Raw genomic sequence first — 113,497 nt, 5'->3', positions numbered from 1 at the left:
ACGACGACAAGCTTGCTGCCCGTCTCCCCCAAAGCCTCAAAGGCACGCACCGCAAATTCGACATTCTTGTTGGGCTTCAAGGTGCCGACGAGAAGGAAGAACGGCGTGTCGGCAAGGCCAAGCTTCGCAACGATTTCCCGATCCGGCTTCAGGTCCGAAAAATGGTCGGTGGCGTTGTAGATCACATCGATGCCCGATGCCGGAACGCGAAATACATCCGCGAGTTCTCCACGCGAAAAATTGGAAACGGTGCCGATCTTCGCGCGCCGCGTCAGGATGTAGCCGAGCGCGCCATGGAACAGCCGGTAGCCGCGGCCAAAGGATGCCGGATGGCGAAAGAGCGTGACGTCGTGGATCACGACCACCTGGTCGGAATGCAACACCGGCCCGCTGCCGCCGAGGCCGACCAGTGTATCGCGCCGCGCCCGCCAAAAAAGCGGCCCCTGCTCCCAGAGATGGCCCGGGCCTGAGCCGAAGCGCTCGATCGATATCGCCGATAGTGGAAGATCATCCGGTGCTGATGCCGGAGCCAGCAACCGCCAGCGCACATTCTTCAGAGCCGCCGGTACATCGCCTGCTGCAATGCGGGCGTCGAGCGCACGGGTGATCTCCCGGGCAAAGCGCTGCACGCCGGTAAGCGGCTGCGTCAGGAACCGGCCGTTGATGGAAATCGTCTTCACGTACGCACCCCTTCGATAGGACGCGGACTCTCCCTGATTTTGATGAAAGGAGCGTTATCGCTGCCCGGTTCGTCCGTCCCGGCGACGGCAGAGGCGTGGCCAAAATGGGCTTGGCCATTTGCGCATCGTCGCCGCATCTCCTATATGAAACGCGACATGGATGCCCGCTCCCCGCATCCCGAGATCCCAGAGGTTCCCATGACCGAAACATCCCCGCAGAAGCCGATTCCCGTCACCGTGCTCACCGGATATCTCGGCGCCGGCAAGACGACGCTGTTGAACCGCATCCTCAGCGAGAACCACGGGCGCAAATACGCCGTCATCGTCAACGAATTCGGCGAAATCGGCATCGACAACGACCTGATCGTGGAATCCGACGAGGAAATCTACGAGATGAACAACGGCTGCGTCTGCTGCACCGTGCGCGGCGACCTGATCCGCGTGGTGGAAGGCCTGATGCGCCGGCCCGGCCGCTTCGATGCGATCATCGTCGAGACCACCGGCCTTGCCGACCCGGTTCCGGTCGCCCAGACCTTCTTCATGGACGACGATGTGCGCGCCAAGACCGAGCTTGATGCCGTCGTCGCGCTGGTCGATGCCAAGCATCTGCCGCTCAGGCTGAAGGACAGCCGCGAGGCCGAAGACCAGATCGCCTTTGCCGACGTCGTGCTCCTGAACAAGACCGATCTCGTCACCCCCGAGGAACTCGATCGGATCGAAGCCACCGTTCGCGTCATCAACCCGTCGGCCCGCATCTACAAGACGCAGCGCTCCGACATCGACCTCACCAAGGTTCTCGACCAGGGCGCGTTCAACCTCGAGAAGGCGCTGGAAAACGATCCGCACTTCCTCGACGAGCAGGACGATCATGAGCATGATCACACCTGCGGTCCGGATTGCGGTCACGATCACCATCATCACCACGATCATGACCATCATGATCATGATCATGATCACGACCATCACCACCATGACCACGCCCCCTCGCCGATCCATGACGTGACGGTGCAGTCGATCTCGCTGCGCGGTGGCGAGATGAACCCCGACCGCTTCTTCCCCTGGATCCAGAAGATCACCCAGACGGACGGCCCGAACATCCTGCGTCTGAAAGGCATCATCGCCTTTGCCGGCGACGCCGAGCGTTATGTCGTGCAGGGTGTGCACATGATCATCGAGGGCGACCATCAGCGCGCCTGGAAGGAAGGCGAAAAGCGCGAGAGCCGCCTGGTCTTCATCGGCCGCGACCTCGACCGCGAAAAGCTGGAGCGCACGTTCAAGGCTTGTGAAGCTGCAGCCTGATTCCGGAAACCGCGATGCGGCTTCCCACTAGAGCATCCCGCTTTCAAGTGGACACACTGAAGGCGGATAAGATGCTCTAGAATCAAAGTGCTAGAGCGTCCTTAGTGCGTTCATCTGAACGCAGGGCGCTCTAGAGCCGGATGATTTCAGGTCAGATCGAGCTGAAATCTGAATCCGCTCTAAGATCAAGTAAGCAGAGCATGATGTCGGCCGAAAACCACTTAGACTTTTCGGCACCATGCCCTAACAGCATGCCGAACCAGGGGACCTTAACAATCTGATGCCGACAGTCGCTCCGCTCGATCTTGAAGGCCACGTCGTTGGCGTGGCCTTTCTCAAGGGCATACCTTTCTTCGCCGAAGCCACCGGCGCCATCCACCGCCTCGACCATGGCCACAAGACGACCGAAGTCCATGAAGGGCTGCTGTCCCTCGTTCTCGACGAGGCGAACGACACGCTGCTGACCGGCGGTGAGGACGGCAAGGTGATGCGCACGGCCGCCGACGGCACGGCGACGCTGGTTGCCGAAGCGCCGCGCAAGTGGATCGCCCAGGTCGCCGCCGGCCCGCAGGGCGCCGTCGGCTATGCCTATGGCAAGACCACCCATGTGCGGCTCGCCGACGGCACGACGAAGGAATTTGCCGAAGAGCGCACGGTCGAGGGCGTCGCCTTTGCACCGAAAGGCCTGCGCGTTGCCGCCGCCCGCTACAACGGCGTGTCGATGCACTGGGTTGCCACTGCGGGCCAGCCGATCGATCTGGACTGGAAGGGCGCCCATACCGGCGTCACCTTCTCGCCCGACGGCCGCTTTCTCGTCACCACGATGCAGGAAAACGCCCTGCACGGCTGGAAGCTCGACGCCAAGCCCGGCGCCGAAGCGCGCCATATGCGCATGACCGGATACCCTGCCAAGGTGAAGTCGCTCTCCTGGTCCGCCAAGGGCAAGTGGCTTGCCTCCTCGGGCGCGCCGGCCGCCATCGTCTGGCCCTTCCAGGGCAAGGACGGGCCGATGGGCAAGGCGCCGCTGGAGCTTGGCACCCGTGCCGACATCATGGTCACCTCCGTCGCCTGCCATCCGGCCGAAGACATTGTCGCGATCGGCTACCAGGACGGCATGATTCTCGCTGCCCGCTTCGCCGACAGCAAGGAAGTGCTGCTGCGCCGCCCCGGCAAGGGTGCGGTCACCGCCATGGCCTGGAGCAAGGACGGGCGCCAGCTCGTTTTCGGTTCGGCCGAGGGCGACTGCGGCGTCGTCGATATCGCCGGATAGCGTTCGCGCGATGCTCTTCGAGTGACGCGACGTATTTGCCCCTCACCTAACCCTCTCACCGCCAGCGGGGCGAGGGGACGTGGCACACGCTCTGTCAAAGAATGCCGAAACAGTTGGCCGGGCGAAACAGCGCCACAAGTCCCTTCTCCCCGTCCCGACGGGGAGAAGGTGGCGGCAGCCGGATGAGGGGCAAGCTTCGCCCAGCATCCAATGCTCAACCCGAGGCTGCGCCTCCGCTATCCTCCCAAAGCAATCAGATCTTCACCAGCGCCGCCGTCACGTACATGAAGGCAACGCCGGCCGCGAGCCCGCTCATCACGGGCGGCGTCAGGAAGACTTCGATCCGCTTTCCGCTCTGGCGCATCAGATAGGCGCCGACCTCGACGAGGACCTGCAGGATCGCGCCCGCGCCGATCGCCAGCGCCAGCGCCGACCATTGCGCCGACGTCGCCAGGCTGCCGAGCCACATGCCGATGACCGCCGGCCCACCGGCGAGCAGCGTCAAGCCGATGAAGGCCCAGAGTGAGGGCCGCTGTTTTAGGATCGGCGCGGCGATGCCGATGCCTTCGGTCACATTGTGCAGGGCGAAGCCGAGCACCAGGAAGATACCGAGCCCGGCCGATCCGGCCGCAAAGGCGGCGCCGATCGCCAGCCCCTCGCCGAGATTGTGCAGCCCGATGCCGAGCGCGATATAGGTGGCAAGCGCCAGTCCGGTCGGCACGCCGCCGCGCCGGCCGATCGCCATCAGCAAGAGGAAGCTGCCAAGCCCCGCAAGCACCACCATGACCGGCCCCTGGAAAATTGCCGCGGCCTGCGACGCCAGCTCCAGGGCTTCCGCACTTGCATCGACCAGCAGGAAGGCGAGCAGGCCGATCGTCAGCGACAATAGAAACGCCATGCCCGCCCGGCCGACGCCACGCAGCAGCGGGTAGAACATCAGGCCGACGGCGACCGGCACGATGCCGACGATGATGCCAACCAGCGCCTGCAGCCGCAACTGACCTGTCGTCGCCTGCGGCGTCGGCACGGCAACGGCAATGTCATGCGCGAAGGTGGCGCCGGTGTTGGTCACCACTTTCAGCGCATGCGCCTCGCCCAGCATCCATGGGAAAGGCAGGTTCAGCCATGCCGCTTTGCCTCGCGCAATCGGACCCGGCGGATCCTGGGTGAATTGCCAGTAGGCGTCATCCACCTGAACCTGCGCCACCGTCATCGGTTCCGAACCACCGGCGCGAACCAGCAGGCGAAGGCCGCTGTCGTCGAGCACGGTTCGTTCGAAGGTCAGGTTTTCGACCGGCGGCGCACCGTTGCGAAAGCCGGATAGCGGATCGGTCGACAGGATCCACGCGACGGCGACGGCAAGGGCGAGCAACGGCAGGGCCAGCCAAACCAGATTGGTTTTTGCCGCGCGGATAGCGGCTCTCGGCAGAGTTTCGTTCATGCCAGCGCCTCCACGACATCGAACATGCCGACCCAACCCAGTTCGGTAAACTCGGTCTGGTGCGGATGGAACATGTAGAGGCCGGGTTCGTGCTCGGCGAAGGTGAACTCCAGAATGCCGCGCTGCGCCTGGCACTGGGTGATGAGGTCGACGGTTTTCAGCGTCGGCGTCAAAGTCGTCCCCTGATCGAAGTAGTCGAAGAAATTGGCGTGCAGGTGGAACGAGTTGATCGGATCGAACTCGATGACATTGATGAGGTAGATGCGAACCGGCTTGCTCTTCACGATGCGGATCGGCCGCTTCATGAAGGCATGCGCGACAGTGTTGACCGCGTAGAATTCGTTCTCGGCATCGAAATTGGTGTCGAAGGCGTTCATCACCATCACCAGTTCCTGCCAGCCGGCATTCTCCGGCGTGCCGATGAGGCGCGAGCGGGCGACGTCGATCTGATCCGGATGGCGCTCCGGGTCCGGGTCAATGACGAAGGCGCCGTACATGCCCTTGTGGATGTGGCGGCGCAACGGCATGGCATGACAATGGTAGAGATGGCAGCCGAAGGGCTTGGCGTCGAATTCATAGACGAACTCATCGCCGGGATCGACCATGCCGGCGCCCGGCACGCCATCCATCCGCGCCGCGTGAATGCCGTGAAAGTGGATCGAATGCGGGTGCGAGGCGTAGTTGCGAAAGACGATGCGCAGGCGCTCCCCCTCCTTGGCCCGAAGTGCTGGCCCCGGCACGCGGCCATTATAGGTCCAGGCCGGAAAGGTGATGCCCGGCGCAATTTCGATGTCGCGATCCTGCGCGGTCATCTCGAAGGTCCTGAGCGTTCGTCCATCCGGCAGCACCGAGACGGTGCCCGTGTCCCAATCGGTCAGCATGTCGGTCGGATCGAAGCCGTTGACGGTGCTGTCGACGTCACCGACCGTCATCATGGCGCCATGGCCCATTGCCGCCATATCGCCCAAACCGGGCGCCATCATCTGGTGGCCGCCATGTGTCGCCTGCTGCGCAAGTGCGGCGCCGGCGCAGATCGCGGTGCCCCCGGCCGCCGCCAGCCCGCCCATCAGCAGGCTGCGCCGCCTTAGCAGGTCTTGCCTCGCCGAACTCTCCATAGATATCGCCCCTCGCCCGATACAGCGCCACGTGTCCGCTCCGGATTGCAGAGGCGATGCCACAAAGCCCGATTTGACCGGTTCACCTTATTGCGAACCGTTCGCAACTACATTGATAATGCAAATGCAACTCATTCGCAACTAGTGAAGAAACAGACGGATGCGATGAACGGGTTGGTGCGATGAGCGGGGTTGATGCCGCGCGGGAGTATCGTCGGGCGAAAGGTGATTAAGTCCCCGAAGCGCTTGGCTTCGGGGATGTCTGCTGAGGAGCCAATAGCTGGCAAGTCGCAACCGTGATGATCGCACGGCGGCGGCAGCAAGAGCGGCTCACCATTCCAGTTCCAGCTGTGGACGGCCGTTGGACGTCTTCTCGATCGTGCGCCCGGTCTCGTCGACGGTCGCGGTCACCCGCTGGCGAAACGCGGAGAAGCTCTCGAAGGTCACGACATCAACCGGTTCGTCGAACTTCATCGTCAACCGGTAGCGCCCGGGCTGTGCCGTCAGCGCCTGCACCGAAAGGATCTCGCCTTCGAAGGGCTGGCCAAGATAAAGGCCCTTCACTCGCGAACCGAGCATCCAGGGATTGAACGGCGGCCGATTGCCGGCGGCAGCGTGAAGCGTATTCCAATCACGGTAGCCGTACTGGGCCGCAATCAGTTCGAGAGAACGGGAGTGGCTGATATCCTCGCCTTCGGAGGATAGCCGTGAGCGCAGGCGTTTGGCCTGGTCCTTGAGGGCATCGAGCGACGGTAGCGTGTTTGATCCGCGCATCATGACAGGGTCTCCTGCTGCGGCATGCATTGTCAGAGATGGGAGCCCGCATTGCCACCGGTTCGCATGCCGTTTCGGCTGACCGTGTCTGAAAATAAGGGCTTCACCAAAGCATGACGCTCGCGGACGGCAGGGGCCCTCGCCCTGCCCTCTCCATAGGGGAAGCACCCGAAGCTGTCAAATGCGGCCCCTGGCTCCTGTTGCGCAGGAGCTTGAGGTGTGGGACGACTTCCCCTGCCGCGTTACACTGGAGGGTATCATGGGCGGAACCACCATCCTCGCATTCGCCTTAGTCGCTTTCATCGGCATCGCCACGCCCGGCCCGACCGTGCTTTTGGCGCTGACCAACGGTTCGCGCTATGGCATCAGGCGCGCGCTTGCCGGCATGGCCGGCGCCGTGCTCTCGGATTTCGTGCTGATCGGCGCGGTGGCGCTTGGCCTCGGCGCCCTGCTCGCCGCCTCGGAATTCTGGTTCACCGTCGTCAAATGGCTGGGTGCTGCCTATCTCGCCTTTCTCGGCATCACACTGTTGCGGTCGAAGGGAACGCTCGATGTCTCCATCGACAAGGACGCTGCCGACGTCACGACATCAGCGATTTTTCTGAAGAGCTTTCTGGTCGCCGTCACCAACCCGAAGGGCTATCTCTTCTTCTCGGCCTTCCTGCCGCAATTCATTGACCTTGGCCTACCGCAGCCGCCGCAATATGCAGCGCTTGCCGCCGTCTTCGCCACGGTCGATTTTGCCGTCATGCTCGGCTACGCCCTGCTCGGCTCTCAGGCGGCCCGTTTTCTCAAGCATTCCGGGGCCGTGTGGATCGAGCGCATCTGCGGTGGCGCTCTGCTTGCCCTTGCCGGTTCTCTGGCTTTCTATCGCCGCGCCACCAACTGACATGCTGTTCCGTAAGGCCATCCTCGATCAGATCGCCAAAGGAGGCGTGACACTGGCCTTCCGGCGCTGGACGAAGCCGACCGTCAAGGCCGGCGGCAGCCTGCGCACGGCGGCCGGCATATTGTCGATCGACGCCATCGAGACCACCGATGACGAAGACATCAGCGCTGAGGACGCCCGTCGCGCCGGGTTCCCGACGCGCGAGGCGCTGTTTGCCGAGCTCGACGGCCGCTCCGAGGGCACACTTTACCGCATCACCTTCCACCGCTCAGGCGACGATCCGCGCCTGGCCTTGCGCGATGATGCGGCGCTTGGGAAAGCCGACCGGGCCGCGATCGCTGCCCGCCTCGCCCGGTTCGACGAAACTGCCGGCCAGATCTGGGCAGAGCCGACACTCCGCCTGATCGCTTCGCGCGACGGCATCACCGCCGCCGAGATCGCCGAACGGGTCGGCATGGATAAATTCAAGCTCAAGGCACGCATCCGCAAGCTGAAGGAACTGGGACTGACGGAAAGCCTGACGGTCGGCTATCGGCTGTCGCCGCGCGGCCGGTCCTTCCTTGGTCAGATTTGAACGATGTCAGCCAAGACAAGGGAGAAGACATGATCGGATACACGATGGTCGGGACGACCGATCTCAAGCGCGCCGAACGGTTCTACGATCCGCTGATGGCGCTGTTGGGCCAGGAACGCTGCTGGTGCGACGAGCAGGTGGCGTCCTGGGGACGCAAGGATGACGATCGCTCCCCGCGTTTCTTCACCGGCTATCCCTTCGACGGAAATCCCGCCGGCGTCGGCAATGGGGCCATGACCGCGTTCCTCGTGCCCAGCGCTGAAGTCATCGACCGGCTGTTTGCGACAGCGATGGAACAGGGCGGCAGCGTCGAGGGTGAGCCGGGCTTTCGCCCGCAATATGGAGAAGGCTTCTACGCCGCCTATGTGCGCGACCCCGATGGCAACAAGCTCGCCTTCGTTTGCTACGATGCGAAGCCGTCTGCCGCCGAAGCGTGATCTCCTGTTCCTATGACGTGCACTCCCACCTCTCGCATGAGAGAGGTGGGAGTGCAGCGAAAAATCCGCCCCCGCAGGGTTGGAGGCGGAAACAGATCAGGCGGCGCGCTTGACCGGCGGCAGCGCCAGCTTGCGACCATTGGCGACGATCAGGCCGGCAGCGCCTTCGAGCCAGGCGTCCCGAAGCTCAAGCGCCAGGAAGCGGTTGCGCTCGAACGGACCGGGCATGACCAGATGCTGCGTGCCCGCGGCGAAGAAGCCGAAGCGCTCGTAATAGGCGGCGTCGCCGACCAGCAGGATCGCGCCGTGGCCGCGATTCTTAGCCTCTTCGATCGCCGCACGCATCAGCATGCCGCCGATACCCTTGCCCTCATGGGCAGGATCGACCGCCAGCGGACCGAGCAGCAGCGCAGGAATGGTGTGACCTTCGCGGTTGACGCCGGCCTCGACGTTCCACAGGCGAACGCTGCCGATGACATGGCCATCGAGATCGCGGGCAACGAAGGCGAGGCCCTCGGCCGGCACGCGCCCGTTGCGCAGCTTTTCCGACGACTTGCGGCGCCGCTCCGGCCCCATCGCCCGGTCGAGCAGGTTTTCGCGGGCAACGACGTCACCCGGGTTTTCATTGTCGATAACGAATGTGGACGGCGCGAAAAACGCGCGCAGGGCATCAACAACAGCGGCCATCTGGGCCTCCCGTCATCAAAACCGCTTCAGGCGGCATCTAGGAAAATTGTGAAATGGCGCTCCCGTCCGAGAACGGGAGCAAGCCGGATCAGATCACGTAGGACTTCAACGGGTCGAAGCCGTTGAAGGCGACGGCCGAGTAGGTCGTCGTGTAGGCGCCGGTGCCTTCGATCAGAACCTCGTCGCCGATCGAGAGCGTGATCGGCAGCGGATACATGTTCTTCTCGTACAGCACGTCGGCCGAATCGCAGGTCGGGCCGGCAAGCACGCAAGGCTCCATTTCGTCACCGTCACGGGCCGTGCGGATCGGGTAGCGGATCGCCTCGTCCATGGTTTCGGCGAGACCGCCGAACTTGCCGATGTCGAGGAACACCCAGCGGTGGCTGTCATTGTCCGACTTCTTCGACACGAGAACGACTTCCGCCTTGATCACACCGGCATTGCCGACCATGCCGCGGCCCGGCTCGATGATCGTTTCCGGGATGTGGTTGCCGAAGTGCTTCTTCAGCGCGCCGAAGATTGCCTGGCCGTAGGCTTCAGCCGTCGGCACGTCCTTCAGGTACTTCGTCGGGAAGCCACCGCCCATGTTGACCATCTTGAGCTCGATGCCCTGCTTGGCCAGCTGCACGAAGACGCGCTTGGCATCGGCAAGGGCCGAATCCCAGGCATCGAGCTTCGTCATCTGCGAACCGACATGGAACGAGACGCCGTAGGAAACAAGGCCATGCTGATGGGCGTAGACGAGCACATCGACAGCCATCTGCGGGACGCAGCCGAACTTGCGCGACAGCGGCCATTCGGCCCCTTCGCCATCGGTGAGCACGCGGCAGAACACGCGGGCGCCAGGGGCGGCACGTGCAACCTTCTCGACTTCCTCATGGCTGTCGACGGCAAAGAGCGACACACCGAGAGCGTGAGCGCGAGCAATGTCGCGCTCCTTCTTGATGGTGTTGCCGTAGGAAACGCGGTGCGCGGTCGCACCGGCGTCGAGCGCCATTTCGATTTCGGCGACGGACGCGCAATCGAAGGAGGAGCCCATGCCAGCGAGCAGGCGCAGGATTTCCGGCGCCGGGTTTGCCTTGACGGCATAATAGATCGAGCTGTCGGGCAGCGCGTGGCGGAAGGCCTTGAAATTGTTGCGCACGACGTCCAGGTCGACAACGAGGCACGGGCCTTCGGGTCGTCGGGTGTTGATGAAGTCGATGATGCGTGCCGTGGTCATGGCCTTATTCCCCTGATCCAAAATGCTCCGCTTTCGCGGAGGACAAAGGGCATACGCGCGAATGCTCTGGAACCAGCCGGTGGAGACCCCGGAACCAAGCATGCGCTCGATGCGCGAACGGTGAATCAAAGCCCGCCTAGGCTTCAATTCGGCTTTGTCTGCCATGGATTGGAGGGGATAACCCAACCGCACTTCCGGCAATGAAGGTGTGCCTCTTCAGTAACCCCGGCTGTTGGAGAGCCGGCAGACACCAGAAAGGCCCGCACCGTCGTTGCTTCAAGATGTCCTCGCATTTCCCGGTTGGCCGGAATAGCGACTGGAGGGGTTAGTTCCAGGTACCTTACCGATACCCTCACCTAATCGAGGGTCGGCGGACACCCACAGGCACGTGCGACTTTGGGCAAGGGCGTAGGTAAGAAAAAACCTTGTCGTAATCAAGAGTTTTTTCGCTGCCGTGGTTGAATTTTTTTCGAGACCGGCAACACTGGCAGTGTTCACGTTTACTGAACAATCAACCTCTACGTGGCGATCGCCGCAAGCGATTGAAAGAACTGGATTTATTTTGAGACCTCACCTATCCGGTCGTCAAAATCCGGACAGCGGGCCAAACCGGCCGTAAAGACAGCCGCCGAACAGGCAAACGTGAAAGAAGCATTCGCGGCGAATCAACAGCGCGGCGATCAGGAAAGACGAAGGAAAGACCGGCCATGGACACGCTCACCCGCATCCGCGCCTTCATCGATGTCGTGGACGCCGAAGGGTTTTCGGCCGCGGCCCGCCGCGTCGGCAGGTCGAAGGCGCTGCTGTCGAAATATGTGCGCGAGCTCGAGGACGAGCTCGGCGCGCTTCTGCTCAACCGCACCACAAGGCAATTCTCGCTGACGGAAGCTGGCCATACCTATTACCGCACCGCGTCGGAAATCCTCAAGGAGATCGACAATCTCGCCGACCTCGTGCGCGCCAACAATTCAGACCTCAAGGGCCGCCTGCGGATTACCGCGCCCCGCACCTTCGTCGACGCCGAGATCGGCCAGTCGCTGGTGGATTTCGGCAAGCAGCATCCGGAACTGTCGCTGGAGATCGTCTCGGACGACCGCTTCGTCGACCTCGTCGAAGAAGGCTTCGATGTCGCAATCCGCATCACCCGGCTTGAGGATTCGACCTTGATCGCCCGCAAGCTCGACGACTTCCAGGTCCTGATCTGCGCCGCTCCGGACTTTCTGGAGAAGGTCGGGCCGATCGCGCATCCGACCGACCTTTCGAAGATCCCCTGCATTCTCGACACCAATGGCCGGTCCTATTCCAACTGGCGCTTCATCGAGCCCGACGGTTCCTCCTTCACCGTTCCCGTGAGCGGTCCGATCGAGGTCAACAGCCCGCTTGCCTCCGTGCGCGCCGCCGTCTCCGGCATCGGCGTGGCGCTTGTTCCCGATTTCATCGCCCGCCCCAAGGTCGCCACCGGCGAACTCGTCACGCTCTTCGACGACTTCCTGCCCAGGGACCGCGGCATCTATGCGATATATCCGCACCGCCGCTACCTGCCCGCCAAGGTGCGCACCCTTGTCGATTACCTGCACGCCTGGTTCCGCAAGCCGCGTTGACGCGGCAAGGTCCCAAATCCGTCCCATTTCCGGTACATTGCGGGAACGATTCGAAGGTGCTGTCACGCCCTGACTGAAAGGATTGCCGTTTCATGAGAATTAAGCGCCTCGTCATGGCCGGCCTTGTCACCCTGCTTGCGCCGACCTTGGTCTTTGCCCACCCGCACATCTTCGCCGAGGCCCGCCTGGAAGTGGCCTCCGACGACAAGGGCGAAGTGAGCGAACTGAGAAATGTCTGGCGTTTCGACGAGCTGTTTTCCGCAAGTGTCGTTCTCGACTTCGACAAGAACTCGAACGCCACGCTCGACCCGGACGAACTGGCTGAAGTCGGCCAGACAGTGCTGGAATCGCTGTCGGAGTACAATTACTACACGACGGCTCTGGAAAACGGCAAATCCATCAAGGTCAACAAGCCCGAGCATATCACCGTCGACTACAAGGACGGCCAGTTGCTGATGATCTTCGCGGTCAAGCCGGCCGAGCCGATGCCGCTCAAGGGCAAGCTTTCCTTCGGAGTTTACGACCCGACCATGTACACGGCCATGGACTTCCCGACCGACGACGACCTGACCGTGGTCGGCGACAAGATCACCGCCTGCGAACACAAGGTCGTCCGCCCTGATCCTGACGAAGTCCTTGCCGAGAACAAGGACACGCTGACCGATGCCTTCTGGAGCGACCCGACCGGCACCGACATGTCGAAGCTCTTTGCAACCAGGATAGAGATCACATGCTGAACACCCGCAGGATCGGCGGCCTGATTGCCGCCACGCTTGTGTTGACCGCGCTGACGGCCGGCCTTGCCGCGGCGCAATCGCCGCTTGGCATCGGCACGGCAGAACCATCCTTTCAGACCACTGGTTTTCTCGGCGGCTTCTTCGCTTGGGTAAACGCCGAGCAGCAAGGCTTCTATCGAACGCTGACAGGCGCGCTGAAGGGCATGCGCGAAAATCCGTGGCAGCTCTGGTCGCTGATCGGCCTTTCCTTCACCTATGGCGTCTTCCATGCCGCCGGCCCCGGCCACGGCAAGGCGGTCATCTCCTCCTACATGATCGCCAACGAGACCGAGCTGAAGCGCGGCGTGCTGCTCTCCTTCATGTCGTCGATCCTGCAGGGCGTCGTCGCCATCCTGCTGGTCGGCGCGGTCTATCTGCTTTTGCGCGGCTCCTCGATCAGCATGACCGACGCGACGCGCTCGCTGGAAATTGCCAGCTACGCACTGATCGCCGCCTTCGGCGGCTGGCTTCTGTTCCGTAAGCTGCGCTCGATGATGCGCCCGGCGGCTCTGATGGCAGCGGCCGGCGGCGGACATGTTCATCTCGAGCATGACCATCACGACCATGGCCATCACCGCCACGACCACGCGCATCATCATCACGACCATGGCCATGGCCACGGCGCCGGCGAAGTCTGCTCGACCTGCGGCCATGCGCATGCGCCGGATCCGTCGATGCTGAAAGGCGATCGCTTCGCCGTCAGCGAGGCCTGGTCGGCGATCGTCGCGGTCGGCCTGCGGCCCTGCTCGGGCGCTCTGATCGTGCTGTCCTTCGCCCTACTCAACGGCCTCTATCTCGGCGGCATCCTGTCGGTATTCGCCATGTCGATCGGCACGGCGATCACGGTTTCGATCCTGGCCACGCTGGCCGTCACGGCAAAGGGTTTTGCCGTGCGCTACGCTTCAAGCGCCCAATCGGCCACCCGCATCTCGAACGGTATCGAGATTGCAGGCGCCCTGCTCGTGCTTGTCCTCGGATTGATCCTGCTGGGTGCTGCGCTGCAGAGCTGACGCTCTTCCAGCGTCGCGCGTCGGATCAAAGGCCCCGCTTGCGCTGATGGCGCGCGCGCAGCCAAAAAATCAGGAAGAAGCAGAGAACGAAGACGACGCCGAAGGCGCCGGCGAGCCACACCGAAATATCGCCAAGCCTCAGCATGATCGACGGCAGCACGAAGAAGCCGACGCCGACGACGGCCAGGATGACGGCCGCGGCGATTGCCGGCGACTTTTCCTTAGGTGCTTGGTTTTCTCTGGTCTTCTCGGGCGCGTTCACGCTCACTCCTTTGGCGCGAGGTCCGCGCGAATATCTTCCAGCCGCCGCTTCTGGCGACCGTCGGCATCGAAATTATCAGGCGACAGCCAGTTTTCGAATGCGGCATTGAGCAGCGGCCATTCGCTGTCGATCATCGAGAACCAGGCCGTATCGCGATTGCCGCCCTTGGATATCATATGCTGGCGGAAAATGCCTTCGAAACTGAAACCGAGACGCGCCGCGGTCGTCTGGCTTGCCTGGTTCTCGCTGCTGCATTTCCACTCGTATCGGCGATAGCCGAGATCCTCGAACACGTGCTTGGCCATGAGGTAATGCGCCTCGGTCGACAGCGGCGAGCGGGCCATCGCCGCGCCATGCGCAACGGACCCCACTTCGACCACGCCGTTGGCCGGATCGGCGCGCATATAGTTGGCCATGCCGACGACCTTGCCGCTCGCCTTGTCGCGAAACACTTCGGTCACCCAGCCGGATTTCTCCTGGGCCGTGGTCAGCCAGGCGTCGAAATCGTCGATGCCGCCGAAATCGGCCTGCGCGAAATATTTGAGAAGCGGGTTGATGCCCATGCCGCCGAGCCCGTCCCACAGATCCTGGCGATGTGTCGTCCGGTCATAGGGTTCGAGCCTGACGTAGCGACCTTCGATCGCCACCGGCTTCGGTGCCGGACATCCCTTCCAGTTGCTCAGATCACGCATCGGCCACCTCTCCTGCCACAGCAATTCAAAGCGCTATAGCGACCTTTGCGCGTCTTGTCAGACGCGCGGCGCTATAGTCTTCGGCATAGGGCAGAGAAGCGGCCGACACAAATTCAAACTGGTGATCAATCCATGAGCGACGTGATCAGGCAGGCACCTTGGCCGACGACACCGTCGCCTCGATATGATCGACGAGCGCATCGGGAAGGCCGAGGCGACCTGCGAGCAGATCGAGATAGCCCCGCTCGGCGCGGCTTTCCGGCTCGATCGCGAGGCGCGAGGCGGTGTAGACCTCAACGCGCTCTTCCTCGGTCTTCGCAGCACCGACGATGGCGTCGATATCAACGGGATTGGCAAGCTCGCCCTCAAGGAACGCCGACGCATCGGCCGACAGGCCGGACACCGAAAGCTTGTCCATGATGTGGCGACGCTCGACCTCGTCGATATGGCCGTCGGCGCGCGAGGCCGCGATCATGGCACGCACGAGGACAAGCGCGAAATCGTGGCTGATCTTTTCGGGCTCAGCGGTAAAGCCGGAATCGGTCGGCGGCGGCAGCAGCTCCGGCTGCTTTTGGGCGGCGGGGTCGGTGACCGGAGCGTTGCCCGACTGATAGTTCTTGTATGCCTGGTAGCCGAGGCCGGCGATGGCTGCGAGTCCCCCGAGCACGGCCGCGTTGCCGGTCAGCTGGCGGCCCGACTTGGTGCCCAGCAGCACGGCGGCGATTGCACCTGTTGCCAGCGGATTGTCCTTGGCGAGTTGCGTTACCTGGCCGGCACGGTCGCGCACCGATCCACCCGCTCCCGGCACCTGCGATCCGAGAAACTGGTCCAGCAATTTCTTCGCGTCGAACATGGGGTTTCGCTCCTGTCGGTTCCAGGCGGATTAAAAACATGCGGAACAGGGCGCCGCCTGCACCCACTCCATCAAACCGATTGAGACATAGGAACGTTGCAGTGGAAATACAAATTCGCGTTGCGCACGAAAAAGGTCGGGCACTCGAAAAAGGCCGGACTGACGCCCGGCCTTCGTATTCTCAAGCGGTGGAGCGAACCTCAGCCCTTGAGCGCAAAGGCTTCCGCCGCGAGCTTGGTGATGCCGGCCCAATCGCCCTTTGCCACCAGTTCCTTCGGCGCCACCCATGAGCCGCCGACGCAGATGACGTTCGGCAGCGACAGGTAGTCGCGCGCATTCGAGAGCGAAATGCCGCCGGTCGGGCAGAAGAAGGTGCCGGCAAGCGGCGATGACAGCGACTTGAGGTAGGCAGCGCCACCGGCCTGTTCCGCCGGGAAGAACTTCATGACGTCGTAGCCTTCTTCGCGCAGGCCCATGACTTCGCTGGCGGTCGCAGCACCCGGCAAAAGCGGGGCGTCGTGGTCGTTGGCAACGTCGATCAGCTCCTGTGTCGTGCCGGGGCTGACGATGAACTGCGAACCGGCCTCGATCGCCGCCTCGAACTGGGCGGCATTGAGGATGGTGCCGGCACCGGCAACCGCACCCTCGACCTCATTGGCAACGGCGCGGATCGCTTCAAGTGCTGCGGGCGTGCGCAACGTGATCTCGATCGCTTTCAGTCCACCGGCGACGAGCGCCCGAGCCAACGGCACGGCGGTCGCGACATCGTCGATCACCAGAACCGGGACAACCGGCTGCAGTTTGAGGATGGAAAGAAGCTTGTCGGTTTTCGCACTCATGCAGATCGTCCTTTTAAAACGATTGAATATGCGTCCCGCATACTCCGCCTGCCGCCGCTTGTCGAGGCCGAACGCTAAGCCCCTTCACCATTCATACATAAGCAAAGAAGAAAATAACTTCGGCAACAAAGAGATACTTGAGCCTTGCCCGTAAAACGATAGTTTGATGACCATCGACCCTCTCGAAATGCGGGATACCCATGGCGAAGGAGATAGAGCGCAAGTTCCTGGTGGCCTCCGACGGGTGGCGGGAGCGTGCCGACAAGGGCACCCAGCTCCGGCAGGCTTATGTCGTCACCATGGACGATCGGTCCGTGCGCGTGCGGATCCACGGCAACAAATGGGCGCGGCTGACGATCAAGATCGGCAAGTCGGCTCTGGTCCGCAATGAATACGAATATGATCTGTCGATGGAGGACGCCAGGGAAATGCTCACCCAGGCAGTGGGCGTCGTCATCGAGAAACGGCGCTACCGCGTGCCGCACAGAGGTTTTACCTGGGAGGTCGACGTCTACGAAGGCGCACTTGAGGGGCTCGTCGTCGCCGAGGTCGAGATGAAGCGGGAGACCGATCTGCCCGCACTTCCCGACTGGCTGGGGCCGGAGATCACTGGCGACCGGCGCTATTCCAACCAGGCGCTCGCCACGAACGGACTTGTGGAAGAACAGGCATGAGCTACGCCTTCCGCCCAAGCAGGGCCTTCACCGACGATTTCAAGAAGGTCGGCGCCGAACAATTCGAGCAGGGGATCGAGGTCCTCCGGCTGCGCCCGGACGGCGTGCACGAGGCCATTCACGACGCCCGCAAGTGTTTCAAGCGCCTGCGTGCGCTCTATAGGCTAACCGCCTACGACGCGCCGCTGTTTCAAAAACAGGAGAATGCCCGCATTCGCGATATGGCGCGCAATCTCTCGGCTGTCAGGGACGCGGCCGCGCTCGTCGAAAATGCCCGCTATCTTCATGAAGGCGCCCGCAGCGACGACGAAGAGAGGGCCCTCGACCATGTCTGCTCGCGACTGGTCGAGCGACGCGACCGGATCGCCTCCGAACAAACCGATATCGAGGACAGGATCGCCGCCACCATCGTCAATTGTGAACAGGCCATGGCAGCGCTCGCCCATGTCTCCTTCGACGACCGTCGACGCAAGACGACCGACCGGCTGACAAAGGGCTGGCGGCGCACGCTGAAGCGCGGGGCCCGCGCCCTCGAGGCCTGCCAGGCGAGCACCGAGGCCGCCGCCTTCCACGAACTGCGCAAGCGCGCGCAGGATTATCGCATGCACCTTGCCCTGATGCGTGAGGCATGGCCCTCGGCGATGCAGGCGAAACGCCTGGATGCCAAGGCGCTGGTCGATGTTCTCGGCCACCTCAACGACCTCGACGTCATGACCTCGCTCGTCAACGAGGATCCGGCCCTTGCCGGCAACAGCCAGGATCAGGCTCATCTGATCTCCGCCGTCATCGCACGGCAGGAAAGCCTGCGCTCGGAGGCGCTGGACCGCGCAGCCAGCGTGTTTCTCGATGCGCCGGATGACGAGAGCCGGACCATTCGGCTGCTCTGGCTGGAGGCCAGCCGCTAGCCACGAGCCGCGACAGATGGCCCCTGCAATTGCGGTCCGGATTGCACTTGCGGCGCGAAAGCTGTATTTGCACGGCCCATGACCGACATTTCAACGACCCCGCGCCCTGAGACGCATGGCCAGTTCATGGTCGCAGCGCTCTACCATTTCGTCGCCTTCCCGCGTTTCGCCGAATTCCGCGAGCCGTTGCAGGCGGTTTGCGACGAGAATGGCGTCAAGGGAACCCTGCTTCTTGCCCATGAGGGCATCAACGGCACGATCGCCGGCACCGACGCCGGCATCACGGCGGTGCTGTCCTATCTGCGCGCCCAGCCGGAATTTAAGGGCCTGGAGCACAAGGAAAGCCGTGCCTCTTCGATGCCGTTCCTGCGGATGAAGGCGCGACTGAAGAAGGAAATCGTCACCATGGGCGTCGACAACATCGACCCCAACAAGATCGTCGGCACCTATGTCGATCCCAAGGATTGGAATGCGCTGATCTCCGATCCCGAAACGATCGTCATCGACACACGCAACGACTACGAGACCGCGATCGGCATCTTCAAGGGTGCCGTCGACCCGCAGACCAAGACCTTCCGAGAGTTTCCGGACTGGGTGCGCAACAATGCCGGCCTGCACAACAAGCCGAAGATTGCGATGTACTGCACCGGCGGCATCCGCTGCGAAAAGGCAACCGCGTTCATGAAGGAACAGGGCTTCGACGAGGTCTTCCACCTCAAGGGCGGCATCCTGAAGTATCTCGAAGAGGTGCCGCAGGAAGAAAGCCTCTGGGAAGGCGCCTGCTTCGTCTTCGACGACCGCGTGTCGGTCACGCACGGGCTTGAGGAGGGCGAGCACACGCTCTGCCACGCCTGCCGCCAGCCGTTGACCACGGCCGACCTCGCCTCCCCGCATCACGAGGATGGCGTGTCCTGCATCCATTGCCACGAAGTCCGCAAAGACGCGGATCGCGAGCGCTACCGGCAACGGCAACGCCAGATCACGCTCGCCAGGAAGCGTGGTGAGAAACATCTCGGAAGCTGAAGCGAGCATCGAAGAAGAAGTCGCCCCTCATCCGCCTGCCGGCTCCTTCTCTCCGCTTGGCGGGGCGAAGGGAGATGCCGGGCCATCCGTATCCCCAAGAACCACCCATTCACATCAAGTCAGCATTTTCCGCAACGGAAGCCACTGGCAACCGCGGATGAAGACCGCGTCCCCTCGCCCCGCCTGCGGGAAGAGGGCCAGGGTGAAGGGCAAATCTCGGCGTCGCGTCTCTAGCCCGGCAATGCCTCACATTCCGCAAGCGCCATTGCGGACCGATCCCATTCAGGCCGACTGCGCGTGAAGATCGCATCCGTCGGGGTGAACTCGGAAAGATCGTCCAGCGTGCCGGCATAGATCGTCAGGCGATCATCATCCGACAGGCCACTTCCAAAAATCTGGCTGCCGCAGGTGTCACAGAAATGGCGGATGGAAATGTTGCCGTTCGCGGCAACGGTCTGGTAGCTGCGATAGGACCCGGTCGCAATCACATCCGAACGATCGAAGATCATGTAGCAGCAATGACCGGTACCGGTGACCCGCTGGCAATCGCGACAATGGCAAAAACCGGAATAGGACGGCCTACGCCTGGTCTCATACCGAATGGCCCCGCAAAGACATCCACCCTTCATGCCTGCCTCCTCTTGAGATTGCAGCAAACATAGCGCGCAGCGGCGGGCGTTCAAAAGAAAACCGCGCGCCGGGGTGCGGCGCGCGGTTCGGCATTCGGGTATCTACGCCCGGGAAATTACCAGCTCGGGATCAGCGCGCCCTTGAAGGTGTCGTTGATGAAGGTCCGAACCTTTTCATCGTGGTAGGCTTCGACGAGCGTCTTCACCCAGGGCGCATCCTTGTCGGCGGTGCGCACGGCAATGACGTTGGCGTAGGGCGACTTTTCGCCTTCGATGGCGATGGCGTCTTCCTTGGGATGAAGATCGGCCTCGAGCGCGTAGTTGGTGTTGATCACCGCCGCATCGACGTCGGCGAGCGAACGCGGAAGCTGGGCCGCATCCAATTCGGCAAACGTGATGTTCTTCGGGTTTTCGGTGATGTCGGACGGGGTCACCTTCAGGCCGACTTCTGGCTTGACCTTGATCAGGCCCTTGGAAGCAAGCACCAGCAGCGCGCGGCCGCCATTGGTCGGGTCGTTCGGGATGCCAATCGTCGCGCCGTCCTTCAGCTCGTCGAGGCTCTTCACCTTGCTCGAATAGACGCCCATCGGCGTGGTGATCGTGGTGCCGACGCTGACGATGTCGAAGCCGCGATCGGCGATCTGGTTGTCGAGGTAGGGCTGGTGCTGGAATGAGTTTGCGTTGAGGTCGCCGTCGGCCAGCGCCTGGTTCGGAACGACGTAGTCGGAGAATTCAAGGATCTCGATGTCGAGGCCCTTGGGCGCTGCAACTTCCTTCACCTTCTCCATGATCTGGGCATGTTCGCCCGGCGTTACGCCGACCTTGATGGTTTCGGCGAGGGCCGTACCGGCCGTGAGGGCTGCGATGGCCGCAGCAATGATGAGCTTCTTCATGGGTATCTCCTTGTTGGTGACTTGAATGTCCTGGGGAAATCAGTTCTTGCGGCTGCGCCTGTCAAAGTGGCGCGCCAGTCCGTCGCCGGCGCTCTGCACGAGCTGCACCAGCACGATGAGCACGATGACGACGACCAGCATCACGTCGGGCATGAAGCGCTGGTAGCCGTAGCGGATGCCGAGATCGCCGAGCCCGCCGCCACCGACCGCGCCGACCATGGCGGAGTAACCGATGAGGCTGACGGCGGTCATGGTGAGGGCCATTGTCAGCGCCGGGCGCGCTTCGGCGAGCAGCACCTTGAAGACGATCTGCATCGGCGTCGCACCCATGGCGCGGGCCGCCTCGATCAGCCCCTTGTCGATCTCGCGGATCGCCGCCTCCACCAGACGGGCTACAAAGGGAATGGTGGCGATCGTCAGCGGCACGATCGCCGCCTTGGTGCCGATCGACGTCCCGGTGAGGAGCCGCGTGAAGGGAATGATGGCGACGACGAGAATGATGAACGGCGTCGAGCGCGCGGCATTGACGATCAGCCCGACGATGCGGTTGATCGTCGGTGCCGGAAAGAGCTCACCCTTGCCGCTGGTCGCCAGGAATATGCCGATCGGCAGGCCGATCAGCGAACCGATCAGGCCGGCGGCCGCGACCATGTAGAGTGTATCGAGCGTGGCGCCCCAGATCTTTACCAGAATATCAGGCGACATAGCCGAGCACCTCCGTTACCAGACCGTTTTCGGTGAAGAAGCGTTCGGCACGGCCTGCGGTTTCCGCATCCGCGCCATAGGCGACGACCAGTGAGCCATAGGGCCGGCCGCCGATCTCGTCGATCGTGCCGGCAATGATGTTGACCTCGGCACCAACAGACTTGATCAGCTGCGAAATCAGCGGCCGTTCCGCCGCCGCACCGAAGAAGGTCAGGCGCACGACGGCGCGGTCGCCGGCCACGGCCTGCGGCCTCAGCGCGCGCGACACGGCGTCCGGCAGCTTCGAGCCCGGCAGGCCGGAAAGCATCGCCCGTGTCGTCTCGTGCTTCGGATGGGTGAAGACGTCGAAGGTATGACCGCGTTCGACGATGCGGCCATGATCGATCACGGCGACGTCGGAAGTAACCGCCTTCACCACTTCCATCTCGTGGGTGATGAGCAGCACGGTCAGGCCAAGATCGGCATTGATGCGCTTCAGCAGCTCCAGGATCGATTGCGTCGTCTCGGGATCGAGCGCCGATGTCGCCTCGTCGGACAACAGCAGCTTCGGTTCGGTCGCGAGCGCCCGGGCGATGCCGATCCGCTGCTTTTGACCGCCGGAAAGCTCGGCCGGGTAACGGCCATGCTTGTCGGCAAGGCCGACGAGGTCGAGCAGGGGGCGTACGCGCTTTTCGATGGCATGCTTGTCCATGCCGGCGATTTCGAGCGGCAGCGCCACATTGCCGAACACGGTGCGCGACGACAGGAGATTGAAATGTTGGAAGATCATGCCGACCGACCGTCTGAGATCACGCAGGCCTGCCTCGTCGAGCGCGCCGACATCGACGCCATCGACGAGCACCTTGCCGCCCGTCGGCTTTTCCAGCCCGTTGACCAGGCGGATCAGCGTCGATTTGCCGGCACCGGAGCGCCCGATGATGCCGGTGATCGAGCCGCGCCCGACCGAAAGCGAGACCTTGTCAAGCGCCGTGAAGGCGCCGCTCTTGCCCGACGCTGCGAAATGCTTGGAGACGCCATCGAAGATGACGGCGGCGTCACCGGGCGCCGGCGCTTTGTAGGCGGAAACGCTCATCGTTCGGATACCCCCGAAACAGGCGCTATCGTTATGGACGGGTACATAGGTGCTCTCGGATGCTGGAAACTCAAAATCCCGGGCTCTGAGCGCGGGATGGAAGGCGCGTCTTGTCAGGCCGACATTCGACAACGCATTCGGAACAGGGAGCACTTCTCTAGCATTAGCCAACCGGTGAGTTCAACGTCGTTGCCGCACGAAGAACATGCGACATAATCTACGGCCCTTATGGACAATAGGTCCCGGCTTTTACAGGTATGATTTTCCGGGTTGCTTCGCGTTTGCGGAAAAAACCGCTCTTTCGCGAGCAGCACGGCATTAAGCCAGCCGCCCAACGGCCCGACAAGCGGGCCGTTGCGAACGATCTGCCTTCGAAGATCAAACGCCGATGGCGTGGGCGACCGGCGCCAGATGCGGCCAGACTTCGATCGAGCCGCGATAGATCATGTTGAGCGCCACATACAGGATGATGGCAAGGCCGACATAGGCGATCCAGTGGTAGCGGTTGAGCAGCCGGGCGATGAAGCTGGCGGCAATGCCCATCAGCGCGATCGAAAGGACGAGACCGAAGACGAGGATGGTCGGATGCTCACGTGCCGCGCCGGCGACCGCCAATACGTTGTCGAGCGACATCGAGACGTCGGCAATGACGATCTGGATCGCCGCCTGAAGGAAGGTCTTTCGCGGCGCCGAATCGGCGCCCTCACCCTCGAAATCTTCCGCTCCGCCGGCGCGGATCTCGCGCCACATCTTCCAGCAGACCCACAGAAGCAGAAGGCCACCGGCCAAAAGCAGCCCGATGATCTCGAGAAGCTGCACGGTGACGCTGGCAAGCGCGATGCGAAACACGGTTGCGGCAAGGATGCCGACCAGGATCGCCTTGCGGCGCTGCTCGGCCGGCAAGCCGGCGGCTGCAAGGCCGATGACGACGGCATTGTCGCCCGCCAGAACCAGGTCGATGACGATAACCTGCAGAAGCGCCAGCAGCCCGGCAGAGGTGAAGATTTCCATGATCGATAGTCCCCCAGGCGCCCCACACGCCTATTCGCCATTGCTAACGCATAGAACAAGGGGCGTTGGCGGATCAAGGGGTTGCGGCAGACAGCTTCGGGATACGCACCGCAATGATGGCACTGCGCAGCGAGTTGTTGGTTCAACGGCTATGGAGAGATTGCGGCGCACATCACAGTTTACTGACCGCAGTTCTCTGATACGAAACACAACGAGACTGAGTCGAAAGGCAGGAGAGCGGATGCGCATCGTTTTGACCGGAAGTTCGGGGCGCATCGGCAGGGCGATCTACAACGCGCTGGCGCCCCACCACGACGTGGTCGGCATCGATCGCTCGCCTTTTGCGACGACGGAAATCTCGGGCGATTTTGTCGATGGCGTCCTGTTGGAACGCGCCATGCAAGGGGCCGATGCCGTCATCCATGCGGCAGCGCTGCATGCGCCACACGTCGATGCGATCCCGGACGCGGAATTCGAGCGCGTCAATGTCATGGGCACCCATCTCGTCATTGCCGCCGCGCAGGCGGCCGGCGTCAGCCGGATCGTCTTCACCAGCACGACAGCACTGTACGGCCATGCAGTGAAAGAGGGCGCGTGCGCCTGGATCACCGAGGAAACGCCGCCGCAACCGCACACCATCTACCATCACACCAAGCTTGCCGCCGAGGCGCTGCTGGAAAATGCGGCCGACCGCGCGCTGCACGTCCGCGTCCTGCGCATGTCCAGGTGCTTTCCGGAGCAGGCCGACCGCATGGCGGCCTATCGGCTGCACCGCGGCATCGACGTCCGCGATGTGGCGGATGCGCATGTGGCAGCACTCGACAATGACGGACCTGCCTTTCAGCAGTTGATCATTTCAGGCGAGCCGGCCTTCCTGCCGACGGATTGCCGGCATCTGGCAAGCGACGCCGCCTCGGTTCTGCGTGAGCGGGCGACCAAGTTTTCCCAGGCCTTTGCCGAACGCGGCTGGTCGCTGCCGGCGTCGATCGACCGCATCTACGACCCGAGTGCTGCCATCGGTGCCCTCGGGTGGAAGCCTCGCTTCGGGTTCAAGGAGGTCCTCGCCCAGCTCGATCGCGGCAGTCTCGAGGTATTGCCGGTACGCAAAGCGGGCCCCCGACGCTTCGATTGACAGGCTGCCTTGCGCGCGCGGATGGGCGCGCAAGTGCTTTGGCCATCAGATGTGGTTGCCGCCAGGAAATTCCTCGGCCAATGCCTTGTACCAGTGGCCGCTCTTCTTGATCGTGCGCACTTGCGTTTCGTAGTCCACATGCACGATGCCGAAACGCATCCTGTAGCCTTCCGCCCACTCGAAATTGTCCATCAGGCTCCAGGCGAAATAACCGCGCATCGGATAGCCCTTGGCGATCAGATCTGCCGTCACCGATAGATGCTCGGCGAGGTAGTCGAGCCGCGGCTGGTCATCGACAGCACCGTTTTCGACACCCATGTTGTAGCAGGCGCCGTTCTCGGTGATGTAGCAATCGGGCAGGTCGTAGCGGGCATTCAGCGTTTCCACCAGCTGGCCGAGCGCAGGCGCATAGACCTCCCAGCCGATATCGGTCTTCACATCACTCACCGGCTTGGCGTTGATCGTCGCCGGATATTCGGCACCCGGTGTCGGGTCGTCGCTGACACGCATCGGCGTGTAGTAGTTGAGGCCCCACCAATCGAGCGGGCGCGAGATCGTTTCCATGTCACCGTCTTCAACCAGCGGCATGCGATGGCCAAGCGCGCTCATGAAGCTTTCGGGATACTTAGCCTTGAAGATCGGACCGAAGAAGACGCCATTGTGGAAGTCGAAGGCGCGCTCGGCGGCGGCCTTGTCGGCTTCAGCGTCGCTGCCGGGATAGACCGAGTGGGCATTGATGACGATGCCGGCAGGCAGGTTCGGCCGTTCCGAGCGGATGGCGTCGACACCGAGGCCATGCGCCAGGTTGGTGAAATGCAGCGCGTGCAGGGCCGCATCCATGTTGCGCTCACCCGGCGCGTGAATCCCATAGAGATGGCTGAGCCACACAGAGCACCACGGCTCGTTGAAGGTCGCGACCGCGTCGAGCCGGTCGCCGAGACGCGCAATCACCGTCTTGGCGTAACGCTGAAAAGCATAGGCCGTGGTGCGCGCAGTCCAGCCACCGTCGCCCATCAAGGCCAATGGCAGGTCCCAATGGTAAAGGGTCGCAAAGGCCTTGATGTTACGCGCCTTCAGGCCGTCGACGAGACGGTCGTAGAAGTCGAGGCCCTTCTCGTTGATCGGGCCGGTGCCGTCGGGAATGATGCGCGGCCAGGCGATCGAAAACCGATAGGCCTCGACGCCGAGGCTCTTGATGAGATCGAGATCATCGTCGAGCCTGTTGTAGTGATCGCAGGCGATATCGCCATTGTGCCGGCCGAAGACCCGGCCCGGCATGTTGGAGAAGGCATCCCAGATCGATGGCTTGCGCCCGTCCATCTTGGTGGCGCCCTCGATCTGGAAGGAGGCCGTCGCAACCCCGAACACGAAATCGCCCGGGAAACGCTGGGCAAGGTTTTTTGCTTCGATCATCAGCCTGTCTCGTCCTTTGCAGCGGCCCGCATCCGGCGGGCGGCCGCTTTCCTTGTGTATTTTCGTTCTTCTTGCGGGCCGGCCTAAAGCCGCACCGACAAAAGTCAACCCGCGAAAAAGGGCGAGGCCACACCCGCCCTTGCCCCACCGGCAAGCTTGTCGGCTACACCTTTACCCACGCGCCGTTTCGTTTTGACGACTGCACGCAGGCGTCGACGAAGGCCATGCCCTTCATACCGTCGTCGATGGTCGGATAGCTGACGGCGGGGTCGATGGCCTCGCCCTTGCGTTTGGCAAAGATGGCCCGTGCGGCTTCGGTGTAGATGTTGGCAAAGCCCTCGAGATAACCTTCGGGATGGCCCGAGGGAATGCGGCTGACGCGGGCGGCGGCCGGACCTGAGCCGGCGCCGGCGCGGGTGATCAGCCGCTTCGGCTCGCCGAACGGCGTGTACCAGAGATAGTTCGGGTCCTTCTGCGTCCATTCCAGTCCGCCCTTGGTGCCGTAGACCCGCACCATCAACCCGTTCTCATGGCCGGGCGCCACCTGGCTGCACCACAACAGCCCCTTGGCGCGCTGACCGTCCTTCGTCTTGAAGCGCATCATCACATGGGCATTGTCGTCGAGCTTGCGGCCGGCTACGAAACTGTCGAGATCGGCAGCGAGTTCTTCCAGCTCCAGCCCGGAGACAAAGGCGCCGAGATTATAGGCATGGGTGCCGATATCGCCGGTCGAACCGCCGGCGCCGGAGCGAGCCGGATCGGTGCGCCAGGCCGCCTGCTTCTGGCCCGACTGCTCGATATTCTCCGTCAGCCAGTCCTGCGGATATTCCATCTGCACCAGCCGGATGGCGCCGATGTCGCCGTTTTGAACCATCTCGCGCGCCTGGCGCACCATCGGATAGCCGGTGTAATTGTGGGTGAGCACGAACAGCGCATCGCTGTCGTCGGCCGCCTTCTTCAGCTTTTTGGCGTCTGATAGCGTCGAGGTCAGCGGCTTGTCGCAGATCACATGGATGCCCCGCTTCAGAAACTCTTTGGCCGCGGCATAGTGCACGTGGTTGGGAGTGACGATCGCCACCGCCTCGATGCCGTCCTTCAGCTTGGCCTCGCGGATCGCCATCTGCTTGAAGTCGGAATAGACCCGCGACGGATCGAGCCCGAGCTCGCGGCCGGAGCTTTCGGCCTTGTCCGGCGTCGACGACAAAGCGCCGGCCACCAGCTCGTAGTGATCGTCAAGCCGGGCGGCGATGCGGTGCACCGCGCCGATGAAGGCGCCCGAGCCGCCGCCGACCATGCCGAGCCGGATCCGCCGCTCGCGCTTCTCGCTCGTTCCTTCGATTGCCATCTTGTCTCTCCTCGTCTCGTTTCATTTCGTCGTGTTCTGTCGTGAGGCTGCCCTATTGTCGAGGCTGCCCCTCATCCGCCTGCCGGCACCTTCTCCCCGCCTGGCGGGGAGAAGGGACTTGCCGCACGCGCTCGAAACTATCGGTCCGGCGATCAGCCGCCAGCGCCAATCTGCATCCCGTTGTTCCCGCCTGGGCGGAACGAAGATCGATTGCGGCGGCCTCCGCTTACACGGCAGAACCGTTTGCCACGTCCCCTCGCCCCGCCTGCGGGGAGAGGGTTAGGGTGAGGGGCAGCGGCTGGGCGCTAAGGTCGCGTCAGGCTGGCTGCGGCAAACACAGCCGCCGCAACCAGCCTGCCACTGAACCTGTGGCTCTGCCTCAAATCCCCAGCAGCCGCCGGTTGGCGGCCTCGTCGGTGCCGCCGCCGGCAAAGTCGTCGAAGGCCTTTTCGGTGACGCGGATGATATGGTGCCTGACGAGCTCGGCGCCCTCGCGCGCGCCATCCTCCGGATGCTTCAGGCAGCACTCCCATTCCACCACAGCCCAGCCGGCAAAATCATTGGCCGCCATCTTGGAAAACACCGCGCCGAAATCGACCTGGCCGTCGCCAAGCGAGCGGAACCGTCCGGCCCGGTTGACCCAGCCCTGGTAGCCGCCATAGACGCCCTGCCGCCCGGTCGGGTTGAACTCGGCATCCTTGACGTGGAACATCCGGATGCGGTCCCTGTAGATGTCGATGTTGTCGAGATAGTCGAGGCATTGCAGCACATAGTGCGACGGGTCGTAGAGCATGTTGGCGCGGGCATGGTTGCCGGTGCGCTCGAGAAACATCTCGAAGGTGATACCGTCGTGCAGGTCCTCGCCCGGGTGGATCTCGTAGCAGATATCGACGCCGCAGTCCTCGGCATGGTCGAGGATCGGCCGCCAGCGCCGCGCCAGTTCGTCGAAGGCGGTCTCGACCAGGCCGGCCGGGCGCTGCGGCCAGGGATAGACGAACGGCCAGGCAAGCGCCCCGGAAAAGCTCGCCATCGCCTCGAGCCCCAAATTCTTCGAGGCCGTCAGCGCCAGCTTCACCTGCTCGACCGCCCATTGCTGCCGGGCTTGTGGATTGCCGCGCACTTCCGGCACGGCAAAGCCGTCGAACACCTCGTCATAGGCCGGATGGGTGGCGACCAGCTGGCCCTGCAGATGGGTCGACAATTCAGTGATCGCGACACCGTTGTCGCGGGCAATGCCTGAAAGCTCGTCGCAATAGGTTTTGGACGTCGCCGCCAGCTTCAGATCGATCAGCCGCGCATCCCAGCTCGGCACCTGCACGCCCTTGTAGCCGCAATCGGCCGCCCATTTCGTGATCGCCGCAAACGAGTTGAACGGTGCCGCATCCCCGGCAAACTGCGCAAGAAACAGCCCGGGGCCCTTGATCGTTTTCATCCCAACATCCTCCTGATGATATGGCTGCCGGCAGAGCCGGCCTGTTCGGCCAACGACAGGAAGAAGCGGAAGAAGGCTTCATTTTCGCTGCAGCTGAAGCACCTGAAACGTTGCAGGCGCCGAAGCTAACAGATTTTCTGTATGGAGCAACCGGCAGCGGACGAGATTTTCGAGAGATGTCTGTACTGCGTTTACAGGCGCCGAAATGCCAGTTCGGAAGCTGACTGCGGTGCGCCTCACCGGCACGATGGAGGTGCGAACGAAAGAACCGGCCGCAGCGGCGGCCGGTTCTTCAAGCGGGTTTGATGGGGCAGCCGCTCAGACGTAGCGGTTGACGACATTCTCCAGCAACTCCTGCTTGCCGGACTTCGGTTGCGGATTGAGGTCGGACTTCAGCACCCAGGCTTCGATCTCTTCCAGCGAGAAGCCGCCCTCGAGCATCTTCTTGGCCTCAGGCACCTGCCAACCGGCGTAACGCTGGTCGAGCGGCGCGGACAGTGCCTTGTCTTCGATCATCTGGGCAGCAGCCTTGAGGCCGCGGGCGCAGCAATCCATGCCGCCGATATGGCCGATCAGCAGGTCTTCCGGATCGAGCGATTGGCGACGCAGTTTCGCATCGAAGTTGGTGCCGCCGGACTTGAAGCCGCCGCCTGCCAGAACCTGGTAATAGGCGAGCGCCATTTCCGGCACGTTGTTGGGGAACTGGTCGGTGTCCCAGCCCGACTGGTAGTCGTTGCGGTTCATGTCGATCGAACCGAAAATGCCAAGCGCATTGGCAAGCGCCAGTTCGTGCTCGAAGGAATGGCCGGCGAGGATCGCGTGACCCTGCTCGATGTTGACCTGCACTTCCTTCTCCAGACCGTACTTCTTGAGGAAGCCGTAAACGGTGGCGACGTCGTAATCGTACTGGTGCTTGGTCGGCTCCTGCGGCTTCGGCTCGATCAGGATCGCGCCCTTGAAGCCGATCTTGTGCTTGTATTCGACCACCAGATTGACGAAGCGGCCGAGCTGGTCGAGCTCGCGCGAAAGATCGGTGTTGAGCAGCGTCTCATATCCCTCGCGTCCGCCCCACAGCACATAGTTCTCACCGCCGAGGCGCTGGGTCGCATCGAGGCAGGTCTTGACCGTCGCAGCCGCAAAGGCAAACACATCCGGATCCGGATTGGTGGCGGCACCCGACATGTAGCGGCGGTTGGAGAACAGATTGGCAGTCCCCCAGAGCAGCTTGACGCCGGTCTCCGACTGCTTCTTGGCGAAATAATCGACGATCTCGTTGAGGTTTTTGGTGTTCTCGACGAAGTTGCGCCCTTCCGGGCGGACGTCGGCGTCGTGGAAGCAGTAGTAGGGAACGCCGAGCAGCTGGAAGAACTCGAAGGCGACATCAGCCTTCAGCTTGGCCGCATCCATCGTGTCCTTGAACCAGGGGCGCTCGAACGTCTGGCCGCCAAAGGGGTCGCCGCCCGGCCAGACGAAGGTGTGCCAATAGGCAACCGCAAAACGCAGGTGATCTTCCATGCGCTTGCCGAAGACGACCTCGTCCTTGTTGTAGTGGCGGAAGGCGAGCGGATTGCTGCTCTCCGGTCCCTCATACTTGATTTTGGCGATATCGCCGAAAAATCCCGTGCTCACGGTGTGGCTCCTTTCAAGAGTGGTGTGCCGGCGTCGCCATGGCAAAACGACCGGCCATTACGTGGAAGGTAATTGGTTTCATTCCCTCGGCGGGCGATACCTTGGGCATCGAAACGCCAATCGAAGGAACATTGAGATGAACGACTTCAACCAGATCGCCGAAGCCTATATCGCCGCCTGGAATGCTGGGGCCGGCAGCCGCAACACGCTGATCGAACAGGCTTTTACCGCCGACGTCGCCTATCGCGACCCGATCATGCAGGGCGACGGACATGATGGCATCGGCGGCCTGATCGCAGGCGTTCAGGGCCAGTTTCCCGGTTTTCGTTTCACCCTCAAGGGCACGCCGGATGGCTTTGCCGACACGATCCGCTTCTCCTGGGCGCTTGGGCCTGATGGCGTCGAGTCCATCATCGAAGGCACCGACGTCGGCCTCATAGAAAACGGTCGACTGAAGCAGGTGACCGGCTTTATCGACAAGGTTCCGGCGCAATAGGCCCGGTCGATCGAAAGCAGCCATGGAAGGGCGCGGTTCGGTCACGTCGTCGCGCCCTTGATGGCCGGATAGAGGCGCCGATAGCGCTGGTAGGCCTCTTCGTAGGCTGCCACGAGTCCAACGTCCGGCGCGATCGTTTCGGCTGTTTTCGGTGCATGGCAGGTCGCAACCGGATCGGCACCGGTCGCCGCGATCAGCCCAAGGCGCGCAGCACCGAAGGCGGCGCCAAAATCACCGTCATCAGGCAGATCGACCGGCAGATCGAGCGCGGTTGCAATCGACTTCAGCCAATAGCGCGAACGCGAGCCGCCGCCGATCGCCGTCACCCGCGAAAGCGTCGTGCCGGCCGCACGGAGCGCCTCGAGGCTGTCACGGATGGCGAAGGAAACGCCTTCCATCACCGCCTGCGTCAGCGCCACGCGGCTGCTCTCGTGGCCGAGCCCTGCAAAAGCCCCGCGGATTGCGGCATCGTTATGGGGTGTGCGCTCGCCGGAGAGATAGGGAAGGAAGGTCACTCCACTCGGCGCCTTCAGCGTATCGCCGAGTTCCGCGCTGAGGTCGGCGGCGCTGCAACCGGCGATCCCCGAATACCAATTGAGCGCATCGGTCGCCGACAGGATGACGCCCATCTGATGCCAGGTGTTCGGCAAGGCATGGCAGAAGGCGTGAACGGCGCTTGCCGGGTTGGGCAGGTAGCTTGCATTGGCGGCAAACAGCACGCCCGACGTGCCGAGCGAAACGAAGGCATGGCCCTCGCCGACGGTGCCCATGCCGCAGGCGGACGCCGCATTGTCGCCCGCCCCGCCGGCAACGACGACGCCGGCATCCATGCCCCAGCGCGACGCCAGCTCGGATCTGAGCCCGCCCGCCCGTTCCGTGCCCTCGACGAGATCCGGCATCTGCCGTTCCTCCATGCCGGTGGCCGAAAGCAGGCTCTCCGACCAGCGGCGTTTACCGGTGTCGAGCCAGGCGGTGCCGGCCGAATCCGACATCTCCGACATATGCTCGCCGGTCAGCCACAGGCGCAGATAGTCCTTCGGCAGCAGCACCCACCGCACCTTTGCAAAGAGGTCCGGCTCGTTTTCACGCACCCAAACGAGTTTCGGCGCCGTGAAGCCGGGAAAGACGATGTTGCCGGTGATGGCGCGGAACTGAGGATCGGCGTCGAGTGCCGCCGCCTCGCGAAAACTGCGGGTGTCGTTCCAGAGGATGCAGGGCCGCAGCACCTTGTCGTCGGCATCGAGCAGCGTCGCGCCATGCATCTGGCCGGAAAGACCGATGCCGCGCACCGCCGCAAGCGCTTCCGGGTGTGCCGTCTTCAGGCCGGCAATTGCTTCTTCGGTGGCCTTGATCCAATCGGCCGGATCCTGCTCCGACCAGCCGGAGTGCGGCCGGGAAACGTCGAGCGCACCGGAGGCCGAGCCGACAATGCGCTGATTGTCGTCCATCAGCATCGCCTTGACGCCCGACGTGCCGAGATCCAGTCCGAGATACATGCATGCCTCCATTGAGCAATTCCAGGAACAGTGTTGAACGGCTTTCCGTCAGGAATTGTGTAAATTCAAAGTGTTACGCCGGTTCGACCGGCAGATTGTCTTTCAGGAAAATCTCGATGCGGATGCGCTCCTGCGCCTCGATCATCGAGAGCCCATCGGCGCGTGCCTTCAGCACGCGAATGGCGCTCCTGACCTCGTGACCGGCGTCCTGGTTGAGCAGTGCATCGATGGTGCCCGAGACCAGTGCGGCACGGCTGTACGGTGTCAGTTCGTGCGCGATCGCGCAGATCTCGGACTGCCGCCCGGCCTTTTCGAGCGCCGCGATCAGGCCGCGATTTCCGGCGCCGAGGCTGTAGATGCCGGTAAGGTTTGGATGTGCGGCCAGCAGGTCCTGGACCAGTTTTTCGACTTCGGACGGATCGTCGTGGCCCTCGACCACCGGCAGCAGCGGCCGCTTAGCGGCACCTTCATTGACGGCGGCGCTGAAGCCCTCAAGCCGATCCCGATGGTCTCGCACCAGCATCGAGCCGGCGACGATTGCGACATGCCCATCGCGGCCGCCGAGGAAACGCCGCATCAGGCTGCCGGCGGTGCGTCCGGCGGCAATATTGTCGACACCGGCGAAATGGTCGCGCTCGGAGCCGGTCAGGTCGGAGACGAGCGTGACGACGGCAATGCCGTCCTCGCAAAGCCTCCCGACGGCCGCGACCACTTCCGGCGCTTCGACGGCAACGACGGCAACGCCGGCGGGCCTTAGTCGGCGCGCTGCGTCGAGCGCATCGGCCAGCGCCGACGCATCGAAGGCGGGAACGGTGAGAATGGTGATATCGGTTCGCTCGACAGCGGAGCGGGCTTTTGCGGACTGGACCTCGGCCTCGAGCCCGCGCATGAAGGCGTTTTCGCCCTCGGGCAAGATGAAGATCAGCGGATAGCTGCGGCTCTTGGCAAGATTGGCCGCCGCCACGTCCCTGATGTAACCGAGCGTCGCGATCGCCCGCTCGACCTTGTCGCGCGTGACCGTGCGCACACCCGGGCGATTGTTCAAAACCCGGTCGACGGTCGCAAGGCTGACGCCCGCTTCCGCAGCGATGTCGTGGACTGTAGGGCGCATCATTTCCTCCCGCAAACTGCCTTAGAGGAATTTTTGATGTACGTAAATCAAAAATGCGCAGGGGAAGATCGGCCGCTGTTTTCGCTGGCTAAAAACGCTTGCTGAACGTTTGCGTGAAAGCGACCTCGCCGCGGCCCTTCGCGGCTTCGCCAAGCACCACATCCATGAAGCCATCGGTCACCCGCACGAGCGCGAAGCCGCCCATATAGGCCGCCTTCGGCTTGAACAGATCCAGTCCTTCACGGCTGTAAATCATCGCGGTTTCGTGCTGGTGGCCGTGAAAGAGGCCAATGACATTGTAGCCCTTGATGGCATCGACGAGTGCCTGGCGCTGCTCAATGCTCCACCAGTGCGGCGGGCCGTCGCCCTGGTCGTCGAAGGTCCTGGCGGCAGCGTCCCAGACTTCGGTCGAGAAGGCGTCCCAGCCATAATGCTGGAACAGGATCACCGGCCGGCCGTCTCCGGCATAGGTTGCCAGATCCTGCTTCAGCCACGGCAGCGCATCGACCGCGCCCTTGCTGACGTCGCCGCCGAAGCGCTGGAGTTGAACGAGGTGCAGCCCGCCCCAATCCCAGGAATAGCAATCCGACAGCGGATCGTAATTCGTCACCGGCACCGGCGGCTTGTAGAACACCGTCTGCCGATGATTGAGCTCGACATAGTCGCGCAGTTCGCGGCGATACCAGTCGACATGCGGCGGCGGCCCGTCCTGGTCGAGGTCATGATTGCCGAGGCCGACATAGACGGGGAAGTACACGCGGTCAGCACCAGGCCCCTCCTGGTAACGGCTCGAAAACTGCTGCAGCTGTCGTCCCTCGCGCGGCTGGCGCACCTGTCCGCCGCCGTCATCAGTAACGTCGCCGCCGAGTACCAGCCCGAGCGGCCTGCCGATCCGCCTGCCGGTACTGCCGAGCCCGCTTGGCTGGCCCGCGACGATTTCCGGCCAATGCATCGCCGGCAAGGCATTGAGCGCCGCCACGTGACGAAGCAGGTTCTCGTCGGTCTTGCCTTCCGCCGCGCAGTTCGGCGCCAGTCCTTCGGTCGAGACGAGGCAGGCGTGGATATCGTTCGAAAACAGGAAAGTGGCATCTATGGGCGGGCCTCCGGCCGCCCGCATGGGCGGCGCCATCAGCGCCGCACCCATCCCGGCGGCACCGGCAAGGAAGAAACGTCTGGAGATGCCGAAGCGTTGGTATGCCCGCATGAACGCCCCCGTTTCCGACTCGGCCGTGCGCCGGATCGGCGATCAGGGTTCGGCCGGAAGCTGCTTTCCGGCCGGATTGTGCCGCAACACGAAGTGGACGTAAACCGTGTGGAGGGAGCTAGTGACCGCCGTCGCTTGGGCCTACACCTTGCGGTTTCTTGATCATCATCACACCCAGGATCAGCGACAGAAACAGCACCGTCAGGATGACGAAGATATCGCCGAACGACAGGATCATGGCCTGCTTCTGTGCCATCGCCGCAAGCTGCTTGATGGCGATCGTCGCACCGTCGAGACCATGGGCAGTAAAGTTGGCCGCCATGTTGTTGAACCGCTCCATCGCTTCCGGGTTGCCCCACTGGATATGTTCGGAGAGCCGGGCGTAGTGCAGGTCCTGGCGCTGGGTCAGGATGGTGTTGATCACTGCAAGGCCGACCGCGCCGCCGAGGTTGCGCGTCAGGTTGAACAGGCCGGATGCGCCGCGCATGCGCGCCGGCGGCATCGTGCCGAGCGCGATGTTGTTGATCGGCACCATGCACAGCATCAGCCCGACGCCACGCAGGATCTGCGGAATGAACAGCTCGTAGAAGTCCCAATCAGCCGTCAGATGCCCCATGATCCAGGTGCCGCTGGCAAAACTCGCAAAGCCGATGGTCATCAGCACCCGCGGATCGAGCTTGCCCGACAGGAAGCCGGCGACCGGGGCCGTCAAGAACATCGCCAGACCCGAGACGAACATCGTCTCGCCGATCATCAGCGAATCGTAGCCGCGGATGCGGCCGAGATAGAGCGGATAGAGATAGGTCAGCCCGTAGAGCCCGATGCCCATGACGAAGGAGAACATCGAGCCGAAGGCGAAGTTTCGGTTGGAAAACGCCCTGAGGTCGACCACCGGGAATTCCACCTTGAAGGCCCGGTAGAAGAAGATCACCGCGGCGACCACGGTGGCAACGGCGCCCATGACGATGTGATCGTCGTTGAACCAGTCGTTGGCGTTGCCTTCTTCCAGAACGTATTCGAGCGAACCGAGGAAAATCGCCATCGAGGCAAGTCCCCACCAGTCGAACTTCTTGAAGAGGCTCAATTCCGGCTTGTCGAAATCGATGAAGGTCCAGGTCAGCGTCGCGACGATGATGCCGGGAATGACGTTGACGAGAAACAGCCAATGCCAGGAGAAGGCGTGGCTGAGGTAACCGCCGACGGTCGGGCCGATGGTCGGAGCGAGCGTGGCGATCAGACCGATGATCGGCGAAACGATGTTGCGCTTCGACGGCGGGAAAATGGTGAAGGCGGCCGCAAAGACCGACGGGATCATGCCACCGCCGATAAAACCCTGGATCGCCCGGTAGACGATCATCTGGTCGATATTGGTGGCGGTCGCAGCGAGCGCGCTTGCCGCGGTGAAGCCCGCGGCCGATACCGAAAACAGCACGCGCGTCGAGACGATGCGCGCCAGCGTGCCCGAAAGCGGAATCATGATGACTTCGGCGATGAGGTAGGAGGTCTGCACCCAGCCGATTTCATCGGAGCCGGCCGAAAGGCCGGCCTGGATTTCGGCAAGCGACGCCGAAACGATCTGGATGTCGAGGATCGCCATGAACATGCCGACGACCATGGCGAAGAAGGCGATCAGCCTTCTCGGGTCCATATGTTCCTCGACCTTCGGTGCGGCCGCCGCTACCGAGCCTGCTGTTGCCGTTGCGGCCATCTGAGCCACTCCCTGCATGTAAAGGCGCGGGCGGCGCGTTCCATCGAACCCGCCGGCGCGTCAGGCCGGATTACTTCGTGGCGGCGACCTTGGTCTCGCCGGGCGCCGTGCGCGTGTCGACATCGACGACGACGCTCAAGCCTGCCCGCAGATGGCCTTCCGCCAGCACATCGGCCGGCAGCGTGATGCGCACCGGCACACGCTGGATCACCTTGGTGAAGTTGCCGGTGGCGTTTTCGGCCGGCAGCAGCGAGAACACCGAGCCGGACGCAGGCGAGATCGAGGCGACCGTGCCTTCGATCGCGTGCTCGTCATAGGCGTCGACGTGGACCTTGACCTTCGAGCCGGGGACCAGATGCGCGATCTGCGTCTCCTTGAAGTTGGCGTCGATATAGAGCTGATCGACCGGAACGAGCGCCGCCAGACGCTGGCCGGCAGAGACGAGGTCGCCGACCTGGACGGCGACGTTGCCGATGACGCCGTCATAGGGCGCCTTCAGCACCGTGAAGCCCAGGTCGCGGTTCGCCTTGTCACGGGCAAGTTCCAGCGAGCGGATCGTGCTTTCCGCCTCGGTGCGCTGTGCCGCCAGCACAGTGATATTGGCGTTCGCCGCAGCGATGTTGGCATCGGCACCGGCGAGGTTCGCACGGGCCTGATCCAGCGCCACGTCGGCATTGTCGCGGGAAGCAACGGTACCGACGTCCTTGGACTGGAGGTCGCTCGCGCGTTTCTGCGCGAGTTCGGCGCCGCGCACCGTTGCTTCGAGAGCGTTCTTCTGGGCTTCGGCCTGGGCAAGGCTCGCCTTTGCACCGGCGATCTGCGCGTCGAAGCGGCTGAGCGCCAGCTTCTGCGTGGCGATCTGGGCCTCGGTCTGCTCGGCGGCGATGCGGTAATCGCCATCATCAAGCGTGACGAGGGGATCGCCCGCCTTCACCTGCTGGTTGGCGACAACGTCGACCTTGGCGACGTAACCCGAGACCTTCGGGGAAATCGTGGCGATGTCGCCTTCGATATAGGCGTCATCGGTCGAAACCATGAAGCGGCCATTGGTCCACCAGTCATAGCCATACCAGCCGGCGGCGGCGAGCGCTGCGAGGCCGAGAACGGGCAAAATCGGGCTGCGCTTCTTCTTTTTCGGAGCGGCTTCGACAGCAGGCGCTTGCGTCGCAGCAGGCGCCTCGGCAGTCGCCTCCTTGGCCTCGGGCGCGGCCTCATGGGTCTGCGGAACTTCAAAATCCTCGCCGACAGGGCGAACGCGAGCGGCGCTGGACGTTTTGGATGCGGACATGGGCACCGGCCTGGTAAATGAGTGGTGAGTGAACTGAACCGTTCGGTTCGATCGGAAGCTTGACTTAGTCGCTTTGACGTCGCATATCAAGAGGAAATCGAACCACGCGGTTCGATGGACGAAATTTAATGCGAACGGGACGGGCACAGACGGCGATCATGGAACCAGCAAAGACCGGACAGAACGAGACCATCCAGCCTGATAACGGCGCGGACGAGCAGCTTTGTCCCGGCAGCGGACGCCATGCGGCGGGTGAAGATCCGGCCAAGCGCGAGCAGATTCTCGAGGGCGCGCGGCGCGCCTTCATGAACCAGGGCTTCGACGCCGCCAGCATGAACGACATCACCCGCGAGGCCGGCGTCTCGAAGGGTACGCTCTACGTCTATTTCGAGAACAAGGAAGACCTGTTCAAGGCGTTGATCATCCAGGGCAAGACCCGGGTGGTTCAGACTGCCAAGCATGCGCTCAACGATCATGACGATGTCGAGGAATCGCTTTTTGATTTCGGCGTGACGCTGACCACCAGCATGACCGCCGAGGAGACGATCCGGTCTATGCGCATGGTGATCGGCGTCATCGACCGCATGCCGCATCTGGCCGAACGGTTCTTCAGCGAGGCGCCGGAAAACGGCTACACCGTGCTTAAGGCCTATCTCGACCGGCAGGTTCCAGCGGGCATGCTCGACATCGACAATACCGAGATGGCCGCCCGGCAGTTCATCGAGATGGCGCAGGCCGGGCTGTTCAAGCACCGCCTTTTCGGCGGCATGTGTTCCGCGCCTCCGCGCGAGCAGATCGAGGGCACGGTTGCCGCAGCCGTGCGGGTCTTCATGGCCGCGTACGGACCGAAGAAGCAGACGGACTGAGCTGAGCTAACCTCAGCCGCCCGCCCGGCGACCTTCAATCCAGCAATTGCGATCAAGCACGCCTTGCGGCAAGACCCTATGAGCATGGGCTGTCTGCCACGGGAGTGAACATGAGTGCCATCGGAAGAGCGATCTGGTTCATCGAGAGCCATTTCGCCAGAGATATATCGCTGGAGGAGATCGCCGAGGCCGCCGGCCTTTCGCGCTTCCACCTGTCGCGCGTCTTCGGACTGGTGACGGGCCGCTCGATCAGCGTCTATATCCGCGGCCGGCGCCTGAGCGGCGCCGCGCAAAGCCTTGCCGATGGCTCCTCCAGCATTCTCGCGGTGGCCCTCGACGCGGGCTACGGCTCGCATGAGGCCTTCACCCGTGCCTTTCGCGAGCAGTTCGGCGTGACGCCGGAAACCGTGCGCAAGCAAGGGCACCTCAGCAACATCGAACTGACGGAGCCTATCAGAATGGACGACACCCGCCTTCTCAAACTGGATTCACCCCGCTTCGAAGACAGCCCGCCTTTGCTTCTGGCCGGCCTTGCCGAAACCTACGCCTATGGCCGCACCGAAGGCATTCCCTCGCTGTGGCAGCGTTTCAACGCCCACTTCGGCAACATCCCCGGACAGAAGGGCAACGTCGCCTACGGCGTCTGTAACCAGAACGACGGCGAGGCCGGAACGTTTCGCTATATGGCCGCAGCAGAAGTCGACGATACCGGCGCTTTGCCCACCGGCTTTACGAGCATAAAGCTACCGAAGCAGCGTTATGCCGTGTTCCTACACCGCGGCCATATCTCGTCGATCGCGACGACGGCGCACCATATCTTCGGTACCTGGCTGCCGGAGGCCGGCCTTCAGCACGGCGAAACGCCTGATCTCATCGAGCGCTACGACGAGCGTTTCGACCCGCATTCGGGCATGGGGGTCGTCGAAATATGGGTCCCGATCCAAGCGTAAACGGTAAAGCGCCGCCGCAAATGGCCGGCGGCGCTTGTCACTTTCGCGATGTTGCTTAAATACTGCCGCGATTCTTGCGCGACGACGCGCCACCGAAAAAGGAAAGATCGCCGATGCAGGATTTAATGCTGCTTGCCCAGGACCCAGCGGCCTGGGTCGCCCTCATAACACTGGTTGTCATGGAGGTGGTTCTCGGCATCGACAACCTGATCTTCATCTCCATCCTCACCAACAAGCTGCCGCTTGAGCACCGCGAAAAGGCCCGCCGCATCGGCATTACCCTGGCGCTCGTCATGCGCCTCGCGCTGCTCGGCACCGTCGCCTGGATCGTCAAGCTGACCACGCCGGTCTTCGAGGTCTTCGGACACGGCTTCTCCTGGAAGGACATGATCCTGATCGCCGGCGGTCTCTTCCTCGTCTGGAAGGCAACCAAGGAAATCCACCATAGCGTCGACCCCAGCGACCATGGCGAAGACTTCATCGCCTCTTCGGCGATCAACAGCTTCGCCGCCGCGATCGGCCAGATCCTGCTGCTCGACCTGGTCTTCTCGGTCGACAGCATCATCACCGCAGTCGGCATGACGCCGCATCTGCCGATCATGGTCATTGCTGTTATCGCCGCCGTCACGGTGATGCTCGTTGCCGCAACGCCGCTTGCCAACTTCATCGAGAAGAACCCGACGATCGTCATGCTGGCGCTCGCCTTCCTGTTGATGATCGGCACGACGCTGATCGCCGAAGGCATGGGCCTGCACGTGCCGAAGGGCTACATCTATGCCGCCATGGCCTTCTCGGCACTGGTCGAGGTTCTCAACATGGTGGCACGCAATGCGCGCCTGCGGAAAAAGGAAGCCGGCAAGCTGAACTGAGGTGTTGCCAAGCACAAAACCGGAAAGGCGGGGCCACGATGCCCCGCCTTTCTCGTTGTTCCGGAAAAAAGGCCTGCACCACGGGGGATGCAGGCCATCTTGCTGCGGGCGTTTGTGAGGACGCAAGCCGGATGGGTCAGGGAACTCGGCTGCCGTTTCTTTGGCCACGGGAACAGATCGGAAAAATTCCCGTGTTCTCTACCTCCGTCATGTCCGATTGGCACAGCCCGCGCCTCTCGAACCGATAACGCCTTATCCGGAAAATCGTTCCGGAGGGGTCAGGCATCGGGACGGTGCGCGATCTCCACGAGGATGTTGCCGGGAAGCAAAAATCAGTTCTTCTCCGCGTCCGGATCCACCTTCTGCAGCTCCTGCAGATAGGCGTCGAGACGATCGAACTTCTCCTCCCAGAAGCGACGGTAGCTGTCGAGCCAACTGTTGACGTCGCGCAAGGGGGCGGCTTCGAGCCGGCAAGGGCGCCATTGCGCCTCACGGCCGCGGCTGATCAGCCCGGCACGCTCGAGTACTTTCAGATGCTTGGAAACCGCCGGCAGGCTCATCTCGAACGGCTCCGCCAGTTCGCCGACCGAAGCCTCGCCGAGAGAGAGCCGGGCGAGAATAGCCCTGCGCGTGGGGTCGGCGAGGGCTGAGAGTGTGGTCGACAGGCGATCTTCCGGCATTTTCTAAAAAACCTTTCAGTTAAATAACCTTACGGTTCAATATAACCAGCCATCGGCAGTGTCAACAAAAACCGGCGTGATCCACTTTCCGTTGACACGCCCGGCGTTCTATGGTCTCACGCGAGCCGACTGGAATAGCCCGCCGATACCGCTGGTGCGGCACCCCTACGGGCCTTTCCTTCCCATAAAATGCGCGCCCGGCGGTCGGACTTGTCTTCCGGCAAGGGGCGAGAAGCACGTCAAACGGGCAAAGACCATGGCAGATTCAGCAGTTCGGGTACGCATCGCACCCTCCCCCACCGGCGAGCCGCATGTCGGCACCGCCTATATCGCACTGTTCAACTATCTCTTCGCAAAGAAGCACGGCGGCACCTTCATCCTTCGGATCGAGGATACCGATGCGACCCGCTCTACGCCGGAGTTCGAGCAGAAGGTGCTGGATGCGCTGAAATGGTGCGGGCTCGAATGGTCGGAAGGCCCTGACGTCGGCGGCCCCTATGGCCCCTACCGCCAGAGCGATCGCAAGGACATCTATCTCGACTACGTCCGCCAGATCGAGAACAACGGCCACGGCTTCCGCTGTTTCTGCACGCCCGAAAGGCTGGAGCAGATGCGCGAGGGCCAGCGCGCCGCCGGCAAGCAGCCGAAATATGACGGCCACTGCCTGAACCTGACCGCCGAAGAGGTGACCCGCCGCGTCGACGCCGGCGAGCCGCATGTCGTGCGCATGAAGATCCCGACCGAAGGCTCCTGCAAGTTCACCGACGGCGTCTACGGTGACGTCGAGATCCCGTGGGATTCGGTCGACATGCAGGTTCTGCTCAAGGCCGACGGCATGCCGACCTATCACATGGCGAACGTCGTCGACGACTATCTGATGAAGATCACCCACGTCGCGCGCGGCGAGGAGTGGCTGGCGTCGGTGCCCAAGCACATCCTGATCTATCAATATCTCGGTCTGACGCCGCCGGTGTTCATGCACCTGTCGCTGATGCGCAATGCCGACAAGTCGAAGCTGTCGAAGCGCAAGAACCCGACCTCGATCTCCTATTACTCGGCGCTCGGCTACCTGCCGGAAGCGCTGATGAACTTCCTCGGCCTGTTCTTCATCCAGATCGCCGAAGGCGAGGAACTGATGACGATGGCCGAACTTGCCGAAAAGTTCGACCCCGACAACCTGTCGAAGTCGGGCGCGATCTTCGACATCCAGAAGCTCGACTGGCTGAACGGCCGCTGGATCCGCGAGAAGCTGAGCGACGACGAATTCCTCGGCCGGGTGCTTGCCTGGGCGTCCGAAAACGATCGCCTCAAGCAGGGCCTGAAGCTGTCGCAGTCACGCATCTCCAAGCTCGGCGAACTGCCCGCACTTGCCGACTTCCTGTTGAAGTCCGACCTCGGTCTCGAGCCCGCGGCCTTCGCCAAGATCAAGTCGAGCCCGGAAGAACTGGTCGAGATCTTCAACACGGTGCAGCCGGATCTGGAAAAGATCCTCGAATGGAACAAGGAAACGATCGAAGCGGAACTGCGCGCGATCGCCGACCGCATGGGCAAGAAGCTCAAGGTCGTGCTGGCACCGCTGTTCGTGGCGGTTTCCGGCTCGTCCCGCTCCCTGCCGCTCTTCGACAGCATGGAACTGCTCGGCCGCTCGGTCGTGCGCCAGCGGTTGAAGGTTGCAGGTCAGGTCGCCGCCTCGATGGCCGGCAGCGGAAAGTAAGGACAGGACGATGAACGACAAGACCGAAGCAACAGCCCTCTCCTCCGACGTGACCGAAGTGCGCGCGCAGAAGCTGAAGCTGCTGCGCGAACAGATCGGTGACGTCTATCCGGCGCATTTCCACCGCACGATGACCAATGCCGAGCTTGCGGCAAAGTACGAGAACCTGGAGCTGGACACCGAGACGCAGGACGTCGTCACGGTTGCCGGCCGCGTCTACTCGTCGCGCAACTCCGGCATGTTCATGGACATCCATGACGCCTCCGGCAAGATCCAGATCTTCAGCCACAAGGACACCACGCCCGACGACGCACGCGCGTTGCTGCCGATGATCGACATCGGCGACATCATCGGCGTCACCGGTGTTGTGCGCCGCACCAAGCGCGGCGAGCTGACGATCAACGCGCAAGCGATCACCATGCTGACGAAGTCGCTGCTGCCGATGCCCGAGAAGTGGCATGGTCTCTCCGATATCGAGCTGCGCTACCGCAAGCGCCATCTCGACATCATGACCAACGAGGAATCGAAGCTCCGCTTCCAGCAGCGCAGCAAGATCGTCTCCGGCATCCGCCGCTTCATGGAAGACGACGGCTTCATGGAAGTCGAGACCCCGATGCTGCATTCGGTCTATGGTGGTGCCACGGCCGAGCCGTTCAAGACCCATCACAACACGCTGAAGCTCGACATGTACCTGCGCATCGCGCCGGAACTGTACCTGAAGCGCACGCTGGTATCGGGCCTGACCGACAAGGTGTTCGAGATCAACCGCAACTTCCGCAACGAAGGCGTGTCGACCCGGCACAATCCCGAGTTCACGATGATGGAGTGCTACTGGGCCTATGCCGACTACGAGGACATCATGGACCTCGTCGAGCGGCTGTTTACCAAGCTCGCTCTGTCGATCCACGGCTCGACAGAGTTCATGTTCGGCGACAAGGAAATCTCCTTCAAGGGACCGTTCCGCCGCGTGCCGATGCCGGATGCCGTCAAGGAAGCGACCGGCATCGATTTCCTGGCGATGAAGACCGACGAAGAAGCCCGCGCTGCCGCCAAGGCTGCCGGTTTCGAGGTCGAGAAGGACTGGACCTGGGGCGAGTGCCTCGCCTTCGTCTTCGAAGAGAAGGTCGAGCCGACACTGATCCAGCCGGCCCACGTCACGCATTTCCCGAAGGACATCTCGCCTTTCGCCAAGGAAGTGCCGGGCGAGCCGCGCCTCGTCGAGCGTTTCGAGACCTATTGCAACACCTGGGAACTCGGCAACGCCTTCTCCGAGCTCAACGATCCGGAAGAGCAGCGCGCCCGCATGGTCGAGCAGCTCGAGCAGGCGCATGCGCGCGGCGAGAAGGCCAAGCAGCTCGACGACGAGTTCCTTGACGCCATCGACCAGGGCATGCCGCCGGCAGGTGGCCTCGGCATCGGCGTCGATCGCCTGATCATGCTGCTCACCAACGCGCCGTCGATCCGCGACATCATCCTGTTCCCGGCGCGCCGCAACAAAGCCGACTGATCAAAGCCATATTGGCAACAAAACAAAGCCCGGCGCGATTGCGTCGGGCTTTTTTCGTTTCTAACAATGGATTGCCAGCGCCTTGTAGCGCCAACCGCGTGTCAGTGGCCGGCAGGCGCCTCGGCGCTCTCGACCTTTTGCTCCTGCGCTGCGGCTTCAGGCGCCGCCTCGCCCTCGACGGTGACGGCATTCGGATCGATGCAGGGCGAACGATCGTCCATGCCGGCCATCATGTCGCGGACATCACCCACCGAAAGATCGACCGTGTTGCCGTGGAAAAAGCCGGCTGAGTTTGCCTTGCCGTCATTATAGGACGCGCGGAAAGGTTCATCCATGCCACGCACGCTCTGCGGGCCTGGTGCGAACAGAACCTGCGCGCCAATTGCGGCGCCGCGAACCTCAGCCCGCACTTCCGGCCCGGCGGCATCGAGAACGACCACCTGGTAGAGATCGGCCTTTTCCGCCTTGGACAGGGCACCGACGACGCGAAGTGCCGTGCGCATGCGCGCTTCGCCACCGGCACGATCCGTCTTGATGTGCATGCGGACCCAGCGCTGACCGGGATGGCCGAGCTTGAGGGTCCTGACCAGCGTGCATTCGAGGCCCGAGGTGGCGGGCTTGGAGATCCGCTCCATCAATGCGTCGCGGCCGACATAGACGGCGGCAGCACCTGAGGCAGCCGACACGCCGAACGCCACGGCAAGGATGACGACCAGCCTCTTCGATGGGCGCAACTTGCCGAGAATAGCCTTCACGAGAATGGCTCCGCTGTCATTTCAGGAACTGCAACAAAAGCCCGAAGGCATCTTGCAAGGATAGGCGCTGCACCTTTCGGAAAGTTTAAGCGCAGCGCGCCATCGATGATCCGAAGAACGGGGGGAGAACGCCCAAAAGTCCTCATCGGCTTCGACGGTGCGACCGCTCACTTGGGATCGAAGGGTGATTGACTTTCGCGGGCATCTTGCCTCCATTGCGACCCGTCAAACGCAAGAAAAAGAAAAGAAGAACACATGCACAAGGTTATCTTTGATACGGATCCCGGCATCGACGATGCAATGGCCCTCCTCTTCCTCCACCGCCACCCGGATATCGACCTCATCGGCATCACCACCGTCTTCGGCAACGCCTCAGTCGAAACGACGACGCGCAATGCGCTGTTCCTGAAGCGCGAGTGGGGCATCAAGGCACCGGTCGCAAAGGGCCTCGACAAGACCTTCAATCCGGATCGGCCGCATGTCGGCTGGCCGACCTTCATCCATGGCGATGATGGCCTCGGCAACATCGACGTGCCCGAGACGATCGACCTGCCCGTCGATCCCCGTCCGGCGCACCGCTTCATCATCGACACCGTTCGCGCCAATCCCGGCGAAGTGACGCTGATTGCCGTCGGTCGCATGACCAACCTGGCATTGGCACTGCGCGAAGATCCGAACTTTGCGCCGCTGGTGCGCGAAGTCGTGATCATGGGCGGCGCTTTCGACGTCAACGGCAATATAACGCCGGCCGCCGAAGCCAACATCCATGGCGACCCGGAGGCAGCCGACGTCGTCATGACCGCTCCGTGGCCGGTCACCGTCGTCGGTCTCGACGTCACCACCAAGACCGTGATGACCAAGGCTCTGCTTGCCGACATCGCTACGCGCGGCGGAGCGCCGGCGCAGCTGCTCTCGGACATCTCGCAGTTCTACATCACCTTTTATGAGCAGCATGTGCCTGATGGCATGGTGGTGCATGACAGCTGCGCCTGCGCCTATGTCGTGGCGCCGGACCTGTTCAAGGTGCGCAGCGGCGTCATTCGCGTCGTCTGCGGCGGCATTGCCGATGGCCAGACGATCCAGAAGCCCGACAGCCGGATGTTCCCGCCGAGCCCATGGGACAATCTGCCGAGCCAGAAGGCCTGCATCGACATCGATGCAGCGAAAACGCTGAAGCTGATCGGCGACACGCTGGCGCTGCACGACTGATGCCACCGCGGACGGGCCGGCTTGTCCAACCGTTCGAAAAACTTTGCTGCGATAGCTGGCGGACATGCGTTCGCCGGCTATCTTTATGGCCATGAAACCCGACGCCCTGCTCTACCCCGCCCCGAAAGGTCTTTATTGCGAAATCGGGGATTTCTACATCGACCCGGTGCAGCCGGTCGATCGTGCACTGATCACCCATGGCCATTCCGACCACGCCCGTGCCGGCCATGGTCACGTACTCGCCACGCGCGAAACGCTCGATATCATGCGCATCCGCTACGGCGATGGTTTCTGCGGCACCAGCCAGGCCGTTGCCCTGGGCGAGACGATGGTGGTCAACGGCGTGGAGGTGCGTTTTCACCCCGCGGGCCATGTGCTTGGCTCGGCGCAGATTTCGGTAATGGCCAAGGGCACGCGCATCGTCGTCTCGGGCGATTACAAACGACGCCGCGACCCGACCTGCCCGTCGTTCGAACCGGTCCCATGCGACGTCTTCATCACCGAGGCGACATTCGGCCTGCCGGTCTTCCACCATCCGGACGACCGCACCGAGATGCAGAAGCTGCTGACGTCGCTAAAGCAGTTTCCCGAGCGTACGCATGTCGTCGGCGCCTATGCACTCGGCAAGGCGCAGAGGGTGATCGCCCTTCTGCGTGAGCAGGGCTACGATGAGCCGATCTATATCCACGGCGCCCTGCAGAAGCTCTGCGACTACTATCGCAGCGAAGGCATAGATCTCGGTGAAATCCGCCCGGCGACGCTTGCCGCCGACGAGAAGCAGGATTTTTCCGGCACCGTCGTCATCGGCCCGCCCGCGGCCTTCGCCGACCGCTGGGCGCGGCGCTTCGTCGATCCGCTGGCGATCTTCGCCTCGGGCTGGATGATGATCAGGCAACGGGCCAAGCAACGCGGCGTGGAGCTGCCGCTGGTGATCTCCGACCATTGCGACTGGCCCGAACTGACCCAAACGATCCGTGAGATCGGCCCGGCGGAAGTCTGGGTCACCCATGGCCGCGAGGAGGCGCTGGTGCGCTGGTGCGAACTCGAGGGCATCGCCGCACGGCCGCTGCATCTCGTCGGCTATGACGACGAGGGGGAGTGAGGATGAAGGCCTTCGCCGAGCTGCTCGACCGCCTCGTGCTCACCCCGCAGCGCAACGCCAAGATCCGGCTGCTGGCGGATTATTTCCGCACCGCGCCCGATCCGGACCGCGGTTATGCGCTCGCGGCGATCGCCGGCACGCTGTCGCTTGCGACGGTCAAGCCGGCGATGATCCGCGACCTTCTGCTCGAGCGCATGGACGAGGTGCTGTTCCGCTATTCCTACGATTATGTCGGCGATCTCGCGGAGACGGTGTCGCTGGTCTGGGAGCCGCCTGTCGGCGTGGTGCCGGACGATATTCCGCTCGGCGACGCGATCGAAAAGCTGCAGGCGACCGGCCGTGCCAATGTGCGCAGCGTCGTTCGCGACATGCTCGACCGGCTCGACACTTCGGCGCGCTTCGCCTTCCTGAAACTCGTGACCGGCGGCCTGCGCATCGGCGTCTCCGCCAAGCTCGCAAAGCAGGCGCTGGCCGAGATGGGCGGCAAGGACGTCAGCGAAATCGAAACCCTCTGGCACGGCCTCGCGCCTCCCTACCTGCCGCTCTTCCAATGGCTGGCGGGAGAGGCGGAAAAGCCGGTGCTCTCGACGCCTGCCGTCTTCCATTCGGTGATGCTCGCCACCCCGGTCGGCGAAGGCGACCTCGATGGGCTCGACCCGAAGGATTTTGCCGCCGAGTGGAAGTGGGACGGCATCCGCGTGCAACTCGCCAATATCGGCGGCACCAGACGGCTCTACTCACGCAGCGGCGACGAAATCTCCGGCGCTTTCCCTGATGTGCTGGAGGCGGCCGACGTCCCGGGCATCATCGACGGCGAACTTCTGGTCGGCGGCACCGCCCGCACCAACCGTGCCACCCGGACCTTTTCCGACCTGCAGCAACGGCTCAACCGCAAGACCGTCAGCCGCAAGATGCTGGACGAATACCCGGCCTTCATCCGCGCCTACGACGTGCTCTTTTCGGGCGAAACCGACGTCCGGGCGGAAGGTTTTCTCGCTCGGCGGGCGATCTTGAGCGACCTTGTCGAACGGGCCTCGCCGCAGCATTTCGACCTGTCGCCGCTCGTGCCGTTTTCCTCCTGGGACGAACTCGACCAACTCCGGTCCGACCCGCCCGACCCCGTCATCGAAGGCATCATGCTGAAACGGCTGGATTCGCCCTATACCGCCGGCCGCGCCAAGGGTCCGTGGTTCAAATGGAAGCGCGCCCCCTATAATGTCGATGCGGTGCTGATGTATGCGCAGCGCGGTCACGGCAAGCGCTCAAGCTACTACTCCGATTTCACCTTCGGCGTCTGGACTGAGATCGACGGCGCGGAAATGCTGGTGCCGGTGGGCAAGGCCTATTTCGGCTTCACCGATGCCGAATTGGAAACTCTCGACCGCTTCGTCCGGGACAATACCACCGAGCGCTTCGGCCCGGTACGCGCCGTGCGGGCCGAGCCCGATTTCGGCTTCGTCGTCGAGGTCGCCTTCGAGGGCATCAACCGCTCGACCCGGCACAAGTCGGGCGTTGCCATGCGCTTCCCGCGTATCGCGCGGCTGCGGCAGGACAAGCTGCCGCATGAGGCCGACCGCCTGGAGACCTTGCAGGCGATGATCGAGAGCAAATCGTGATCCATCGCGGGGAACCGGCCCGCCCAGCCTGCGTTAGAGCTATTCGAACGCACGTAAGGAGATGCGACATGCCTGCAAAATCCAAGGCGCAACAGAAGGCGGCCGGCGCAGCGCTCGCCGCCAAACGCGGAGACATGAAGAAATCCGAACTCAAGGGCGCGTCACGCGAAATGGAAAAATCCATGACCGAAGGCGAACTTGAAGAACTTGCGGAAACCAAGCGCAAGAAACTGCCCGAGCGGAAGACGGCAAAATGACCTCGGGCAAGCATAAAAGCCGGAACTAAAACAATAATTGTTAATACCAATTTGGGATCATCCCGGTCGTTTCGTATCATTCGCACGCCACCGGGGTGATCTTGTGCCTGCCAGACATGCCTTCCACCTCGGGAAGAAGAAACTCTCCAGGGTTCTGACGCCGAACTACCTTCCCGCGATTATCGCCTCGTTCGTTGTTCTCGTGGCCGGCATCCTCGCAGACAATCAGAACCAGGTGGTCTCCGAGGCGCGCGTGCGTTCCCAGGTCGCCGACGAACTCAATCCGATCCGGTCCAAACTCGAAGCCAGCATCAACGGCAATATCCAGCTCGTACGGGGCCTGATCGGCACCATCGTTACCGAACCGGGCATGGATCAGGAGCGTTTCGCCGCGCTTTCCCGCAGCATCTTCACCGAACGCTCCCAGCTTCGCAGCATTGCCGCAGCGCCCAACCTCATCGTGCGCATGGCCTATCCCTTGCAGGGCAACGAAAAAGCGATAGGGCTCGACTATCGCAAGAACGATGCGCAGCGCGCCGCGGTCATGAAGGTCAAGGACACGGGCAAGATGGTGCTCGCCGGTCCGGTGGATCTCGTCCAGGGCGGGCGCGGACTGATCGGCCGGTTCCCGGTGTCGATCGATGCCGGTGGCGGCAGCAACCGTTTCTGGGGCATCGTTTCCGCCGTCATCGATGTCGATCGCCTCTACAATGACAGTGGCCTCCGCTCTTCCAAGCTGGGCATCGATATCGCCATCACCGGCCGAGACGGGACGGGCAGCGGCGGAACGGCCTTCTTCGGCGACCCCGTGGTTTTTGATCAAGCACCGGTCGAGATGACCGTCCGGCTTCCCGGCGGCTCCTGGCACATCGCCGCCGTTCCCAAGGGTGGCTGGCCGCACACCCCGCGCAATGCGTGGCTGATCCGCGCCCTGATCGTTGCCGGCGGCCTGATGATCATCCTGCCGATGCTGCTGACGGGCCGTTTGATGAGCGAGCGCCAGAACAACATTCGCGCTCTCAGACAGAGCAAGGCGCAATTGCAGGAGCTGTCGCACCGCCTGAAGATCGCGCTCGACAGTTCGCAGATCGGCATCTGGGAGCTCGACATCGCCAGCGGCAAGCTGCTCTGGGACGAGCGGATGAAGGAGCTCTACGGAAAGACCGGATCGGTGCGCAAGGCCTATGACGACTGGAAAACGACTTTGCATCCCGACGACATTGACCGGGCAGAAGAGGAGTTCGCCGAAGCCCTTGCGTCGGGCAGCGCCTATAATTCCGAGTTCCGAATCCGGCTACCGGACGACACCATCCGGCATATCCGCGCTATCGGCTCGACCTATGACGGCGCCGACGGGCGCAAGAAGATCGTCGGCGTCAACTGGGACGTGACCGCCGACATCAAGACCCGCGCAACCCTGTCGGAAGCCAAGCGCCAGGCCGAGGCGCACAGCGCCGAACTGGAGGCCGCGCGCCACCGCATGGAGTTCAATGCCCTGCACGACCCCTTGACCGGCTTGCCGAACCGGCGCTTCCTCGACCAGGTGCTTGCAGACAGAAGTCATCACTTCGATGCCGAGGCGAGGCTCAGCATCTTTCATATGGATCTCGACCGCTTCAAGCAGATCAACGACACGCTCGGGCATGCGGCCGGCGACGAAATCCTGCGCCATGCGGCCGAACTTCTGCGCACCAACGCCAAGGAGAAGGACTTCGTTGCCCGCATCGGCGGCGACGAATTCGTCATCGTCCGCCCGGAGGATAGCGCCGAACCCGACGCGCGGCTGGCAGCATGCATTATCGAGGCAATGAGCGTTCCGGTTCGCTACAAGGACCAGGAGTGCCGCATCGGCGTCAGCATCGGCATCGCAGCCCAGTCCAAACCGACCGACGACCTGGCGCAAATCCTCGTCAATGCCGACATCGCCCTTTACGAGGCCAAGCGCCGCGGCCGCAACCGGCATGAAATCTTCACCGGCGACCTGAAGACTGCCGTGTTCAAGACCAAGCAGACCGCCGACGAGATCCTTCGCGGTCTGGAGCACAAGGAATTCATCGCGCATTTCCAGCCGCAGTTCTGCCCGAACAGCCTGGAAGTCATCGGTGTCGAGGCGCTCGCGCGTTGGGACCACCCGACCAAGGGCTTGCTGGGTCCGCACACCTTTCTCAAGACCGCCGAAGACATCAACGTCGTCGCCTCCATCGACCAGGTGATCCTGGAGCAGGCGCTGTTCCAGATCTATCGCTGGGAAGCCAACGGCATCCGCATCCCGAAGGTCTCGGTCAACCTCTCCTATGCCCGCCTGCACGACGAGGGCCTGATCGGTCGTCTCGAACAGTTGCAGATCCCGCGCGGCCGCCTGTCCTTCGAGCTTCTGGAATCGATCTCCTTCGATGAGAGCGACGTCACCGTGCTGTCCAACATTCGCCGGATCAAGGAACTCGGCATCGATATCGAGATCGACGATTTCGGCACCGGCTATGCCTCGATCCTCAGCCTGTTGAAGCTCACTCCGCGGCGGCTGAAGATCGATCGCCAGCTGATTCTGCCGATCCTGAACTCGCCGGCCGAAAAGCGCCTCGTCGAATCGATTATCGATATCGGCACTTCGCTCGGCATCGAGGTGATCGCCGAGGGCGTCGAAACGCTCGAGCACGCCCGCATTCTGCAGGAACTCGGCTGCCACGGCCTTCAGGGCTATGCCTTTGCCCGGCCGATGAGCGCCAACGATCTTGCCGCCTTCGTTTTCGAGCGCAGGTGGCAGGCCGCCTGACGTCGCCTTCGGTCGGCTGCGACAGTTCGGCGCGCACTTGAGCTGGCCAAAAATGACGCGATCTCACATTTTTCCCGCCATCAAGGCTTGGCAGCCCACGGGAAAATCGTCATAAAAACATACGGCTGTTACCGCTATGCGGACCATGACGGCGTCGTCTGCGACCGTTGCATTCGCGATGGTTCTTGAGGGGCTTCGGCACCCAATCTCCAATATGCCCAAGAGAAGGGAACGGTACGATCGAATACGCGGGGAAATTGCTTTCTGTCTTCATCCTAGCCCCGTTTGCGGGAAGCCTCATTGCAATCTTCTTTCCGTCCGATCAACGCGGCGCAACGGCCTGGTTCGCAGGCGCGATCGCGCTTCTCTGTTTCCTCGTTGCAGCCTGCCTCTACCCCTTCGTCACCTCGGGCGGCGTTCTGCGCTATGAACTTGCCTGGATGCCCGAGCTCGGCCTCAACTTCACCTTGAGAATGGACGGCTTTGCCTGGCTGTTCACGGTGCTGGTGACCGCGATCGGCGTGCTCGTCGTGCTCTACGCGCGCTACTACATGGCGGCAGAGGATCCGGTCCCGCGCTTCTTTGCGCTGTTCCTCGCCTTCATGGGATCGATGCTCGGCGTTGTGCTCTCCGGCAATCTGATCCTGCTTGCAGTCTTCTGGGAGTTGACGAGCATCGTCTCCTTCCTGCTGATCGGCTATTGGCACCACAATGCCCACGCCCGCGACGGCGCGCGCATGGCGCTGACGATGACCGGTATGGGCGGGCTCTGCATGCTTGTCGGTCTGCTGATCATGGGCCGCGTTGTCGGCAGCTACGACCTTGACGTCGTGCTCGCCTCCGGCGACACGATCCGCAATCACCCGCTCTATGTCACGATGCTGGTCCTGATCCTGCTCGGGGCCTTGACCAAGAGCGCGCAGTTCCCGTTTCATTTCTGGCTGCCGCACGCGATGGCAGCACCAACCCCTGTCTCGGCCTATCTGCATTCGGCGACCATGGTGAAAGCGGGCGTGTTCCTGCTCGTGCGGTTCTGGCCGGTTATGGCCGGCACCGAGGCCTGGTTCTGGATCGTCGGATTGGCCGGCCTGACGACACTGCTTCTCGGCGCCTATTTCGCCATCTTCCAGCAGGACCTGAAGGGGCTTCTGGCCTATTCGACCATCAGCCACCTCGGACTGATCACGGTGCTGCTCAGCCTCGGCAGTCCGCTGGCCGCGGTCGCCGCCGTCTTCCACATCGTCAATCACGCGACCTTCAAGGCATCGCTGTTCATGGCGGCCGGCATCATCGACCATGAGACCGGAACGCGCGACATGCGCAAGCTCGGCGGGCTCATACGCTACATGCCGGGAACCGCCATGCTCGCCATGGTCGCGAGCGCAGCGATGGCCGGCGTGCCGCTGTTGAACGGCTTCATCTCGAAGGAGATGTTCTTCGCCGAGGCGATCGAGACGCATCAGGCCAACCTGCTCGATACGATTACGCCCTATGTCGCCACGCTCGCCGGCATGTTCGCGGTGACCTATTCGCTGCGCTTCATCCACAGCGTCTTCTTCGGCAAGACCCCGAACGATCTGCCCAAGATCCCGCATGAGCCGCCGCGCTGGATGCGGGCGCCGATCGAGTTCCTCGTGCTCGCCTGCCTCGTCGTCGGCATCATCCCTGCGATTACCATCGGCCCGTTCCTGCACACCGCCGTCGTGTCGATCCTCGGTGCCAGCACCCCGCAGTACAGCCTCTCGGTCTGGCACGGCTGGAACCTGCCCCTGATCATGAGCTTCGTGGCGCTTCTCGGCGGCATCGGCCTTTATTTCCTGATGCGCAACTATCTGGCGACCAGCACCGAAGGGCCGCCGGTCTTCCGCCTGCTGCACGGCCAGCGCATCTTCGAGCGGGTGCTGGTGACCCTGTCGTGGAAGTGGGCGCGTTCGCTCGAGCAGAAGCTCGGCACGCGCCGGCTGCAGCCGCAGATGCGGTTCCTGGTCTTCGTCGCGATCGTCGCCGGCGCCCTGCCGCTTCTCATCAATCACTTCGAACTGCCGCCACTTCTCGTGCGCGGCATCGATCCGGCCTTCGCCCTGCTCTGGGCGATCGGCATCGCCTGCGCCGTAGGGGCTGCCTACCAGGCGAAGTTCCACCGTCTCGCTGCCCTCGTGCTTCTCGGCGGTGCCGGCCTCGTTACCTGCATCACCTTCGTCTGGCTGTCGGCCCCCGACCTTGCCGTTACCCAGCTCCTCGTCGAGATCGTCACGACGGTACTGATCCTGCTCGGCCTGCGCTGGCTGCCCAAGCGCATCGAGGACACGCAGGAATCCGAATTGCTGTCACTGCGCGTTCGCCTGCGGCGCCTGCGCGACTTCGTGCTGGCCATCGTGGCAGGCGGCGGCGTAGCGCTGATCGCTTACACGGTCATGACGCGCCCGATGCCGGAGACCATCGCCAGCTACTTCCTCGAGCGCGCCTACAAGGAAGGCGGCGGCACCAATGTCGTCAACGTCATCCTCGTCGACTTCCGCGGCTTCGACACGCTCGGCGAGATCGCCGTGCTGGCAATCGTGGCCCTGACCGTTTTTGCGCTGCTGCTCCGCTTCCGTCCGCAGGCCGACAGCCTGGAGGCGCCGGAACAGCAGCAGGTCCAGAATGCCTTCGACGACGACCACCCCGATCGCGCCAAGGGCGACAGCGTCGCCGAGTATCTGTTCGTTCCATCGGTAATCATGCGATGGATGTTCCCGGTCAGCGGCATGCTGGCCGCCTATCTCTTCCTGCGCGGCCATGACCTGCCGGGTGGCGGTTTTGCGGCCGGCATCGCCATGTCGATCGGCTTCATCCTGCAATACATGTCCGGCGGCACCCGTTGGGTCGAGGAGCGGTTGCGCATTCATCCGCTGCGCTGGATGAGCATCGGCATCATCGTCGCAGCGGCAACCGGCATCGGTTCGTGGCTGTTCGGTTATCCGTTCCTGACCTCGCACGCGCAATATGCCACCCTGCCGATCGTCGGGAAATTCCCGCTGGCAAGCGCGATCTTCTTCGACCTCGGCGTCTTCTCGCTGGTGGTCGGGGCGACCGTGCTCATCCTGATCGCGCTTGCCCACCAGTCGATCCGCGCACCGCGGGCCCATGCCCGTGCCGCCCTTCGCGCCGGAAAGGAGGCAAAATAATGGAGATCATCCTGTCTGCCGCCATCGGCGTTCTCACCGCCTCGGGGGTCTATCTTCTGCTCCGGCCGCGCACCTATCAGGTGATCATCGGCCTGTCGCTGCTCTCCTATGCCGTCAATCTCTTCATCTTCAGCATGGGACGGCTGCGCGTGAACGCACCCCCCATCCTCGAGCCCGGCGGCGTCGGCGATCTCTCGCGCTACACCGATCCAGTGCCGCAGGCGTTGGTGCTGACCGCGATCGTCATCGGCTTTGCCATGACGGCGCTCTTCCTCGTCGTGTTGCTCGCCTCGCGCGGCTTCACCGGCACCGACCATGTCGACGGGAGGGAGCAGCGCAGTGACTGATTGGCTGCACCACCTGATGATCCTGCCGATCCTGCTGCCGCTGATGGTCGGCGCGGCGATGATCCCGATCGACGAGCGCAACCGCATGGTCAAGGGCGTGATGGGCTTCGTCTCGACGCTCGCCCTCTTCGTGCTCTCCATGGTGCTGATGCGCGCTAGCGCCTCGACCGAAGGCTTCCTTGCCGGTACCAGCGTCTACCAGCTCGGCAACTGGCCGGCGCCGTTCGGCATCGTCTTGGTGCTCGACCGGCTCTCGGCGCTGATGCTCTGCCTGACGAGCGGCCTGGCGCTCGCCGCCCAGGTCTATTCGATCGCCCGCTGGCACACCGCCGGCCATCACTTCCATTCGCTGTTCCAGCTTCTGATCGCCGGCCTCAATGGTTCGTTCCTGACCGGCGACCTGTTCAATCTCTTCGTCTTCTTCGAGATCATGCTGGCGGCATCTTATGGCCTGCTGCTGCACGGCTCCGGCCCGCTGCGCGTCAAGGCCGGCCTGCACTACGTCGCGATCAACCTTGCCGCCTCGTCGCTGTTCCTGATCGGCGTCAGCCTGATCTATGGCGCGACCGGCACGCTCAATATGGCCGACCTCGCCGTCAAGCTCGCGAGCATTTCGCCGGAAAACCGGCAGATGGTCGAAGTGGGCGCCGGCATCCTCGGCGTCGCCTTCCTGGTCAAGGCCGGCATGTGGCCGTTGAGCTTCTGGCTGCCGACCGCCTATTCGGCGGCGACCCCACCGGTCGCCGCCGTCTTTGCGGTGCTGACGAAGGTCGGCATTTACGTCATCCTGCGTCTGTCGCTGCTCGTCTTCGGCGCCAATGCCGGAGTGTCCGCCGGCTTCGGCCAGACGCTGCTGGTGGTCGGCGGCATGCTGACGATCGCCTTCGGCGCGATCGGCGTGCTGGCTTCGCAGGCGATGGCCCGGCTTGCCGCCTATTCGGTGCTCGTCTCCTCGGGCACCCTGATGGCGGCGATCGGCCTCGGGCACTCCAGCATGATTGCCGGAGCGCTGTTTTATCTCGTCAGCTCGACGCTGACGATCTCGGCCTTCTTCCTGCTGATCGAACTGGTGGAGCGCGGCCGCGACGCCGGCGCCGACGTTCTGGCGGTGACGATGGAGGCCTATGGCGACGCTGACGAGGACGAGGAACCGGAGGAGGCGGGTGCCGCCATTCCCGGCACCATGGCCGTGCTCGGCCTCTGCTTCTGCCTCTGCGCGTTGCTGCTTGCAGGCCTGCCACCGCTCTCCGGCTTCGTCGCCAAGTTCGCGATCCTGAGCGGTCTCTTCGGCCTCTCCGGCCCCGAGGCGGCTCCGGCGATATCGGCGGCCGACTGGACCTATGTGACATTGCTGATCCTGTCCGGCCTCTCCGCCATGATCGCCATGAACCGTGTCGGCATCCGCACCTTCTGGGCCTCGATCGAAAACACCGTACCGCGGGTCTTCGTCATCGAGATTGCCCCTGTCGTGGTGCTGCTCGGCGCCTGCATCTTCCTGAGCCTGCAGGCAGGCCCGACGATGCACTACATGCAGGCGACGGCGGACTCCCTACTCGATCCTTCTGGCTATACCCAGCGCGTCCTCACGGCGCCGCGTGTGGGAGGGCAGTAGCCGATGCGCACCTGGTTCCCCTACCCGCTGCTGTCCGTCGGCCTGCTGATCATCTGGATGCTGCTGAACCAGTCGGTTGCTCCCGGCACCATCGTCATGGGCACGATCCTCGGCGTGGCGCTCGCCTGGGTGACGCTGAAGCTCCATCCGGCCCGCTCGCATCCGCGCCGGATGCTGCTGATGCTGCGCTTCGGCGCCAGCGTGTTCGTCGACGTCATCCGCTCCAACATCGCAGTGGCGCTCGTCATCCTGCGCGTCGGCCGCCGGGCGCCGAATTCCGGCTTTCTGACCGTGGACATCGACATCGAGGACGAAAACGCGCTTGCCCTCCTCGCTTGCATCATGACCGCGACACCCGGCACTGCGTGGCTTGAATATGATCGCGGCCGGAAATCGCTGCTCTTCCACGTGCTCGACATGGAGAACGAGGAGGTCTGGATACAGACGGTGAAGCGCTACGAGGCCGGTTTGAAGGAGATGTTCAGATGACGGAGCTGGCAATCATCTGGTCGATCCTCGCAGCCCAGATCATGATCGGGCTGGCGATGGCATTCGCGCTCTACCGCATGGTCAAGGGACCGCGGGCGCAGGACCGCATCCTCGGTCTCGATACGCTCTACATCAACGCCATGCTGATGCTGCTCACCTTCGGCATCCGCACCGCCAACAGCATCTATTTCGAGTCCGCACTGATCGTCGCGCTGATCGGCTTTGTCTCGTCGATCGCCTTCGGCAAGTTCCTGATGCGTGGGGAGGTGATCGAATGAGCCATCTGACCGACCTTCCGACCTGGGCCGCCATTGTCGTCTGCGGGCTCGTTCTGCTCGGCGCGGCGATTGCGCTGATCGGCTCGCTGGGCCTGCTCAGGCTGCCGGATTTCTACACCCGGCTGCATGCGCCGACGCTTGCTACCAGCGGCGGCGTCATCCTGATCTGCACCGCCTCGATCGTCTGCTTTGCCGTGCTGCAGAGCCGCTGGGTGTTCCACGAAGTCCTGATCATCGTCTTCGTCATCATGACCACGCCGGTCACGCTGATGCTGCTCGGCCAGGCCGCACTCTACCGCGACCGTGTCGAGGAACGCCGCGGCGTCCCGCGGAAGCAGAAACCGCTTCCCGTACAGCCCCCCGAAGAGACCAAAGAATAGATTTACTCGCGCCCGCGAAAACGGCGCTGATAGGCGGGGTCGTAGAGCGAGCTTTCGCGGAAATCCGAGGCTTCCAGCCCGGGACCAACGAAGATCAGCGCTGTGCGCTCGATCGGCTCCTCCGCCACCTTGGCGGCGATCGTGCCGAGCGTGCCACGCACCACCCGTTCATCCGGCCACGACGCCTTGACGACGATCGCCACCGGGCATTCGGCGCCATAGAGCGGCGTGAGTTCTTCGACGACCTGATCGAGCGCATGGATGGCGAGATGGATGGCGAGCGTCGAGCCGGTTGCGCCGAAGCCCGCCAGCGTCTCGGTGTTGGGCATCGGCGAAGCGCGACCGGAAACCCGCGTCAGCACCAGGCTCTGGGCGACCGCCGGAATGGTCAGCTCGCGACCGAGCGCTGCAGCAGCTGCCGCGAAGGATGGGACGCCGGGCGTCATGGTGTAGCCAATCCCTTGTTTCTCCAGTCGGCGAATCTGTTCGGCAACTGCACTCCAGACCGACAGATCGCCGGAATGCAGTCGGGCGACATCTTCGCCGGCTTCCGCCGCGCGCAAATATTCCGCCTCGATCTCGTCGAGCGACATGGGCGCCGTATCGACGATGCGGGCGCCGGGCGGGCAATATTGTAGCAGCTCGGGTGAGACGATCGAGCCGGCATAAAGGCAGACCGGGCAGCGCCCGATCAGGTCGCGGCCGCGAACCGTGATCAGATCCGCAGCTCCGGGGCCTGCGCCGATAAAGTGTACCGTCATATGTCTCTCCGAAAGTTCCAGGCGCTGTTCACGGAAGTTCGAAACCGCCCCATTCTCTTTGTCTCATCCAAATCCGGCCGGAGGATTACTCCGCCTTTTCCGGAATTGCTCTAGGTCTTCGTCCACGACCATTGCGTCACCGGCATCGCCGGCCGCCAGCCGGTCATGCCGCCGATCGGAAGCGCCCGGGCGATATCGATGCGGATCAGCGATCCGCCGAGCTGCGCGTGGCGTTGAAGCAGCACCGCCTCCATCTCGGTCGTCACGGCATTGGCGACCAGCCGACCGCCATCGCCAAGCGCTGCAACTGCAGCATCCATGACGCCCGGCTCGCTGCCGCCGCCGCCGATGAATATTGCATCGGGACGAGAAAGGCCGGAAAGCGCTGCCGGCGCCTTGCCCTGGACGACCATCAGGCCAGGCACGCCGAACGCCTCGGCATTGCGGCCGACGCGGACCGCCCGCTCGGGCGAGGCCTCGATGGCGATCGCCCGCATGGCCGGATCGGCCAGCATCCATTCGATACCGATCGAGCCGGAACCGGCGCCGATATCCCAGAGCAGTTCGCCCTTGCGCGGCGCCAGCGCCGAGAGCGTCAGCGCCCGCACTTCCCGCTTGGTGATCTGGCCGTCGTGCTCGAACAGTAAATCATCGCGCCCGGCCGAAAGCGGCAGCACCCGGCCGCCCTTATCGGCCGCCACTTCGATCGCGCAGACGTTGAGCGGATGGACCAGGCCCAGCATGAAGCGAGCGGCAATCTGCGTCGTCACGCGTTCGCCGGCACCGCCAAGCGCCTCCAGAACGGTCAGCCGCGACTGTCCGAAACCGCTTTCCGTCAAAAGCTCGGCGAGCGCCTTCGGCCCGGCGCCATCCGACGTCAGCGCAAGCACCCTGTTGCCCGGCTGCAGATGCGGTCGCACCAGGTCGATCGGTCGACCGTGGAGTGACACGAGCGTCGCCTCCTGCAACGCCCACCCGAGCCGCGAGGCGGCAAGGCTGAAGGAGGAAGGGGCGGGAAGCGTGCGGATCTCAGGCGCGGCAACACGGCGCGCAAGTGTGGCGCCCACACCGAAGAAGAACGGATCGCCCGAGGCAAGCACCACGACCGGGCTGCCGCGTCGCGCAACGATCTCCTCGACCGAGCGGCCGAACGGGCTCTGCCAGACACGGCCCTCGCCCTTGATCAGGGAATGGGTGAGCTCCATGTGGCGAGCGCCGCCATAGACCACCGGCGCGGCGGCAATCAGCCGCTTGGCCTCGTCGCCGAGACCGGCTACACCATCCTCGCCTATGCCGATGATGGTCAACCAGGGGGAGATGATGGCCGGATCGCTGTTCGACACCTCAGCCATGGAAAAACCTCGCATTTTGATTCTTGGCGGGACGACCGAGGCCCGCGAACTGGCATCTCGCCTTGCCGGCGACATGCGTTACGAAACCGTGATCTCGCTTGCCGGCCGCACGGCGGATCCGCGCCCGCAACCGGTCAAGACCCGGATCGGCGGTTTTGGCGGCGCCGAAGGGCTCTCTGCCTTCCTCGTTGCCGAAGAGGTTGCGCTGGTCGTCGACGCGACGCATCCCTTCGCCGCCAGGATTTCTCACAACGCCGCCGCGGCGGCAAATGCCGCGCGGGTGCGCCTTTTGGCCCTTCGCCGCCCGGAGTGGCAGGCGGAAGCCGGCGACACCTGGACCTGCGTCGGCAGCGTCGCAGAAGCGGTCACCGCCCTCGGCAATCTCCCGCGCCGCGTCTTTCTCGCCATCGGCCGGCAGGAAGCCTTTCATTTCGAGGCGGCGCCCCAGCACAGCTACGTCATCCGCAGCGTCGATCCGGTGACCCCACCGTTGAAGCTGCCCGATGCGACGGCGATCCTTGCCACCGGCCCATTTGCCGAAGCCGACGAGATCGAGCTGCTGAAGGCCCACCGTATCGACGTCATCGTCGCCAAGAACAGCGGCGGGGCCGCGACCTATGGAAAGATCGCGGCTGCCCGCAAACTGGGGATCGCGGTGATCATGGTCGAGCGCCGCAAGCCCGCCGACGTGCCCTCGGTCGGCGACTGCGACGCAGCGCTCGAACGCATCGATCACTGGTTGTCTCCTGCGTAAAAGCGCGGCGTATAGACCAGATCCGGCTTGCCCTCGCGCGCAACGATGCGCGTTTCCGGCGAGCCGATAATGACGCAGGTCGCCATGTCGGCGCGGCTGGCATCGGCCTCGCCGAGCGGCATCACTGCAATGCGCTCGTCCGGCCGGCCGGCAGCGCGACCGAAGATCACGGGCACCGATGCCGGCAAGACGCCGCGCAGGATCTCGAATGCCTCGCCGAGCTGCCAGGGCCGCGCCTTGCTGATCGGATTGTAGAGCGCGATCACCAGCCCCGCTTCCGCAGTGAGCTTCAGCCGCTTGGTGATGACCTCCCAGGGCTTCAGGTTGTCGGAGAGCGAGATCGCGCAGAAATCATGACCAAGCGGCGCGCCGATGCGCGCGGCAACGGCCAGCATCGCGGTCACGCCAGGGGTCACGACAAGATCGACGGACTTCCATTCCGCCGGTCCCTTGTCGATCGCTTCGCAGACGGCAGCCGCCATGGCAAAGACGCCGGGGTCGCCGCCCGATACCATGCAGACCTTGGCGCCGGCGGCCGCGCGCGTCAGCGCTGCCTGCGCACGATCGAGCTCCTCGCGATTGTCGGAGGCGATGCGGATCTGGTCGGGCCTGAGGTTCAGGCGGTCGAGATAGGGGAAGTAGCCGAAGAACTCCTCCGCCTTTGAGACCGCCTCAGCGGTCTCCGGCGTCATCTGCGCGGCACTGCCGGGACCGGTGCCGACGACATAGAGCGTGCCGCTCATGGCCTGTCCTTCCATCCTGGAACGAGCACCAGCGAGAAGTAGGGCGCCTCGTCATCGGGCTTTTCCGCAAGGGCTGTCATCGCCGCGTTCTTCATCGTGCCGCGCTCGACATAGACGGCCTGGTCGAGCCGGCCGGAGGCGGCAAGCGCCCGGCGGATCTTCGGCAGGTTGCGCCCAACCTTCATGATGACGGCGGCCTCGGTATCCGCAAGGCGTCGTCCGAGTTCGCCTTCCGCCATGGTGCCCGGCAGGACCGACAGGACGTCGTCGCCCTGGACCAGCGGCAGGCCGGCAAGCGACCAGCAGCCGGACATGGCGGTGATACCAGGGATGACTTCGACCGCGAACCGCCCGGCAAGCCGCACATGCAGATGCATGTAGGAACCGTAGAACAGCGGATCGCCCTCGCTCAGCACCGCAACGGTTCGCCCGGCCTCGAGATGCCTGGCGACCGCATCGGCGGAGGCGTTGTAGAAATCGGTGATCTGGCTCTTGTAGGCGCCGTCGTCTTTGTCGATCTCCGTGGTCACGGGATAGTAGAGCGGCAGCTCGACCAGACCAGGCTTCAACAGTCCCTCGACAACCGCGCGGCCATTGCCGCTGCGGCCCGCCTTGGCGAAATAGGCAAGCACGTCCGCCTCGCCCAGCGCCTTCACCGCCTTGACCGTCAAAAGCTCCGGATCGCCGGGGCCCGTGCCGACGCCGATCAACCGGCCCTTGGCCGCCCCGCTCACAGGCCCGGCCTCGCGAGCGAATTGAGCGCGGCGGCCGTCATGGCGCTGCCGCCAAGGCGACCGCGCACGATGGCGAACGGCACGCCATAGGAATTCTCGGCCAGGGCATCCTTCGATTCCGCCGCGCCGACGAAACCGACCGGCATGCCAATGATCGCTGCCGGCTTCGGCGCGCCGTCCCGCAGCATTTCCAGCAGATAGAAAAGTGCCGTCGGCGCATTGCCGATCGCAACGACGGCACCGGCCATATGCTCGCCCCAGAGCTTCAGCGCCGCAGCCGAGCGCGTGTTGCCGATTTCGGCCGCCAGGTCTGCCGTGCGCGGATCGCGAAGGGTGCATATCACCTCGTTGCCGGCGGGTAGACGCGCGCGCGTCACGCCGCGCGCCACCATCTCGGCGTCGCAGAGGATCGGCGCGCCGTTCTTCAGGGCGCCGCGGGCAGCGGTGACGAAATCGGGAGAGAACACGAATTGCTTCGACGCCTCGACCAGGCCGCAGGCATGCACCATGCGCACCGCGAGGTCGGCTTCCTCCTCGGAGAAGGCGGAAAGATCGGCTTCTGCCCGAATGATGGCGAAGGAACGCTCATAGATGGCGTTGCCATCCCGGATGTAATCATACTCAGGCATTTCTATCCCTGTTCGAACGCAGCCGAGACGCGCGCGGCACCCAGCCGTGTAAGACAGGACCGCGCCGATTCGCCAGCGTCTTTGTTTTCCCGCACCAGCTTGGCCAGCCGTTCCAGCGCGGATTTCATTCCATTTTCATCGGTGTAGGCATTCGCGCCATCCTTCGCCGCCCCATTTACGACAAGCGCATATCCTGATGGCGCACCCACCAGCGTCAACGCCGACGCCTTGGGGCGGGCGCAGCCCTTGAGGCAGCCGGAGAGGTGCACGGTCAGCGAGCCGTCGAAGAGATCCGGCACCGTTTCCACCCATAACCGCGCCATCGCCTTGGTGTCCATCCATGCGGATGCGCAGCCGGTGCTGCCTGCGCAGGTAGCTATGTGGTTGCGCGGATCGTCGGGTGCGATCCTTAACCCCTGCGCTAAGGCCAGGCGCTGGACGATTGCTGCCGCCTCGCGCTCAAGGCCCAGCAGGAAGAAGCCGTGGCTGGGCGCGAGTCGGATTTCTCGTGCGCCAAGCTCGCCTGCTTGCCGAAGAAAGCTGATGAGGCTTATCGCATCGATCTGGGCAAAGGCGAGCCCGAGGCCAAGGGCGGCACCGGTCGAACCGAGATCGTGGATGCCGACGACCGGAGACGCCGGCGTCGAAGCCGGAGCGACCTCGATACGGTCGGCGCCGGGCGGACAGAGCGCGCGTATCGCATCGATGTCGAGGTCCCTTCCTCGCGCCGCTGGCCCGATGTCGGTCAGCGCTTCAAGAATCCGGATAACGACCGGCACGACAGTCTCGGTTCGAAGCGCGCAAACGGGCTTCGCCGTCGCAGTTGTCCCGGCAAGGGAGAGGTTCCACCAGATACCCTCGCCCCGGCCGGCAGCTTGCAGGCGAAGATCAGTGATCGTATCGCCGAGGTGGAAGCGACCGCCGCCATCGACGATGATGGCAAGCTTCGGCGCCAGCTTCAAAGCGGCCCCTTGTGCGGCGATCGCTTGCCGCAACGCAGCGGCGAGGATCCGAGGGTCGGCGATTTCTTCAGGGTCTATGCCGGCAAGCGGCGGTGTCTCGATCGCCACACCATCCGGAACCACAATTGCGGCTTCGCCGATCGCCTCGGCAAGCCCGGGAACGGTCGACGCCGTCAGCCCGCGGACCTGCAGGTTGCCGCGGGCGGTAATCTCCAGGACGCCGTTGCCGAAATGCCGGGCGGCTTCGGCGACGGCCGAGAACTGCGAAACCGTCAGGCTGCCGTCGAGCGGCCGCAGACGCACCAGCAGGCCATCGCCGGTCGGCATCGGTGCTGCAAGCGACGGGCAGGCGCCCCGACGCATCGAGGCGGCATCCGTCGTTTCCGGTGTCGGCGCGGCGCAACTGGTCATCGGCTTGTCTCGATTGCTCCTGGCGGTTGCCCTCTGGTTGGCCCCTTTTTCACCAGACGCTATAGCACAGTCGCCGACGTTGAGAGAGATCAAAGACGGACGGGAAAAGCCCCGGAGAAAGCAGGCGCAATGGAGCCTATTCCTCGAAATCGGCACCCTTGCGCAAGAGGTAGATATCCATGATCCACCCCATGCGCTCGCGCGCCTGTGCCCGCGTCGCCAGGATCTCGTCCTTGACGTCGGCAAGGCGACCGGAGATGACGATTTCGTCAGCCGTTCCCAGATAGGCGCCCCAATAGATCTCGGCATCGGGATCCTCGATCCGCTGGAAAGCCTGCTCGCCATCGAGCATGACGACCGACGTCTGGCTGCGCTCGGGAAAACTTTCGGAAAGACGGCGCCCGGTGGTGATCTCGACCGGCTTGCCGACGAGGTTCAGCGGAATGCGATGACTGGCGCAAAGCGCCTGCAGGCTGGTGATGCCGGGCATGACGTCGTAGTCGAACGCGACCTTGGCGCGCGCCTTCACCCGCTCGACGATGCGGATGGTGCTGTCATAGAGCATCGGGTCGCCCCAGACGAGAAAGGCGCCCGTTCCATCTTCCGTCAGTTCGCTGCCGATCAAGCGCTCGTAGATCTCGGCGATGCGGCCGTGCCAGTCGTCGACGCTGCCGTCATAGCTGACGCCCTCAGTCCGCCGAACCGGCACGGCGAATTCGACTGTGCGGCTGTCGGCGCGTGTGACGTAGCGCGCGCAGATCTCGCGGCGCACCTCCGCAAGTTCGGTCTTCTTCTCGCCCTTGGTCGGGATGAACAGCACGTCGGCGCGGTTGAGCGCCTTGATCGCCTGTACGGTCATATGCTCGGGATTGCCGGAGCCGATGCCGATGATCAGAAGTTTTCGCACGCGCGCCCCTGCCATTGTTCAAAGTGTTACAGCGACCGTTGCGCGCCCGAAAAGGCGCCCGGCGCTTTCGTGTCTTTGGCGGATTGCCGATTGAGACACAAGACCCGCCGGCGACAGCGATGCGGCCGGCAACGTCATCGTATGTGGGGGGCGCTCACGGCGCCTCCGGATTTTCCGGCAGCGTCCAGTCGATCGGCTCAAAACCTTTCGAGGCAAGGAATTCATTGGCCTGGGAGAAATGCCGGCAGCCGAGAAAGCCGGAATGCGCCGAGAGCGGCGAGGGATGGGGCGCCCGCAGCACGAGATGGCGCGAGCGGTCGACGAAGGCGGCCTTCTTCTGCGCGTAGGAACCCCACAGCAGAAACACCACCGGGTGGTCGGCCTCGTTGACGGCGCGGATGATCGCATCGGTAAAGCGTTCCCATCCTCGTCCCTGGTGCGACGCCGCCTGCCCGCGCTCGACCGTCAGCACGCTGTTGAGCAACAGCACCCCCTGTTTCGCCCAGCTTTCGAGAAAGCCGTGACGGGCCGGCGCGATCCCGAGGTCGGTCTTCAATTCCTTGTAGATGTTGACGAGCGAAGGCGGTGTGCGCACACCCGGCCGCACGCTGAAGCAGAGCCCGTGCGCCTGGCCGTCGCCGTGATAGGGATCTTGGCCCAAGATGACGACGCGCACCTTGTCGAGCGGCGTCAGGTCGAGCGCCCGAAAATACTCCGGCCCCCGCGGAAAGATCTGCCGTCCTTCGTTGCGCGCCCCGACCAGGAACTGCTTGAGTTCGCCCATATACGGGCTGGAAAATTCTGGCTCCAATGCCGCCTTCCAGCTCTCTTCGAGCTTGACTGCCGTTTCCATCACGCCTCCAGTCCGTTTCATCCGCTTGCCGCCCCGGAATTAAGGCCGATCGCACGCAGCCGCAAGCAGCAATCGCGCGACGAGCAGCGTGTTTCACGGCTTTTAATACCGCTTTCCAACAGCATTGTATTTCCATGGATACAACGCTAATCAGGAGGAGATATCGTTATATCCTGAAAAATATCACGAACTTGATGGAGGTAAGAATGATGATGCAACGCAGACAATGGCTGAAGGGGCTGGTGCTGGCTCTCGGTGTCGCCTGGACCGGCGCAACTTGGGCGCCGAGCGCCGCCATGGCCGAGGACAAAGTAACGGTCTTTGCCGCCGCGAGCCTCAAGAATGCGCTCGATGCGATCAATGCCGAGTGGCAGAAGGAAAGCGGTAAGGAAACGACCGTTTCCTATGCGGCCAGCTCCGCGCTCGCCAAGCAGGTGGAACAGGGCGCACCGGCTGACGTGTTCATCTCCGCCGATCTCGCCTGGATGGACTATCTCGCTGAGAAGAAGCTGATCAAGGACGACACCCGCTCCGATCTGCTCGGCAACCGCATCGTTCTCGTCTCGGGCAAGGCGGACGCACAGCCGGTCGAGATCAAGCAGGGCTTCGATCTGGCAACGCTTATCGGCGACGGTCGCCTGGCGATGGGTGCGGTCGATTCCGTGCCGGCCGGCAAATACGGCAAGGCAGCACTTGAAAAGCTTGGCGTCTGGTCGAGTGTGGAACAGAAGGTTGCGGGCGCTGAAAGCGTGCGCGCGGCACTGCTGCTCGTTTCGCGTGGCGAGGCGCCCTATGGCATCGTCTACCAGACCGACGCTGCGGCCGATCCAGGCGTCAAGGTCGTCGGAACCTTCCCCGAGGACAGCCATCCGCCGATCATCTATCCGATCGCAATCACCACGGACAGCAAGGACGCCGACGCGGCCGCCTATGTCGACTTCATCAAGTCGGGCAAGGCAGCATCACTCTTCGAAAAGCAGGGCTTCACCGTCCTGAAATAACGGATGCTTCGCCTGTCCAGAAACAGGCGAAGCATCTATCGTTCCCCCGCGCCGTACCGACAACACGCGGCGCGGGACAATTCGACCGGGAGTGGCACGACTTTGGATTGGTTGGAGTTGAGCGGCGCGGAATGGACGGCGGTCCTGTTGAGCCTGCGCGTGGCGACGGTGGCGATGATCTGCAGCCTGCCGTTTGCGCTTGGGGTCGCCATGCTGCTCGCGCGCGGGCGTTTCTGGGGCAAGACCGTGCTGAACGGCCTCGTTCACATGCCTCTGATCCTGCCGCCGGTCGTCACCGGCTTTCTTCTCCTGCTGCTGTTCGGCCGCCGAGGACCGATCGGCGCGTTTCTCGCCGAAAATTTCGGCCTGGTCTTTTCCTTCCGCTGGACCGGTGCGGCCCTTGCCTCCGCTGTCATGGCCTTCCCGCTGATGGTGCGCAGCATCCGGCTGTCGATCGAGGCGGTCGACCGCAAGCTCGAGGATGCCGCAACCACGCTCGGTGCCGGGCCTATCTCGGTGTTCTTCACCATCACCCTGCCGCTTATCCTCCCTGGCATCATCGCCGGCATGATCCTCGCTTTCGCCAAAGCGATGGGCGAATTCGGCGCGACCATCACCTTCGTCTCCAACATTCCTGGCGAAACACAGACGCTGTCGTCTGCGATCTACACCTTTACCCAAGTGCCAGGCGGCGATGCCGGTGCCATGCGCCTGACGATCATTTCGATCGTCATTTCCATGGCGGCGCTGATGCTGTCGGAGCTGCTGGCAAACGCTGCCGCCAAGCGGACGGTTGCCGCATGAGCCTTCTCGTCGAAGCCCGCCATCGGCTCGGAGATTTCTCCGTCGACGCCACCTTCACTTCCGACGGCGGCGTCACTGCGCTGTTCGGCCGCTCGGGCTCGGGCAAGACCTCACTGATCAACATCATCGCCGGCCTGATGAAGCCGCAAAGCGGACGCGTGGTGCTCGACGGCGACATCATCGCCGACAGCGAGCGCCGGATCTTCACGCCCGTGCATCGCCGACGCTTCGGCTATGTCTTTCAGGAAGCCCGCCTGTTCCCGCATTTAAGCGTCAGCAGCAACCTTGCCTATGGCCGCTGGTTTGCCGGCAGTTCCGGAAAGGCCGCCGACATGGAACGCGTCGTCGACATGCTCGGCATCGGTCATCTGCTCGAGCGCAATCCGGCAGCCCTGTCGGGTGGCGAACGGCAACGGGTCGCCATTGGCCGCGCCCTGCTGGCCGCGCCGCGTCTGTTGCTGATGGATGAGCCGCTTGCCGCACTCGACGATGCCCGCAAGGCCGAGATCCTGCCCTATCTCGAACGGTTGCGCGACGATGCCGGCATCCCGATCGTCTATGTCAGCCATTCCGTCAGCGAGGTCGCGCGTCTGGCACAACGGGTCGTGGTGCTGGAGGACGGCCGGGTGAAGGCCTCGGGCGCTGCCGCCGAAGTGTTGAGCGCCCCGGAGGCGGCACTGGCAACCGGGCGGCGCGAAGCGGGCGTGTTGCTCGAAGGCGTGGTCGAGATGCATGACGCCACACACGACCTGACGACCGTCCGCGTTGGCGAACGGCTTATCCGCGTGCAAAGGATCGACGTGGCGCAGGGACACACGCTGCGCCTGCATATTGCCGCCCGCGACGTCATGCTGGCAACGGTTCGCCCTGAGGGCATCAGCGCTCTCAACGTGCTGGAGGGAACGATCGTCGATCTGACGGCGGGCGAAAATGGCAGTGTCGACGTGCGGGTGGATTGCGGCGGCGCGACGATCGCCGCGCGCATCACGACATTCTCGCGCGATGCGCTTCAGTTATCGCCGGGAAAGCCGGTGCACGTGATCATCAAGTCCGTGGCGATCGATCATTGAGCTGCCCGGCTGTCGGTTGATCCGGATCGCGGACGGCTTCCAGCCAGGCAAGGTCGTCGGCGATCGCCGCCCTCGCCTTTGCCTCCATCTCGCGATAGCGACGGATCAGTGTTTCGCCGAAAGGCGTCAGCACCGCTCCGCCACCCTGTTTGCCCCCGCGCTGGCTCTCGACCGACGGTTCCCGGAACATCCGGTTCAGCGCATCGACCAGCAGCCAAGCCCGACGGTAGGACATGTCCATGGCGCGACCGGCAGCCGAGATCGATCCGGTCTCGCGGATGTGTTCCAGCAGCATGATCTTGCCGCGCCCGAGCCGGTCCTCGGGCGGGAAGTCGATACGCAGGATGGGGCGAAGGTCGTCAGGTCGGTCATTCATGCGGGAAACATAGAAGCTTGCGCGGCAAATCGAAAGACTACCCACCCAGGCCGAACCGATTTCGCGCCATCCGATCCACGCAAGCTAGTAATGATCAGAAAGCTAGAATCCGGGCCTTGATCTGGCAGCGCCGGCATGCACCGATGGCGCGTCCGCAACACCCCGTCCGAAAGTCTATCCCCATGCCCGGTCCTGCTCTCGATGCCGTCGAAACCGATCAGATCCTGCCGGCGAGAGCCGATGTCGTCATCGTCGGCGGCGGCATCATCGGTGTCAGCACCGCGCTGTTTCTCGCAGAACGCGGTATTGACGTCGTGGTCTGCGAGAAAGGCATGCCGGGGGCGGAGCAATCGAGCCGCAACTGGGGTTGGGTGCGCGTCATGGGGCGCGACGAACGGGAGATACCGCTCGCGATCGAAGCGCTGAAGATCTGGGATACGCTCGATGCCCGCGTCGGTGGCGAAACTGGCTTCCGCCGCAACGGCATCCTCTACATCTCGGAAAATGATACCGACGTCGCCAACCGTGATGCCTGGCTTGCCATGGCAAAGCCCTATGGCGTCGACAGCCGGCAGATCGGGGCCGGAGACACCGAGGCACTGATGACAGGCGCCGCCATCCGCTACAAAGGCGCGCTGCATACGCCCAGCGACGGCAGGGCCGAACCGCAAAAAGCGGTACCGGCGATCGTTGCCGGAGCCAGGCGCGCGGGCGCACGCATCTTTACCGGCTGCGGCGTGCGTGGCATCGAGAGACAAGCGGGGCGCATCAGCGCCGTCGTCACAGAAAAGGGTCGGATCGAAACCGCGACCGTGGTCGTTGCCGGTGGCGCCTGGTCGCGGCTGTTCCTCAAGGGGCTCGGCATCCGGCTGCCGCAACTGAAAGTGCGCAACACGGTACTGAGAACCAGTGCGGTATCGGGTGGCCCCGAGGGTGCGGGAGCAACGGGCACCTACGCCTATCGCAAACGCCTCGACGGCGGCTACACAATTGCCGACGGTGGCGCCAACCTGCATCCGGTGGTGCCTGATAGTTTCGCCTTCTTCCGCGATTTTCAGCCGGCGCGAAAGGCCGAGGGCGACTCCGTTCAGGTCGGCCTCAGCGCCCAGAGCTGGCGCGAGCTTTTTGAGATCGGCGCAGTCCGGCTCGATCGCCCGGGCTCCTTCGAGCGCCATCGGGCGCTGGATCCGCAACCCGACCAGCACTCGGCGCTGCGCGCGTTCGATGAAGCAAAGAAGGCGCTGCCATCCCTTCGCGAGGCTCGGGTACAACAGGTCTGGGCCGGCCTGATCGACGTCACGCCCGACGCCGTGCCGGTGATTTCGATCGTCGAAAGCTTGCCCGGCCTGGTCGTTGCGACAGGGTTTTCCGGCCATGGCTTCGGCATCGGCCCGGGCGCCGGACATCTGGTCGCCGACCTCGTCACCGGCCAAAAGCCGATCGTCGACCCCACGCCTTTTCGCCTCTCGCGTTTCTCCGACGGCACGCCAATCACCATCGCTCCGCCGGTTTGAGCGGCCGAACCAGAAGTCGTCACGCAAGAAAATTACGCGCAGATAGGACCTGGAATCGCAACGGCACCAGCCGTTGCCATGGCCATGGCAGGAATCTGTCTTTCTTCGGGTGCAAGCATCCCGAGCCGCCGAAAGGCCTTCATAAGCCCCTGAACTCGTGGCAGTCTGTGTGCATTCCCGTCGGGAGAACGGGGCTGAGGAGGAAGGCGTGACGATCTGGGGCGGAGGAGCCCGCAGGTGGTCCCGCCCACTTTTGCCATGAGGCGACATCCCGTTTTCCCCGTGTTGATAGGTGCGCGTCGCGCACTCCGGAGGGAGGCCGGAAACCGCATGACCGATCCCGATCGACTTAGCCTGCATGTCCCCGAACCGGCCGTCCGGCCGGGTGGAGAGCCGGATTTCTCCAACGTCAAGATCCCGAAGGCGGGCTCCGTTCCGAGGCCGGAGATCGATGTCGCCCCGGAAGAGATCCGCGACCTCGCCTATTCGATCATCCGCGTGCTCAATCGCGACGGCGAGGCGGTTGGCCCCTGGGCAGGGTTGCTCTCGGACGACGAGCTGCTCGCCGGCCTCAGGCACATGATGATGCTGCGCGCCTTCGATGCGCGCATGGTCATGGCGCAGCGGCAGGGCAAGACCTCGTTCTATATGCAGCACCTTGGCGAAGAGGCCGTCAGCTGCGCCTTCCGCAAGGCGCTGAACAAGGGCGACATGAACTTCCCGACTTACCGTCAGGCAGGCCTGCTGATCGCCGACGAATACCCGATGGTCGAGATGATGAACCAGATCTTCTCGAACGAGAGCGATCCCTTGCGCGGCCGGCAACTGCCGATCATGTATTCCTCCAAGGAGCATGGCTTCTTCACCATCTCGGGCAACCTCGCCACGCAATATGTCCAGGCCGTCGGCTGGGCCATGGCGTCCGCAATCAAGAACGACACCAAGATCGCGGCTGCCTGGATCGGCGACGGCTCGACGGCGGAATCGGACTTCCATTCAGCACTCGTCTTCGCTTCCACCTACAAGGCGCCGGTCATCCTCAACATCGTCAACAATCAGTGGGCGATTTCGACCTTTCAGGGCATCGCCCGCGGCGGCTCCGGCACCTTTGCCGCCCGCGGCCTCGGCTTCGGCATTCCGGCCCTGCGCGTCGACGGCAACGACTATCTGGCCGTTTACGCCGTTGCCAAATGGGCGGCCGAGCGCGCCCGGCGCAACCTCGGTCCGACGGTGATCGAATACGTCACCTATCGTGTCGGCGCCCATTCCACCTCCGACGATCCGAGCGCCTACCGGCCGAAGACGGAATCGGAAGCCTGGCCGCTCGGTGACCCCGTCCTCAGGCTGAAGAAGCACCTGATCCTGCGCGGCGCCTGGTCGGAAGAACGCCACACTCAGGCGGAAGCCGAGATCGTCGACGCGGTGATCCAGGCGCAGAAACAGGCCGAAGGCCACGGCACCTTGCATGCCGGCGGCCGACCGTCGGTGCGCGACATCTTCGAAGGCGTCTATGCCGAGATGCCGCCGCATATTCGCCGCCAGCGCCAGAAGGCAGGATACTGATATGGCCAGAATGACAATGATCGAGGCCGTGCGCAGCGCCATGGACGTCTCGATGGGGCGCGACGACAATGTCGTCGTCTTCGGCGAGGACGTCGGCTATTTCGGCGGCGTCTTCCGCTGCACGCAGGGTCTTCAGGCGAAATACGGCAAGACCCGCTGCTTCGACGCGCCGATCAGCGAAAGCGGCATCGTTGGCACGGCAATCGGCATGGCGGCCTACGGGCTGAAGCCCTGCGTCGAGATCCAGTTCGCCGACTACATGTACCCCGCCTACGACCAGATCACCCAGGAAGCGGCCCGCATCCGCTATCGCTCCAACGGCGACTTCACCTGCCCGATCGTGCTGCGCATGCCGACCGGCGGCGGCATCTTCGGCGGCCAGACGCACAGCCAGAGCCCGGAAGCGCTGTTCACCCATGTCTGCGGCCTCAAGGTCGTCGTGCCGTCCAACCCCTATGACGCCAAGGGCCTGCTGATCGCCTCGATCGAAGACCCCGATCCGGTGATGTTCCTGGAGCCGAAGCGCCTCTATAACGGTCCCTTCGACGGCCATCACGATCGCCCCGTCATTCCCTGGTCCAAACACGATCTCGGCGAGGTGCCGGAGGGCCACTACACAATCCCGATCGGCAAGGCGGAAGTGCGCCGCAAGGGTTCGGCCGTCACCGTCGTCGCCTATGGCACCATGGTGCATGTGGCACTGGCAGCCGCCGAGGAGACCGGCATCGATGCCGAGGTGATCGACCTGCGCAGCCTGCTGCCGCTCGATCTCGACGCCATCGTGCAATCGGTCGAAAAGACCGGCCGCTGCGTCGTCGTGCATGAGGCGACGCTGACATCGGGCTTCGGCGGCGAAATCGCCTCCCTCGTCCAGGAGCACTGCTTCTACCACCTCGAAGCCCCGGTCGTGCGCGTCGCCGGCTGGGACACACCCTACCCGCATGCCCAGGAGTGGGACTATTTCCCCGGCCCCGCGCGCGTCGGACGCGCGCTCGTCGAAGTGATGGAGGCCTGAGCATGGGCGAATTCGTAATCAAGATGCCGGATGTCGGCGAAGGCGTGGCCGAGGCCGAGCTGGTCGAATGGCATGTCAAACCCGGCGACCCCGTGCGCGAGGACATGATCCTGGCTGCCGTCATGACCGACAAGGCGACGGTGGAAATCCCTTCGCCTGTCAACGGCACGGTGCTGTGGCTCGGCGCCGAAATCGGTGACACGGTCGCGGTCAAGGCGCCGCTCGTGCGCATTGAAATCGCGGGCGAAGGCGCAGAGACGCCGGCCCCCGAGGAGAAGCCAACGGCCAAGGCGGAGGAGAAACCGGCGCCGAAGGCCGAAGCCCCGGCGGCATCGCCGAGCCAACCGGCAAAAGTCGAAGCGAAGACACAGGCCCCGGCAAAAAACGGCGTGCATGTTTCATCCGAGCGTCTGGAAAAGGCACTGGCCTCTCCCGCGGTGCGCCTGCGCGCCCGTGAAAGCGGCATCGACCTGCGCCAGGTAACGGGCACCGGCCCTGCCGGCCGCATCATCCATGATGACCTCGACCAGTTCCTTGCCCGCGGCGCGCAACCGGCCGTAGTCCCTGCCGGGCTTGTGCGCAAGACCGCGATCGACGAGATCAAGGTGACCGGCCTTCGCCGCCGCATCGCCGAGAAGATGACGCTGTCGACCTCGCGCATTCCCCACATCACCTATGTGGAAGAGGTCGATATGACCGCGCTCGAAGACCTGCGCACCATGATGAACCGCGACCGCAAACCGGATCAGCCGAAGCTGACGATCCTGCCCTATCTCATGCGCGCGCTGGTCAGGGCGATTGCCGATCTGCCTGGCGTCAACTCCACCTTCGACGACGGCGCCGGCATCATCAGCCGTCATCACGCAGTCCATATTGGCATCGCCACACAGACGCCGGCGGGGCTCACGGTTCCGGTCGTCCGCCATGCCGAAGCGCGCGGCATCTGGGACTGCGCCGTCGAACTCAACCGGCTGGCGGAAGCGGCCCGCACCGGCACCGCGACCCGCGACGAACTCACCGGCTCGACCATCACCATCTCCTCGCTCGGTGCGCTCGGCGGCATCGTCTCGACCCCTGTTATCAACCACCCCGAGGTCGCAATCGTCGGTGTCAACAAGCTGGCGGTTCGCCCGGTCTGGGATGGTACGCAATTCGTGCCGCGCAAGATCATGAACCTGTCTTCAAGCTTCGACCACCGCGTCATCGACGGCTGGGATGCGGCCACCTTCGTGCAGCGGGTGAAGACCCTGCTCGAAACGCCCGCGCTGATTTTCGTGGAGGCATGAGGCGATCATGAAGGAAATCTCCTGCAAGCTGCTCGTCATCGGCGCCGGCCCCGGCGGCTACATCTGTGCCATCCGCGCCGGCCAGCTCGGCGTCGACACCGTCATCGTCGAAAAGGCGAAGGCCGGCGGCACCTGCCTCAATGTCGGCTGCATCCCGTCCAAGGCGCTGATCCACGCCGCCGACGAATTCCATAAACTGCGCTCGGCCGCGTCGGGCCGCAGTCCGCTCGGCCTGTCGCTTGCCAACCCGACGATCGATCTCGCCCGTACCGTCGCCTGGAAGGACGGCATCGTCGGCCGGCTGAACGGCGGTGTCACCGGCCTTCTGAAGAAAGCGGGCGTCAAGGCCGTCATCGGCGTCGCCCGTTTCGTCGACGGCAAGACGGTCGATGTCGAGACCGAGACCGGCCTGCAGCGCATTCGCGCCGACGCGATCGTGATCGCCACCGGCTCGGCGCCGATCGAGCTTTCCGACATGCCCTTTGGCGGCTCGATCATTTCGTCGACCGAGGCGCTGTCGCTGAAAAGCGTGCCGGCGAGCGTCGCCGTCATCGGCGGCGGTTACATCGGGCTCGAACTCGGCACCGCCTTTGCCAAGCTCGGTGCCCATGTCACCGTGCTGGAGGCGCTGACGCGCATCCTGCCGCAATATGACGCCGATCTGTCAAAGCCGATCGCCAAGCGCCTCGGCGAACTCGGCATCGAAGTGTTCACCCAGACGGTTGCCAAGGCGCTTTCCGCCGACGGCAAGAGCCTGCTCGCCGAGCACAATGGCCGCCCGATCGAGGTGCCTGCAGAAAAGGTCCTGGTGACGGTCGGCCGCAGACCGGTGACCGACGGTTTCGGGCTCGAAGAAATCGATCTCGACCGCTCCGGCAAATTCATCCGCATCGACGACCAGTGCCGCACCTCGATGCGCGGCATCTATGCGATCGGCGACGTCACCGGCGAGCCGATGCTGGCGCACCGCGCCATGGCGCAGGGAGAAATGGTCGCGGAGATCGTCGCCGGCAACAAACGCGCCTGGGACAAGCGCTGCATTCCCGCCGTTTGCTTCACCGATCCGGAAATCGTGACCGCCGGGCTATCGCCGGACGAGGCCCGTGCCAGCGGCATCGAGATCAAGATCGGCCAGTTTCCCTTCCAGGCGAATGGCCGCGCCATGACGACACTGTCGGAGGACGGTTTTGTGCGCGTCGTCGCCCGCGCCGACAACCATCTGGTCCTCGGCATCCAGGCCGTCGGCCATGGGGTGTCGGAGCTTTCGGCCAGCTTCGGTCTCGCAATCGAGATGGGCGCGCGGCTGGAAGACATCGCCGGCACGATCCACGCGCATCCGACGCAGTCGGAAGCGTTCCAGGAAGCGGCCCTCAAGGGCCTGGGCCACGCGTTGCATATCTAGATCGCAAGGCTTTGAGGTCGGCGCGCCACGCCGCCTGAGCGTCCGATGCAAAGCCCCTCATCCGGCCTGCCGGCCACCTTCTCCCCGCCTGCGGGGAGAAGGACCAGCGTTGCAAGCGCTCGGCTCCCTCATAAGTCCACAATACCCGCCGCCCTCTGCCAGCCGAAATGCGCTGACGATCAATTGGTCCGCGTCCCCTCTCTCCGCCTGCGGGGAGAGGGTTAGGGTGAGGGGCAAATGCGCAGAGCTTTGCATCGGCCATCAACCAAGCCGCTGGAAAACCAGCGGAGACGTCGGCCTGCGCGTTACTGCAACAACTCCAGCCCGACGGCCGTCGCCTCGCCGCCGCCGATGCAGAGCGAGGCGATGCCGCGCTTGACGCCCTTGGCGCGCATTGCGTGCAGAAGCGTCACCATAATGCGAGCGCCGGAAGCGCCGATCGGGTGGCCGAGCGCGCAGGCGCCGCCGTGAATGTTGACGATATCGTCGGAAAGGCCGAGGTCGCGGACGGCGGCCATGGCGACGACGGCGAAGGCTTCGTTGATCTCATAGAGGCCGACGCTGTTCTTTTCCCAATCGAGCTTTGCCAGCAGCTTCTCGATGGCGCCGATCGGCGCGGTGGTGAACCAGGCGGGTTCCTGCGCATGACCGGCATGGCCGGCAACGATCGCCAGCGGCGTCAACCCGCGCTTCTCCGCCTCGCTTGCGCGCATCAGGATCAGCGCCGCGGCGCCATCGGAGATCGAGGACGAATTCGCTGCCGTCACGCTGCCGTTTTCGCGGAAGGCCGGCTTCAGCTTCGGGATTTTCGCCGGATCCGCCTTCCCGGGCTGCTCGTCGCGATCGAGCGCCACCGTCTGCCGCTTGCCGGCGCCGCTGATCGCAACCGTCTCCTCGACAAACGCGCCATCCTGCAATGCCTTGACGGCGCGCTCCAGCGAGCGCAAGGCAAAGGCATCCTGGTCCTCGCGGGAGAACTGATAGTGCTCGGCAGTGTCTTCGGCGTAGGTGCCCATCAACCGGCCGGAATAGGCATCCTCGAGACCGTCGAGAAACATGTGATCCTTGACTTCGCCATGGCCGAGGCGAAAACCGCCACGTGCCTTGGGCAAGAGGTAGGGCGCATTGGTCATGGACTCCATGCCGCCGACCGCAAGCGCCGAGGCACCGCCGGAAAGCAGCGTATCATGACCGAGCATCAGCGCCTTCATGCCCGAGCCGCAGACCTTCGAGATCGTCGTCGATGGTGTTTCCATACCGAGGCCGGCGCCGAGTGCCGCCTGACGCGCCGGGTTCTGGCCGACGCCCGCGGGCAGAACATTGCCCATCAGCACTTCGTCGACGGCATCGAGGCCTGCGCGCTCAAGCGCCGCCTTCAGCGCAATGGCGCCGATCTCGGGCGCCGTCAAATCCTTGAGGCCGCCCTGAAAGGCGCCCATCGGTGTGCGTGCCGCCGAAACGATGACGACCGGGTCAAGCTTGTCCATGTCTTCCTCCTGCACCGCCTCTCTCGCGGCTGGAAGCGACTATAGCGCAGCGATTGTGCAGTGCAACGCGACTTGTTGGTGCCGGTGATCACTTCGGTTTAGCAGAGCTCCATCGCCGGGACGAAGCCCGGCAATGAGAGGTCAAGCTGTCGGCCGGCAATCAGCCCATGCGTTCGGAAGCGTAAGAGCCGGGGCTCGCCGGGAAGACGACGACGCGATTGCCGTTGATGAAGCAGCGATGGTGGATATGGGCGTGCACGGCGCGCGCCAGCACCTGGCTTTCCACGTCGCGGCCGATCGAGACGTAGTCTTCGGCGCTCTGGGCATGGGTGATGCGGGCGATGTCCTGCTCGATGATCGGGCCCTCGTCGAGATCCTCGGTGACGTAGTGCGCCGTCGCGCCGATCAGCTTCACGCCGCGCTCATAGGCCTGCTTGTAGGGGTTGGCGCCCTTGAACGACGGCAGGAAGGAGTGGTGGATGTTGATGATCCGACCGGACATCTTCTTGCAGAGCTGGTCGGAGAGAACCTGCATGTAGCGGGCAAGCACGACAAGATCGGCATCCGTCTGCTCGACGATCTCAAGCATGCGCGCTTCGGCTTGCGGCTTGTTCTCCTTGGTCACCTTGATGTGGTGGAAGGGGATGTCGTGGTTGACGACGACCTTCTGGTAATCGAAGTGGTTGGAGATGACAGCGACGATATCGATCGGCAGGGCACCGATCTTCCAGCGGTAGAGCAGGTCGTTGAGGCAATGGCCGAAACGCGACACCATCAGCACCACCTTCATGCGCTCTTCGCTGTCGCGGATCTCACAGGTCATGTCGAAGCGCTTGACGACAGGCGCAAAGCCTTCCCTCAGCTCGTCGAGCTTGATGCCGTCCTGGCTGATGAAGGTCAGGCGCATGAAGAACAGGCCGGTCTGCAGGTCGTCGAACTGCGAGCTGTCGGTGATGTAACAGCCTTTTTCCGCGAGATAACCGGTAATGGCAGCAACGATGCCGCGGGTGGACTTGCAGGTGACGGTCAGCACATAGCTTTTCATCGGTATCTGTCTCTCGCTCCAGAGGTTTTTCCGGCCCCCCTTATACGGCCAGTCACGCGAAAACTAGCGCGGCCTTCGACCGCCTGTCGATCCATTCGCGACATCGGCTGGACGGAACCGGCCAGACGGCACCGGTGCGACATTGCAATGGGAGTTGGGTTGCCTAACGCGGGGTGCGGTCGGGATGGGCGCGGGCAAAGGCGTCGATCTCGGCGCAGCGCTCGTCGATCGCGACAAGTCGCGGGCAGGCGGAAAGATCGACGTCCCAGCGCCGGGCATTATAGACCTGCGGCACCAGACAGAAATCCGCCATCCCGGGGGTCTCGCCGTGGCAGAAGCTCCCGGTTGACGGGTGATCGAGCAGGCGCTCGAAGGCAACCAGCCCCTCGCCGATGAACTTGCGCATCCAGTCGCGGCGCGCCGCCTCGCCGTCTGCGGCACTGGCCATGACGAAGGAGACGACACCGAGGTTGCAGACGGGATGAATGTCCATGGCGATGGCATAGGACAAGGCGCGCATGCGCTGTCGCCCGATGGCGTCATCGGGAAGGAAGCCGGTCTTCTGCCGCGTTTCCGCCAGGTATTCGATGATGGCGAGCGATTGCGTCAACCGCTCGCCATCGATGTCGAGCACAGGCAAAAGCCCCTGCGGATTGCGGTCGAGATGCTCGGCCTGGCGATGGGCCCTGGCAAGCAGGTCCACCGGCACCGAGCGGTAGGCTTCACCGAGGCTGTTCAGCGCAATGCGGACACGGTAGCTCGCCGACGACCGCCAATAGTCATAGAGAACGGTCTCGGCCATGCTGCTACCCTCGTCGCGTGCGCTGCCCACAATCAGGCCTTTTCGTAAGGCCCGACCGACTGCTCGATCGCACCGAAGATCGAGTGGCCCGCCTTGTCCTTCATCTCGATGCGCACGATGTCGCCGAAGCGCAGGAAATGCGTCTTGGGCGCGCCGCCTACGATCGTTTCGATCATGCGCAGCTCTGCAATGCAGGAGTAGCCGGCGCCACCTTCGGAGACCGGCTTTCCAGGGCCGCCGTCGCGCTTGTTGGAGACGGTGCCCGAGCCGATGATCGTGCCCGAGGAGAGCGGCCTTGTCTTCGCCGCATGGGCGATAAGCTGGCCGAAATCGAAGGTCATGTCGACGCCCGCTTCGGCACGGCCGAAAGGCTTGCCGTTGAGATCGACATGAAGCGGCAGATGCAGCTTGCCGCCGTCCCAGGCATCGCCCAGCTCGTCCGGCGTGACGGCGACGGGCGAGAAGGCCGACGACGGCTTCGACTGGTAGAAGCCGAACCCCTTGGCGAGCTCGGCCGGGATGAGACCGCGCAGCGACACATCATTGACGAGCATCACCAGGCGGATGGCGGCGCGTGCCTCCTCGATCGAGGCGCCCATCGCCACGTCGTCGACGACGACGGCGATCTCGCCCTCCATGTCGACGCCCCAGCTTTCATCAGCCATCAGGATCGGATCGCGCGGCGCAATGAAGCTGTCGGAGCCGCCCTGGTAGATCAGCGGATCGGTCCAGAAGCTCGCCGGCATCTCGGCGTTGCGGGCTTTTCGCACCAGCTCGACGTGATTGACGTAGGCCGAACCATCCGCCCATTGATAGGCGCGCGGCAGCGGCGAAAGCGCATCGTGTTCGTGGAAGCGGACCGTCGGCTGCGCACCGGTTTCGATGCCTTCGGCAACGCGCTCGAGCCGCGGCCCCGTATGTGCCCAGTCGTCGAGTGCGGCCTGCAGCGTGCGGGCAATATGCCCGACCTCCGAGCAGCGGGTGAGGTCGCGGGAGACGACCGCGAGTTTTCCGTCACGCGAGCCATTCCTGAGTGTCGCCAGTTTCATGCAATCCTCCCTCTACGCAGACGATTCGTCCGCAAGTTCCACAACAAGGCCGTCGGACGCGATCGTCAAGGCACCAGCCCAGCTTTTGCGCGCGGCAGCGGTCCAATGAGCGTCAGTGAACTCAGGGTCGTCGGCCGGAATGAGATGATGCAGCACCAGTCGCCCGACGCCGGCGGCTTCAGCAATCGCGCCGGCTTCCCCGGCAAAGCTGTGGCTCGCAAGCAGGTGCTCCTTCAGCCGGGCGCCGTTGCCGGTGCGGGCCACCAGACGATCGACGCCCTCTGCCAGCATCGCCTCATGCACGAGAATGTCGGCGCCCTTGGCGAAATCGGCGAGCGGCGGGAAGTAGGCAGTGTCGGCCGAAAACACCACGCTCGTCTCCGCATGGTCGAACCGCAGCGCGAAACAATCGTCAACCGGCGGATGATCGACGCGCATCGCCGACACCGTCAGGCCGCTTTCGGCCAAAACCTTGCCCTCGGTAAATTCGACGATGTCGACGAGTTCGCCCAGATCGGGTCGGCCCTCGTCGACGATACGGATATCGATGTCGAATGTCATCGCCTGCAGGAAGCCGCGCCAGTAGTCGCGGGTTCCCGGCGGGCCGAAGACCCTGATGGCGGTGGCAAGACCGGCGGTCCATGCGGTGTGGATCAAAGGCCCGAGCTCGAGCACATGGTCGGAGTGCAGATGGGTGATGAAGATCAGATCCAGCGCCTTGAGGCTGACGCCGGCGTCGGTGAGCCCGCGGGTGACACCGAGACCGCAATCGACGACAGCAGTGCGGCCACCGATCTCAAGCAGGGACGAGGTCGGCGAAGGGCCGCCCGGACGAATTGCCGGACCACCCTTGCTGCCAAGCAGAACCAGGCGTGCCCTCAAGACCAATCGCCTTCCGGCGTGCCGTTGAAGCGCTTTTTCAGGTCCGTCCAGCAGTCGATATAGTTGTCCTGCAACGTCTCCAGTTCGGCGGCGAAGCGGGTCAGCTGCTGCGGGAAGCGGGTCTCGAACATGAAGGCCATCGTATGTTCGAGCTTCACCGGTTTCAACTCGCTATTTGTCGCCTTGTCGTAGCCGGAAGCATCCGGTCCATGCGCCAGCATCATGTTGTGCAGGCTCATGCCCCCGGGCACGAAGCCTTCTTCCTTGGCATCGTAGCGGCCATAGATCAGCCCCATGAACTCACTCATGATGTTGCGGTGATACCAGGGCGGCCGGAAGGTGTGCTCGGCCACCAGCCAGCGCGGCGGGAAGATGACGAAATCGATATTCGCCGTTCCCTCTTCGCCCGAAGGCGCTGTCAGCACCGTGAAGATCGACGGATCGGGATGGTCGAACAGGATCGCGCCGACCGGCGAGAAGGTCTTCAGATCGTATTTGTAAGGCGCATAATTGCCGTGCCAGGCGATGACGTCGAGCGGCGAATGGCCGATCTCGGTGACGTGAAAGGCGCCGCACCACTTCACATGCACGCGGCAGGGCGTTTCCTTCTCCTCGTAAGCCGCAACCGGCGTCTTGAAGTCGCGTGGATTGGCAAGGCAGTTGGCGCCGATCGGGCCGCGATCCGGCAGCGTGAACTTGGCGCCGTAGTTTTCGCAGAGATAGCCGCGCCAGACCTTTTCCTCACCGAGGCGGATCACCTTGAACATCGTGCCGCGCGGCACCAGGCAGATTTCCGAGGGCTCGACATCCATCTTGCCAAGCTCGGTGAAGACCTGGATGGCGCCGCATTCCGGCACGATCAGAAGCTCACCGTCGGCGTTGAAGAAGTAGTCGTCGACCATGTCGGCATTGAAGGCATAGGCGTGCGCCGCCATGCCGCCATGCGTCAGCGCGTCGCCCGCCGTCGTCATCGTGCGGATGCCTTCGAGGAAATTCAATTTTTCCGACGGCGCCGGCAGCGGCCCCCAGCGCAATTGGCCAAGCGCCAGCGAATGATCGGCCACGTGCGGCGCGGTCTTCCAGTGCGGATAGTCGATCTTCTGGAAGCGCCCCGTGTGGCGCACGCTCGGACGAATGCGATAGAGCCAGGAGCGCTCGTTGGTGCCGCGTGGTGCGGTGAACGGCGAACCGGAGAGCTGTTCGGCATAGAGCCCGTAGGCGCATTTCTGCGGACTGTTCTGGCCCTGCGGCAAGGCGCCGGGCAGGCTCTCGGTCTCGAAATCGTTGCCGAACCCCGGCATGTAATCAAGCGACTGATCAGCGGCCGATCCCGCGCCCGCCTGCTTCTGTGCCTTGTCCAACATGGCTTGAACCTCCTCCTCTAATGCCCGCCCCACCGATGATCACGGTTGATCCCGGAAGGCGTCGGCACGTTCAATGCGTCTGGGCGCCGCCTCAAATCCGAATGGACGGTAGCGCGCTGCCGACCTATTAGTTGCAATCGTAACTATCGATTTTGTAACTATCAAGGATGCCACAGATGGCCGCTGATGGCTTCGAGCTCAATGCGTTCCTGCCCTACAGACTGAACCGCGCCGCCGAGTTCGTCGCCGTGCGCTTCGCGGCCGAATACAAGGCGCGCTATCAGTTGACGCGCCCGGAGTGGCGCACGCTGGCAGCCCTTGGGAGTTCGGCTCGCGCCATGACGGCGACGGAAGTCGGCACCCATTCCGCCATGCACAAGACCAAGGTCAGCCGCGCCGTCTCGGCGCTCGAGGCGCGGCGCTGGCTGAAGCGCAGCGAGGACGAAGACGACCGCCGGCTGGAGCACCTGGAACTGACCATGGCCGGCCGGCTAGCCTATCGCGAACTGACCGAGCTTGCCACCGCCTACCAGACGCAACTGGGCGACCTGATCGGCGCCGGTGGCTTGAAGGCACTGTCCGCCGGCCTTGAAGCGGTCGAGCGGGCGATCGACAGAACCGAGAGGCGCCCTTCCCGCCGGTAAGACTCAGCCCTTCATGCGTTCCGGGATCGGCACGCCCTGAAAGCTTTTCAAGGTATCGAGCACGATCGACGTCTTGACGTGCTGCACGCTGTCATGCGGCAGCAGCACATCGTTGACGAAGCGCGAAAGCCCGGCAAGGTCTGACGTCACCACCCGCAAATGATAGTCCATCTCACCTGTCAGCGCGTAAGCCTCCAGGACCTCCGGCAGGCTGGAGATCAGCTTGCCGAAACGCTTGGCATTGTCGCGGTTGTGCGTGGCGAGTGTCACCGAAATCACCACCATCAGATCGAGCCCGAGCTTCTGCCGGTCGATCTGCGCCTGATAGCCGGTAATGAAGCCTTCCGCCTCCAGGCGGGTGCGCCGGCGCGAGCATTGCGACGGCGAAAGCGCGATACGCTCCGATAGTTCGTTATTGGTGAGATGTCCGTCGCGCTGCAGTTCGCTGAGGATCTTGAGATCGAACCCGTCAAGCTGCTCCATTCATGCATCCTTATACAGTATTTCGCACGTTTCGTGCGTCACCCTGCCCAAAACTTGCAAGAATACAAGCATCATGCATCGGATTTGCGTCATACTCCAGCAAAGTTTGGAGGCCAGAGCGATCTGGAGAGCTTAAAAGAGGAGACTTCCGATGGGCCCATTCCCGCATGATGCCCCGCCCGCAACGATCACGGCGGAAAACCCGGCCGGTACGGATGGCTTCGAATTCGTCGAATTCGCCCATCCGGAGCCGGAGAAGCTCGCCGAGCTCTTTACCCGCATGGGCTATAGTCCTGTCGCGCGGCATAAGACCAAGAATATCACCGTTTGGCGCCAGGGCGACATCAATTACATCCTGAACGCCGAGCCGGGCTCGCATGCCATGCGCTTCGTCGACGAGCACGGCCCCTGCGCCCCGTCGATGGCCTGGCGCGTCGTCGATGCCAAGCACACCTTCGACCACGCGGTCTCCAAGGGCGCGATCCCCTATACCGGCACCGACAAATGTCTGGATGTTCCGGCGATCGTCGGCATCGGCGGATCGCTGCTCTATTTCGTCGAAACCTACGGCGCCAAGGGCTCGGCCTATGAGACCGAATTCGAATGGACCGGCGAGCGCGATCCGAAGCCGGAAGGCGTCGGGTTCTATTATCTCGACCACCTGACGCACAACGTCTATCGCGGCAACATGGACAAGTGGTGGGCCTTCTACCGCGAACTGTTCAACTTCACCCAGATCCATTTCTTCGACATCGACGGCCGCATCACCGGCCTCGTCAGCCGCGCAATCACCTCGCCCTGCGGCAAGATCCGCATTCCGCTGAACGAATCCAAGGACGACACCAGCCAGATCGAGGAATATCTGCGCAAGTACAAGGGCGAAGGCATCCAGCACATCGCCGTCGGCACCGAAGGCATCTACGATGCCACCGACAAGTTGGCGGACAATGGCCTGAAGTTCATGCCAGGCCCGCCGGACACCTATTACGCCATGTCGCACGACCGTGTGCACGGCCATGACGAACCGATCGACCGGATGAAGACGCACGGCATCCTGATAGACGGCGAAGGCGTGGTGAACGGCGGCATGACGAAGATCCTGCTGCAGATCTTCTCCAAGACGGTCATCGGACCGATCTTCTTCGAATTCATCCAGCGCAAGGGTGACGAAGGTTTCGGCGAGGGCAATTTCCGCGCACTGTTCGAATCGATCGAGGCCGACCAGATCCGCCGCGGTGAACTCGGACCGCAGGCTGCCGAGTAATACGGCCAGCGCCTCGGCTCTTTTGCAGTGGCGCTAAATTCAAACCTCAGCGAAAGCCTCTCGCCCTCCAGCGAGGGGCTTTTCCATGTCTGAGGCCATACGCAATCAGTTCGTTGCGTCGTTGACCACGCGCCAGTTCGGCCGACCGAGATTATGCGGCCATTCATGCACGTCCCGATCGTTGAAGTAGACGACCTCGGCGAGGTTGGGGAAATCCGGATCAGGCTGGGTCGCCGTGTCGATCCAGGGCTGCATGTAGGGTTTGCCGCCCTCCCAGCCTAGCTCGGCGACCCAGATCGGTTTGTTGTATTTGGCGACAAGATCGTAGCCGGGTTTCAGAGCCTGCTTGAAGGTGTGCGGCCCACCGTATTCGATCGCGTCGAACGGCTCGAGACCGAACACTGAAAGACCGACGAGATCGACATAGTCGTCGCCGGGATAGTACTCGCCAAGATTCGGCATGCCCTTGGGCGACCACATCAGCTGCACATTGGGTACTCGTTTGCGCACGATATCCATCGCGTGCTTGTAGGCCTTGACGTAGTCCTGCGGCGCCCATCCCGCCCAGGAGAACCGCCCGGACGTGTCTTCCATTTCCTGTCCCCAGCGCACGATGACCGGGCTCTTCAGCTCGGCAAGCATGCTGGCGATCGCTTCCATGTTGGCGTCGTATTCGCCTCTGAGCGTCCGGTCGCGCAACTGGTCAGGTGTCAGCTTCCAGTCGAGCGACCAGGACCACGGCTCGATGGTGACCAGCAGCTTGCGCTTGCGCTGAAGCGCATAGGCGTCGGCGATCCGCAGCGATTCCAGATCCACGTCTTCCCATGGCAGAAACAGGGCCTCTGTCGAGACATCGGTCTGGCCGCCGAAATCGCCGTGCGGATCATAGGCGCCGAACCGCGTTCCGCCGGGATGGATGACGGGGCGCTTGTCGGCCATTGTCTGTGTCTGACCTGCATTACCATTGGCGGCAAGATCGGCCTTCTCCTGTGCCCAGGCGGAGACGAGGCCTGCGCCGGCCCCCAGATGCAGGGCAAACACAGTGCATAGGGCGAATGCCAATTTGCGTTTCATGTCATCCTCCTGTGGCGGTTCGACCGCTCTTCTTGACCAGCAATTGGTCTTTCAGGCGTAACGCCCTTTCCGTGATTGCATCGGAAGCGACGAGTTTCCTGTATTCGTCGCCGGGCTTCGGTTTTGCATGTTTGAAGACGTACCACTCGCCATTCGGCACGCGCCGCTGGTAGATCGTGTCGCCAATCCTGCTGTGGCCGAAGCAGGTGCGGGCCGGGCCGGAGCCGTCGGCCGCCGTCCACCTTGCCTGCATGCACATCATGCCGAGGTCGCTGACATACCAGTTGCCTTCCGCAAACGAGCGTTTGCCCTTGTCGTTGACGAAAGCGACCAGCTTCCTGTCATGTGCGGTAAAGCGAGCGCCGCCCGTCGGCCATTGCCAGGTCTTGTTCCGGTAGAGGGAATAGACCTCGTAGGCGCTCAACGGGATCGGCTTGATCTCCATCTTCGCCCTGGCCGGTTGTGCGCCCGTATAGGTCGCTAAGGCTGCGAGAGGCAGCAGAAGCGGCAGAAGCAATACATTCATGGACCGTTTCATCCCTTTTTCTCCTCGCTTGAGGGCCGTTTGCAGTGCGAGAGGCCTGCGGCACGCTGCGCTTACAGCGATGCCTGAAGCCGACCGACCTTGCCTGTCACCCTCGTCTCACGTACCTCCGGCAAACCGGAGCCTTTCCGCAGCCCGTCTGTCGCGGACGGCGAAAACCCTTTCCATTTCAAACGAAAACGAACGACCCTGAGGTCCGACCCGCCCTGCCCGGCACCGGCGACCGAAAACTTCGCTTCGGTCAGCCTGACAAATCCGAGCCCCTGCGACAGCGCCTCGGTGGCCTCTGCGCCATGGCGGATGGCCGACTGCCCCGACAGCAGCGAGATGACCAAGAGGCAGCCACCGGTCAGCGCCGTCATTGCCGTGCGAGGAACGAGAGCAAGGCGGTTTTCCCGCGCATGCTGGACATGGATGGTGGCAGCCAGGCCGGCATAAACAAGGGCATTGATGCCGGTAAATATATAGAAGCCGCGCGCCGTCCCGGCGTCGGAGACGAACCACAGAGCAAGAGCAGAGCCGAGCGAAAGCAGGAGGTAGGGCATCATGACGCGCAGCGGCAGGGGCGCTGCCGGCCCTGTGCCCTTGGGCGTGATGCGGAAATCGACGAAGGAGCCGCTGATGTGATCGCGCATGGCCGCGGCGCAGCCGAGCAGCGACCACGGCCAACGGGCAAAGAGAAACAGCATGCCTTCCCAGCTGAGAACCCGCGCATCAAAAGGACGGAACGTGCCGGTGGAACGCCAGAAATAGGCGAGCGCGACCAAAACCAGCGACAGCGGCGCAAAATGCAGCACGAAGTCCGGATAGGTGGCGGCGACGAAGCTACGGCCCATGACGAGTGCGATGATCGGCATGACGAACATCAGCGCCATGAACAGCGAAAACAGCGGATACCAGAGCTGCGAAAAGACAAACTGGAACTTCAGCCGCATCGGCAGCCGCGGCACGTAGATTGGCGAATACTTGAGCAGGATCGTCACCAGGCTGCGCGACCACTGGAACTCCTGGATGACGAGGTCCGCAAAGGTTGCGGGTCCGTCCCCATGAGCAATTGCATGCAGGGCATGCACGCCCTTCCAGCCGCCGGCGTTCATCAACAGCGTGGTCGAATGGTCTTCGGCAAGCTCTGGTCCCAGACCGCCGACCTCTTTCAGCGCCTTGGTGCGGACGGCATAATGCGAGCCGATGCAAAGCGGCGCCCAGCCGTTGTTGTATCCTGCCTGTAACGAGCCATGCAGGCTTGCTTCAGCGTGGAGACGGCCGCGCGCAGACCAGCTGCGGGCAGCATTGGCATCGCAGATGCTCGGCGCCGAGACGTAGCCAACCTTTGGGTCGTTGAACGGGCGCAGCACCTCGATAAGATAGGTCGGCTCCGGCACGTGATCGGCGTCGAACTGGGCGACGAAATCGTAACGGTCATAGCCGTAGTGATCGTAGAAATAGGCGAGGTTTCCCTCCTTGCAGCGGGTGCGCCGCGGCCAGGTGGCGCGGTGGTAATCAGCTACCCCTTTGCGCGTCGAAATGAACACGCCTTGCCGCGCGCACCAGTCGATCGTCTCGGGCGACGGATCTTCGTCCGCCAGCCATACGTCATAGTCGCAGCCGATCTGATCGAGCATTGCCAGCAGCGTCTTGCGGACAACAGTGAAGGGCTCCGACGGTGCCTTGGTCACGACCATGGCGATCCGACCGGTGGGGACGGCCCGGCCGTTCTTTCCCGCGACCTTTGCGCCTGCGAAGATAAAGATGAAATAGGCCGGCAGCAGCGTGATCCAGCCGACCACGATCGTAATCATGACGTAGGATGGCCAATGGGTGACATGGGCAGGATCAAGCCACCACGCCCAGAAGAACAGGAATGCCGACAACCAGGCCGCGATGCCGACGCCGTTCAAAATCCGCATGCGCGTCGAAAAGAGCGACACGAGCCTAACTGGGGCATCGTTTGACGGCGCCATCAACGCATCGGACCCGAAGGATGAGGCGGATGAGATCTTGTCTGTCATGACCTTACCTCCAATCCGAAACCGGGGGCAGCCGTTCTGATGATGGTTTCGATATCGGACAGCGACGGCCGGAAGCCGAGCGTCCGGCGTGCCCAGGTGGTATCGGCATAAAGCACCGGCGGATCACCGGCCCGACGCGCCAGGAGCTGCACCGGGACCCGCCTGCGGGTCACCCGGTGGATGGCGTCAATCACCTGCCGAACCGACGTGCCGTGGCCAGAGCCGAGATTGGCCTTGAGCGGGTCACCGCCGTTGCGCAGGTAGTCGACGGCGGCAACATGCGCCCCAGCCAGGTCCGTGACGTGAATGTAGTCGCGGATGCAGGTGCCGTCGGGCGTATCGTAATCGTCGCCGAAGACGTCGAGCCTGTCGACGCGGCCGGCTGCAGCCATCAATGCCCGCGGGATCAGATGGGTCTCGGGGTCGTGGCGCTCAGTCAGTTGCCCATCGGGATCGGCGCCGGCAGCATTGAAATAGCGCAAGGCAACGGAGCGGAACCCATAGGCCCGGGCATAGTCGCCGAGCATCAGCTCGATCATCAGTTTCGTGCGGCCATAAGGGTTGACCGGAAGCTGGATCGTGTCCTCGGTGATCGGCAAACGCGGCGGCACACCATAGGTCGCGCAGGTGCTGGAAAAGACGATGCGCGCCAGCCCCGCCTGGCGGCAGGCCTCCAGCAGCGAGACGCTGCCGGCGACATTGTTGCGATAGTACTTTCCAGGATCCTCGACCGATTCTCCGACATAGGCGGAGGCGGCGAAATGGATCAGACATTCGGGCTTGAAGGTCCGGACCGCCTCGACGATCCGACCCGTGTCTTCAAGCCCCCCCTCGACCAGCGGTCCCCAACGGACATTGGTCCGGTGCCCCGTCGACAGGTTGTCGTAGACGACCGGCAGGATGCCGGCCTCAGCGAGGCGCTTGCAAGTGTGGCTGCCTATGAAGCCGGCTCCGCCGGTGACAAGAACGACGCGCGACATATCATACCGCCTCTCCCGCCACGGCGAGATCGGATGTGCCGACGCGGCGATCGAAATAGGCGATGGCGCGTTGAAGCCCTTCGCGCAGCGAGACCCTCGGTGCCCAGCCGAGCTCGGCCATGGCCTGCGAGATATCCGGTCGGCGTTGACGCGGATCGTCGACGGCAGCCGCGCGGTGCACGATATGGGAGCGCGAGCCGGTCATCGAGCGAACTATCTCGGCAAGTTCGAGAACCGTGAACTCGCCAGGATTTCCGAGGTTGATCGGACCGATGCAGCCGTCGTCCGCAATCGATAGCCGGAGGAACCCCTCGATGAGATCGTCGACATAACAGAAAGAGCGCGTCTGCTGGCCGTCGCCATAAATCGTCAGGTCCTTGCCAAGCAACGCCTGCACCACGAAGTTCGAAATGACCCGTCCGTCGTCGGGACGCATGCGCGGGCCGTAGGTGTTGAAGATCCGAGCAACCTTCGTCTTCACCCCGTAGGTGCGGTGGTAGTCGAAGAACAGCGTTTCGGCGGAGCGCTTGCCCTCATCGTAGCAGGCGCGCGGCCCGATAGGATTGACGTTGCCGAAATAGCTTTCGCGCTGCGGACTGTGCAGCGGATCACCGTAGACCTCCGAAGTGGAGGATTGCACGACTGTCGCGCCGGTAGCACGGGCGTTTTCCAGCACGTTCATGGCGCCGAGCACGTTGGTCATCAACGTTCCCACCGGGTCGGCCTGATAATCCGGCGGAGACGCCGGTGAAGCAAAATTGAAGATGACGTCCACGTCAAAAAGGAAGGGTTTGCGGACATCGTGCTCCACGATGTGGAAGCGGCTTATCTCGCTGAGATGAGAGAGGTTTTCTCGCCGACCAGTCGAGAAATTGTCGAGGCAGACAACGCTGTGCCCCAGAGAAAGAAGTCTTTCGCAAAGATGTGACCCGAGAAATCCGCCGCCTCCGGTCACCAGTACTCGCTTCGGTATACCTGCTACCTTCTTCAGAAAATCCTGTCCGCCGACAACCGGCAGCTCACCACGAACGACCTGGCGCATTACACACCTCCAATTATTATACACACCATTGCATCTGGTGATTGGAGACGAGGCGTGACTGAAAGCTAAAATAAGGAAATATTCTTTATCAAGAATTCAAATCACGACCCGACAATATAAAAACAATACACAGAAGGACCACGAATCCTTCTTCATTAATTTAATATGTTAGATAATTAGCAAATAATTAATACATAGTCAATACGGAATTTAAATAACAATAAAAAATGCCATACATAATCAAGTTACAACAATTAAACTTGTACCAAATTTGAAAGAAAATATTAGAAGGCATGACAAAATATATATAGATATCGAACAGATATAATTACACATGCCGGAATGGGTGCGTTAAACACAGAAATTGGAGAATAACTACTCCGTCATTCCACCATCAGGCATCGACGACATATCGGATCTACGCCATATGGCCACGCTTCCCCGTACCTCTGTCTGCGACACGCGATACTCGCCGCCACGACAAAACATGCGGCGCCCACCTGGGCCACCACAACGAACATCACAGATGACGCGAGAGTACTTGGGCTACTGCATGTTTCCTTAAATCGTATTCGATTTAAGGAAACATGCAGCAATTCAAAATGCTACAGCGACCTTTGCGCGTCCAATAAGACGCGCGGCGCTGTAGGCACACGCCCAACGCAAACCGGCCCTCAAGTTCGCCAATTGGCGATGAGCAACGGAAGCATCATCCCCGACGTCTGCCTGCGTCAGTTTTTCCAGCGCGATGAAAACGGTCCCGCCGCGTGTTCGGAATCCGCATCGGTGGTAAAATAGCGCGATGCTGCTTCCGTCCGGTTTCGCACGTTCATCTTCTTGTAGATGTTGCGAACGTGAACCTTCACGGTGTTTTCCGACAACCCAAGGCGATCGGCGATAATCTTGTTCTGGGTTCCCATGCAGATCAAATCGAGGATCTGCACTTCGCGGGTTGTCAACCCACCCAGACTTGCCTCCCGCCGCCGCTTTCCGGCATTCGCATAGACAGCACCATCCGACGCCTCCGCCTGCCGGCCATAAAGTTTGGTCGAGGTATAGGGGTCTACCGAAAGCCGCCGCAACAGCGCAGCCGGGAAATGCTCGCCCCCCTTCATCAGCAGATCGATCGCCGCAAGGCAGACATCGAGGTGCAGATTGAGAGGAAGCACGCCATGGATCAACCGCTCTTCAACAAACCCGGCGATCGACGGATCGAGCTCTTCGGCACTGTCCACCACCAGCCCGATCGAGGCCTTGGGATGAAACTCGTGAATGGTCCGCAGGATTGTTGGGAATGTCTTGGCGGACATGCGGTATAGCATAATAAGGGTTACGTCGACGAGATTACCGTCGAGCAAATTGTCGGGGTCGGAAAGACTAACGATGTCGTGCCCAGGAAACCGGGAGCCGATGGCCTGCATCAGGCACTCGGCGAACAGGTCGATCTTGGCAAGCATGACAATCTTTTTCTTTTGCGACAAAGCCTTGTTGTTATCTTCAAAATCGCCCACGTTATGGCCTTCAGGATGCATTACGCCCTCCTCGGGTTTCCCATTTATTTTTATGGGTGCGCCAGCCTGACTTGGAGTTACGCCCATCTCAGCAAATTGATTCATGACCAGTGGATAGCGCGAACCCTCCCCACAGACGGAAAATTCGCAGTAGCTAATGTATCGTAAAGGTTGGAGGGGTGGAACAACCCAAAAGGATTAGAAGCCCTCCAGAAAGCCCCTTAAATCGTTCTAATTAGAACCATCTTTGGGCTATTCTTTAACCAAATGTATAACCCGACCGTATCCGAAGCGCTGAACGGGCTTTCAGCCTAGACTAACTCAGCCATTCATATCGTTCATTTCCATCGGCAGCGCCGGCCCGCAAACCGTCTGTGCGCCAGCCCACGCCACCGGAAATAGCTTCTCTGCAGAGAGAGCCTTAGGCAAATACCTAACAATACTTCCTAGTAGCTATCTCTGGGGTGAGCATTACACTCCACGCGATGGCTGGCAAGACCTCTCTGCGCTCTGACGCACAACTTAGCCGCGATGACCAGGGGTTGCGACAGATCGATTTTTGCAAAGATTAACAAACCCTTGCCATCCGTAATCCCCACCCAAAAACCCGAAAAACCGCAGATAATCCGCCCAGAAATGGGTCTACTAGCTCCAATTGATGTCTATCGTCCCATCGCATTCAGCGCCACACTCCTCCCATCGCACTTGAGTTTCGTGTGATCCGAGCCCGGTAACTGTGTGTGCGTCCTGGCTCGCGGCCCGTGTGAATGCGTAAGCGTAGTGAAGCGTAAATCAGTATTAAAAACAACGCCATTGTCACACGTAATGATTGAGTGCAGGATTTAACCTGCCGCTATTATATACTTAAAATAACACTGAAATATATCGAAACCCAACAGATGAATATCCCGCGGGAGCATCATCTGAACTTCAAAAAAGAGCCAGCCCCGGATGAAAACCCCATAAAAGATGTAGGGGTTTCGGTGCTGGCTCCTTCTCAGGAGGAGAACCACATGTCCGCACTTCTCGACGATAGCATCAAGGCCGATGATGATCTGAAAGTCGGCGCTCTCGCCGATGGGCTGGCAACCAGTGCCGCCAATGATCTTGACGTAGACGATGGCTCAACGAGTAACGTTGGCATCGGCAACGGCAACCATTCCACCGACAATTCGCAGGACAACGACACCAAGACGGACGTCGACGTTGATGTTGACACCGACATCAAGACCGAAGCCAACGAAAACGGCGACAACCGTAACAATTATACCGACAGCTCGACCGACTACGATTACGACTACGATTACAAGGACAACAGCAAGGTCGAAACCGATATCGACCAGAAGAACAATGGTGACAACCGCGACAATTCCTATGAATGGGATTACGACAGCAAGGTGACCACCAAGACTGATATCGATACGGATATCGATACCGACATCAAAACCGAAGCCAACGAAAACGGTGACAACCGCAACAACTATTCGTCATCCGACAACGACATCATCAACAAATCGGACGACGACTTTGCCACGCTCAAGGACGTCAAGGACTTCGACAACCTCGGCATCGCCGGCGGCGACCTCACCTTCAATATCGGCGACGACTTCTCGTTCAACCTGAACGTCGACCACATCCTCAACAACTCGCTCGAAGGCGCCGGCAACGACACCGGCTTCAGCGTGGTGCAGGCCAACAACCTTGCCGATCAAGACGCGGCCTACGACTTCAGGATGAACAACTCGGACGCCAACAACGACCTGCGCGCCGACGGCGGGCACTCGGATGGTGGCGACGGTCTGAACTTCGACACCAAGTCGGATTGGGACCTCGAGGCCGGCGACGGCATCAACGGCAGCACGACGTCTGACGCTTCGGCTATCCTGGCAAATTCCGGCTTCCATCAGGAAATCGTCCAGGGCGCGAACCTCGTCAGCAACGCTGTCGACTCCAGCGTCATCGGCGGCAATTCGCACACCACAGATGTCGGTCACGACACCGACAGCTGATCGATCCATTTTCACAAAAGAAGACTGCACCGGCCCCGCGCGGCCGGTGCAGTCGCGGAAATTTGATTTCGGATCGGTTCGTTTCTTTTTACCGGGGCATTCCTGTCTAAGCCCGCCGAAGTCTCCCTTTGATGCGGAAAAAAGGGAAGGATCGGGACGATGCATACGGAAAGACTGAATGAAATCATTGCGCATTTCATCGGCATGTTCGAAGCGGATACCGATGAAGCACGGCTGCGAGCAAAACAGCTCGAAGGCGGCGATCTCAAGGAAGCCGTGCAGCAGGTCGAAGACGGCGATACAAAGTCGGCTGACTTTGCATCCTCATTCCAGCTGAACGACTACGATCCTGAAGTGCTCTATAGAACCCCCTCCCATGAGATTGCCGATGTGGATCTGTTCGGACGGATCCGCGGCTTCGGCGACCATTTTGCCGATGCCGTCGCCCAGTACGGCAACGCCGTTCCGGTGAAACTGTTCAGCAGCTTCGGCCAACCCGACGGTGCACCTGTCGAAGACAAGCTGATCGTCCACGACGGCCCGGGCTCGGTCATTGCCCATGTGGTCCAGGCCAACATGGTGCGCGACGACGACGTGCTGAACATGACGGACTCGACCGGGGCCCCGCGCGACACGACCTACGTCACCTACAAGCTCGCCGAATTCAGCGCAGAGGCGACCGAAGCCACTCCATTCGCGCACTACACCCGCGTCGATACCTATGAGGGGCTTTCGAAAATCGCCGACGATCTGTCGGGCTACGCCGCGGCAAACCGGTCGCCGGAACCGGTCGCCTCAAGCGACGAGCCAGACGCCGCCACGGGCACCGATCCTGGCACGAGCGCTGCGCTCACCGAGCAGCCCGCCGGTCCAGATCCGCTCAACGATGAGATCGATCTTCCCCTGACGGTGTCGCCGGACGAATTGCCGGTGGACGACAGCGGCAATTTCGCTTTGGCCGCCGACAGTATCGAGGGCGTCTACGTCAACGGTTTCCGAGTCGACGAGGCCCCGGTTCTTGCCGACCTCATGCCCGATCGTGGACTGGCGCAACCGGTCGCCGATCCCGAAGGCACCGACGGTCCGCTGCAGGAGGAAGACGACAAGAGCGGCAATTCCGTTTACGTCGAGGCCGGCGCCAACATCGTCGCCAATATCGTCAGCATCGTCGAGACCAGCGTCATCGCCCCTGTGACGGCGGTGATGGGCGGCTACCATCAGATCGACGTCATCTCGCAATCCTACGCCTATGCCGACAGTGACGAGCTGGACAAGGTTCTGTGCGACAACTCGGCCGAATCCGCATCGCGCACGGTCGCGATGAACATCGCCCATTTCGGTCGCGAGGCCTATCATTCCTCGTCATCCGATCAGGAAGACGATGCAGCCCAAGCTTCGATCTTCCCGAATTCCTGGCGCGTCAGCGTGGTCGATGGCGATGTTTCCTTCGTTCACTGGGTCGAGCAGTACAATTTCCTGAACGACAACGACACAGTCACCGTGACGACCAGCGGCGTCCAGACCACGGCCCTGACCGGCGGCAACGTCGCGGTGAACCTGGCATCGTTCCTCGGCATCGGCGATCAATACGATCTCGTGATCGTCGGCGGAAAAGTCCTGGATCTGAACATGATCACCCAGGTCGCTGTCTTTTACGACAACGACCACGTCAACGGCATCACCGCCGGCAACGGCATGACCGTGGACCAGAGCGGAAACCTCATCTGGAACCAGGCATCGATCCAGAATGTCGGCGCAAATGATCGCTTCGAGGCGATGCCCGACTATATCGAGAAAGCGGTCGACAACATCAACGATCGCATCAACGAACTGCCTTCGGGCTTCTCGCTCGACCTCAACTTCCAGGGCTATGAAGGCCTGAATATCCTCTACATCACCGGCAATCTCTACGACGTCAACGTCATCAAGCAGATCAGCATTCTCGGTGATGCCGACTCCGTGAGCTATGTCGCCAATAAAATACTGGACGACAATCCGGACGCCGAAATCACAATCCACACCGGCGGCAACGCCGTCATCAACTCCGCTCAGATCATCGACTACGATACCTTCGGTCACACGACCTATGTCGGCGGCCAGGTTTACTCCGATGCCATCCTGATCCAGGCCGGTCTTGTCGATCACGACACCAGCACTCCTGACGTGACCCCCAAGGGAGCCCGGCTCGCCAACGAAGTGATCGCCTTCATCGGCGACGACGACGCGCCGTCGCATCCGACCGAAACGGTGATCGACGCCGGCAACGACATGTCCTGGTCCAACGGCCAATGGAACGACGTCATGCACACGGTGCTGACCTAACAAGAACACGACGGGGGAAGGCATGAACGATCTTTCGAAGTGGCGTAGCGGTGCTGGCAGACCGCCTGCACAGGGCGAGCCGGTTCTGGAAGCGGTCGACGAGCTCGAAGCAGCGTTGACCGACAAGTGCATCGCTGCGATCAACGAGGCCGTGGAAGGACTGCGAAAAGTCGGCCTTGAGATCCGCACGACACTGGACAAAGACGCATCGAAACAGGAAGCCGATTCCGAGCCCGAGAAAGTCGCCGAAGCGCCCGCCGCCCACGACGATTCCGATGCCGAATTGCTTGCCGTTACCCATTCCCTGGCAAACCCCATCCGTCATACCGAGAAGAAACAGGCCGGCTATCATTTCGGCCCCCGGCGCGACGGCGCGTTGTGGCAGAGCCGCGAAAGTGCGCCGCTGCAGGAAATCGAGCCCAAAGTGGCGCCGGTAGAAGCACCAATCGTCGAGGTGCCACTTGCGAAAGCCGCACCGACGCAGGTTTTGCCGGCAGAAACGCAGGAGCCTAAGCCGCTCGATGCGCAGGCGGGCCCGGCTCAACAGGAAATCACCGCTCGTCGTGGCAACGACAGCGACCCGGCCGATGAATTGAAGAGCCGACCGGGTCGCGCTCTGCCGCAGACGATCGACAACGATCCAGGCCCGCTGAAGGAGAACGACCGCCGTCCGACCGTCCGCGACGGTGGCGGCGGCAATGGCGTTCCGACCGATGGCGGTGGTGGCGGTGGTGGTGGTGGCGACAAGCACACGTTCCACAAGCGCATGGGACCGGTCAATTTTGCCGCCAGCCTGCGCAACGGCATGGCCGTCGTCCGCCGCAACATGATGATTGTCATCGCGTTTACCATCGCGATCAACGTTCTGGTCCTTGCCATTCCGATCTATCTGTTCCAGATCTCCGACCGCGTGCTGACGAGCCGCTCGCAGGATACGCTGGTGATGCTGACGATCGCCGTTCTCGGCGCCATCATCCTGCAGGTCATCCTCGATTCCATCCGCCGCTTCATCCTGATGCGCACAGCCGTCGAAATGGAAGTCCAGCTCGGCGCACCAATCCTGAGTGCGGCCGCGAGAGCGTCATTGCACGGTAACGGTCGCGACTATCAGGTGTTGAGCGACCTTCAGCAGCTGCGCTCCTTCATCGTCTCCGGCACCCTGATCTCGTTCCTCGATGCGCCGCTGATGCCGTTCTTCGTCGTGGTGGTCTACATCATCCAGCCGCAGCTCGGACTAATCGTCGTCATGTGCTGCGTGGTGCTGTTCGTGATCGCCTATCTCAATCAAAAGGCAACGTCGCAGCCCTTCAGCGAGGCCAACGCCTTCCTCAGCCGCGCCAATTTCCATCTCGATTCGATGTCGCGCAATTCGCAGATCATCAACGCGCTGGCGATGATCCCGGAAGCCGTGAAGATGTGGGGCCGCGAAACGGCGGGCTCGCTGAAATCGCAGGTCTATGCCCAGGATCGCAGCATCGTCTTTACCGGAGCGTCAAAGGCGGTGCGCATGTTCACCCAGGTCGCCCTGCTCGGCTGGGGCGCGCATCTGTCGATGGACGGGCACATCACCGGCGGCATGGTGATTGCCGCTTCGATCATCTCGGGGCGCGCGCTTGCGCCGGTCGAAGGGGCGATCGAGGGCTGGAACCAGCTCAGCCACTCGCGGGCCGCCTACGGCCGGATCAAGCAGCTGCTGGTCAATTCGCCGTTGAACTTTCCGCGCCTGCGACTGCCGAACCCGGAGGGCCGGCTCGATGTCGAACGCATCCTCTTCGTGCCGCCGCCGCAGAAGCGGGTGATCCTCAACGGCATCTCCTTCTCGCTCAACAAGGGGGAGTCCCTCGCGGTCATCGGCAATTCCGGCTCGGGCAAGACGACGCTCGGCAAGATGCTCGTCGGTTCGATCGTGCCGACCTCTGGCAATGTCCGCCTCGATCTGATGGATTTGAGAAACTGGGACCAGCGGCAGTTCGGCGAAAGCATCGGCTATCTGCCGCAGGACGTGCAGCTCTTTCCCGGCACGATCAAGGCCAACATCTCGCGCATGCGCGACGATGTCGACGACAGCGCAATCTTCGAAGCGGCCGTACTCGCCGACGTGCACGAGTTGATCGCGTCGTTCCCGCAGGGCTACGAGACGATCGTGGCCGCGGACGGTGCGCCGCTCTCGGGTGGTCAGAAGCAACGCATTGCACTGGCACGCGCCTTCTTCGGCAACCCCAAATTCGTGGTGCTGGACGAGCCCAATTCCAATCTCGACACCAATGGCGAAGCAGCCCTTGCCCGGGCGCTGATGCATGCCAAGAAACAAGGCATCACCACCGTCACCATCACCCAGCGCCCCGCTTTGCTGCAATGCGTCGACAAGATCATGGTTCTGAACGAGGGCACCGTTGCCATGTTCGGTGCACGTGCCGACGTGCTTGCAGCCATCGGCGCAAAGCCGAAGGACGAAAAGTCCGCACCCCGTATCGCCGGAGAATGACCATGAGCCGCGAAAAAAAGAACGCTGCCGAAGAACATGCCGTCGAGTGGTATTCGGAGGTGCCGCGATCGATCAAGCTGCACAGCCTGGCCGGCCTCGCGTTGATCGTCGCTTCATTCGGCGGCTTCGGCTACTGGGCCTTCGCTGCACCTCTGGCAGCGGCAATCATCGCCCAGGGCAGTTTTGTCGCCAACGGCAACAACAAGATCATTCAGCACCTCGAGGGCGGCATTATCGAGCAGATGCTGGTGGACGAAGGCGACAAGGTCAAGACTGGCGACATCCTGGTCAAGCTCGACCAGACGCCGTCGCGCGCCAACGAACGCGCGCTCAACCTGAAGCGGCTGCGTCTCGAGGCAGTGGTCGCGCGGCTGCGCGCCGAGGCCATGGGCAGCGATACGTTCAAGATCCCGGACATCGTCAAGAAAGAGGCAAGCGATCCCGATATCCACGCGATCATCGAGAGCCAGAACGTCAACTTCCACAGCAAGAAGATCAAGCTCGACGATCAGCTGAACCTCATCGACCAGAACATCAAGTCGTTGGAGTTCCGAGCCAAAGGCTACGAGCGCCAGCAGGAATCGTTCACCAAGCAGCTGGATATCCTCAACGAGGAGCGGGCCGCCAAGAGCAAGCTTGTCCAAGGTGGACTGACCAAGAAATCGGAACTGATGGCGCTCGACCGTGCTGCCGCGGACGCCATGGGCGAAATCGGCAGACTCGACGCCGAGGTCAAGGAGAGCCTGTCGCAGATCGATCGCTATCGCCAGGAGGCGGTGATCGCCGTCAACGCCAACAAGCAGGCGGCGCTCGATGGGCTTGAAGCCGCAGAAGCCGATCTCGATGGCGTGCGCGAACAGTTGCGCGAGGCAAGCGAAGTTCTCGGCCGTGCCACCATCCGTTCGCCCGTCGACGGCACCGTGGTGCGCAGCTATTTCCATACCGCCGGCGGAGTGATCGCGACTGGCAAGCCGATCATGGAAATCCTGCCGGCCAATGTGCCGCTGATCATCGAGGCGCAGGTGCTGCGGACCTCGATCGATCAGTTGCGAGTGGGCGAGGACGCGACGATCCGTCTGTCGGCGCTCAATCGCCGCACGACGCCAGTGCTGAGCGGCAAGGTCTTCTATGTCTCGGCCGATTCCGTTGAAGAGATGAGCGGCGGCCAGCAGCGAGATGTCTACATCGTCCGCGTCGAGGTTCCCGTCAGCGAGATCCACCGTATCCACGGCTTCCATCCGGTGCCCGGCATGCCGGCGGAAGTGCTGATCACGACGTCGGAGCGCACGTTCTTCGAGTATCTGACGAAGCCGATCACCGACAGCATGTCACGCGCCTTCAAGGAAACCTGAAGGCGAAGTACGGGGGGCGGAGATGACGACGGGGCTAAGCAGAATGGGACCGCAGCTTTCGCTGTTTCACCAGCGATCTGCCAACGCCTTGAAGGCTCGGTCATTTCCGTCAGAATGGTTTGCGCCGATGACAGCAGCGCGTCATCGATGGCGCACAGGGGAGACGTTCGATGGCAGCGATACAAGAGGTGCTTCTGCTTGTCGGCCGCCTCAACTATGTCTGGACCAACACCGAAAGCCTGCTGATCTACATCATCGCCCACCTGCTGAACGTCGACAAGGAGCAGGCGATCGTGGTCTTTCTGACCTTGAACACGACGCGCGCCCGCATCGATCTGACCGAACGCCTGGCCAAGCTGCCGGCCACCCCGGTCGACACGCGCGACAGCGTTCTTTCGATCATGGACCGGCTGAAACAGCAGTCGAAGATGCGCAACAAATACAACCACTGCATCTATTCCTTCGACGAGCAGGGCGAGATCTCCAGCACGCAACTGATGCGCCTGGTCGAGGGCGACAAGGACATTCGCTACGGCAAGGTCGAGCAACTGGACGCCCGCGAACTGGAGCGGCTCGAAGCCGCCATTCAGGAGATTACCGAGATCAGCAAGAGCCTCTGGGCCTTCATTCGCTCACGGCCGAACTTCGACGAGCGTTCGATCTAGAGACGGAAGCGCGACTGCCACCGCCGGCAATCGATGCCCACTATTCGGATAATATCATTAGCACAACAAATCTAAGTATTGACTAGTACACAAGGTAATTTTGAAGAAAATTCATTCGAATATATGCTTACAATGAGAAGTATTTTTCAGTTGCGTATGAGGGCGTTATGAAAATAGATATTATTGATACTTCAGAAGATTTTGAAAAAATTCGCGGCGATTGGGATAGGGTCTATCTCGAAGACCCAGAAGCTCATCTCTTTCTTTCCTGGGAGTGGCTGCAGAAATATCTGTCGCACCGCCACCGCTGGTTCATTCTCGCCCTCAAGCAGGAAGGCGATGGGCAGTATTGCGCCTTCCTGCCATTGAAAGTGTCGACCTACCAGGACGACACGACCAAGCTTTTCTGCGACGAGATCCGCATGGCAGGCAATTACGGCGCCGACTACACCGGCTTCCTGTGCCGGCCCGGCCTGGAGGATGAGGCGGCCGACGCCTTTTCTGCCCATATCGGCAAGGAGAACTGGACAACCCTTACCTTCGACTATTTCTACACGGCCTCGTCCCGGCTCGACCGCCTGCTTGGCGCCTTTCCCGAAGACCAGTTCGTCCAGACCAGCAACGAGCGCAGCAACCCAGACAATATCGACAATACGATCTGCCCCTATGTGAACCTGCCGGAAAGCTGGGAGGATTATCTCAGCACGCATATGAGCGCGCAGACGCGACAGAAGCTGCGTCGCTTCATGCGGATGGTCGAAGCATCACCCGACTACCGAATTACCCATGCGACGAGTGAGACGATCGAAAGGGACCTCGACACCCTGTTCCGGCTGTGGCGCATCAAATGGGCAGAGCGCAAGGGCCACAAGGTCGATCGACTGATCACGTTCACGCGTGAGATGCTGCTCGATGCCTTTAACGAGGGCGCGCTCGATGTTCCCGTTCTGTGGTATCAGGACCGGCCGCTCGGCGTGCTTGCCAATCTGCTCGACCGGCAGAAGAAGACCATCCTGTTCTATATCACCGGCCGCGACGAGACGTGGACGACCCCTTCCCCGGGGCTTCTGCTGCACGGCTTTGCCATTCGCGATGCGATCGCCGGGGGATATCGGATCTACGATTTCCTGCGCGGCAACGAAGGCTACAAATATTCCTTCGGGGTCGAAGAGCGCCGCATTCGCAGCATGCTTGTCAGGACGCGATCAGGCCGCAATCTGCGCAACTGCCTCAACCCGCGCAGCATCGAACATGTCTACGAACGCGCCGTGGAACTGCACAGCCAGGGGCGACTGGACAAGGCGGAACCCGGCTACCGGCAGGTCATCCACACCGTGCCGACACACACCCGAGCCCGCTATGGCCTCGCCCAGCTTTTCGACGACAAGGGCGAGCACGACGAGGCCGAATATCTTTACAGAAGCCTGCTTGCAACGATGCCGCGGGCCGGCAAGATCCAGCATCGACTCGGCGACAGCCAGATGGCGCAGGGGCACTACGCTGAAGCGGCCGAGACCTTTGAGGCCTTGCTTGCTCGCCATCCGCTCTTAAGCCTCGTGCGCTACAAGCTCGGCGTCGCCCTCTGCGCGATCGGCCGAGGCGAAGAGGCCCTCGGCATCTTCAGCAGCTTCGAGGATATCCATTCCGACGATCCGGATCACACGCGCTGCAAGCTGAAGGCGCAAGAGGCCGTCATTCGGCTCAAGGCGGCCATGCAAACCGCACAGGACGAGGTTCCCGAACCGGAGCAAACTCCGATATCGATTGCGCCGCCGCCGAGGGTCCTGGTGTCGCCCAAACGAACGCTTGATGCATCCGTGCGCCTGCCGACCGCGCCACCGCTGCTTCAGCCATCCCTGCCATCCGGCATATCGGCGCATCTGCAGGCACGACCGAACAAACGTGGCGACACCGGTTCAAGGATCAAGCATTGAATACATCGATCGGAAGGAGGCCGACCGCTCACTCGGCGGTTTCGGCCCAGTCGAGCGCCTTCAGTTCCTCGCGAAATGCGAAGCGGATGATATGACGCTCGATGACGTCCTTGCATTCCGCCAGCGCCTCGGCATCCGGCGATTCCGCGACGAAAGACAGATGATCTCCGCGGGCAGTCATGCGTGCGGTGCTCGCCCCAATCACTGCAACCGAATCCGTTTCGGTGTATTCGACCGTCGTTTTATGCGCGAAATGCTTGGACAGCTGCTGCAGGTATTGCGACGCGCGCTCTGTGGTAAAACCGCTCGTGGCTTTCAACATGTTCTTCTCCACACTGCATGGGATCGATTGGCAGGTAAGGGGCAAGACAAAAGGCGGCATGATCGCTCCTGCCGCCCCTTGTCCGAAGTTCAACTTACTTCTTGCTCAGCGCTTCAGTGAGCTGATCGACGATATCCTGTTCGGACTTCAGGCCGGAACTCGTCAGATAGAGCTTGGCGGAATCGAGATAGACGACCCGCTCGTTCTTCCAGGCCTTGGTCTGGCGCACCAGCTCGTTGTCGAGCAGGGCTGCTGCCGGCTGGCCTTCCTGGCCGATCGCCGCGTCGCGGTCGACGACAAAGATCCAGTCCGGATTGGTCTCGAGGATATATTCGTAGGAAACGGCCTGGCCATGCGTTGCGACCTGCAGCTTCGGGTCGGCCGGTTCTACACCGAAGATGTCGTGGATTTCGCCGAAGCGCGAACCCTTGCCATAGGCGCTGATCTTGCCGCCGGTCGTCAGCAGCACGAGGCCGGTGCCGGCACCCTTGACAACACCCTGCAGCTTTTCGATCGAGGCGTCGAGCTTCTCCGAAGCTGCCTTGATCTCCGCTTCCTTGCCGAAGATGAGGCCGAGAATGGCGGCATTCTTCTTGACGCTGCCAATCAGATCCTTGTCATCGGAGGTCAGGTCGATGGTCGGAGCGAGCTTGGCAAGTTCGGCATACTTCGACTGCGAACGGCCACCGACGATGATCAAATCGGGCTCGGCCGCATTGACCGCCTCGTAGTCCGGCTCGAACAACGTGCCGATCTTCGGATAGGTGTCGGACCTGTATTTTTCGAGGGAGGGCGGGATCGCAGAACCGGGAACGCCGGCCACGGCAACGCCGAGCATATCCAGGGTCTCGAGCATGCCGAAGTCATAAACCAGCACGGTCTTCGGATTCTTTTCGACATCCGTCGTGCCGCTGCTGTGCTCGATCTTCAACGTTTCAGCGCTTGCGGCCGGCGCCAGTGCCAGGATCGCAGCCACGGCGGCACTACGAAGAGCATTAGAAAATAGCGATACATTCATGACTTATTTCCTCATGTTTTCCGTCGTCTAGCGCGATTTTCCAAAGAGGGCAACAAGACCGTTCAAAGTCTTGCAACACGGACAGAATGGGGCGGTCTGTGGTCTGCGCACGAGCCGCAGAGATACTCCCTTCCTGCCGTCAACCGGTTCGGACCAACTGCCACCTTCGCATGACGAAACTTGACTAGAGATGTCATATATATGATTGAAGCTCAGCTCCAGTTCGGTACCTGACCGGCGACGCTTTCGCCTTGCCGAAGTGCACGAACGGAAGATGCGCCAATTGCTCGGAGGCGGCGGAAGAATGAACGGCAGCCAGTCGGCCAGGAAGAGCCATTTTCAACCCGACATTGATCGTAGGCCAAGCGCCGGTACGATGTCGACCCATGCGGAACCGACGGCTTGCAGTCCACTTTCGCACCGCGAACGATTGGGGGAGCCCACCACGACCGTCGACTACGCCAATCCCTCCAATTTTATGGCAGCCTTCAAAAAGGCGTATGGGGTTTCGCCGAACCCCGGGCATGGGTAAAGACCGATCGATGAAACCACTTCTGATTGCCGTTCCCGTCATCTTGTTGCTTGCCGTCATCAGCGTCATGACCGGCGTCGGCATCCTCGCCTCCGGGCTTGAGGGCGATGGACGCGGCTGGCTGCTGCTCATCGAAAGCCGGGTGCCACGCACCCTGGCGCTGATGCTGGCCGGAACCGGTCTCGCCGTCGCCGGCACCATCATGCAGATGCTGGCGCGCAACCGCTTCGTCGAACCATCGACCGCTGGCACCGCCGAATCGGCCGCCCTCGGCATGCTGCTGACGATGATCTTTGCGCCCACTCTGCCGGTTGCCGCCAAGATGGCCGTCGCCGCCCTCACCGCCCTTGCCGGCACGGCGCTGTTTCTCAAAATCCTGCGTCAGATCCCGCTGCGCTCAGTGCTGATGGTGCCGCTGGTCGGCATCATGCTCGGTGGCGTCATCAGCGCCGTCACCACCTTCGTCGCCTATCGCTATGACATGATGCAGTCGATGGGGGCGTGGATGTCAGGCGATTTCTCCGGCGTGCTGCGCGGCCGCTACGAACTTTTGTGGATCGCCTTTGCCCTGACGCTGGTCGCCTATGTCACCGCAGCCCGCTTCACCGTCATCGGCATGGGCGAGGAGATCGCCCGCAATGTCGGCCTCGACTACAACAGGGTGGTGACGCTCGGCCTTTGCATCGTTTCGATGGTGACGGCCACCGTCGTTGCCACCGTCGGCATGGTACCGTTCCTCGGACTGATCGTGCCGAATGTCATCAGCCTCGTGGTCGGCGACAACCTCAGACGCACCCTCCCGCTGATCGCCGCCACCGGCGCCGGGCTGGTGCTGGCCTGCGACATCGTCGGCCGGATGATCATCGCCCCCTACGAGATCCCGGTTGGAACCGTCATGGGCGTCATCGGCAGTGTCGTCTTCCTCTATCTGCTGCTTTCGAGGCGCGCCCATGCAGGCTGACATCAAAAGGGTCTCGCCCGCAGGCATGTTGCTGGTAACAACGGTGCTCGCGCTCCTGTCGATGCTGGCCTTCATGACGCTCGGCGCCAAAGGAAGCTGGGCGTTCATCCTCTCCTTCCGCGGCACCAAGCTCGCGGGCATGGTGCTCGTCGCCTATGCCATCGCCGTCTCGACCATCCTGTTCCAGACGATCTCCGGCAACCGCATCCTGACGCCGTCGATCATCGGCTTCGATGCGATGTATGCGCTGCTGCAGACGGTCATGATATTCTTCCTCGGTGCCGCCGGCGCCACGGCTGTCGACCCGCGACTGCAGTTCGTCATCGAGACGGCGGCAATGGTCGGCTTTTCCGTGCTCCTGTTCCGGGCGCTGTTTTCCGGAGGCACCCGCAGCCTGCATCTCCTGATGCTGGTCGGCATCATCCTCGGCGGACTGTTCCGCAGCCTTTCGTCCTTCCTGCAGCGGATCCTTGATCCCAACGAGTTCGTGGTGCTGCAGGACCGGCTGTTTGCCAGCTTCAACACCGTCAACGCCGACCTTCTCGGCATCTCCACAATCGCCGTCGCCGCGGTGACCTTCGTTCTCTGGAGGCTGTTTCCGACCTTCGACGTACTTTCGCTCGGCCGCGAAAGCGCCATCGGGCTCGGTGTCGACCATCAGCGTACCGTCACCATCCTGCTGGTGCTCATCGCCGTCCTCGTCTCGGTCTCCACCGCCCTGGTCGGCCCGGTGACGTTCTTCGGCCTTCTGGTCGCAAGCCTTGCCTGGCAGATCACCCCGACGGCCAGCCATCGTTTCGTCCTGCCGATCGCCGTGTGCCTTGCCATCGGCACCCTTGTCGGCGGCCAGGTGATCCTGGAGCGGCTGTTCGCCTTCAACACCGCGCTCAGCATCGTCATCGAATTCGTCGGCGGCCTTGTGTTTATCTTCCTGCTTGTCCGAGGCTCCGCCCGATGATCGAAATCCGCGACGTCACCAAATCCTACGGCAACAACGCGGTCGTCGACCGGGTCTCGATGACGCTGCCGGCCGGCGGCCTCACCTCGATCATCGGCCCGAACGGCGCCGGCAAATCGACGCTGCTGTCGATCGTCAGCCGGCTGATGCCGATGGATGGAGGGCAGGTTCTGGTCGACGGGCTCGATGTCAGCAGGACCGCCGGCGACGTGCTTGCGCGGCGCCTGTCGATCATGCGCCAGGACAACCACATCACCGCGCGCCTCAGCGTGCGCGATCTCGTCGCCTTCGGGCGCTACCCCTATTCGAAAGGTCGCCTGACGGCGGTCGACGTCGAGCATATCGAGCGCTCGATTGCCTATGTCGGTCTGCAACCCCTGGAGCATCGGTTCCTCGACGAGCTATCGGGCGGCCAACGCCAGCGCGCCTTCATCGCCATGGTGCTCTGCCAGGATACCGACTACATGCTGTTCGACGAGCCGCTCAACAACCTCGACATGAAACATGCGGTCGAGACGATGAAGCTGCTCCGGCGGCTGGCCGACGATTTCGCCAAGACGGTCGTCGTCGTGCTGCACGACATCAACTTCGCCTCCGCCTATTCCGACCGCATCGTCGCCATGCGCGAGGGCAGGCTCGCCTTCGAGGGCGCGCCGAAGGACATGATCGAGCCGTCGCGCCTGCAGGCGATCTTCGACGTCGACTGCCGCGTTCACGCCGTCGGCGAAACGCGGCTCGTCAACTATTTCGAGTAGGCCGACCCGCTCACTGCGAAGAACCCGATACGAGCGGCCTGCCGTTGCGGGCCGCATCGGCGATCTTGTCCTCGTCGGTCACCGATGACAGACGCTTTAGCCAGCGCCCGAGGCGCACGCTGATATCATCCATCACCGTGAACATCACCGGCACGAAGACGAGGCTGAGCATCGTCGAGGTGATCAGTCCGCCGATCACGGCGATCGCCATCGGTGCGCGGAAGGCCGCGTCCGCACCGACACCGATTGCTGCCGGAACCATGCCGGCGACCATCGCGATCGTCGTCATGATGATCGGGCGCGCGCGGGTGGTGCCCGCCGTCAGCAAGGCCGTTCGCCGGTCCGCCCCCTCGTTCCGGCAGACGATCGCATGATCGACCAGCAGGATCGAGTTCTTGCAGACGATGCCCATCAGCATCAGGATGCCGATAGTCGAGGAGAGATCGAGTGCTGCGCCAAAAAGAATGAGCGCCAGCGCAGCGCCGCCGATCGACAACGGCAGGGCAATCAGGATGGTGATCGGCTGCAGGAAGTCCTTGAACAGCAGGACGAGCACCGCTGCGACCATCAGGATGCCGGCAAGCAGAGCGAGCGCGAAATTGCGGAACATTTCCGACATGTATTCGGCTTCGCCGTAATTCGCCTGCGAAACCCCCACCGGCATCTTGATCATGGCAGGCAGAGCAGAGACCGCTTCGAATGCGGTGCCGAGCGTAATCCCATTCAGATTGGCCTCGACCGCCATCAGGCGTTTGCGGTTGAGGCGCTCGACACTGCCCTCCTCCGCGCCGAAGGAAATGTCAGCCACGGATGTGAGCGGCACCAGCTTTCCGGAGTTGGTACCGACGCGCAGGTTTCGCAAAGTGTCGAAATCCGCCCGTGCGGTTTCGTCGAGCATCACCCGGATCGGCACCTGCCGGTTGCCGAGATTGAACCGCGCCGAATTGCTTTCGCTGTCCCCCATGGTGGCAATGCGCGCCACCGTCCCGATCGACGTTACCGAGACGCCGAGACGGGCAGCCTCGTCGAGGCGAGGCTTCACGAGCAGCTCCGGTGACAGCAAGGGTTCAGTCGACTGGACGTTGACGAGACCCGGCATCGCCCGCATCTCCTTTTCGAGCTGGCGCACGGCCTGGGTCAGCGCCTGCGGGTCGTCGCTGGTCAGATAGATCGACAGATCCTTGGCACCCTGCTCGGACGCAAAGGTCGCCTGAATGTCCGGCGTCTCCGCGAGCAATGGACGCAGGGACAGTTCGAACGACTTGCGGTCGAGCCCGCGCTCCTTGCGTGGCCGAAGCTTGATGAGCAGGCTCACCTCATTGAGCTGGTCGGCGGTCGCAAGCACGCTATCGACCTCCGGCCGCTCTTTGATCTTGCGCGTCAGCTCGTCCGAGACACGGGCCGTTTCCTCGAGCCGCGTGCCCGGCGGCAGGGTGACTTTCAATGTCGAGAGATTGCTGTCACTCGTGGGTATGAAACCGGTCGGCAACATCGTCAGAAGCGCGATCGAGCCGACAAAGATCAGGGCAACGATGGAGAGCGCCGTCTTGCGGTGATCGAGTGTCCAGCCCAGCAATCGAACGTAGACGTCGCCGATGCGTGAACGCTTGACTTCATGTCCGTGCCCCATCCTCGGGCGAAGCAGATAGGCCGCCATCAACGGCGTCAGCAGGCGGGCAACCGCCAGCGAGAACAGCACGGCGATGGCGACAGTCAGACCGAACTGCTTGAAATATTGCCCGACCGCGCCACCGATGAAGCTGACGGGCGCAAACACCGCCACGATCGTCAGCGTCGTCGCAACGATCGCAAGGCCGATCGCGTCGGCGGCATCGATCGCGGCAAGGAAAGGTCGTTTGCCCATGTCCACGTGCCGCTCGATGTTTTCGATCTCGACGATCGCATCGTCGACCAGAATGCCGATGACAAGCGTCAGTGCCAGCAGACTGATACTGTTCAAGGTGAAGCCGAGCAGATCCATGACCATGAAGGTCGGCAGGATCGATAGCGGCATGGCCAGTGCCGAGATCAACGTTGCCCGCCAATTGCGCAGGAACGCAAAGACGACCACGACGGTCAGCGCCGCTCCCTCCAACAGGGCCGTCACTGCCGCGTCGTAGCTCTCCTTGGTGTATTCGACCAGCGAGATCAATTCCTTGATCTCGATACCGGGCGTGCGCGCCTGGATTTCCGCAAGCCGTGCCGCAACGCGATCGGCAACCACCGTGTCGCTCGCGCCTTTGCTGCGCGACACCGAGAAGCTGACGACGGGTTCGCCGTCGAGCCGGGCAAAATTGCGCGGCTCGGATGAGGTGTCCTCGATCGTCGCCACATCGGAGAGCTGGACCCAGCGGCCGCCTGAGATCGGGACCGACAGCCGCGAAAGCTCTTCGACCGAGGTGGCACTGCCGATCGTGCGGATCGACTGCTCGCGGCCGCCGATCTCGCCTCGTCCGCTCGGCACATTGGTATTGAGTTCGCGCATCGCTGTGTTGACCTGGTCGGCGGTGACGCCGAGCGCCAGGAGACGCTCCGGATCGAGCGAAACGCGAACTTCGCGGTTGACGCCACCCAGGCGCTGAACCTTCTGGACGCCCTGAAGCGTCAGAAGCTCGCTGTTCAAGGTGTCGTCCACGAACCACGACAGCTCCACAGCGGACATGTTCGGCGCACGCACGGTGTAATAGACGATGGCGCTGCCATCGACGTCGACGCGCGACACCACCGGTTCCTGGATCGACTGCGGCAGATCGGACCGGATCTGGGCGACCGCTTCGCGCACGTCGTTGGCGGCACGATCAGGGTCGGTGCCGATCTTGAACTCGACCGTGGTCGTCGAAGCGCCGTTGGCGACCGTCGAGCGAATGTGATTGACGGCGACCAGCCCGGCGGCCACCCCCTCCACCCGACGTGTCACCTGCGTTTCCATCTCCGCCGGCTGGGCGCTTGGCTGCGTGATGGTCACGGTCACGACCGGAAACGAAACGCTCGGGTTGGCGTTGACGGGCAGGCGCAGGAACGATGCGATGCCGACAAGCGTCAGAACGACGAACAGGACGAGCGTCGGAACGGGCTTTCGGATTGCCCAGGCGGATATGTTGCTGGTCATTTCAGTGCGCCTGTCCGAGCGGGTTCAATGTCCCTGGTGGCGACGGCCTCGCCCTCGCGCAGAGAAACGCCGGCCTTTGCAACGACGCGTTCGCCGGCATCGAGGCCCGACACGATCTCCACCTTGCCGCTCTGGCGCATCCCGGCCTGGACCGTCTTGCGCTTGACCTTCCCGCCCTCGACGATGAACACCGAGGGCATTCCGTCCGGTGTGCCGTAAAGCAGCGCCGAATCGTCGACCATGATGGCCGTACGTTCCGCAACGACGATCTCGGCGCGGCCGAACGTTCCGGCATAGGGTGGTTTGTCGGTCATGAGCGCAATCTTGGCCGTGCCAAGCCGTGTCTCACTATCAATCTTCGGATTGATCACCCTGATATGGCCTCCGATCACGTCCGTGCGTCCGGAAAGCTTGATCTTCACCTTCTGACCGACGGCCAGCAGGGGAAGCTCGCTCTCCGGTATTTCGGCAGCAAGCTCGATCTCGCCGTCGCGGATCAGGCGCATCAGCGGCTCCGATCCGGCCAGAGCGCCGGCGCGGGCAAGGCGCTCGGAAACGATACCGGCGGAAGGCGCGACGATCACCGCGCGTTCGAGCTTGCGGCGCGCCTCGGCGTAGAGCGCCTGGGCCTGGGCGTCGTCGGCGCGCGCGACCTTCACCGCCTCCCGGGCAATCGCCACGGCCGAGACCCGTTCTTCGAGGAACGTTTCTGCCTTCAGATGCCGCAGCTGGCGGGCGCGATCGAGCTTCTTTTCCTCCTGCCGGACAGTCTCTTCCTGCTGAGCAACCGCCGCCCCGGCGCGGGCCACGCGACCCTCCGCCTCACGCAGAAGGTTCTCCAGCATCTCTGTTTCGAGCCGCGCAAGAACCTGGCCCACAACCACCCGATCGCCGATCTCGACCTCGACCTTGGCAATCCGCTGCTCGGTCAACGTCGTGCCGACGGCAATCTCTTCGCGAGCGACGAAGATACCGGCAAAGGACCGCATCCATTTCTGCGGCTGCCTGTCCGTAACAAGCGTCGAGACGGTGCGGGTTGAAGCTGCGGCATCGGCGTTCACTGATGCCGCAGCTTCGTTGGCAAGCAACTCGCCGGTCGTTCCAACAAGCATGAACATGGCGATCATTGCTGCGCTCAGAACTGGGGGACGTCTCATCCTGGTTGGCTTTCGCTGACGGAAACGGACGTCGGCTACTCCTCGCAAGGATCGCACCGCGTCGACAATTCCTGATTAGGCGTTCAGAAGAAAATTATTTATTCGATTAGTCAATCTAATAACTTCATCAACTGAACGCGTCAATAATAAGGCGATCGCATACAATCATTGCGGGAACATGGCGCTCCTGGCCGACCAGGCCGTTTCTATTGACTCTGCTAGGCTCGCATCGCATATGAGATCGATCAGTCTATTAAAGAATAGTGGACCATTGCGGAGAGCCACGATGCGCAAGATCGACCCGGAGAAACATGCTGCACGGCGGCAAGTCATCCTCGATGCAGCCATCGTCTGTTTTGCCCGCAAGGGGTTTCACGGCACATCGACCGCGGAAATCTGCGCCGAGGCAGGCATGAGCCCGGGCAATCTCTTCCATTATTTTCCGACCAAACACGCCATCATCGCCGCGATCGTGGAGGTCGAACGTCAAGAAACGGCGGAGTTTTTCCGTGAACTCCATGAAGCGCCGGATCTTTTTGCCGCGCTGTTGGGTTTCATGGACGTTGTCCTGCGGCTGGCGGCCGATCCGGTCTTTTCTAGCCTGGCGCTCGAGATCGCCGCCGAGGCGACGCGCGACGAACGCATTGGCGAACTGGTGGCGGCGAATGACGCTGAGCTGCGCAGCGCCCTTTCCGCTGTGATCAAAGCCGCACACGAACGAGGACAGATCGATGCCGTCATCGATCCCGAAGGCGGCGCACGCTGGATTGCAGCCATCATCGACGGCATCTTCGGGCGCATAGCCGTCGATCCAGGCTTCAATCCCCTCGAAGAGGCGCCGATGCTGCACCTGCTATTGACGCGTTTTCTCCGTCCAGGACGCTGAGCGCTTCAACATTAAAAGATCGAACTGATGTCGACTGCCCGCACATCGCCGCAGACGCCTGCAAGGCAGGGTAACACGCCGGCTCATGCGATCGGCGCCATCATGCCGGATCTACGCCAGGTTACGGCGTCTGATGCAGCGGCTCACATCGGCCGAACCGATGCCCCCTTCCAGGACGGCGCCGGTTCGAGCCAATGCATTAGGCAAGGCCAAGCGCGTCCGCCACGGCACGGCGGGGTTTTGGCGGCCAGTTGCCAGCCTCGCCATGGCCGACGGCCAGCAGCATCACCGGGATTTCCTGTGGCCCGAGAGCAAACTCGCGCGCGACACCGTCCGGATCGAAACCGCCCATCGGGCAGGAGGCAAGACCGAAGGCTTGCGCCGCATACATCAGCGTCGCACCGGCAAAAGTTGCGGGTTTTTCTGGAGTTTGTTTCAGGCGCGCTTGGCGGTTAGCTGCGTTTGCTTTGTTTTGCCTCAGAACGCCAAAAAGCCCGCTGACATTTCTGTCTAGCGGGCTTTTGCTTTGGTTGCGGTGGCAGGATTTGTGGTTTTCT

Annotated in this window: 104 protein-coding genes (1 of these 104 cut by a window edge); 51 read left to right on the top strand and 53 right to left on the bottom strand. The window is 62.6% G+C overall.

Annotated features, from left to right (window positions below):
- Positions 1–680, bottom strand: partial view of a glycosyltransferase family 4 protein gene (locus ABIE33_RS09590; protein ID WP_429124251.1) — the 5' portion only. 412 nt of this gene lie to the left of the window's left edge; the window shows 680 of its 1,092 coding nt (coding positions 1–680); its start codon is at positions 678–680; its stop codon lies off the left edge, out of view.
- Between the two features lie 198 nt (positions 681–878).
- On the opposite strand from ABIE33_RS09590, the gene ABIE33_RS09585 reads away from it, so the two are divergent.
- Positions 879–1,979: a CobW family GTP-binding protein gene (locus ABIE33_RS09585; protein ID WP_429124249.1), complete on the top strand. Its 1,101-nt coding sequence runs from the start codon at positions 879–881 to the stop codon at positions 1,977–1,979.
- A gap of 280 nt (positions 1,980–2,259) precedes the next feature.
- The gene (locus ABIE33_RS09580; protein ID WP_429124247.1) at positions 2,260–3,249 is read left to right on the top strand and encodes a WD40 repeat domain-containing protein; all 990 of its coding nucleotides are present in this window, start codon (positions 2,260–2,262) and stop codon (positions 3,247–3,249) included.
- Between the two features lie 253 nt (positions 3,250–3,502).
- Here the strand turns inward: ABIE33_RS09580 and ABIE33_RS09575 are convergent, their stop codons facing one another.
- From ABIE33_RS09575 to ABIE33_RS09565, 3 genes are all read right to left on the bottom strand, one after another.
- A complete protein-coding gene (locus ABIE33_RS09575) occupies positions 3,503–4,690 on the bottom strand; it encodes a ZIP family metal transporter (RefSeq protein WP_429124245.1) in 1,188 nt (395 codons plus the stop codon).
- Positions 4,687–5,805 carry a multicopper oxidase domain-containing protein gene (locus tag ABIE33_RS09570; RefSeq protein ID WP_429124243.1) on the bottom strand — a complete coding sequence of 373 codons (1,119 nt, stop codon included), beginning with the start codon at positions 5,803–5,805 and terminating at the stop codon, positions 4,687–4,689. The genes ABIE33_RS09575 and ABIE33_RS09570 overlap by 4 nt, the downstream gene beginning before the upstream one ends.
- Positions 5,806–6,135: 330 nt before the next feature.
- Entirely contained in the window at positions 6,136–6,579 is a 444-nt protein-coding gene (locus tag ABIE33_RS09565) for a glyoxalase superfamily protein (RefSeq protein ID WP_429124707.1), read from the bottom strand.
- Between the two features lie 259 nt (positions 6,580–6,838).
- Between ABIE33_RS09565 and ABIE33_RS09560 the strand changes: the two genes are divergently transcribed.
- Genes ABIE33_RS09560 through ABIE33_RS09550 form a run of 3 tightly spaced genes read left to right on the top strand, consistent with a single transcriptional unit; the run spans position 6,839 to position 8,479 of the window.
- A complete protein-coding gene (locus ABIE33_RS09560) occupies positions 6,839–7,468 on the top strand; it encodes a LysE family translocator (protein ID WP_429124241.1) in 630 nt (209 codons plus the stop codon).
- Between the two features lies 1 nt (position 7,469).
- On the top strand, positions 7,470–8,042 hold the full coding sequence (locus ABIE33_RS09555) for a winged helix-turn-helix transcriptional regulator (protein WP_429124240.1): 573 nt from the start codon (positions 7,470–7,472) through the stop codon (positions 8,040–8,042).
- Between the two features lie 29 nt (positions 8,043–8,071).
- A complete protein-coding gene (locus tag ABIE33_RS09550; RefSeq protein WP_429124238.1) occupies positions 8,072–8,479 on the top strand; it encodes a VOC family protein in 408 nt (135 codons plus the stop codon).
- A 96-nt stretch (positions 8,480–8,575) separates the two neighbouring features.
- Here the strand turns inward: ABIE33_RS09550 and ABIE33_RS09545 are convergent, their stop codons facing one another.
- Positions 8,576–9,166: a GNAT family N-acetyltransferase gene (locus tag ABIE33_RS09545; RefSeq protein ID WP_429124236.1), complete on the bottom strand. Its 591-nt coding sequence runs from the start codon at positions 9,164–9,166 to the stop codon at positions 8,576–8,578.
- An 88-nt stretch (positions 9,167–9,254) separates the two neighbouring features.
- Positions 9,255–10,388, bottom strand: coding sequence for an ornithine/lysine decarboxylase (gene odc2, locus ABIE33_RS09540; protein WP_429124234.1), 1,134 nt, complete (start codon positions 10,386–10,388; stop codon positions 9,255–9,257).
- Positions 10,389–11,095: 707 nt separating this feature from the next.
- On the opposite strand from odc2, the gene ABIE33_RS09535 reads away from it, so the two are divergent.
- From ABIE33_RS09535 to ABIE33_RS09525, 3 genes are all read left to right on the top strand, one after another.
- Positions 11,096–11,989, top strand: a complete 894-nt coding sequence (locus ABIE33_RS09535) for a LysR family transcriptional regulator (RefSeq protein ID WP_429124232.1) — start codon at positions 11,096–11,098, stop codon at positions 11,987–11,989.
- A gap of 92 nt (positions 11,990–12,081) precedes the next feature.
- Entirely contained in the window at positions 12,082–12,726 is a 645-nt protein-coding gene (locus ABIE33_RS09530) for a DUF1007 family protein (RefSeq protein WP_429124230.1), read from the top strand.
- On the top strand, positions 12,720–13,775 hold the full coding sequence (locus ABIE33_RS09525; RefSeq protein WP_429124228.1) for a nickel/cobalt transporter: 1,056 nt from the start codon (positions 12,720–12,722) through the stop codon (positions 13,773–13,775). Before ABIE33_RS09530 ends, ABIE33_RS09525 begins: the two co-directional genes overlap by 7 nt.
- Before the next feature lie 25 nt (positions 13,776–13,800).
- Here ABIE33_RS09525 and ABIE33_RS09520 read toward each other — a convergent pair whose 3' ends face one another.
- From ABIE33_RS09520 to ABIE33_RS09505, 4 genes are all read right to left on the bottom strand, one after another.
- Positions 13,801–14,037: a hypothetical protein gene (locus ABIE33_RS09520; RefSeq protein WP_429124226.1), complete on the bottom strand. Its 237-nt coding sequence runs from the start codon at positions 14,035–14,037 to the stop codon at positions 13,801–13,803.
- 2 nt (positions 14,038–14,039) lie between these two features.
- On the bottom strand, positions 14,040–14,729 hold the full coding sequence (locus ABIE33_RS09515) for a GNAT family N-acetyltransferase (RefSeq protein ID WP_429124224.1): 690 nt from the start codon (positions 14,727–14,729) through the stop codon (positions 14,040–14,042).
- Between the two features lie 145 nt (positions 14,730–14,874).
- The gene (locus ABIE33_RS09510) at positions 14,875–15,582 is read right to left on the bottom strand and encodes a tellurite resistance TerB family protein (protein WP_429124223.1); all 708 of its coding nucleotides are present in this window, start codon (positions 15,580–15,582) and stop codon (positions 14,875–14,877) included.
- 200 nt (positions 15,583–15,782) lie between these two features.
- Positions 15,783–16,421, bottom strand: a complete 639-nt coding sequence (locus tag ABIE33_RS09505; protein WP_429124221.1) for a 2-dehydro-3-deoxy-phosphogluconate aldolase — start codon at positions 16,419–16,421, stop codon at positions 15,783–15,785.
- Positions 16,422–16,621: 200 nt separating this feature from the next.
- Between ABIE33_RS09505 and ABIE33_RS09500 the strand changes: the two genes are divergently transcribed.
- The 3 genes from ABIE33_RS09500 to ABIE33_RS09490 all read left to right on the top strand — a co-directional run bounded on the left by ABIE33_RS09500 (position 16,622) and on the right by ABIE33_RS09490 (position 19,023).
- Positions 16,622–17,095, top strand: coding sequence for a CYTH domain-containing protein (locus tag ABIE33_RS09500; protein WP_429124219.1), 474 nt, complete (start codon positions 16,622–16,624; stop codon positions 17,093–17,095).
- Positions 17,092–18,000 carry a CHAD domain-containing protein gene (locus ABIE33_RS09495; RefSeq protein ID WP_429124217.1) on the top strand — a complete coding sequence of 303 codons (909 nt, stop codon included), beginning with the start codon at positions 17,092–17,094 and terminating at the stop codon, positions 17,998–18,000. Before ABIE33_RS09500 ends, ABIE33_RS09495 begins: the two co-directional genes overlap by 4 nt.
- A gap of 78 nt (positions 18,001–18,078) precedes the next feature.
- On the top strand, positions 18,079–19,023 hold the full coding sequence (locus ABIE33_RS09490; protein ID WP_429124215.1) for a rhodanese-related sulfurtransferase: 945 nt from the start codon (positions 18,079–18,081) through the stop codon (positions 19,021–19,023).
- Between the two features lie 230 nt (positions 19,024–19,253).
- Here the strand turns inward: ABIE33_RS09490 and ABIE33_RS09485 are convergent, their stop codons facing one another.
- From ABIE33_RS09485 to ABIE33_RS09465, 5 genes are all read right to left on the bottom strand, one after another.
- A complete protein-coding gene (locus ABIE33_RS09485) occupies positions 19,254–19,652 on the bottom strand; it encodes a GFA family protein (protein WP_429124213.1) in 399 nt (132 codons plus the stop codon).
- Between the two features lie 116 nt (positions 19,653–19,768).
- Positions 19,769–20,545, bottom strand: a complete 777-nt coding sequence (locus ABIE33_RS09480) for a MetQ/NlpA family ABC transporter substrate-binding protein (protein WP_429124211.1) — start codon at positions 20,543–20,545, stop codon at positions 19,769–19,771.
- 39 nt (positions 20,546–20,584) lie between these two features.
- Positions 20,585–21,250, bottom strand: coding sequence for a methionine ABC transporter permease (locus ABIE33_RS09475; RefSeq protein WP_429124209.1), 666 nt, complete (start codon positions 21,248–21,250; stop codon positions 20,585–20,587).
- Positions 21,240–22,322 (bottom strand): methionine ABC transporter ATP-binding protein, encoded by a 1,083-nt coding sequence (locus ABIE33_RS09470; protein WP_429124207.1) that lies wholly within the window; start codon positions 22,320–22,322, stop codon positions 21,240–21,242. Before ABIE33_RS09470 ends, ABIE33_RS09475 begins: the two co-directional genes overlap by 11 nt.
- A gap of 378 nt (positions 22,323–22,700) precedes the next feature.
- Positions 22,701–23,333: a TerC family protein gene (locus ABIE33_RS09465; RefSeq protein WP_429124205.1), complete on the bottom strand. Its 633-nt coding sequence runs from the start codon at positions 23,331–23,333 to the stop codon at positions 22,701–22,703.
- Positions 23,334–23,574: 241 nt separating this feature from the next.
- On the opposite strand from ABIE33_RS09465, the gene ABIE33_RS09460 reads away from it, so the two are divergent.
- On the top strand, positions 23,575–24,465 hold the full coding sequence (locus ABIE33_RS09460) for an NAD-dependent epimerase/dehydratase family protein (RefSeq protein WP_429124203.1): 891 nt from the start codon (positions 23,575–23,577) through the stop codon (positions 24,463–24,465).
- Positions 24,466–24,510: 45 nt separating this feature from the next.
- Here ABIE33_RS09460 and ABIE33_RS09455 read toward each other — a convergent pair whose 3' ends face one another.
- The 3 genes from ABIE33_RS09455 to ABIE33_RS09445 form a co-directional block, all read right to left on the bottom strand.
- Entirely contained in the window at positions 24,511–25,878 is a 1,368-nt protein-coding gene (locus ABIE33_RS09455) for a GH1 family beta-glucosidase (protein ID WP_429124201.1), read from the bottom strand.
- A gap of 163 nt (positions 25,879–26,041) precedes the next feature.
- A complete protein-coding gene (locus ABIE33_RS09450; RefSeq protein ID WP_429124199.1) occupies positions 26,042–27,223 on the bottom strand; it encodes a Gfo/Idh/MocA family protein in 1,182 nt (393 codons plus the stop codon).
- 379 nt (positions 27,224–27,602) lie between these two features.
- Positions 27,603–28,655: a sugar phosphate isomerase/epimerase family protein gene (locus ABIE33_RS09445; protein ID WP_429124197.1), complete on the bottom strand. Its 1,053-nt coding sequence runs from the start codon at positions 28,653–28,655 to the stop codon at positions 27,603–27,605.
- Between the two features lie 20 nt (positions 28,656–28,675).
- Between ABIE33_RS09445 and ABIE33_RS09440 the strand changes: the two genes are divergently transcribed.
- Positions 28,676–28,879 (top strand): hypothetical protein, encoded by a 204-nt coding sequence (locus ABIE33_RS09440; protein WP_429124195.1) that lies wholly within the window; start codon positions 28,676–28,678, stop codon positions 28,877–28,879.
- A 94-nt stretch (positions 28,880–28,973) separates the two neighbouring features.
- On the opposite strand, the gene xylA is transcribed toward ABIE33_RS09440, so the two are convergent.
- The gene (gene xylA / locus ABIE33_RS09435) at positions 28,974–30,284 is read right to left on the bottom strand and encodes a xylose isomerase (RefSeq protein ID WP_429124193.1); all 1,311 of its coding nucleotides are present in this window, start codon (positions 30,282–30,284) and stop codon (positions 28,974–28,976) included.
- Positions 30,285–30,420: 136 nt separating this feature from the next.
- On the opposite strand from xylA, the gene ABIE33_RS09430 reads away from it, so the two are divergent.
- Entirely contained in the window at positions 30,421–30,780 is a 360-nt protein-coding gene (locus ABIE33_RS09430; protein WP_429124191.1) for a nuclear transport factor 2 family protein, read from the top strand.
- A gap of 41 nt (positions 30,781–30,821) precedes the next feature.
- Here the strand turns inward: ABIE33_RS09430 and xylB are convergent, their stop codons facing one another.
- From xylB to ABIE33_RS09405, 5 genes are all read right to left on the bottom strand, one after another.
- Positions 30,822–32,276 carry a xylulokinase gene (xylB, locus tag ABIE33_RS09425; RefSeq protein ID WP_429124189.1) on the bottom strand — a complete coding sequence of 485 codons (1,455 nt, stop codon included), beginning with the start codon at positions 32,274–32,276 and terminating at the stop codon, positions 30,822–30,824.
- 73 nt (positions 32,277–32,349) lie between these two features.
- Complete coding sequence (locus tag ABIE33_RS09420) at positions 32,350–33,387, bottom strand: LacI family DNA-binding transcriptional regulator (RefSeq protein WP_429124187.1); 1,038 nt, start codon at positions 33,385–33,387, stop codon at positions 32,350–32,352.
- A gap of 88 nt (positions 33,388–33,475) precedes the next feature.
- The gene (locus ABIE33_RS09415; RefSeq protein WP_429124185.1) at positions 33,476–34,591 is read right to left on the bottom strand and encodes a metallophosphoesterase; all 1,116 of its coding nucleotides are present in this window, start codon (positions 34,589–34,591) and stop codon (positions 33,476–33,478) included.
- Between the two features lie 118 nt (positions 34,592–34,709).
- The gene (locus ABIE33_RS09410) at positions 34,710–36,299 is read right to left on the bottom strand and encodes a DHA2 family efflux MFS transporter permease subunit (RefSeq protein ID WP_429124183.1); all 1,590 of its coding nucleotides are present in this window, start codon (positions 36,297–36,299) and stop codon (positions 34,710–34,712) included.
- A 70-nt stretch (positions 36,300–36,369) separates the two neighbouring features.
- Entirely contained in the window at positions 36,370–37,587 is a 1,218-nt protein-coding gene (locus ABIE33_RS09405; RefSeq protein ID WP_429124181.1) for an HlyD family secretion protein, read from the bottom strand.
- Positions 37,588–37,745: 158 nt separating this feature from the next.
- On the opposite strand from ABIE33_RS09405, the gene ABIE33_RS09400 reads away from it, so the two are divergent.
- The 3 genes from ABIE33_RS09400 to ABIE33_RS09390 all read left to right on the top strand — a co-directional run bounded on the left by ABIE33_RS09400 (position 37,746) and on the right by ABIE33_RS09390 (position 40,272).
- The gene (locus ABIE33_RS09400; protein ID WP_429124179.1) at positions 37,746–38,453 is read left to right on the top strand and encodes a TetR/AcrR family transcriptional regulator; all 708 of its coding nucleotides are present in this window, start codon (positions 37,746–37,748) and stop codon (positions 38,451–38,453) included.
- A 110-nt stretch (positions 38,454–38,563) separates the two neighbouring features.
- The gene (locus ABIE33_RS09395; protein ID WP_429124177.1) at positions 38,564–39,403 is read left to right on the top strand and encodes an AraC family transcriptional regulator; all 840 of its coding nucleotides are present in this window, start codon (positions 38,564–38,566) and stop codon (positions 39,401–39,403) included.
- Between the two features lie 113 nt (positions 39,404–39,516).
- On the top strand, positions 39,517–40,272 hold the full coding sequence (locus ABIE33_RS09390; RefSeq protein ID WP_429124175.1) for a TerC family protein: 756 nt from the start codon (positions 39,517–39,519) through the stop codon (positions 40,270–40,272).
- Between the two features lie 332 nt (positions 40,273–40,604).
- Here ABIE33_RS09390 and ABIE33_RS09385 read toward each other — a convergent pair whose 3' ends face one another.
- On the bottom strand, positions 40,605–40,952 hold the full coding sequence (locus ABIE33_RS09385) for an ArsR/SmtB family transcription factor (RefSeq protein WP_053252106.1): 348 nt from the start codon (positions 40,950–40,952) through the stop codon (positions 40,605–40,607).
- A 256-nt stretch (positions 40,953–41,208) separates the two neighbouring features.
- On the opposite strand from ABIE33_RS09385, the gene gltX reads away from it, so the two are divergent.
- Together gltX and lysS are read left to right on the top strand one after the other, a co-directional pair.
- A complete protein-coding gene (gene gltX / locus ABIE33_RS09380) occupies positions 41,209–42,666 on the top strand; it encodes a glutamate--tRNA ligase (protein WP_429124172.1) in 1,458 nt (485 codons plus the stop codon).
- 10 nt (positions 42,667–42,676) lie between these two features.
- Positions 42,677–44,173 (top strand): lysine--tRNA ligase, encoded by a 1,497-nt coding sequence (gene lysS / locus ABIE33_RS09375; protein ID WP_429124170.1) that lies wholly within the window; start codon positions 42,677–42,679, stop codon positions 44,171–44,173.
- Positions 44,174–44,274: 101 nt separating this feature from the next.
- Here the strand turns inward: lysS and ABIE33_RS09370 are convergent, their stop codons facing one another.
- Positions 44,275–44,928 (bottom strand): hypothetical protein, encoded by a 654-nt coding sequence (locus ABIE33_RS09370; RefSeq protein ID WP_429124168.1) that lies wholly within the window; start codon positions 44,926–44,928, stop codon positions 44,275–44,277.
- A gap of 255 nt (positions 44,929–45,183) precedes the next feature.
- Here ABIE33_RS09370 and ABIE33_RS09365 point away from each other — a divergent pair, with 255 nt between their 5' ends.
- The 11 genes from ABIE33_RS09365 to mnhG all read left to right on the top strand — a co-directional run bounded on the left by ABIE33_RS09365 (position 45,184) and on the right by mnhG (position 58,158).
- Entirely contained in the window at positions 45,184–46,137 is a 954-nt protein-coding gene (locus ABIE33_RS09365; protein WP_429124167.1) for a nucleoside hydrolase, read from the top strand.
- A gap of 91 nt (positions 46,138–46,228) precedes the next feature.
- Positions 46,229–47,239, top strand: coding sequence for a ligase-associated DNA damage response exonuclease (locus ABIE33_RS09360; protein ID WP_429124705.1), 1,011 nt, complete (start codon positions 46,229–46,231; stop codon positions 47,237–47,239).
- 2 nt (positions 47,240–47,241) lie between these two features.
- Positions 47,242–48,855 carry a cisplatin damage response ATP-dependent DNA ligase gene (locus tag ABIE33_RS09355; RefSeq protein WP_429124165.1) on the top strand — a complete coding sequence of 538 codons (1,614 nt, stop codon included), beginning with the start codon at positions 47,242–47,244 and terminating at the stop codon, positions 48,853–48,855.
- A 68-nt stretch (positions 48,856–48,923) separates the two neighbouring features.
- Positions 48,924–49,112, top strand: coding sequence for a DUF3008 family protein (locus tag ABIE33_RS09350; protein ID WP_429124163.1), 189 nt, complete (start codon positions 48,924–48,926; stop codon positions 49,110–49,112).
- Between the two features lie 103 nt (positions 49,113–49,215).
- Complete coding sequence (locus ABIE33_RS09345) at positions 49,216–51,885, top strand: bifunctional diguanylate cyclase/phosphodiesterase (RefSeq protein ID WP_429124161.1); 2,670 nt, start codon at positions 49,216–49,218, stop codon at positions 51,883–51,885.
- 257 nt (positions 51,886–52,142) lie between these two features.
- Positions 52,143–55,052: a monovalent cation/H+ antiporter subunit A gene (locus ABIE33_RS09340; RefSeq protein WP_429124159.1), complete on the top strand. Its 2,910-nt coding sequence runs from the start codon at positions 52,143–52,145 to the stop codon at positions 55,050–55,052.
- Positions 55,052–55,399 (top strand): Na+/H+ antiporter subunit C, encoded by a 348-nt coding sequence (locus tag ABIE33_RS09335; RefSeq protein ID WP_025428214.1) that lies wholly within the window; start codon positions 55,052–55,054, stop codon positions 55,397–55,399. Before ABIE33_RS09340 ends, ABIE33_RS09335 begins: the two co-directional genes overlap by 1 nt.
- Entirely contained in the window at positions 55,368–57,011 is a 1,644-nt protein-coding gene (locus ABIE33_RS09330; protein WP_429124157.1) for a monovalent cation/H+ antiporter subunit D, read from the top strand. Before ABIE33_RS09335 ends, ABIE33_RS09330 begins: the two co-directional genes overlap by 32 nt.
- Before the next feature lie 3 nt (positions 57,012–57,014).
- Positions 57,015–57,500 carry a Na+/H+ antiporter subunit E gene (locus tag ABIE33_RS09325; RefSeq protein WP_429124155.1) on the top strand — a complete coding sequence of 162 codons (486 nt, stop codon included), beginning with the start codon at positions 57,015–57,017 and terminating at the stop codon, positions 57,498–57,500.
- A complete protein-coding gene (locus ABIE33_RS09320) occupies positions 57,497–57,778 on the top strand; it encodes a K+/H+ antiporter subunit F (protein WP_429124153.1) in 282 nt (93 codons plus the stop codon). Before ABIE33_RS09325 ends, ABIE33_RS09320 begins: the two co-directional genes overlap by 4 nt.
- Complete coding sequence (gene mnhG, locus ABIE33_RS09315) at positions 57,775–58,158, top strand: monovalent cation/H(+) antiporter subunit G (RefSeq protein ID WP_429124151.1); 384 nt, start codon at positions 57,775–57,777, stop codon at positions 58,156–58,158. Before ABIE33_RS09320 ends, mnhG begins: the two co-directional genes overlap by 4 nt.
- 2 nt (positions 58,159–58,160) lie before the next feature.
- Here mnhG and cobM read toward each other — a convergent pair whose 3' ends face one another.
- The gene (cobM, locus tag ABIE33_RS09310; protein ID WP_429124149.1) at positions 58,161–58,919 is read right to left on the bottom strand and encodes a precorrin-4 C(11)-methyltransferase; all 759 of its coding nucleotides are present in this window, start codon (positions 58,917–58,919) and stop codon (positions 58,161–58,163) included.
- A 110-nt stretch (positions 58,920–59,029) separates the two neighbouring features.
- Positions 59,030–60,271 carry a precorrin-6y C5,15-methyltransferase (decarboxylating) subunit CbiE gene (cbiE, locus tag ABIE33_RS09305; RefSeq protein WP_429124147.1) on the bottom strand — a complete coding sequence of 414 codons (1,242 nt, stop codon included), beginning with the start codon at positions 60,269–60,271 and terminating at the stop codon, positions 59,030–59,032.
- Here cbiE and ABIE33_RS09300 point away from each other — a divergent pair.
- Entirely contained in the window at positions 60,240–61,025 is a 786-nt protein-coding gene (locus ABIE33_RS09300) for a cobalt-precorrin-6A reductase (RefSeq protein ID WP_429124145.1), read from the top strand. The two genes, cbiE and ABIE33_RS09300, sit on opposite strands and share 32 nt — an antisense overlap.
- On the opposite strand, the gene ABIE33_RS09295 is transcribed toward ABIE33_RS09300, so the two are convergent.
- From ABIE33_RS09295 to ung, 6 genes are all read right to left on the bottom strand, one after another.
- Positions 61,004–61,768 carry a precorrin-3B C(17)-methyltransferase gene (locus tag ABIE33_RS09295; protein WP_429124143.1) on the bottom strand — a complete coding sequence of 255 codons (765 nt, stop codon included), beginning with the start codon at positions 61,766–61,768 and terminating at the stop codon, positions 61,004–61,006. The two genes, ABIE33_RS09300 and ABIE33_RS09295, sit on opposite strands and share 22 nt — an antisense overlap.
- On the bottom strand, positions 61,765–62,502 hold the full coding sequence (locus ABIE33_RS09290) for a precorrin-2 C(20)-methyltransferase (protein WP_429124141.1): 738 nt from the start codon (positions 62,500–62,502) through the stop codon (positions 61,765–61,767). The genes ABIE33_RS09295 and ABIE33_RS09290 overlap by 4 nt, the downstream gene beginning before the upstream one ends.
- Positions 62,499–63,131: a precorrin-8X methylmutase gene (locus ABIE33_RS09285; RefSeq protein ID WP_429124139.1), complete on the bottom strand. Its 633-nt coding sequence runs from the start codon at positions 63,129–63,131 to the stop codon at positions 62,499–62,501. The genes ABIE33_RS09290 and ABIE33_RS09285 overlap by 4 nt, the downstream gene beginning before the upstream one ends.
- A gap of 2 nt (positions 63,132–63,133) precedes the next feature.
- Complete coding sequence (gene cobG, locus ABIE33_RS09280) at positions 63,134–64,504, bottom strand: precorrin-3B synthase (protein WP_429124137.1); 1,371 nt, start codon at positions 64,502–64,504, stop codon at positions 63,134–63,136.
- A gap of 136 nt (positions 64,505–64,640) precedes the next feature.
- Entirely contained in the window at positions 64,641–65,411 is a 771-nt protein-coding gene (cobF, locus tag ABIE33_RS09275; protein ID WP_429124135.1) for a precorrin-6A synthase (deacetylating), read from the bottom strand.
- 154 nt (positions 65,412–65,565) lie between these two features.
- On the bottom strand, positions 65,566–66,264 hold the full coding sequence (gene ung, locus ABIE33_RS09270) for a uracil-DNA glycosylase (RefSeq protein ID WP_429124133.1): 699 nt from the start codon (positions 66,262–66,264) through the stop codon (positions 65,566–65,568).
- Between the two features lie 206 nt (positions 66,265–66,470).
- On the opposite strand from ung, the gene modA reads away from it, so the two are divergent.
- The 3 genes from modA (at position 66,471) to modC (ending at position 69,139) form a co-directional block, all read left to right on the top strand.
- The gene (modA, locus tag ABIE33_RS09265; protein WP_429124131.1) at positions 66,471–67,265 is read left to right on the top strand and encodes a molybdate ABC transporter substrate-binding protein; all 795 of its coding nucleotides are present in this window, start codon (positions 66,471–66,473) and stop codon (positions 67,263–67,265) included.
- 102 nt (positions 67,266–67,367) lie between these two features.
- A complete protein-coding gene (modB, locus tag ABIE33_RS09260) occupies positions 67,368–68,069 on the top strand; it encodes a molybdate ABC transporter permease subunit (protein ID WP_429124129.1) in 702 nt (233 codons plus the stop codon).
- Positions 68,066–69,139: a molybdenum ABC transporter ATP-binding protein gene (modC, locus tag ABIE33_RS09255; protein WP_429124127.1), complete on the top strand. Its 1,074-nt coding sequence runs from the start codon at positions 68,066–68,068 to the stop codon at positions 69,137–69,139. The genes modB and modC overlap by 4 nt, the downstream gene beginning before the upstream one ends.
- On the opposite strand, the gene ABIE33_RS09250 is transcribed toward modC, so the two are convergent.
- The gene (locus ABIE33_RS09250; protein WP_429124125.1) at positions 69,114–69,515 is read right to left on the bottom strand and encodes a winged helix-turn-helix domain-containing protein; all 402 of its coding nucleotides are present in this window, start codon (positions 69,513–69,515) and stop codon (positions 69,114–69,116) included. The two genes, modC and ABIE33_RS09250, sit on opposite strands and share 26 nt — an antisense overlap.
- 182 nt (positions 69,516–69,697) lie before the next feature.
- On the opposite strand from ABIE33_RS09250, the gene ABIE33_RS09245 reads away from it, so the two are divergent.
- The 5 genes from ABIE33_RS09245 (at position 69,698) to lpdA (ending at position 76,295) form a co-directional block, all read left to right on the top strand.
- Positions 69,698–71,029, top strand: a complete 1,332-nt coding sequence (locus tag ABIE33_RS09245) for an NAD(P)/FAD-dependent oxidoreductase (RefSeq protein WP_429124123.1) — start codon at positions 69,698–69,700, stop codon at positions 71,027–71,029.
- Positions 71,030–71,359: 330 nt separating this feature from the next.
- Positions 71,360–72,592 (top strand): 3-methyl-2-oxobutanoate dehydrogenase (2-methylpropanoyl-transferring) subunit alpha, encoded by a 1,233-nt coding sequence (locus ABIE33_RS09240; RefSeq protein ID WP_429124121.1) that lies wholly within the window; start codon positions 71,360–71,362, stop codon positions 72,590–72,592.
- A 1-nt stretch (position 72,593) separates the two neighbouring features.
- The gene (locus tag ABIE33_RS09235) at positions 72,594–73,607 is read left to right on the top strand and encodes an alpha-ketoacid dehydrogenase subunit beta (RefSeq protein ID WP_429124119.1); all 1,014 of its coding nucleotides are present in this window, start codon (positions 72,594–72,596) and stop codon (positions 73,605–73,607) included.
- A gap of 2 nt (positions 73,608–73,609) precedes the next feature.
- On the top strand, positions 73,610–74,893 hold the full coding sequence (locus ABIE33_RS09230) for a dihydrolipoamide acetyltransferase family protein (RefSeq protein ID WP_429124117.1): 1,284 nt from the start codon (positions 73,610–73,612) through the stop codon (positions 74,891–74,893).
- Between the two features lie 7 nt (positions 74,894–74,900).
- Positions 74,901–76,295: a dihydrolipoyl dehydrogenase gene (lpdA, locus tag ABIE33_RS09225; protein WP_429124115.1), complete on the top strand. Its 1,395-nt coding sequence runs from the start codon at positions 74,901–74,903 to the stop codon at positions 76,293–76,295.
- Between the two features lie 305 nt (positions 76,296–76,600).
- On the opposite strand, the gene ABIE33_RS09220 is transcribed toward lpdA, so the two are convergent.
- The 6 genes from ABIE33_RS09220 to hmgA all read right to left on the bottom strand — a co-directional run bounded on the left by ABIE33_RS09220 (position 76,601) and on the right by hmgA (position 82,924).
- Positions 76,601–77,782 (bottom strand): acetyl-CoA C-acyltransferase, encoded by a 1,182-nt coding sequence (locus ABIE33_RS09220; RefSeq protein ID WP_429124113.1) that lies wholly within the window; start codon positions 77,780–77,782, stop codon positions 76,601–76,603.
- A gap of 160 nt (positions 77,783–77,942) precedes the next feature.
- The gene (gene purU / locus ABIE33_RS09215; RefSeq protein WP_429124111.1) at positions 77,943–78,827 is read right to left on the bottom strand and encodes a formyltetrahydrofolate deformylase; all 885 of its coding nucleotides are present in this window, start codon (positions 78,825–78,827) and stop codon (positions 77,943–77,945) included.
- Positions 78,828–78,990: 163 nt separating this feature from the next.
- The gene (gene maiA / locus ABIE33_RS09210; protein WP_429124109.1) at positions 78,991–79,629 is read right to left on the bottom strand and encodes a maleylacetoacetate isomerase; all 639 of its coding nucleotides are present in this window, start codon (positions 79,627–79,629) and stop codon (positions 78,991–78,993) included.
- A gap of 32 nt (positions 79,630–79,661) precedes the next feature.
- The gene (locus ABIE33_RS09205) at positions 79,662–80,678 is read right to left on the bottom strand and encodes a fumarylacetoacetate hydrolase family protein (protein ID WP_429124107.1); all 1,017 of its coding nucleotides are present in this window, start codon (positions 80,676–80,678) and stop codon (positions 79,662–79,664) included.
- 12 nt (positions 80,679–80,690) lie between these two features.
- Positions 80,691–81,560 (bottom strand): MBL fold metallo-hydrolase, encoded by an 870-nt coding sequence (locus tag ABIE33_RS09200; RefSeq protein WP_429124105.1) that lies wholly within the window; start codon positions 81,558–81,560, stop codon positions 80,691–80,693.
- Positions 81,557–82,924, bottom strand: coding sequence for a homogentisate 1,2-dioxygenase (hmgA, locus tag ABIE33_RS09195; RefSeq protein ID WP_429124103.1), 1,368 nt, complete (start codon positions 82,922–82,924; stop codon positions 81,557–81,559). The genes ABIE33_RS09200 and hmgA overlap by 4 nt, the downstream gene beginning before the upstream one ends.
- A gap of 176 nt (positions 82,925–83,100) precedes the next feature.
- On the opposite strand from hmgA, the gene ABIE33_RS09190 reads away from it, so the two are divergent.
- Positions 83,101–83,568 carry a MarR family winged helix-turn-helix transcriptional regulator gene (locus tag ABIE33_RS09190; RefSeq protein ID WP_429124102.1) on the top strand — a complete coding sequence of 156 codons (468 nt, stop codon included), beginning with the start codon at positions 83,101–83,103 and terminating at the stop codon, positions 83,566–83,568.
- Positions 83,569–83,571: 3 nt separating this feature from the next.
- Here the strand turns inward: ABIE33_RS09190 and ABIE33_RS09185 are convergent, their stop codons facing one another.
- Positions 83,572–84,051, bottom strand: coding sequence for an Lrp/AsnC family transcriptional regulator (locus ABIE33_RS09185; protein WP_429124100.1), 480 nt, complete (start codon positions 84,049–84,051; stop codon positions 83,572–83,574).
- A gap of 151 nt (positions 84,052–84,202) precedes the next feature.
- Here ABIE33_RS09185 and hppD point away from each other — a divergent pair, with 151 nt between their 5' ends.
- On the top strand, positions 84,203–85,315 hold the full coding sequence (hppD, locus tag ABIE33_RS09180; protein ID WP_429124098.1) for a 4-hydroxyphenylpyruvate dioxygenase: 1,113 nt from the start codon (positions 84,203–84,205) through the stop codon (positions 85,313–85,315).
- Between the two features lie 105 nt (positions 85,316–85,420).
- Here the strand turns inward: hppD and ABIE33_RS09175 are convergent, their stop codons facing one another.
- The 6 genes from ABIE33_RS09175 to ABIE33_RS09150 all read right to left on the bottom strand — a co-directional run bounded on the left by ABIE33_RS09175 (position 85,421) and on the right by ABIE33_RS09150 (position 92,496).
- Positions 85,421–86,389: a glycoside hydrolase family 26 protein gene (locus ABIE33_RS09175; RefSeq protein WP_429124096.1), complete on the bottom strand. Its 969-nt coding sequence runs from the start codon at positions 86,387–86,389 to the stop codon at positions 85,421–85,423.
- A 1-nt stretch (position 86,390) separates the two neighbouring features.
- Entirely contained in the window at positions 86,391–86,927 is a 537-nt protein-coding gene (locus tag ABIE33_RS09170; protein ID WP_429124094.1) for a DUF995 domain-containing protein, read from the bottom strand.
- Between the two features lie 59 nt (positions 86,928–86,986).
- On the bottom strand, positions 86,987–88,942 hold the full coding sequence (locus ABIE33_RS09165) for a glycosyltransferase family 2 protein (RefSeq protein ID WP_429124092.1): 1,956 nt from the start codon (positions 88,940–88,942) through the stop codon (positions 86,987–86,989).
- Positions 88,939–89,922: a UDP-glucose 4-epimerase GalE gene (galE, locus tag ABIE33_RS09160; protein ID WP_429124091.1), complete on the bottom strand. Its 984-nt coding sequence runs from the start codon at positions 89,920–89,922 to the stop codon at positions 88,939–88,941. The genes ABIE33_RS09165 and galE overlap by 4 nt, the downstream gene beginning before the upstream one ends.
- Position 89,923: 1 nt before the next feature.
- The gene (locus tag ABIE33_RS09155; protein WP_429124089.1) at positions 89,924–90,964 is read right to left on the bottom strand and encodes a UDP-glucuronic acid decarboxylase family protein; all 1,041 of its coding nucleotides are present in this window, start codon (positions 90,962–90,964) and stop codon (positions 89,924–89,926) included.
- Positions 90,965–91,695: 731 nt separating this feature from the next.
- A complete protein-coding gene (locus ABIE33_RS09150; protein ID WP_429124088.1) occupies positions 91,696–92,496 on the bottom strand; it encodes a LuxR C-terminal-related transcriptional regulator in 801 nt (266 codons plus the stop codon).
- 992 nt (positions 92,497–93,488) lie between these two features.
- Between ABIE33_RS09150 and ABIE33_RS09145 the strand changes: the two genes are divergently transcribed.
- From ABIE33_RS09145 to ABIE33_RS09120, 6 genes are all read left to right on the top strand, one after another.
- Complete coding sequence (locus ABIE33_RS09145; RefSeq protein WP_429124087.1) at positions 93,489–94,484, top strand: fibrinogen-binding protein; 996 nt, start codon at positions 93,489–93,491, stop codon at positions 94,482–94,484.
- 159 nt (positions 94,485–94,643) lie between these two features.
- The gene (locus ABIE33_RS09140) at positions 94,644–96,806 is read left to right on the top strand and encodes a hypothetical protein (protein WP_429124086.1); all 2,163 of its coding nucleotides are present in this window, start codon (positions 94,644–94,646) and stop codon (positions 96,804–96,806) included.
- Between the two features lie 22 nt (positions 96,807–96,828).
- On the top strand, positions 96,829–99,291 hold the full coding sequence (locus tag ABIE33_RS09135) for a type I secretion system permease/ATPase (protein WP_429124084.1): 2,463 nt from the start codon (positions 96,829–96,831) through the stop codon (positions 99,289–99,291).
- 2 nt (positions 99,292–99,293) lie between these two features.
- A complete protein-coding gene (locus tag ABIE33_RS09130; RefSeq protein ID WP_429124083.1) occupies positions 99,294–100,643 on the top strand; it encodes an HlyD family type I secretion periplasmic adaptor subunit in 1,350 nt (449 codons plus the stop codon).
- A 170-nt stretch (positions 100,644–100,813) separates the two neighbouring features.
- The gene (locus ABIE33_RS09125) at positions 100,814–101,308 is read left to right on the top strand and encodes a hypothetical protein (protein WP_429124082.1); all 495 of its coding nucleotides are present in this window, start codon (positions 100,814–100,816) and stop codon (positions 101,306–101,308) included.
- 167 nt (positions 101,309–101,475) lie between these two features.
- A complete protein-coding gene (locus ABIE33_RS09120; RefSeq protein WP_429124081.1) occupies positions 101,476–103,242 on the top strand; it encodes a GNAT family N-acetyltransferase in 1,767 nt (588 codons plus the stop codon).
- Positions 103,243–103,270: 28 nt separating this feature from the next.
- Here ABIE33_RS09120 and ABIE33_RS09115 read toward each other — a convergent pair whose 3' ends face one another.
- Complete coding sequence (locus tag ABIE33_RS09115; protein WP_429124080.1) at positions 103,271–103,564, bottom strand: DUF2218 domain-containing protein; 294 nt, start codon at positions 103,562–103,564, stop codon at positions 103,271–103,273.
- A 94-nt stretch (positions 103,565–103,658) separates the two neighbouring features.
- On the bottom strand, positions 103,659–104,582 hold the full coding sequence (locus ABIE33_RS09110; protein ID WP_429124079.1) for a siderophore ABC transporter substrate-binding protein: 924 nt from the start codon (positions 104,580–104,582) through the stop codon (positions 103,659–103,661).
- Between the two features lie 542 nt (positions 104,583–105,124).
- Here ABIE33_RS09110 and ABIE33_RS09105 point away from each other — a divergent pair.
- Genes ABIE33_RS09105 through ABIE33_RS09095 form a run of 3 tightly spaced genes read left to right on the top strand, consistent with a single transcriptional unit; the run spans position 105,125 to position 107,788 of the window.
- Positions 105,125–106,075, top strand: coding sequence for an ABC transporter permease (locus ABIE33_RS09105; RefSeq protein ID WP_429124077.1), 951 nt, complete (start codon positions 105,125–105,127; stop codon positions 106,073–106,075).
- Positions 106,065–107,033 (top strand): iron chelate uptake ABC transporter family permease subunit, encoded by a 969-nt coding sequence (locus ABIE33_RS09100; RefSeq protein ID WP_429124076.1) that lies wholly within the window; start codon positions 106,065–106,067, stop codon positions 107,031–107,033. Before ABIE33_RS09105 ends, ABIE33_RS09100 begins: the two co-directional genes overlap by 11 nt.
- Positions 107,030–107,788 (top strand): ABC transporter ATP-binding protein, encoded by a 759-nt coding sequence (locus ABIE33_RS09095; protein ID WP_429124074.1) that lies wholly within the window; start codon positions 107,030–107,032, stop codon positions 107,786–107,788. The genes ABIE33_RS09100 and ABIE33_RS09095 overlap by 4 nt, the downstream gene beginning before the upstream one ends.
- A 10-nt stretch (positions 107,789–107,798) precedes the next feature.
- Here ABIE33_RS09095 and ABIE33_RS09090 read toward each other — a convergent pair whose 3' ends face one another.
- Together ABIE33_RS09090 and ABIE33_RS09085 are read right to left on the bottom strand one after the other, a co-directional pair.
- The gene (locus ABIE33_RS09090) at positions 107,799–110,897 is read right to left on the bottom strand and encodes an efflux RND transporter permease subunit (RefSeq protein ID WP_429124073.1); all 3,099 of its coding nucleotides are present in this window, start codon (positions 110,895–110,897) and stop codon (positions 107,799–107,801) included.
- The gene (locus ABIE33_RS09085; RefSeq protein WP_429124071.1) at positions 110,894–112,015 is read right to left on the bottom strand and encodes an efflux RND transporter periplasmic adaptor subunit; all 1,122 of its coding nucleotides are present in this window, start codon (positions 112,013–112,015) and stop codon (positions 110,894–110,896) included. Before ABIE33_RS09085 ends, ABIE33_RS09090 begins: the two co-directional genes overlap by 4 nt.
- A gap of 325 nt (positions 112,016–112,340) precedes the next feature.
- Here ABIE33_RS09085 and ABIE33_RS09080 point away from each other — a divergent pair, with 325 nt between their 5' ends.
- Positions 112,341–112,940: a TetR/AcrR family transcriptional regulator gene (locus ABIE33_RS09080; protein WP_429124069.1), complete on the top strand. Its 600-nt coding sequence runs from the start codon at positions 112,341–112,343 to the stop codon at positions 112,938–112,940.
- A gap of 199 nt (positions 112,941–113,139) precedes the next feature.
- On the opposite strand, the gene ABIE33_RS09075 is transcribed toward ABIE33_RS09080, so the two are convergent.
- Positions 113,140–113,421 carry a nitroreductase family protein gene (locus ABIE33_RS09075; RefSeq protein WP_429124703.1) on the bottom strand — a complete coding sequence of 94 codons (282 nt, stop codon included), beginning with the start codon at positions 113,419–113,421 and terminating at the stop codon, positions 113,140–113,142.
- Positions 113,422–113,497 lie beyond the last annotated feature (76 nt).

This window comes from Ensifer sp. 4252 (assembly GCF_050434565.1).
GTDB lineage: Bacteria > Pseudomonadota > Alphaproteobacteria > Rhizobiales > Rhizobiaceae > Ensifer.
The sequence above is the reverse complement of the archived record's forward strand: the minus strand, read 5'-3'. Positions and strand labels throughout refer to the sequence as shown.

Bases quoted from the DNA above. Each gene is read 5' to 3' on its own strand.
- ABIE33_RS09585 (WP_429124249.1), top strand. From the start codon at position 879: ATGACCGAAACATCCCCGCAGAAGCCGATTCCCGTCACCGTGCTCACC.
- ABIE33_RS09580 (WP_429124247.1), top strand. From the start codon at position 2,260: ATGCCGACAGTCGCTCCGCTCGATCTTGAAGGCCACGTCGTTGGCGTG.
- ABIE33_RS09575 (WP_429124245.1), bottom strand. From the start codon at position 4,690: ATGAACGAAACTCTGCCGAGAGCCGCTATCCGCGCGGCAAAAACCAAT.
- ABIE33_RS09570 (WP_429124243.1), bottom strand. From the start codon at position 5,805: ATGGAGAGTTCGGCGAGGCAAGACCTGCTAAGGCGGCGCAGCCTGCTG.
- ABIE33_RS09565 (WP_429124707.1), bottom strand. From the start codon at position 6,579: ATGCGCGGATCAAACACGCTACCGTCGCTCGATGCCCTCAAGGACCAG.
- ABIE33_RS09560 (WP_429124241.1), top strand. From the start codon at position 6,839: ATGGGCGGAACCACCATCCTCGCATTCGCCTTAGTCGCTTTCATCGGC.
- ABIE33_RS09555 (WP_429124240.1), top strand. From the start codon at position 7,470: ATGCTGTTCCGTAAGGCCATCCTCGATCAGATCGCCAAAGGAGGCGTG.
- ABIE33_RS09550 (WP_429124238.1), top strand. From the start codon at position 8,072: ATGATCGGATACACGATGGTCGGGACGACCGATCTCAAGCGCGCCGAA.
- ABIE33_RS09545 (WP_429124236.1), bottom strand. From the start codon at position 9,166: ATGGCCGCTGTTGTTGATGCCCTGCGCGCGTTTTTCGCGCCGTCCACA.
- odc2 (WP_429124234.1), bottom strand. From the start codon at position 10,388: ATGACCACGGCACGCATCATCGACTTCATCAACACCCGACGACCCGAA.
- ABIE33_RS09535 (WP_429124232.1), top strand. From the start codon at position 11,096: ATGGACACGCTCACCCGCATCCGCGCCTTCATCGATGTCGTGGACGCC.
- ABIE33_RS09530 (WP_429124230.1), top strand. From the start codon at position 12,082: ATGAGAATTAAGCGCCTCGTCATGGCCGGCCTTGTCACCCTGCTTGCG.
- ABIE33_RS09525 (WP_429124228.1), top strand. From the start codon at position 12,720: ATGCTGAACACCCGCAGGATCGGCGGCCTGATTGCCGCCACGCTTGTG.
- ABIE33_RS09515 (WP_429124224.1), bottom strand. From the start codon at position 14,729: ATGCGTGATCTGAGCAACTGGAAGGGATGTCCGGCACCGAAGCCGGTG.
- ABIE33_RS09510 (WP_429124223.1), bottom strand. From the start codon at position 15,582: ATGTTCGACGCGAAGAAATTGCTGGACCAGTTTCTCGGATCGCAGGTG.
- ABIE33_RS09505 (WP_429124221.1), bottom strand. From the start codon at position 16,421: ATGAGTGCGAAAACCGACAAGCTTCTTTCCATCCTCAAACTGCAGCCG.
- ABIE33_RS09500 (WP_429124219.1), top strand. From the start codon at position 16,622: ATGGCGAAGGAGATAGAGCGCAAGTTCCTGGTGGCCTCCGACGGGTGG.
- ABIE33_RS09495 (WP_429124217.1), top strand. From the start codon at position 17,092: ATGAGCTACGCCTTCCGCCCAAGCAGGGCCTTCACCGACGATTTCAAG.
- ABIE33_RS09490 (WP_429124215.1), top strand. From the start codon at position 18,079: ATGACCGACATTTCAACGACCCCGCGCCCTGAGACGCATGGCCAGTTC.
- ABIE33_RS09485 (WP_429124213.1), bottom strand. From the start codon at position 19,652: ATGAAGGGTGGATGTCTTTGCGGGGCCATTCGGTATGAGACCAGGCGT.
- ABIE33_RS09480 (WP_429124211.1), bottom strand. From the start codon at position 20,545: ATGAAGAAGCTCATCATTGCTGCGGCCATCGCAGCCCTCACGGCCGGT.
- ABIE33_RS09475 (WP_429124209.1), bottom strand. From the start codon at position 21,250: ATGTCGCCTGATATTCTGGTAAAGATCTGGGGCGCCACGCTCGATACA.
- ABIE33_RS09470 (WP_429124207.1), bottom strand. From the start codon at position 22,322: ATGAGCGTTTCCGCCTACAAAGCGCCGGCGCCCGGTGACGCCGCCGTC.
- ABIE33_RS09465 (WP_429124205.1), bottom strand. From the start codon at position 23,333: ATGGAAATCTTCACCTCTGCCGGGCTGCTGGCGCTTCTGCAGGTTATC.
- ABIE33_RS09460 (WP_429124203.1), top strand. From the start codon at position 23,575: ATGCGCATCGTTTTGACCGGAAGTTCGGGGCGCATCGGCAGGGCGATC.
- ABIE33_RS09455 (WP_429124201.1), bottom strand. From the start codon at position 25,878: ATGATCGAAGCAAAAAACCTTGCCCAGCGTTTCCCGGGCGATTTCGTG.
- ABIE33_RS09450 (WP_429124199.1), bottom strand. From the start codon at position 27,223: ATGGCAATCGAAGGAACGAGCGAGAAGCGCGAGCGGCGGATCCGGCTC.
- ABIE33_RS09445 (WP_429124197.1), bottom strand. From the start codon at position 28,655: ATGAAAACGATCAAGGGCCCCGGGCTGTTTCTTGCGCAGTTTGCCGGG.
- ABIE33_RS09440 (WP_429124195.1), top strand. From the start codon at position 28,676: ATGGCTGCCGGCAGAGCCGGCCTGTTCGGCCAACGACAGGAAGAAGCG.
- ABIE33_RS09430 (WP_429124191.1), top strand. From the start codon at position 30,421: ATGAACGACTTCAACCAGATCGCCGAAGCCTATATCGCCGCCTGGAAT.
- xylB (WP_429124189.1), bottom strand. From the start codon at position 32,276: ATGTATCTCGGACTGGATCTCGGCACGTCGGGCGTCAAGGCGATGCTG.
- ABIE33_RS09420 (WP_429124187.1), bottom strand. From the start codon at position 33,387: ATGCGCCCTACAGTCCACGACATCGCTGCGGAAGCGGGCGTCAGCCTT.
- ABIE33_RS09415 (WP_429124185.1), bottom strand. From the start codon at position 34,591: ATGCGGGCATACCAACGCTTCGGCATCTCCAGACGTTTCTTCCTTGCC.
- ABIE33_RS09410 (WP_429124183.1), bottom strand. From the start codon at position 36,299: ATGGCCGCAACGGCAACAGCAGGCTCGGTAGCGGCGGCCGCACCGAAG.
- ABIE33_RS09405 (WP_429124181.1), bottom strand. From the start codon at position 37,587: ATGTCCGCATCCAAAACGTCCAGCGCCGCTCGCGTTCGCCCTGTCGGC.
- ABIE33_RS09400 (WP_429124179.1), top strand. From the start codon at position 37,746: ATGGAACCAGCAAAGACCGGACAGAACGAGACCATCCAGCCTGATAAC.
- ABIE33_RS09395 (WP_429124177.1), top strand. From the start codon at position 38,564: ATGAGTGCCATCGGAAGAGCGATCTGGTTCATCGAGAGCCATTTCGCC.
- ABIE33_RS09390 (WP_429124175.1), top strand. From the start codon at position 39,517: ATGCAGGATTTAATGCTGCTTGCCCAGGACCCAGCGGCCTGGGTCGCC.
- ABIE33_RS09385 (WP_053252106.1), bottom strand. From the start codon at position 40,952: ATGCCGGAAGATCGCCTGTCGACCACACTCTCAGCCCTCGCCGACCCC.
- gltX (WP_429124172.1), top strand. From the start codon at position 41,209: ATGGCAGATTCAGCAGTTCGGGTACGCATCGCACCCTCCCCCACCGGC.
- lysS (WP_429124170.1), top strand. From the start codon at position 42,677: ATGAACGACAAGACCGAAGCAACAGCCCTCTCCTCCGACGTGACCGAA.
- ABIE33_RS09365 (WP_429124167.1), top strand. From the start codon at position 45,184: ATGCACAAGGTTATCTTTGATACGGATCCCGGCATCGACGATGCAATG.
- ABIE33_RS09360 (WP_429124705.1), top strand. From the start codon at position 46,229: ATGAAACCCGACGCCCTGCTCTACCCCGCCCCGAAAGGTCTTTATTGC.
- ABIE33_RS09355 (WP_429124165.1), top strand. From the start codon at position 47,242: ATGAAGGCCTTCGCCGAGCTGCTCGACCGCCTCGTGCTCACCCCGCAG.
- ABIE33_RS09350 (WP_429124163.1), top strand. From the start codon at position 48,924: ATGCCTGCAAAATCCAAGGCGCAACAGAAGGCGGCCGGCGCAGCGCTC.
- ABIE33_RS09335 (WP_025428214.1), top strand. From the start codon at position 55,052: ATGGAGATCATCCTGTCTGCCGCCATCGGCGTTCTCACCGCCTCGGGG.
- ABIE33_RS09330 (WP_429124157.1), top strand. From the start codon at position 55,368: ATGTCGACGGGAGGGAGCAGCGCAGTGACTGATTGGCTGCACCACCTG.
- ABIE33_RS09325 (WP_429124155.1), top strand. From the start codon at position 57,015: ATGCGCACCTGGTTCCCCTACCCGCTGCTGTCCGTCGGCCTGCTGATC.
- ABIE33_RS09320 (WP_429124153.1), top strand. From the start codon at position 57,497: ATGACGGAGCTGGCAATCATCTGGTCGATCCTCGCAGCCCAGATCATG.
- mnhG (WP_429124151.1), top strand. From the start codon at position 57,775: ATGAGCCATCTGACCGACCTTCCGACCTGGGCCGCCATTGTCGTCTGC.
- cobM (WP_429124149.1), bottom strand. From the start codon at position 58,919: ATGACGGTACACTTTATCGGCGCAGGCCCCGGAGCTGCGGATCTGATC.
- ABIE33_RS09300 (WP_429124145.1), top strand. From the start codon at position 60,240: ATGGCCGGATCGCTGTTCGACACCTCAGCCATGGAAAAACCTCGCATT.
- cbiE (WP_429124147.1), bottom strand. From the start codon at position 60,271: ATGGCTGAGGTGTCGAACAGCGATCCGGCCATCATCTCCCCCTGGTTG.
- ABIE33_RS09295 (WP_429124143.1), bottom strand. From the start codon at position 61,768: ATGAGCGGCACGCTCTATGTCGTCGGCACCGGTCCCGGCAGTGCCGCG.
- ABIE33_RS09285 (WP_429124139.1), bottom strand. From the start codon at position 63,131: ATGCCTGAGTATGATTACATCCGGGATGGCAACGCCATCTATGAGCGT.
- cobG (WP_429124137.1), bottom strand. From the start codon at position 64,504: ATGACCAGTTGCGCCGCGCCGACACCGGAAACGACGGATGCCGCCTCG.
- ung (WP_429124133.1), bottom strand. From the start codon at position 66,264: ATGGAAACGGCAGTCAAGCTCGAAGAGAGCTGGAAGGCGGCATTGGAG.
- modA (WP_429124131.1), top strand. From the start codon at position 66,471: ATGATGATGCAACGCAGACAATGGCTGAAGGGGCTGGTGCTGGCTCTC.
- modC (WP_429124127.1), top strand. From the start codon at position 68,066: ATGAGCCTTCTCGTCGAAGCCCGCCATCGGCTCGGAGATTTCTCCGTC.
- ABIE33_RS09250 (WP_429124125.1), bottom strand. From the start codon at position 69,515: ATGAATGACCGACCTGACGACCTTCGCCCCATCCTGCGTATCGACTTC.
- ABIE33_RS09245 (WP_429124123.1), top strand. From the start codon at position 69,698: ATGCCCGGTCCTGCTCTCGATGCCGTCGAAACCGATCAGATCCTGCCG.
- ABIE33_RS09240 (WP_429124121.1), top strand. From the start codon at position 71,360: ATGACCGATCCCGATCGACTTAGCCTGCATGTCCCCGAACCGGCCGTC.
- ABIE33_RS09235 (WP_429124119.1), top strand. From the start codon at position 72,594: ATGGCCAGAATGACAATGATCGAGGCCGTGCGCAGCGCCATGGACGTC.
- ABIE33_RS09230 (WP_429124117.1), top strand. From the start codon at position 73,610: ATGGGCGAATTCGTAATCAAGATGCCGGATGTCGGCGAAGGCGTGGCC.
- lpdA (WP_429124115.1), top strand. From the start codon at position 74,901: ATGAAGGAAATCTCCTGCAAGCTGCTCGTCATCGGCGCCGGCCCCGGC.
- ABIE33_RS09220 (WP_429124113.1), bottom strand. From the start codon at position 77,782: ATGGACAAGCTTGACCCGGTCGTCATCGTTTCGGCGGCACGCACACCG.
- purU (WP_429124111.1), bottom strand. From the start codon at position 78,827: ATGAAAAGCTATGTGCTGACCGTCACCTGCAAGTCCACCCGCGGCATC.
- maiA (WP_429124109.1), bottom strand. From the start codon at position 79,629: ATGGCCGAGACCGTTCTCTATGACTATTGGCGGTCGTCGGCGAGCTAC.
- ABIE33_RS09205 (WP_429124107.1), bottom strand. From the start codon at position 80,678: ATGAAACTGGCGACACTCAGGAATGGCTCGCGTGACGGAAAACTCGCG.
- hmgA (WP_429124103.1), bottom strand. From the start codon at position 82,924: ATGTTGGACAAGGCACAGAAGCAGGCGGGCGCGGGATCGGCCGCTGAT.
- ABIE33_RS09190 (WP_429124102.1), top strand. From the start codon at position 83,101: ATGGCCGCTGATGGCTTCGAGCTCAATGCGTTCCTGCCCTACAGACTG.
- ABIE33_RS09185 (WP_429124100.1), bottom strand. From the start codon at position 84,051: ATGGAGCAGCTTGACGGGTTCGATCTCAAGATCCTCAGCGAACTGCAG.
- hppD (WP_429124098.1), top strand. From the start codon at position 84,203: ATGGGCCCATTCCCGCATGATGCCCCGCCCGCAACGATCACGGCGGAA.
- ABIE33_RS09175 (WP_429124096.1), bottom strand. From the start codon at position 86,389: ATGAAACGCAAATTGGCATTCGCCCTATGCACTGTGTTTGCCCTGCAT.
- ABIE33_RS09170 (WP_429124094.1), bottom strand. From the start codon at position 86,927: ATGAAACGGTCCATGAATGTATTGCTTCTGCCGCTTCTGCTGCCTCTC.
- ABIE33_RS09165 (WP_429124092.1), bottom strand. From the start codon at position 88,942: ATGACAGACAAGATCTCATCCGCCTCATCCTTCGGGTCCGATGCGTTG.
- galE (WP_429124091.1), bottom strand. From the start codon at position 89,922: ATGTCGCGCGTCGTTCTTGTCACCGGCGGAGCCGGCTTCATAGGCAGC.
- ABIE33_RS09155 (WP_429124089.1), bottom strand. From the start codon at position 90,964: ATGCGCCAGGTCGTTCGTGGTGAGCTGCCGGTTGTCGGCGGACAGGAT.
- ABIE33_RS09150 (WP_429124088.1), bottom strand. From the start codon at position 92,496: ATGCATCCTGAAGGCCATAACGTGGGCGATTTTGAAGATAACAACAAG.
- ABIE33_RS09145 (WP_429124087.1), top strand. From the start codon at position 93,489: ATGTCCGCACTTCTCGACGATAGCATCAAGGCCGATGATGATCTGAAA.
- ABIE33_RS09140 (WP_429124086.1), top strand. From the start codon at position 94,644: ATGCATACGGAAAGACTGAATGAAATCATTGCGCATTTCATCGGCATG.
- ABIE33_RS09135 (WP_429124084.1), top strand. From the start codon at position 96,829: ATGAACGATCTTTCGAAGTGGCGTAGCGGTGCTGGCAGACCGCCTGCA.
- ABIE33_RS09130 (WP_429124083.1), top strand. From the start codon at position 99,294: ATGAGCCGCGAAAAAAAGAACGCTGCCGAAGAACATGCCGTCGAGTGG.
- ABIE33_RS09125 (WP_429124082.1), top strand. From the start codon at position 100,814: ATGGCAGCGATACAAGAGGTGCTTCTGCTTGTCGGCCGCCTCAACTAT.
- ABIE33_RS09120 (WP_429124081.1), top strand. From the start codon at position 101,476: ATGAAAATAGATATTATTGATACTTCAGAAGATTTTGAAAAAATTCGC.
- ABIE33_RS09115 (WP_429124080.1), bottom strand. From the start codon at position 103,564: ATGTTGAAAGCCACGAGCGGTTTTACCACAGAGCGCGCGTCGCAATAC.
- ABIE33_RS09110 (WP_429124079.1), bottom strand. From the start codon at position 104,582: ATGAATGTATCGCTATTTTCTAATGCTCTTCGTAGTGCCGCCGTGGCT.
- ABIE33_RS09105 (WP_429124077.1), top strand. From the start codon at position 105,125: ATGAAACCACTTCTGATTGCCGTTCCCGTCATCTTGTTGCTTGCCGTC.
- ABIE33_RS09100 (WP_429124076.1), top strand. From the start codon at position 106,065: ATGCAGGCTGACATCAAAAGGGTCTCGCCCGCAGGCATGTTGCTGGTA.
- ABIE33_RS09095 (WP_429124074.1), top strand. From the start codon at position 107,030: ATGATCGAAATCCGCGACGTCACCAAATCCTACGGCAACAACGCGGTC.
- ABIE33_RS09090 (WP_429124073.1), bottom strand. From the start codon at position 110,897: ATGACCAGCAACATATCCGCCTGGGCAATCCGAAAGCCCGTTCCGACG.
- ABIE33_RS09085 (WP_429124071.1), bottom strand. From the start codon at position 112,015: ATGTTCATGCTTGTTGGAACGACCGGCGAGTTGCTTGCCAACGAAGCT.
- ABIE33_RS09080 (WP_429124069.1), top strand. From the start codon at position 112,341: ATGCGCAAGATCGACCCGGAGAAACATGCTGCACGGCGGCAAGTCATC.